The 114276-nt window shown below is 60.8% G+C and carries 106 protein-coding genes and 2 tRNA genes (1 of these 108 only partly in view); 56 read left to right on the top strand and 52 right to left on the bottom strand.

All coding sequences use genetic code 11. The annotated features are described in order from the left end of the window. A protein-coding gene (locus tag TU75_RS19630) for a DUF799 domain-containing protein (protein WP_003238713.1) crosses the window boundary here: on the top strand, positions 1-488 show its 3' portion. Its footprint begins 163 nt before the window's first position; 488 of the gene's 651 nt are visible here — the last part of the coding sequence; the start codon falls outside the window, past its left edge; it ends in the stop codon at positions 486-488. 50 nt (positions 489-538) lie between these two features. Here TU75_RS19630 and TU75_RS27415 read toward each other — a convergent pair whose 3' ends face one another. Next, positions 539-1981 (bottom strand): M10 family metallopeptidase C-terminal domain-containing protein, encoded by a 1443-nt coding sequence (locus tag TU75_RS27415; protein ID WP_231981873.1) that lies wholly within the window; start codon positions 1979-1981, stop codon positions 539-541. A 428-nt stretch (positions 1982-2409) separates the two neighbouring features. Between TU75_RS27415 and TU75_RS19620 the strand changes: the two genes are divergently transcribed. Then, a complete protein-coding gene (locus TU75_RS19620; protein ID WP_003238717.1) occupies positions 2410-2982 on the top strand; it encodes an RNA polymerase sigma factor in 573 nt (190 codons plus the stop codon). Then, positions 2979-3518, top strand: a complete 540-nt coding sequence (locus TU75_RS19615; protein ID WP_060549821.1) for a hypothetical protein — start codon at positions 2979-2981, stop codon at positions 3516-3518. Before TU75_RS19620 ends, TU75_RS19615 begins: the two co-directional genes overlap by 4 nt. A 46-nt stretch (positions 3519-3564) precedes the next feature. Here TU75_RS19615 and TU75_RS19610 read toward each other — a convergent pair. Then, a tRNA-Arg gene (locus tag TU75_RS19610) sits at positions 3565-3641 on the bottom strand. A gap of 370 nt (positions 3642-4011) precedes the next feature. Between TU75_RS19610 and gabD the strand changes: the two genes are divergently transcribed. Further along, positions 4012-5454, top strand: coding sequence for an NADP-dependent succinate-semialdehyde dehydrogenase (gabD, locus tag TU75_RS19605; RefSeq protein WP_060549820.1), 1443 nt, complete (start codon positions 4012-4014; stop codon positions 5452-5454). Between the two features lie 183 nt (positions 5455-5637). Next, positions 5638-6915 (top strand): 4-aminobutyrate--2-oxoglutarate transaminase, encoded by a 1278-nt coding sequence (gene gabT, locus TU75_RS19600; RefSeq protein WP_003238723.1) that lies wholly within the window; start codon positions 5638-5640, stop codon positions 6913-6915. A 274-nt stretch (positions 6916-7189) separates the two neighbouring features. On the opposite strand, the gene TU75_RS19595 is transcribed toward gabT, so the two are convergent. Both TU75_RS19595 and desA read right to left on the bottom strand, forming a co-directional pair. Beyond that, positions 7190-8191, bottom strand: coding sequence for a GGDEF domain-containing protein (locus tag TU75_RS19595; protein WP_003238726.1), 1002 nt, complete (start codon positions 8189-8191; stop codon positions 7190-7192). 188 nt (positions 8192-8379) lie between these two features. After that, a complete protein-coding gene (desA, locus tag TU75_RS19590) occupies positions 8380-9564 on the bottom strand; it encodes a delta-9 fatty acid desaturase DesA (protein WP_003238729.1) in 1185 nt (394 codons plus the stop codon). A 166-nt stretch (positions 9565-9730) separates the two neighbouring features. On the opposite strand from desA, the gene dibA reads away from it, so the two are divergent. From dibA to TU75_RS19560, 6 genes are all read left to right on the top strand, one after another. Then, positions 9731-11644, top strand: a complete 1914-nt coding sequence (dibA, locus tag TU75_RS19585; RefSeq protein ID WP_060549819.1) for a phosphodiesterase DibA — start codon at positions 9731-9733, stop codon at positions 11642-11644. A 182-nt stretch (positions 11645-11826) separates the two neighbouring features. Continuing rightward, the gene (gene oscA, locus TU75_RS19580; protein ID WP_060549818.1) at positions 11827-12009 is read left to right on the top strand and encodes a sulfur starvation response protein OscA; all 183 of its coding nucleotides are present in this window, start codon (positions 11827-11829) and stop codon (positions 12007-12009) included. 68 nt (positions 12010-12077) lie between these two features. Further along, the gene (locus tag TU75_RS19575; RefSeq protein ID WP_015373478.1) at positions 12078-13088 is read left to right on the top strand and encodes a sulfate ABC transporter substrate-binding protein; all 1011 of its coding nucleotides are present in this window, start codon (positions 12078-12080) and stop codon (positions 13086-13088) included. Between the two features lie 167 nt (positions 13089-13255). Then, entirely contained in the window at positions 13256-14074 is an 819-nt protein-coding gene (gene cysT, locus TU75_RS19570) for a sulfate ABC transporter permease subunit CysT (protein ID WP_060549817.1), read from the top strand. Between the two features lie 13 nt (positions 14075-14087). Further along, positions 14088-14960 carry a sulfate ABC transporter permease subunit CysW gene (gene cysW, locus TU75_RS19565; protein WP_003238737.1) on the top strand — a complete coding sequence of 291 codons (873 nt, stop codon included), beginning with the start codon at positions 14088-14090 and terminating at the stop codon, positions 14958-14960. Between the two features lie 3 nt (positions 14961-14963). Beyond that, complete coding sequence (locus TU75_RS19560) at positions 14964-15944, top strand: sulfate/molybdate ABC transporter ATP-binding protein (RefSeq protein ID WP_060549816.1); 981 nt, start codon at positions 14964-14966, stop codon at positions 15942-15944. Positions 15945-16008: 64 nt separating this feature from the next. On the opposite strand, the gene TU75_RS19555 is transcribed toward TU75_RS19560, so the two are convergent. Beyond that, positions 16009-16536 (bottom strand): Mpo1 family 2-hydroxy fatty acid dioxygenase, encoded by a 528-nt coding sequence (locus tag TU75_RS19555; protein WP_003238741.1) that lies wholly within the window; start codon positions 16534-16536, stop codon positions 16009-16011. A gap of 83 nt (positions 16537-16619) precedes the next feature. On the opposite strand from TU75_RS19555, the gene TU75_RS19550 reads away from it, so the two are divergent. Then, positions 16620-17306 (top strand): Crp/Fnr family transcriptional regulator, encoded by a 687-nt coding sequence (locus tag TU75_RS19550; protein ID WP_060549815.1) that lies wholly within the window; start codon positions 16620-16622, stop codon positions 17304-17306. Here the strand turns inward: TU75_RS19550 and uraH are convergent. Together uraH and TU75_RS19540 are read right to left on the bottom strand one after the other, a co-directional pair. Next, entirely contained in the window at positions 17301-17711 is a 411-nt protein-coding gene (gene uraH, locus TU75_RS19545) for a hydroxyisourate hydrolase (protein WP_003238745.1), read from the bottom strand. The genes TU75_RS19550 and uraH overlap by 6 nt on opposite strands. 28 nt (positions 17712-17739) lie before the next feature. After that, entirely contained in the window at positions 17740-18213 is a 474-nt protein-coding gene (locus TU75_RS19540) for a GlcG/HbpS family heme-binding protein (RefSeq protein WP_015373482.1), read from the bottom strand. Positions 18214-18313: 100 nt separating this feature from the next. On the opposite strand from TU75_RS19540, the gene TU75_RS19535 reads away from it, so the two are divergent. Then, positions 18314-18679, top strand: coding sequence for a response regulator (locus TU75_RS19535; RefSeq protein WP_060549814.1), 366 nt, complete (start codon positions 18314-18316; stop codon positions 18677-18679). A 337-nt stretch (positions 18680-19016) separates the two neighbouring features. On the opposite strand, the gene TU75_RS19530 is transcribed toward TU75_RS19535, so the two are convergent. Further along, positions 19017-20021, bottom strand: coding sequence for an AraC family transcriptional regulator (locus TU75_RS19530; protein WP_060549813.1), 1005 nt, complete (start codon positions 20019-20021; stop codon positions 19017-19019). 102 nt (positions 20022-20123) lie between these two features. Between TU75_RS19530 and TU75_RS19525 the strand changes: the two genes are divergently transcribed. Beyond that, on the top strand, positions 20124-21167 hold the full coding sequence (locus tag TU75_RS19525) for a fatty acid desaturase (protein WP_060549812.1): 1044 nt from the start codon (positions 20124-20126) through the stop codon (positions 21165-21167). A 261-nt stretch (positions 21168-21428) separates the two neighbouring features. Here TU75_RS19525 and TU75_RS19520 read toward each other — a convergent pair whose 3' ends face one another. Continuing rightward, the gene (locus TU75_RS19520; protein ID WP_060549811.1) at positions 21429-22616 is read right to left on the bottom strand and encodes a CynX/NimT family MFS transporter; all 1188 of its coding nucleotides are present in this window, start codon (positions 22614-22616) and stop codon (positions 21429-21431) included. 181 nt (positions 22617-22797) lie between these two features. Between TU75_RS19520 and TU75_RS19515 the strand changes: the two genes are divergently transcribed. The 3 genes from TU75_RS19515 (at position 22798) to TU75_RS19505 (ending at position 25262) form a co-directional block, all read left to right on the top strand. Beyond that, positions 22798-23379: an alpha/beta hydrolase gene (locus TU75_RS19515; RefSeq protein ID WP_003236081.1), complete on the top strand. Its 582-nt coding sequence runs from the start codon at positions 22798-22800 to the stop codon at positions 23377-23379. A 47-nt stretch (positions 23380-23426) separates the two neighbouring features. Beyond that, positions 23427-24353, top strand: a complete 927-nt coding sequence (locus tag TU75_RS19510; protein ID WP_003236079.1) for a sigma 54-interacting transcriptional regulator — start codon at positions 23427-23429, stop codon at positions 24351-24353. Between the two features lie 126 nt (positions 24354-24479). Then, positions 24480-25262: a MetQ/NlpA family ABC transporter substrate-binding protein gene (locus TU75_RS19505; protein WP_003236078.1), complete on the top strand. Its 783-nt coding sequence runs from the start codon at positions 24480-24482 to the stop codon at positions 25260-25262. 126 nt (positions 25263-25388) lie between these two features. On the opposite strand, the gene TU75_RS19500 is transcribed toward TU75_RS19505, so the two are convergent. Then, the gene (locus tag TU75_RS19500; protein ID WP_060549810.1) at positions 25389-26549 is read right to left on the bottom strand and encodes an AAA family ATPase; all 1161 of its coding nucleotides are present in this window, start codon (positions 26547-26549) and stop codon (positions 25389-25391) included. Positions 26550-26670: 121 nt separating this feature from the next. Between TU75_RS19500 and TU75_RS19495 the strand changes: the two genes are divergently transcribed. Genes TU75_RS19495 through TU75_RS19485 form a run of 3 tightly spaced genes read left to right on the top strand, consistent with a single transcriptional unit; the run spans position 26671 to position 31870 of the window. Further along, positions 26671-27753 carry an efflux RND transporter periplasmic adaptor subunit gene (locus TU75_RS19495; protein ID WP_060549809.1) on the top strand — a complete coding sequence of 361 codons (1083 nt, stop codon included), beginning with the start codon at positions 26671-26673 and terminating at the stop codon, positions 27751-27753. After that, on the top strand, positions 27750-28820 hold the full coding sequence (locus tag TU75_RS19490; protein WP_060549808.1) for an efflux RND transporter periplasmic adaptor subunit: 1071 nt from the start codon (positions 27750-27752) through the stop codon (positions 28818-28820). Before TU75_RS19495 ends, TU75_RS19490 begins: the two co-directional genes overlap by 4 nt. Further along, the gene (locus tag TU75_RS19485; protein ID WP_060549807.1) at positions 28817-31870 is read left to right on the top strand and encodes an efflux RND transporter permease subunit; all 3054 of its coding nucleotides are present in this window, start codon (positions 28817-28819) and stop codon (positions 31868-31870) included. The genes TU75_RS19490 and TU75_RS19485 overlap by 4 nt, the downstream gene beginning before the upstream one ends. A gap of 156 nt (positions 31871-32026) precedes the next feature. Here TU75_RS19485 and TU75_RS19480 read toward each other — a convergent pair whose 3' ends face one another. The 13 genes from TU75_RS19480 to TU75_RS19420 form a co-directional block, all read right to left on the bottom strand. Beyond that, entirely contained in the window at positions 32027-32653 is a 627-nt protein-coding gene (locus TU75_RS19480) for a class I SAM-dependent methyltransferase (protein WP_003236069.1), read from the bottom strand. 124 nt (positions 32654-32777) lie between these two features. Then, positions 32778-34676, bottom strand: a complete 1899-nt coding sequence (locus TU75_RS19475) for a hypothetical protein (protein WP_060549806.1) — start codon at positions 34674-34676, stop codon at positions 32778-32780. Positions 34677-34825: 149 nt separating this feature from the next. Next, positions 34826-35470: a methionine ABC transporter permease gene (locus TU75_RS19470; RefSeq protein WP_003236065.1), complete on the bottom strand. Its 645-nt coding sequence runs from the start codon at positions 35468-35470 to the stop codon at positions 34826-34828. Beyond that, a complete protein-coding gene (locus TU75_RS19465; protein ID WP_060549805.1) occupies positions 35460-36575 on the bottom strand; it encodes a methionine ABC transporter ATP-binding protein in 1116 nt (371 codons plus the stop codon). The genes TU75_RS19470 and TU75_RS19465 overlap by 11 nt, the downstream gene beginning before the upstream one ends. Beyond that, positions 36572-37387, bottom strand: a complete 816-nt coding sequence (locus tag TU75_RS19460; RefSeq protein WP_060549804.1) for a MetQ/NlpA family ABC transporter substrate-binding protein — start codon at positions 37385-37387, stop codon at positions 36572-36574. The genes TU75_RS19465 and TU75_RS19460 overlap by 4 nt, the downstream gene beginning before the upstream one ends. 83 nt (positions 37388-37470) lie before the next feature. Beyond that, positions 37471-38823, bottom strand: coding sequence for an LLM class flavin-dependent oxidoreductase (locus TU75_RS19455; RefSeq protein WP_060549803.1), 1353 nt, complete (start codon positions 38821-38823; stop codon positions 37471-37473). Beyond that, on the bottom strand, positions 38823-40016 hold the full coding sequence (locus TU75_RS19450) for an SfnB family sulfur acquisition oxidoreductase (RefSeq protein WP_060549802.1): 1194 nt from the start codon (positions 40014-40016) through the stop codon (positions 38823-38825). The genes TU75_RS19455 and TU75_RS19450 overlap by 1 nt, the downstream gene beginning before the upstream one ends. Positions 40017-40018: 2 nt before the next feature. Then, entirely contained in the window at positions 40019-41260 is a 1242-nt protein-coding gene (locus tag TU75_RS19445) for an SfnB family sulfur acquisition oxidoreductase (protein ID WP_060549801.1), read from the bottom strand. Between the two features lie 202 nt (positions 41261-41462). Beyond that, complete coding sequence (locus TU75_RS19440; RefSeq protein ID WP_060549800.1) at positions 41463-42221, bottom strand: hypothetical protein; 759 nt, start codon at positions 42219-42221, stop codon at positions 41463-41465. A 533-nt stretch (positions 42222-42754) separates the two neighbouring features. Next, entirely contained in the window at positions 42755-43501 is a 747-nt protein-coding gene (tcyN, locus tag TU75_RS19435; RefSeq protein WP_060549799.1) for an L-cystine ABC transporter ATP-binding protein TcyN, read from the bottom strand. A 3-nt stretch (positions 43502-43504) separates the two neighbouring features. Further along, the gene (gene tcyL, locus TU75_RS19430) at positions 43505-44170 is read right to left on the bottom strand and encodes a cystine ABC transporter permease (protein ID WP_003236050.1); all 666 of its coding nucleotides are present in this window, start codon (positions 44168-44170) and stop codon (positions 43505-43507) included. After that, on the bottom strand, positions 44170-44964 hold the full coding sequence (gene tcyJ, locus TU75_RS19425; RefSeq protein WP_003236048.1) for a cystine ABC transporter substrate-binding protein: 795 nt from the start codon (positions 44962-44964) through the stop codon (positions 44170-44172). The genes tcyL and tcyJ overlap by 1 nt, the downstream gene beginning before the upstream one ends. A gap of 157 nt (positions 44965-45121) precedes the next feature. Then, positions 45122-46117 carry a D-cysteine desulfhydrase gene (locus TU75_RS19420; protein WP_060549798.1) on the bottom strand — a complete coding sequence of 332 codons (996 nt, stop codon included), beginning with the start codon at positions 46115-46117 and terminating at the stop codon, positions 45122-45124. A gap of 166 nt (positions 46118-46283) precedes the next feature. Between TU75_RS19420 and epsC the strand changes: the two genes are divergently transcribed. The 3 genes from epsC (at position 46284) to mgrA (ending at position 50734) form a co-directional block, all read left to right on the top strand. Further along, a complete protein-coding gene (gene epsC / locus TU75_RS19415) occupies positions 46284-47210 on the top strand; it encodes a serine O-acetyltransferase EpsC (RefSeq protein WP_060549797.1) in 927 nt (308 codons plus the stop codon). Positions 47211-47624: 414 nt separating this feature from the next. Next, positions 47625-49586 carry a choline transporter BetT gene (gene betT, locus TU75_RS19410; RefSeq protein WP_163000902.1) on the top strand — a complete coding sequence of 654 codons (1962 nt, stop codon included), beginning with the start codon at positions 47625-47627 and terminating at the stop codon, positions 49584-49586. A 110-nt stretch (positions 49587-49696) separates the two neighbouring features. Then, positions 49697-50734 carry an L-glyceraldehyde 3-phosphate reductase gene (mgrA, locus tag TU75_RS19405; protein WP_060549796.1) on the top strand — a complete coding sequence of 346 codons (1038 nt, stop codon included), beginning with the start codon at positions 49697-49699 and terminating at the stop codon, positions 50732-50734. A 68-nt stretch (positions 50735-50802) separates the two neighbouring features. Here mgrA and gshA read toward each other — a convergent pair whose 3' ends face one another. Together gshA and TU75_RS19395 are read right to left on the bottom strand one after the other, a co-directional pair. Then, complete coding sequence (gshA, locus tag TU75_RS19400; protein ID WP_060549795.1) at positions 50803-52386, bottom strand: glutamate--cysteine ligase; 1584 nt, start codon at positions 52384-52386, stop codon at positions 50803-50805. Positions 52387-52677: 291 nt separating this feature from the next. Next, positions 52678-55014, bottom strand: a complete 2337-nt coding sequence (locus TU75_RS19395) for a Tex family protein (RefSeq protein ID WP_060549794.1) — start codon at positions 55012-55014, stop codon at positions 52678-52680. A 355-nt stretch (positions 55015-55369) separates the two neighbouring features. Here TU75_RS19395 and ompR point away from each other — a divergent pair, with 355 nt between their 5' ends. After that, a complete protein-coding gene (gene ompR / locus TU75_RS19390; RefSeq protein WP_015373500.1) occupies positions 55370-56110 on the top strand; it encodes an osmolarity response regulator transcription factor OmpR in 741 nt (246 codons plus the stop codon). Positions 56111-56227: 117 nt separating this feature from the next. Further along, the gene (locus tag TU75_RS19385; protein WP_003236033.1) at positions 56228-57541 is read left to right on the top strand and encodes an ATP-binding protein; all 1314 of its coding nucleotides are present in this window, start codon (positions 56228-56230) and stop codon (positions 57539-57541) included. 78 nt (positions 57542-57619) lie between these two features. Here the strand turns inward: TU75_RS19385 and rimK are convergent, their stop codons facing one another. Genes rimK through rimA form a run of 3 tightly spaced genes read right to left on the bottom strand, consistent with a single transcriptional unit; the run spans position 57620 to position 59797 of the window. After that, a complete protein-coding gene (gene rimK / locus TU75_RS19380) occupies positions 57620-58525 on the bottom strand; it encodes a 30S ribosomal protein S6--L-glutamate ligase (protein ID WP_003171022.1) in 906 nt (301 codons plus the stop codon). Next, the gene (rimB, locus tag TU75_RS19375; protein ID WP_003236030.1) at positions 58522-59004 is read right to left on the bottom strand and encodes a retropepsin-like aspartic endopeptidase RimB; all 483 of its coding nucleotides are present in this window, start codon (positions 59002-59004) and stop codon (positions 58522-58524) included. The genes rimK and rimB overlap by 4 nt, the downstream gene beginning before the upstream one ends. Before the next feature lie 13 nt (positions 59005-59017). Then, entirely contained in the window at positions 59018-59797 is a 780-nt protein-coding gene (gene rimA / locus TU75_RS19370) for a S6 modification regulatory phosphodiesterase RimA (RefSeq protein WP_015373501.1), read from the bottom strand. Between the two features lie 116 nt (positions 59798-59913). On the opposite strand from rimA, the gene TU75_RS19365 reads away from it, so the two are divergent. Then, complete coding sequence (locus tag TU75_RS19365; protein WP_003236026.1) at positions 59914-60321, top strand: RNA-binding S4 domain-containing protein; 408 nt, start codon at positions 59914-59916, stop codon at positions 60319-60321. 125 nt (positions 60322-60446) lie between these two features. Here TU75_RS19365 and TU75_RS19360 read toward each other — a convergent pair whose 3' ends face one another. Further along, complete coding sequence (locus TU75_RS19360; RefSeq protein ID WP_041931558.1) at positions 60447-61250, bottom strand: phosphatase PAP2 family protein; 804 nt, start codon at positions 61248-61250, stop codon at positions 60447-60449. 125 nt (positions 61251-61375) lie between these two features. Between TU75_RS19360 and hslO the strand changes: the two genes are divergently transcribed. After that, on the top strand, positions 61376-62278 hold the full coding sequence (gene hslO, locus TU75_RS19355; protein ID WP_015373503.1) for an Hsp33 family molecular chaperone HslO: 903 nt from the start codon (positions 61376-61378) through the stop codon (positions 62276-62278). Between the two features lie 179 nt (positions 62279-62457). Then, the gene (locus TU75_RS19350) at positions 62458-63999 is read left to right on the top strand and encodes a phosphoenolpyruvate carboxykinase (protein ID WP_015373504.1); all 1542 of its coding nucleotides are present in this window, start codon (positions 62458-62460) and stop codon (positions 63997-63999) included. Positions 64000-64177: 178 nt separating this feature from the next. Here the strand turns inward: TU75_RS19350 and TU75_RS19345 are convergent, their stop codons facing one another. The 3 genes from TU75_RS19345 to TU75_RS26825 all read right to left on the bottom strand — a co-directional run bounded on the left by TU75_RS19345 (position 64178) and on the right by TU75_RS26825 (position 65712). After that, entirely contained in the window at positions 64178-64534 is a 357-nt protein-coding gene (locus tag TU75_RS19345; protein WP_060549793.1) for a DUF1493 family protein, read from the bottom strand. Positions 64535-64942: 408 nt separating this feature from the next. Then, positions 64943-65542, bottom strand: coding sequence for a putative adenosine monophosphate-protein transferase Fic (locus tag TU75_RS19340; protein WP_003236016.1), 600 nt, complete (start codon positions 65540-65542; stop codon positions 64943-64945). Continuing rightward, entirely contained in the window at positions 65542-65712 is a 171-nt protein-coding gene (locus TU75_RS26825; protein WP_003236014.1) for a YhfG family protein, read from the bottom strand. The genes TU75_RS19340 and TU75_RS26825 overlap by 1 nt, the downstream gene beginning before the upstream one ends. A 234-nt stretch (positions 65713-65946) precedes the next feature. On the opposite strand from TU75_RS26825, the gene TU75_RS19335 reads away from it, so the two are divergent. Together TU75_RS19335 and TU75_RS19330 are read left to right on the top strand one after the other, a co-directional pair. Beyond that, the gene (locus TU75_RS19335) at positions 65947-67884 is read left to right on the top strand and encodes a RecQ family ATP-dependent DNA helicase (RefSeq protein WP_060549792.1); all 1938 of its coding nucleotides are present in this window, start codon (positions 65947-65949) and stop codon (positions 67882-67884) included. 25 nt (positions 67885-67909) lie between these two features. Then, the gene (locus TU75_RS19330) at positions 67910-68341 is read left to right on the top strand and encodes an acyl-CoA thioesterase (RefSeq protein WP_015373508.1); all 432 of its coding nucleotides are present in this window, start codon (positions 67910-67912) and stop codon (positions 68339-68341) included. 73 nt (positions 68342-68414) lie between these two features. On the opposite strand, the gene TU75_RS19325 is transcribed toward TU75_RS19330, so the two are convergent. From TU75_RS19325 to TU75_RS19310, 4 genes are all read right to left on the bottom strand, one after another. After that, positions 68415-68888: a YMGG-like glycine zipper-containing protein gene (locus tag TU75_RS19325; RefSeq protein ID WP_060549791.1), complete on the bottom strand. Its 474-nt coding sequence runs from the start codon at positions 68886-68888 to the stop codon at positions 68415-68417. 200 nt (positions 68889-69088) lie between these two features. After that, on the bottom strand, positions 69089-71437 hold the full coding sequence (locus TU75_RS19320) for an FdhF/YdeP family oxidoreductase (RefSeq protein WP_060549790.1): 2349 nt from the start codon (positions 71435-71437) through the stop codon (positions 69089-69091). Further along, positions 71434-72273: a formate dehydrogenase accessory sulfurtransferase FdhD gene (gene fdhD / locus TU75_RS19315; protein WP_060549789.1), complete on the bottom strand. Its 840-nt coding sequence runs from the start codon at positions 72271-72273 to the stop codon at positions 71434-71436. The genes TU75_RS19320 and fdhD overlap by 4 nt, the downstream gene beginning before the upstream one ends. A gap of 97 nt (positions 72274-72370) precedes the next feature. Beyond that, positions 72371-73258: a LysR family transcriptional regulator gene (locus tag TU75_RS19310; RefSeq protein ID WP_015373512.1), complete on the bottom strand. Its 888-nt coding sequence runs from the start codon at positions 73256-73258 to the stop codon at positions 72371-72373. A gap of 139 nt (positions 73259-73397) precedes the next feature. On the opposite strand from TU75_RS19310, the gene lysM reads away from it, so the two are divergent. Further along, positions 73398-73838 carry a peptidoglycan-binding protein LysM gene (lysM, locus tag TU75_RS19305; protein WP_003235997.1) on the top strand — a complete coding sequence of 147 codons (441 nt, stop codon included), beginning with the start codon at positions 73398-73400 and terminating at the stop codon, positions 73836-73838. A 48-nt stretch (positions 73839-73886) separates the two neighbouring features. Here the strand turns inward: lysM and yrfG are convergent, their stop codons facing one another. Further along, positions 73887-74549: a GMP/IMP nucleotidase gene (gene yrfG / locus TU75_RS19300; RefSeq protein WP_060549788.1), complete on the bottom strand. Its 663-nt coding sequence runs from the start codon at positions 74547-74549 to the stop codon at positions 73887-73889. Positions 74550-74636: 87 nt separating this feature from the next. Between yrfG and nudE the strand changes: the two genes are divergently transcribed. Both nudE and cysQ read left to right on the top strand, forming a co-directional pair. Continuing rightward, positions 74637-75203, top strand: a complete 567-nt coding sequence (gene nudE, locus TU75_RS19295; protein WP_003235993.1) for an ADP compounds hydrolase NudE — start codon at positions 74637-74639, stop codon at positions 75201-75203. Further along, on the top strand, positions 75200-76036 hold the full coding sequence (gene cysQ / locus TU75_RS19290; RefSeq protein ID WP_060549787.1) for a 3'(2'),5'-bisphosphate nucleotidase CysQ: 837 nt from the start codon (positions 75200-75202) through the stop codon (positions 76034-76036). The genes nudE and cysQ overlap by 4 nt, the downstream gene beginning before the upstream one ends. Positions 76037-76103: 67 nt before the next feature. Here cysQ and TU75_RS19285 read toward each other — a convergent pair whose 3' ends face one another. The 7 genes from TU75_RS19285 to rfbB are packed head-to-tail and all read right to left on the bottom strand — an operon-like array spanning position 76104 to position 83187. Then, positions 76104-76559 (bottom strand): thioesterase domain-containing protein, encoded by a 456-nt coding sequence (locus TU75_RS19285; RefSeq protein WP_003235989.1) that lies wholly within the window; start codon positions 76557-76559, stop codon positions 76104-76106. A gap of 26 nt (positions 76560-76585) precedes the next feature. After that, the gene (locus TU75_RS19280; protein WP_060549786.1) at positions 76586-77971 is read right to left on the bottom strand and encodes a sigma-54-dependent transcriptional regulator; all 1386 of its coding nucleotides are present in this window, start codon (positions 77969-77971) and stop codon (positions 76586-76588) included. After that, positions 77968-79776 carry a sensor histidine kinase gene (locus TU75_RS19275; protein ID WP_015373515.1) on the bottom strand — a complete coding sequence of 603 codons (1809 nt, stop codon included), beginning with the start codon at positions 79774-79776 and terminating at the stop codon, positions 77968-77970. The genes TU75_RS19280 and TU75_RS19275 overlap by 4 nt, the downstream gene beginning before the upstream one ends. Positions 79777-79812: 36 nt before the next feature. Continuing rightward, complete coding sequence (rfbD, locus tag TU75_RS19270; RefSeq protein WP_060549785.1) at positions 79813-80694, bottom strand: dTDP-4-dehydrorhamnose reductase; 882 nt, start codon at positions 80692-80694, stop codon at positions 79813-79815. Beyond that, entirely contained in the window at positions 80691-81236 is a 546-nt protein-coding gene (gene rfbC / locus TU75_RS19265; RefSeq protein ID WP_060549784.1) for a dTDP-4-dehydrorhamnose 3,5-epimerase, read from the bottom strand. The genes rfbD and rfbC overlap by 4 nt, the downstream gene beginning before the upstream one ends. Then, positions 81233-82108: a glucose-1-phosphate thymidylyltransferase RfbA gene (gene rfbA, locus TU75_RS19260; protein ID WP_060549783.1), complete on the bottom strand. Its 876-nt coding sequence runs from the start codon at positions 82106-82108 to the stop codon at positions 81233-81235. The genes rfbC and rfbA overlap by 4 nt, the downstream gene beginning before the upstream one ends. Beyond that, a complete protein-coding gene (gene rfbB / locus TU75_RS19255; RefSeq protein WP_057008599.1) occupies positions 82105-83187 on the bottom strand; it encodes a dTDP-glucose 4,6-dehydratase in 1083 nt (360 codons plus the stop codon). The genes rfbA and rfbB overlap by 4 nt, the downstream gene beginning before the upstream one ends. Before the next feature lie 334 nt (positions 83188-83521). Between rfbB and aguA the strand changes: the two genes are divergently transcribed. From aguA to TU75_RS19240, 3 genes are all read left to right on the top strand, one after another. Further along, on the top strand, positions 83522-84628 hold the full coding sequence (aguA, locus tag TU75_RS19250; protein WP_060549828.1) for an agmatine deiminase: 1107 nt from the start codon (positions 83522-83524) through the stop codon (positions 84626-84628). A 234-nt stretch (positions 84629-84862) separates the two neighbouring features. Further along, entirely contained in the window at positions 84863-85066 is a 204-nt protein-coding gene (locus tag TU75_RS19245) for a hypothetical protein (RefSeq protein WP_003235972.1), read from the top strand. A 301-nt stretch (positions 85067-85367) separates the two neighbouring features. Continuing rightward, a complete protein-coding gene (locus TU75_RS19240) occupies positions 85368-86669 on the top strand; it encodes an OprD family porin (protein ID WP_015373521.1) in 1302 nt (433 codons plus the stop codon). An 80-nt stretch (positions 86670-86749) separates the two neighbouring features. On the opposite strand, the gene TU75_RS19235 is transcribed toward TU75_RS19240, so the two are convergent. The 3 genes from TU75_RS19235 to TU75_RS19225 are packed head-to-tail and all read right to left on the bottom strand — an operon-like array spanning position 86750 to position 90090. After that, positions 86750-88327 (bottom strand): M48 family metallopeptidase, encoded by a 1578-nt coding sequence (locus TU75_RS19235; protein ID WP_060549782.1) that lies wholly within the window; start codon positions 88325-88327, stop codon positions 86750-86752. Between the two features lie 15 nt (positions 88328-88342). Then, on the bottom strand, positions 88343-88708 hold the full coding sequence (locus TU75_RS19230) for a hypothetical protein (RefSeq protein WP_003235967.1): 366 nt from the start codon (positions 88706-88708) through the stop codon (positions 88343-88345). Then, positions 88705-90090, bottom strand: a complete 1386-nt coding sequence (locus TU75_RS19225) for a CHASE2 domain-containing protein (RefSeq protein ID WP_015373522.1) — start codon at positions 90088-90090, stop codon at positions 88705-88707. Before TU75_RS19225 ends, TU75_RS19230 begins: the two co-directional genes overlap by 4 nt. Positions 90091-90796: 706 nt before the next feature. Between TU75_RS19225 and TU75_RS19220 the strand changes: the two genes are divergently transcribed. The 19 genes from TU75_RS19220 to TU75_RS19135 all read left to right on the top strand — a co-directional run bounded on the left by TU75_RS19220 (position 90797) and on the right by TU75_RS19135 (position 105106). After that, complete coding sequence (locus TU75_RS19220; RefSeq protein WP_162276118.1) at positions 90797-92224, top strand: tyrosine-type recombinase/integrase; 1428 nt, start codon at positions 90797-90799, stop codon at positions 92222-92224. Positions 92225-93505: 1281 nt separating this feature from the next. Further along, positions 93506-93673, top strand: a complete 168-nt coding sequence (locus tag TU75_RS27410; RefSeq protein WP_156422786.1) for a hypothetical protein — start codon at positions 93506-93508, stop codon at positions 93671-93673. A gap of 1 nt (position 93674) precedes the next feature. Further along, complete coding sequence (locus TU75_RS19215) at positions 93675-93974, top strand: helix-turn-helix domain-containing protein (protein ID WP_060549780.1); 300 nt, start codon at positions 93675-93677, stop codon at positions 93972-93974. After that, positions 93971-94489: a Rha family transcriptional regulator gene (locus TU75_RS19210; RefSeq protein WP_231981872.1), complete on the top strand. Its 519-nt coding sequence runs from the start codon at positions 93971-93973 to the stop codon at positions 94487-94489. Before TU75_RS19215 ends, TU75_RS19210 begins: the two co-directional genes overlap by 4 nt. 314 nt (positions 94490-94803) lie before the next feature. Beyond that, positions 94804-94965 carry a hypothetical protein gene (locus TU75_RS27685; RefSeq protein WP_169794356.1) on the top strand — a complete coding sequence of 54 codons (162 nt, stop codon included), beginning with the start codon at positions 94804-94806 and terminating at the stop codon, positions 94963-94965. Then, positions 94962-95225 carry a hypothetical protein gene (locus tag TU75_RS19200; RefSeq protein ID WP_060549778.1) on the top strand — a complete coding sequence of 88 codons (264 nt, stop codon included), beginning with the start codon at positions 94962-94964 and terminating at the stop codon, positions 95223-95225. Before TU75_RS27685 ends, TU75_RS19200 begins: the two co-directional genes overlap by 4 nt. Next, positions 95222-95731, top strand: a complete 510-nt coding sequence (locus TU75_RS19195; protein WP_060549777.1) for a hypothetical protein — start codon at positions 95222-95224, stop codon at positions 95729-95731. The genes TU75_RS19200 and TU75_RS19195 overlap by 4 nt, the downstream gene beginning before the upstream one ends. 106 nt (positions 95732-95837) lie before the next feature. Beyond that, complete coding sequence (locus TU75_RS19190) at positions 95838-96125, top strand: hypothetical protein (RefSeq protein WP_060549776.1); 288 nt, start codon at positions 95838-95840, stop codon at positions 96123-96125. Beyond that, positions 96118-96345, top strand: coding sequence for a hypothetical protein (locus TU75_RS19185; protein WP_060549775.1), 228 nt, complete (start codon positions 96118-96120; stop codon positions 96343-96345). Before TU75_RS19190 ends, TU75_RS19185 begins: the two co-directional genes overlap by 8 nt. After that, entirely contained in the window at positions 96342-97223 is an 882-nt protein-coding gene (locus tag TU75_RS19180) for a toprim domain-containing protein (RefSeq protein WP_060549774.1), read from the top strand. The genes TU75_RS19185 and TU75_RS19180 overlap by 4 nt, the downstream gene beginning before the upstream one ends. Then, positions 97210-99003, top strand: coding sequence for a DUF927 domain-containing protein (locus TU75_RS19175; RefSeq protein WP_060549773.1), 1794 nt, complete (start codon positions 97210-97212; stop codon positions 99001-99003). Before TU75_RS19180 ends, TU75_RS19175 begins: the two co-directional genes overlap by 14 nt. Further along, complete coding sequence (locus TU75_RS19170) at positions 99000-99362, top strand: hypothetical protein (RefSeq protein WP_060549772.1); 363 nt, start codon at positions 99000-99002, stop codon at positions 99360-99362. Before TU75_RS19175 ends, TU75_RS19170 begins: the two co-directional genes overlap by 4 nt. Then, entirely contained in the window at positions 99359-99913 is a 555-nt protein-coding gene (locus TU75_RS28145; protein ID WP_060549771.1) for a hypothetical protein, read from the top strand. Before TU75_RS19170 ends, TU75_RS28145 begins: the two co-directional genes overlap by 4 nt. A 123-nt stretch (positions 99914-100036) precedes the next feature. Continuing rightward, positions 100037-100465 carry a hypothetical protein gene (locus TU75_RS19160; protein ID WP_060549770.1) on the top strand — a complete coding sequence of 143 codons (429 nt, stop codon included), beginning with the start codon at positions 100037-100039 and terminating at the stop codon, positions 100463-100465. 106 nt (positions 100466-100571) lie between these two features. Continuing rightward, entirely contained in the window at positions 100572-100934 is a 363-nt protein-coding gene (locus tag TU75_RS19155) for a hypothetical protein (protein WP_060549769.1), read from the top strand. Between the two features lie 54 nt (positions 100935-100988). After that, positions 100989-101522, top strand: coding sequence for a hypothetical protein (locus TU75_RS19150; protein ID WP_060549768.1), 534 nt, complete (start codon positions 100989-100991; stop codon positions 101520-101522). 371 nt (positions 101523-101893) lie between these two features. Further along, positions 101894-102829 carry an HNH endonuclease gene (locus TU75_RS19145; protein WP_060549767.1) on the top strand — a complete coding sequence of 312 codons (936 nt, stop codon included), beginning with the start codon at positions 101894-101896 and terminating at the stop codon, positions 102827-102829. A gap of 1134 nt (positions 102830-103963) precedes the next feature. Continuing rightward, a complete protein-coding gene (locus tag TU75_RS19140) occupies positions 103964-104188 on the top strand; it encodes a hypothetical protein (protein ID WP_060549766.1) in 225 nt (74 codons plus the stop codon). 717 nt (positions 104189-104905) lie between these two features. Continuing rightward, positions 104906-105106: a hypothetical protein gene (locus TU75_RS19135; protein WP_060549765.1), complete on the top strand. Its 201-nt coding sequence runs from the start codon at positions 104906-104908 to the stop codon at positions 105104-105106. 130 nt (positions 105107-105236) lie between these two features. Here the strand turns inward: TU75_RS19135 and TU75_RS27405 are convergent, their stop codons facing one another. The 5 genes from TU75_RS27405 to TU75_RS19115 form a co-directional block, all read right to left on the bottom strand. After that, positions 105237-105530 carry a hypothetical protein gene (locus tag TU75_RS27405; protein ID WP_141719207.1) on the bottom strand — a complete coding sequence of 98 codons (294 nt, stop codon included), beginning with the start codon at positions 105528-105530 and terminating at the stop codon, positions 105237-105239. A 345-nt stretch (positions 105531-105875) separates the two neighbouring features. Beyond that, positions 105876-105951, bottom strand: a tRNA-Thr gene (locus tag TU75_RS19130). Between the two features lie 119 nt (positions 105952-106070). Next, positions 106071-107447 carry an HlyD family type I secretion periplasmic adaptor subunit gene (locus TU75_RS19125; protein ID WP_003235959.1) on the bottom strand — a complete coding sequence of 459 codons (1377 nt, stop codon included), beginning with the start codon at positions 107445-107447 and terminating at the stop codon, positions 106071-106073. Then, positions 107437-109590 carry a type I secretion system permease/ATPase gene (locus tag TU75_RS19120; RefSeq protein ID WP_003235957.1) on the bottom strand — a complete coding sequence of 718 codons (2154 nt, stop codon included), beginning with the start codon at positions 109588-109590 and terminating at the stop codon, positions 107437-107439. Before TU75_RS19120 ends, TU75_RS19125 begins: the two co-directional genes overlap by 11 nt. Before the next feature lie 45 nt (positions 109591-109635). Then, positions 109636-110988, bottom strand: a complete 1353-nt coding sequence (locus tag TU75_RS19115; protein WP_003235955.1) for a TolC family outer membrane protein — start codon at positions 110986-110988, stop codon at positions 109636-109638. Positions 110989-111335: 347 nt separating this feature from the next. Here TU75_RS19115 and TU75_RS19110 point away from each other — a divergent pair. Then, on the top strand, positions 111336-114276 hold a 2941-nt coding region (locus tag TU75_RS19110), incomplete at its 3' end, for a retention module-containing protein (protein ID WP_156422785.1).

The following is a 114276-nucleotide window of genomic DNA, read 5'->3' as shown; positions in this document are numbered from 1 at the left end:
GCCTGGTGTCGCAGGTGACTTACCCGTTGGCCGAAGCCGGCTACTACGTGTTGCCGATCGCCCTGGTGGATGAAACCTTCCGCCAGAACGGTCTGACCACTGCCAACGATATTCAGGCCGTGCCGCCCACCAAGCTGCATGACATCTTTGGTGCGGACGCAGCGCTGTACATCACCGTTAGCGAGTACGGCACCAAGTACATGCTGATCTCCAGCGACACCTCCGTGACGGCCTCGGCCAAACTGGTCGACCTGCGTACCGGCACCACCCTGTGGACCGGTGCGGCGCGTGCGTCCAGCGAAGAAGGCAACAACAACGGCGGCGGCCTGGTAGGCATGCTGATCACGGCGGCGGTCAAGCAGGTGATCAACAGCTCCACCGATGCGGCGCACCCGATTGCCGGGATTACCAGCGCCCGCCTGCTGTCGGCAGGACAACGCACCGGCATTCTGTACGGCCCGCGTAATCCGAAATACGGCACCGACTGAGGTGTTTGAAAGCCCTGCTGGCCGCATGGTCAGCCAGGGCTTTTGCGACCTCAGTTCACCAGGATGTCCTTGGGATTGATCAATTGCGTGCTGTTGACTCGGAAGCTCGGCTTGCCCGTGCCAGTCAGGTCGATGGCGACGAAATAGCGATTGATAGCCGGGTCGAAACTGACGATGGTTTCGCCTGCGCGCCCAGTGAAGGCAGTGACGAGTTTGAGGTGTGTATTGGCCTCGTTCTCCAGGCCGCGCAGGTCCATTTTGTCGACCCCGGTGGAGAGGTCCATGATTTCGTCCGGGGCTTCAGGCGTGGAATCGCTGGCGCGTTTATAGACGAACGTGTCCGCGCCTCTGCCGCCGCGCAGCCGGTCTGCGCCGCCCCCACCCGTGAGCCGGTTGGCGGCGTCGTTGCCGATCAGTGCGTCATGGCCTGAGCCGCCAATGGCATTTTCGATGGCGCAGTCGCGCGCAATAGAGACATTGCCTCGCAAACCCCCCACATCCGAGAACGAGCCCGCCCTGAGGTTGATGACCTGGTCGTTGCCGTACCCCGAGACATCCAGCGTGTCGTTGCCCGCGCCGTCCCAGATGCAGAACGCCGCGCTATCCCGATGGTTTTCGAGGGAGTAGTAATCCCTGCCGCTATTGGAGTTGAAACCGTAGGTGTTGTCTTCCCGGCGAATGTGATGATTGGCCCCATACCTTTTTTGCACCGCACTGATGTCGTCCATCATCGGCGCTTTGGGCGGTTCGCCAAGCTGCTTGCCGCAGTGTTCGGCGTCGAAGTAACTCATGACGCTATGCGCTCTGGAGTCCTGTACGTGGTCAGGCGCGCTTGCCCCGTTCCAACCGTCGTAATGGCCTGGATGAGTCAGGCCCAGTGTGTGACCAATTTCGTGGGTCAGATCGTGGCGTGTCACCCGGCTTGGGTTGTAAAGCGTGTTGCCGCTGCTCCAAAACTGTCCGGGGAAAAAGCCCACTGCCGTGTGGACTTGGCTGGAAACACCGAAGCTTAATCGACCTTCTGCCTGGCGGCCGTTCTCAGTGAAATCCAGATTGGCGACATCACTCCAGGATTGCATGGAGCGTCGAGCGTCCCGCTTTTGAGCTTCGTTGAACCGTTGTGCATGGGTGTTGAACGTGTAGGAAATTTCAGTCTTGCCATTCCGATTCCAGTCATGCCACTTGTCCGTTTCCCGGGTGAGTTGCTCAACGGCTTGCTGCTTGTCAAACGAGCGCTTGTGGATCCTGGCTGCGTGTGGATCGTCCCGGCGCAGCGTCTCGTCGTAGTTGGCATGGCGAGTACTTCTGGCTGGAGGATGCAGAAAGCGATTTGACTCGACGTAGTGTGGTGGCGCCTTGCGCACATAGCGGTGCGGAATAGGCGGTTGGAGAAATGGCCGAAGGAGTGTTCCAAGCAACCGGTTGAACGGTCGCAGAGCAGGTTGAATGTACGGCTGATAGGCATATAAGGGCGCGCTGAAATTTATTCTCACGGTAGTATTTTCCGCTGGGTGCTGTCACTTTCCTTACTTGAACGACGCCGCAGGTTCCGTTTGCAGGGGGGGGTAAAACTGCCAGTCCGGGAAAGCGTTTCCAAAGGTGGATATGTGTCCGAACAAGACTTTTTTGAGCGGTGGGCCGAGGACGTAAATGTTTATGCAGTGTTTAATTTCAGCCCTCGACCCCGTCGTTGCTGGCCGTGCCACCCAGCTCGTGAAACTATCCAGATTGACCGGCGAATGAACCTACTTCACGGACTCCTGCGTCTGACCCAAGTGAGCGAATCATTCACACGCTCGGTTAAGCCAATCCCTCGGCCCTCCACAATCAACTGTGGGAGGGGGCTTGCTCCCGATAGCGGTATGCCATTCACTAAATGTCCTGACTGACACGCTGCGATCAAAAGGAGCCCGCCACGCACATGCCCACCCCGGCTGCCTCACCCAGCGACGAATCGCTGCTGGCCCGCTACCGAACCGGTGACGCCGCCGCGTTCGAAGCGCTCTACGCACGTCACCGCCAGGGCCTTTACCGATTTCTCGTGGCCCTGTGCAACAAGGCCGAATTGGCCGAAGAGATCTATCAGGAAACCTGGCTGAGCCTGATCCGCAGCACCACCCAGCCACAGGGCCGCGCGAGTTTTCGTACCTGGCTGTTCCAGATTGCCCGCAACCGCCTGATCGATCACTGGCGCAAGCACGGCATCCACAGCCCGCTGCACGACAGCTACGACGAACAACTGCACGCCCAGCCCGCCCACGACGCCGGCCCCGAGCAGCAACTGAGCCTGAGCCGCGACCAGGCCCGCCTCGACGCCGCCCTGCAAGGCCTGCCCGACGACCAGCGCGAAGTCTTCCTGCTGCGCCTGCACGGCGACCTCGACGTACCGCAAATCGCCGCCCTCACCAACGCCCCGCTGGAAACCGTCAAAAGCCGCCTGCGCTACGCCCAGCAGAAACTGCGCCGCCTGCTGGGCGAGGAGATCACCGCATGACCGATAAACGCGCCAAACCGGATCCCGATGACATGCTGCAGCACTATCGCCAACACAGCCCAGGCGAACCGCCTGCAGCCCTCGACGCCTTCATCCTCGACACCGCCCGACGTGAGGCCCCAGAGCCGCAGATGAGCGTGTGGCAGCGCTGGCGCAACATCTGTAAACAACCGCGCTGGCAAATGGCATTCGCCACGGTGGCCGGGCTGGCGTTGATGGTGGGTGTGGTGATGCGTGAGCCGGTGGCGCATAACGAAATATCTACCGCTACGTTTTCTGTGCAGGCACCGATGGCTCGGATTGCGATGGCGCCCAGGGATGAGCGCGCTGGGGCGATGGTGGGCCAATCTGCAGCCGAACGAATCACTAAACGCGCGCCAGTGCCAGGGCCTGCGTTGGAGGAGGGGTTGCGGGAGATTGTCGCGCTACGTGAGGCGGGGGAAAGCAGGGCGGCGGATGAGAAGCTGCTGGCGTTGCATGAGCGGTTTCCGCAGGAGGATTTGCCGGGGTTGTTGGAGGGGGTGAGAAGGCGTTGATACGAAAAAGCCCCAGACCTTTCGGTTTGGGGCTTTTTCACTAATCTGGTGCACCCGGCGGGATTCGAACCCACGACCCCTGCCTTCGGAGGGCAGTACTCTATCCAGCTGAGCTACGGATGCTTGTGCGGGCGCCATCATACCCATGTCGACCTTGGGCGTCCATGCTGGGTTTGGCCGCTGGATCGTGGGAAACCTTCCCGCCAGGGCTCTGCATCGGGGGCCGGTGGTCGATGGGGTGGAACGCTGTTCGTCCACGCTGATCACACTTCCCGAACACGCAGGCGCTTTACGTTCTTTTTTTCGAACAGACTATTGCCCTGTACCCCCATTGCTCCTAGGATTCGTTTGAGATTTCAAACGCTCTGTCTCCCGTGCGCCGTTTCACTCACGTTGCGTGCTGGGGCTGATTTCCCTGACGGCAGCCCACAAGGCGCCTTTCTACAACTCTAATTCGCTCCGCGTGCGCGCGGTGCTGTTAAGGAAAGCCGACATGCAGCTCAAAGATACCCAGTTGTTCCGCCAACAAGCCTTTATCGACGGCGCTTGGGTCGACGCGGACAACGGTCAAACCATCAAGGTCAATAACCCGGCCACGGGCGAGATTCTCGGCAGTGTGCCGAAGATGGGCGCCGCGGAAACCCGCCGTGCCATCGAGGCTGCCGACAAGGCGCTGCCGGCTTGGCGTGCCCTTACCGCCAAGGAGCGTGCAAACAAGCTGCGCCGTTGGTTCGAGCTGCTGATCGAAAACCAGGACGACCTTGCTCGTCTGATGACCCTTGAGCAGGGCAAGCCGCTGGCTGAAGCCAAGGGCGAAATCGTCTACGCCGCGTCCTTTATCGAGTGGTTTGCCGAAGAGGCCAAGCGCATCTACGGCGATGTGATTCCTGGCCACCAGCCCGACAAGCGCCTGATCGTGATCAAGCAGCCGATCGGCGTGACCGCTGCCATCACCCCGTGGAACTTCCCCGCCGCGATGATCACCCGTAAAGCCGGCCCGGCCCTGGCCGCCGGTTGCACCATGGTGATCAAGCCGGCGTCGCAGACGCCGTTCTCGGCCCTGGCGCTGGTTGAGCTGGCGCACCGTGCCGGTATCCCGCAAGGGGTGCTGAGTGTGGTCACCGGCAGCGCTGGCGACATCGGTGGCGAGCTGACCAGCAACCCGATCGTGCGTAAATTGTCGTTCACCGGTTCCACCGAAATCGGTCGCCAGCTGATGGCTGAATGCGCCAAGGACATCAAGAAGGTGTCCCTGGAACTGGGCGGCAACGCGCCGTTTATCGTGTTCGATGACGCTGACCTGGACAAGGCCGTCGAAGGCGCGATCATCTCCAAGTACCGCAACAACGGTCAGACCTGCGTCTGCGCCAACCGCCTGTACATTCAGGATTCGGTGTACGACGCGTTCGCCGAAAAACTAAAAGTTGCCGTGGCCAAATTGAAGATCGGCAACGGTCTGGAAGATGGCACCACAACCGGCCCGCTGATCGACGAAAAAGCCGTGGCCAAGGTCAAGGAACACATCGCTGATGCCCTGAGCAAAGGCGCGAAGCTGTTGACCGGTGGCAAGGCGATGGAAGGCAACTTCTTCGAGCCAACCATTCTGGTGGATGTGCCGAAAAACGCCGCCGTGGCGAAGGAAGAAACCTTCGGTCCGCTGGCGCCGCTGTTCCGTTTCAAAGACGAAGCCGAAGTGATCGCGATGTCCAACGACACCGAGTTCGGCCTGGCGTCCTACTTCTACGCCCGCGACCTGGGCCGTGTGTTCCGTGTGGCGGAAGCGCTGGAATACGGCATGGTCGGCGTCAACACCGGGTTGATCTCCAACGAAGTGGCGCCGTTCGGCGGCATCAAGGCGTCGGGCCTGGGCCGTGAAGGCTCCAAGTACGGGATCGAGGATTACCTAGAAATCAAATACCTCTGCCTGGGCATCTAAGCCCCGGTTTGGCATTGCAGCAGACGCAAAGGGCACGAGAGCGCTGACCCTTTGCGTGTTTCACACCGTTATTCGCAGTGGCCGGGAACGCTGTGGCAGTCGATCATCGCATGCTGCCGCAGTTGCCTCCCCGCCACGTATTCCTTGAGCCGCGCCACCCGATGAGTGGCGAATGAGGACTTTATGAGCAAGACCAACGCTTCCCTGATGAAACGCCGCGAAGCCGCTGTACCACGCGGTGTGGGCCAGATTCACCCGATCTTCGCCGAGTCCGCGAAGAACGCCACCGTGACCGACGTTGAAGGTCGCGAGTTCATCGACTTCGCCGGCGGTATCGCCGTGCTGAACACCGGCCACGTGCACCCGAAAATCATCGCGGCCGTGACCGAGCAACTGAACAAGCTGACGCACACCTGCTTCCAGGTGCTGGCGTATGAGCCGTACGTGGAGCTGTGCGAAAAAATCAACGCCAAGGTGCCGGGGGATTTCGACAAGAAAACCTTGCTGGTCACCACCGGTTCCGAAGCCGTTGAGAACGCCGTGAAGATCGCCCGCGCTGCCACCGGCCGTGCCGGCGTGATCGCCTTCACCGGCGCTTACCACGGCCGCACCATGATGACCCTGGGCCTCACCGGCAAAGTCGTGCCGTACTCGGCCGGCATGGGCCTGATGCCCGGCGGTGTGTTCCGCGCGCTGTTCCCGAACGAACTGCACGGCGTGAGCGACGACGACGCCATCGCCAGCATCGAGCGCATCTTCAAGAACGATGCCGAGCCGCGTGATATCGCCGCCATCATCATCGAGCCGGTGCAGGGTGAGGGCGGTTTCTACGTCGCGCCCAAGTCCTTCATGAAGCGTCTGCGCGAACTGTGCGACAAGCACGGCATCCTGCTGATCGCCGACGAAGTGCAAACCGGCGCTGGCCGTACCGGCACCTTCTTCGCCATGGAACAGATGGGCGTTGCCGCCGACCTGACCACCTTCGCCAAGTCCATCGCCGGCGGTTTCCCGCTGGCCGGTGTGTGCGGCAAGGCGCACTACATGGACGCCATCGCCCCAGGCGGCCTGGGCGGCACTTACGCCGGCAGCCCGATTGCCTGCGCGGCTGCGCTGGCGGTGATGGAGGTGTTCGAGGAAGAGCACCTGCTGGACCGTTGCAAAACGGTGGGTGAGCGTTTGGTGAGCGGCCTCAAGGCGATCCAGGCCAAGTACCCGGTGATCGGTGAAGTGCGCGCCCTGGGCGCGATGATCGCGCTGGAACTGTTCGAAGACGGCGACAGCCACAAGCCGAACGCCGCAGCGGTCGCCGCCGTGGTGGCCAAGGCGCGGGACAAGGGCCTGATCCTGCTGTCCTGCGGCACCTACGGCAACGTGTTGCGCGTGCTGGTACCGCTGACCTCGCCGGACGAGCAACTGGACAAGGGCCTGGCGATCATCGAAGAGTGCTTCTCCGAGCTCTGACGCGATAGAAAAACCAGTGGGAGGGGGGCTTGCCCCCCTCTTATCAAACAAAAAACAGCTTGTTGATTTCAAAGCCTGAAATTTCAGGTAACCCCATCTCTGTGGCGAGCGGGCTTGCCCCGCGCTGGGGTGCGAAGCGCCCCCAATTCAGCAAAACGCGGTGTACCTGATACGGCTCAGCGCCTGGTTTTGGGGCTGCTGCGCAGCCCAACGCAGGACAAGCCTGCTCGCCACAGGTTTGGCGAAGCCTCCCACTTTTATTTTGCGCCTGGCGTCAGTCGGCGATGACGCGGTTTTTGCCCAGGCGCTTGGCCTCGTACATGGCGGCGTCGGCGCGGGCGAACAGGCTGTCGAGGGTCGAGTCGCTTTCGCGCAGGCTCGCCAGGCCCTGGCTGACCGTCACGTTGAAGGCGCGGCCGTCATAACTGAAGCTCAGCGCCTGGATCTCTTTGCCCAGGCGCTGCGCCACTTGCAGCGCCATCTCCGGCGCGCAACCGGGCAGCACGGCGGCGAACTCTTCGCCTCCGATGCGTCCAAACAAGTCGCCACGGCGCAATACACCTCGGCCACTTTCGGCGATACGTCGCAGCACCTGATCGCCTTCCAGGTGGCCATACGTGTCGTTGATGTCCTTGAAGTCATCGATGTCCAGCAGCAGGAACGCCAGCGGCGCGCCCTGGGCAGAGGCGACGTCGAAGGCCTGGTTGGCGCATTCGAAAAAGTGCCGGCGGTTGCTGCTCTGGGTCAGTACGTCGGTAGTGGCCAGGCGGTGCAACTCCAGCTCCAACTGCTTCTTTTCGGTGATGTCCTCGGCGATGCCCACTACGATCAGCGGCTTGTCGGGCGCGGCCTGCTGGTTGATGTAGCACTTGTCACAGAGCCAGCGAATTTGCCCGTCGGCGGTGATGATGCGGTATTCACGGTCTTCCACGGCGCCAGTGGTCAGCACGCGGGCCAGGCTCTGTTCGGCGTAGTCGAGGTCTTCGGGGTGAATGCTGTTGCGCCATTCGCGGTGGTCGGCGAGCAGCAGGCTTGCCGCTCGTCCAAACACCCGCTCGTAGGCCGGGCTCACATAGAGTACGCGACGGGTTTCCCAGTCGACAGCCCACAGCACCGCATTCACGCTCACCAGCAGCGAACTCAGCAACTGCTCGCGCTCACTCAGACGCTCGACTTCACCCTGGGCATGCATGAGTGCAAGCAGGGTGGCAGCCGCCGCCGGGTGGGGCGGTTCAGCGGTTGGAAGGTCAGGCGAAAGGGGCTTTTCGTGAACCATCGGCACAACTCTCTCTGGGCGCGCCGCAAGGTGGAGCAGCGGTCACAACAAGGGGCCACCATGATGGCGAAGTGTTCTTTGAGAGAGGGTAAATGCGTCGAAGTTCCATGAACGGCACGGATTGGCGGTGCCCGGAAAATGACGTCAGAAACAGGATAAGTGGGAGGGCCAGCCCTCCCACGGCACCGTCAGACCGTCGCCGGACGCAGCGAGTAGGTCTTCAATTGGTGGGCAAAATCGCGCAGTGACTGGATACCGCTGGCCTCGGCCTCGTGTACCCATTCCTTGATCGCCGCCAGCATGTCGTGACCGTTAGAGCTGGTCTTGACCCAGATCTGCTGCAGCGCCAGGCGCTTCTCGTAGATCACTTTCAGGGCCTGGCTGTGTTCCAGCAGGCTCTGGATACGCAGGTGATGGCGATCGTCCAGCAGGCTGGTTTCACGGGACAGCAGGCGCTTGGCGCGGTGGAATTGATGGCGCACCGAATGGTCGACCCTTGCCAGCTCCTGCTTGACCAGCGGGCCGATCACCAGCTTGCGGTACTGGGCCATGATCTGGAAGCGGTTGTTGAGGATCGCCATGGCGGTGTCCATGTCCAGATGGCCCTTGCCTTCGACACGGTGGGCAATTGGCGCAACCCGCTGCACCTTGGCCAGGCGCAGGAAGCTGAACACCTTGATCCAGGCCCAGCCCATGTCGAACTCCCACTTCTTCACCGAGAGTTTGGCCGAGTTGGGGTAGGTGTGATGGTTGTTATGCAGCTCTTCGCCGCCGACGATGATGCCCCACGGCACCAGGTTGGTGGCGGCGTCGCGGCATTCGAAGTTGCGATAGCCCACGGCATGCCCCAGGCCGTTGATGACGCCGGCGGCCCAGAACGGAATCCACATCATCTGGATCGCCCAGATGGTGATGCCGATGGTGCCGAACAGCAGCAGGTCGATCACGCCCATGATCGCCACGCCCAGCAGCGGGTAGGGCGTGTAGAGCTTGCGTTCGATCCAGTCGTCCGGGCAGTTCTTGCCGTAGATGCGCAGGGTCTCCGGGTTTTCCGCTTCGGCGCGGTACAGCTCCGCGCCCTTGCGCATTACGGTGGACAGGCCCTTGATCACCGGGCTGTGCGGGTCATCGACGGTTTCGCACTTGGCGTGATGCTTGCGGTGGATGGCGGTCCACTCGCGGGTGTTCTGCGCCGTGGTCAGCCACAGCCAGAGACGGAAGAAGTGTTTCAGGCCGGCATTGAGCTCCAGGGAGCGATGGGCTGAATAGCGATGCAGATAAACCGTGACCCCGACAATGGTCACGTGGGTCATCAACAGGGTGACTGCCACCAGTTGCCAGGCTGACAGATCAAGAAAACCGTTGTACCACATAGGCTGTATGGCCCTCAGATAAAGAAAAGAACAGCTCACGCATTATCACTAAGCCTACACAGAAAACCAGACACCCTTTCAGATAGGAGTGACTGGATGTTTCTTATTCTATAATCCGTAACCTTTGTAGGGCGATGCTGTTTTTTGGGTAAGGATTACTGGGCATATGCTGTTTTCGTACCGAGGTGCCCTGTTGACGGGGCTGGTATACCTGTTGATTTCCATCGCGTGGCTGCTGTTCAGCCCCCTTTTATTGATCAACTTTCTCGATGAACCACGGGTATTGCAGTACGGCTTTCAGGTGAGCGGCTACCTATGGGTGGCGCTGAGTGCGCTGCTGATCTGCCTGATCGGCGCCCGCGCCGCCAGCGCCAATCGTCTGCTGCGACCCTTGAAGGAAAATCGCGAGCGCCTGCGTCAGGCCGCCGCCGTCTTCGATTGCACCCGCGAAGGCGTATTGGTCACCGACAGCGAAGGCCAGATTGTGCATGTCAATCGGGCCTTTATCACCATCACCGGCTATTGCGGCGAGGAGGTCCTGGGGCGGCAGCCGAGTCTGTTCAAGTCCGGGCGCCATTCGTCGAATTTTTACCGGCAGATGTTTCAGACTCTCGAACAGGACGGTGAATGGAGCGGTGAGATCTGGAATCGGCGCAAAAGCGGTGAAGTTTATCCACAGTGGCAAACCATCCGGGTCATCCATGACGACGACGGCCGCATTAGCCATTACGTCGCGGTGTTTTCCGACATCAGTGCCATCAAGGACTCCGAGCACGAATTGGCGCACCTGGCCCATCACGACCCGCTGACCGACCTGCCCAACCGCCTGCTGTTCAGCGACCGTGCCGAGCAGGCCCTGGCCTCGGCGCAGGTGCATAAACGCGGCTGTGCGTTGCTGCTGCTGGACCTGGACCACTTCAAGATCATCAATGACAGCCTTGGTCACAACGTCGGTGACCAACTGCTCAAACGCGTCGGCGAGCGGCTGGCGGGCCTGTTCGGTCCCGGCGTGACTCTGGCGCGCCTGGGCGGAGATGAGTTCGCCGTGCTGGCGGAACATTGTCCACAGGTGACCCAGGCGGTTGCCCTGGCGCAACGCATGCTCGAGGCGATGAAAGAACCGTTCGTGTTCGATGGCAACCAGCTGTTTATCAGCGCCAGCATTGGCATCAGCCTGTTCCCCGGCGATGCCCTGAGTGCCGAACAACTGCTGCGCAACGCCGATTCGGCGCTGTTCAAGGCCAAGAGCGCGGGCCGCGAAGGCTTTGCGCTGTACACCGAAGAGCTCACCGCCCACGCGCAAAACCGTGTGGAAATTGCCGGCGAGTTGCGCCGCGCCCTCGACGGCGACGAACTGCGCGTCTACTACCAGCCGGTGCACAACCTGCAGGACGGCCGCCTGATCGGTGTCGAAGCGCTGGTGCGCTGGCAGCACCCGGAGCGCGGCCTTGTGCCGCCCGGTGAATTCATCCCCATCGCCGAGCGTACCGGGCTGATTGCCGATATTGACGGATGGGTGATGCTCCAGGCCTGTCGGCAGATGGGCCAATGGCTGGCCGAGGGCCGGCCGCTGGGGTTCATGGCGGTCAACGTCTCCAGCCGGCTGTTCGCCCGGCGCGAGCTGTACGAACACGTCGCGCGGGTGCTGCACGACACCGGCCTGGACCCGGCTTTCCTGGAGCTGGAGGTCACCGAAAGCGCGGTGATGGACGATCCGGACAGGGCTCTGGAGCAACTGCACCGTCTGCGCGAACTGGGCTTGCGCCTGGCCATCGATGACTTTGGCACCGGCTATTCCTCGCTGCTGCGCCTCAAGCGCCTGCCGGTGCACAAGCTCAAGATCGACCAGGGGTTCGTCGCCGGGTTGCCGGGGGATGAAGATGACGTCGCCATCGTGCGCATGGTGGTCGCCCTGGCCAAAAGCATGGGCTTGCAGGTGCACGCCGAAGGCATCGAGCAGGTCGAGCAGGCGCGGTTTTTGCTGGCGCAGGCGTGCGATATGGGCCAGGGATATTGGTTTGGAAAGCCCAAGCCTGCCACAGACATTGAATGGTCCAACTCCCCCACGATTCGAGCTTGAAACACAGTCAACTGTGGGGGGGCTTGCCCCCTGCCACAATTGCCTCTTCATCCAGCTTGATTTTTAGTTATATAAACATTCTTAAATAGTCTTTTTAAGAATATCCGCGCTTATCTACTATCGCTCCCACGCCGCAAGCAGTTTCGCCACTGCCAGGCACTATTCATTTCAGGAGCGAGACCATGAGCGCATCTCTTCGCAGCGTCGACGCCCAGGACGAAGCAGCCATTTTGCGTGAGATCCAGAGCGCGTTGCGCGATCTGCGGTTCGGCGCGGTGGAAATCACTGTGCACAACGCACAGGTGGTACAGATCGAACGTAAAGAGAAATTCCGTTTGCAGAACCCGGGCAACAAGCCGAGCTAGGCAGCAACGGCGATTCGCAGCACCCGCAACCATAAGAAAAAGCCAACACCAGAATTCTAGGAGCTTCCATGTCGTCGATTCGCCGTTATGCCCTGGCCGCGCTGGCCAGTGCCGTGTTCGCCGGTTCCGCCGTTGCCAAGGATTACGAGTTGCTCAACGTCTCGTACGATCCTACCCGTGAGCTGTACCAGGACTACAACGCGGAGTTCACCGACTTCTGGACGCAGTCCCACCCCGGCGACACCGTCAAAATCCAGCAGTCCCATGGCGGTTCGGGCAAGCAGGGCCGTGCTGTCATCGACGGCTTGCGCGCCGACGTGGTGACCCTGGCCCTGGCCGGCGACATCGATGAAATCGCAAAATTGGGCAAAACCCTGCCGGAAAACTGGCAGACCCGCCTGCCGGATGCGAGCACGCCTTACACCTCGACCATCGTGTTCCTGGTGCGCAAGGGCAACCCCAAAGGCATCAAGGACTGGGGCGACTTGATCAAAAAAGACGTGTCGGTGATCACGCCGAACCCGAAAACCTCCGGCGGTGCGCGCTGGAACTTCCTCGCCGCCTGGGCCTATGGCCTCAAGGCCGGTGGCAGCGAGGCCAAGGCCCAGGCGTACGTGAAAGAACTGTTCAAGCACGTGCCGATCCTCGACACCGGCGCGCGCGGTTCGACCATCACCTTCGTCAACAACGGTCAGGGTGACGTGTTGCTGGCCTGGGAAAACGAAGCCTTTCTGGCACTGAAGGAAGACGGCGGCGCCGACAAGTTCGACATCGTCGTGCCGTCGCTGTCGATCCTCGCCGAGCCGCCGGTGGCCGTGGTTGACAAGAACGCCGAGAAAAAGGGCAACACCGAGATCGCCACCGAGTACCTTAAGCACCTGTACAGCCCGGCTGGCCAGGAGATTGCGGCGAAGAACTTCTACCGCCCACGCGATGAAAAAGTCGCCGCCAAGTACGCCCGGCAGTTCCCCAAACTGGACCTGGTGACCATCGACAAAGACTTCGGCGGCTGGAAAACTGCCCAGCCGAAATTCTTCAACGACGGTGGCGTGTTCGACCAGATCTACACGGCGCAATAACCCAGGAGAGCGCTCTTCTGTGGAGCTGGCTTGCCCGCGATAGCATCACCCTGGAGTGACTGACACACCAAGGTGCCTGCATCGCGGGCAAGCCCGGTTCCCACAGGAAAACCAGCTCCAGAAAGCGCGCTTCTACAGTGGTTTCCACCCTTTAACCAAGGACTCTTATGTCGCGTCGTATCTCCCCCGTCATACCCGGCTTCGGGCTGACGCTGGGCTACACCGTGGTGTACCTCAGCCTGATCGTACTCATCCCCCTGGCGGCGATGTTCGTGCACGCCGCTCAACTCACCTGGGATCAGTTCTGGGCCATCATCTCCGCCCCGCGCGTATTGGCGGCGTTGAAACTGAGCTTCAGCACCGCGCTCTACGCCGCGCTGATCAACGGCGTGATCGGCACGTTGCTGGCCTGGGTGCTGGTGCGCTACAGCTTCCCCGGCCGCAAGATCATCGATGCGATGATCGACCTGCCGTTCGCCCTGCCCACCGCCGTGGCCGGTATCGCGCTCACCGCGCTGTACACGCCTACCGGCCTGGTCGGCCAGTTCGCCGCCGACCTGGGCTTCAAGATCGCCTACACCCCCTTGGGCATCACCCTGGCGCTGACCTTCGTCACCCTGCCCTTTGTGGTACGCACGGTGCAGCCGGTGCTCGCCGACATCCCCCGGGAAATCGAAGAGGCCGCCGCCTGCCTGGGCGCCAAGCCGTTGCAGGTGTTCCGCTACATCCTCGTGCCCGAGCTGCTGCCGGCCTGGCTCACCGGCTTTGCCCTGGCGTTTGCCCGGGGCGTGGGTGAGTACGGTTCGGTAATCTTCATCGCCGGCAACATGCCGATGAAGACCGAGATCCTGCCGCTGCTGATCATGGTCAAGCTCGACCAGTACGACTACCGCGGGGCCACCTCCATCGGTGTGCTGATGCTGGTGGTTTCCTTTGTGTTGCTGCTGCTGATCAACTTGCTGCAGCGGCGCATCGAACGTCCATAAGGAGGCGCGGAACATGTCCCAATCGTCTATTTCCGCCGCGTCCTCGGCCAATGCGGCCCGGCGTGGCAGCGCAGTGTCGCGACGCATCCTGATCGGCCTTGGCTGGCTGGTGTTTGCGCTGTTTTTGCTGCTGCCGCTGTTTATCGTGGTGTCCCAGGGCCTGAAGAACGGCCTCGGCGCGTTCTTCACCGCGATCCTGGAGCCCGACGCCTTGTCGGCGCTGAAACTCACGGTGATCGCCGTGGCGATTTCGGTGCCGCTCAACGTGGTGTTCGGCGTCAGCGCGGCCTGGTGCGTGAGCAAGTACTCGTTCCGTGGCAAAAGCATTCTGGTGACGCTGATCGACTTGCCGTTCTCGGTATCTCCGGTGATTGCGGGTCTCGTCTACGTGCTGATGTTCGGCGCCCAGGGCTTCTTCGGGCCGTGGTTGCAGGAGCATGACATTCAGATCGTGTTTGCCTTGCCCGGCATCGTGCTCGCCACCATTTTCGTCACCGTGCCGTTCGTGGCCCGTGAGCTGATCCCGCTGATGCAGGAGCAGGGCACCCAGGAAGAAGAGGCCGCGCGCCTGCTTGGCGCCAATGGCTGGCAGATGTTCTGGCATGTCACCGTGCCGAACATCAAATGGGGCCTGATCTACGGCGTGGTGCTGTGTACCGCGCGGGCCATGGGCGAATTCGGCGCGGTGTCGGTGGTGTCCGGGCACATTCGTGGCGTCACCAACACCCTGCCGCTGCACGTCGAGATTCTTTACAACGAATACAACCACGTTGCCGCGTTTGCGGTGGCCAGCCTGTTGCTGATCCTGGCGCTCTTCATCCTGCTGCTCAAGCAGTGGAGCGAGAACCGTATCAACCGCCTGCGCAACAGCGCCGGTGAGGAATAAGTCATGTCGATCCAAGTCCGTAATGTCAGCAAGAACTTCAACGCCTTCAAGGCCCTGAACAGCATCAATCTGGACATCCAGAGTGGCGAGCTGGTGGCGTTGCTGGGCCCGTCCGGCTGCGGCAAGACCACCTTGCTGCGCATCATTGCCGGGCTGGAAACCCCGGATGACGGCAGCATCGTGTTCCACGGCGAAGACGTCTCCGGCCACGATGTGCGCGATCGCAACGTCGGCTTTGTGTTTCAACACTACGCGCTGTTCCGCCACATGACCGTGTTCGACAACGTCGCTTTCGGCCTGCGCATGAAGCCGAAAAACCAGCGTCCGACGCAAAGTCAGATTGCGGCCAAGGTCCATGAGCTGCTGAACATGGTGCAGCTCGACTGGCTGTCGGATCGCTACCCGGAACAACTCTCCGGCGGCCAGCGCCAGCGCATCGCCCTGGCCCGCGCGTTGGCGGTCGAGCCCAAGGTGCTGCTGTTGGATGAACCGTTCGGCGCCCTCGACGCCAAGGTGCGTAAAGAACTGCGCCGCTGGCTGGCGCGCCTGCACGAAGACATCAACCTGACCTCGGTGTTCGTCACCCACGACCAGGAAGAGGCCATGGAAGTCGCCGACCGCATTGTGGTGATGAACAAGGGCGTGATCGAGCAGATCGGCTCACCGGGTGAGGTCTATGAGAACCCGGCCAGCGACTTCGTCTATCACTTCCTCGGTGACTCCAACCGCCTGCACCTGGGCGAAGACCAGCACGTGCTGTTCCGCCCGCACGAAGTGTCGCTGTCGCGCCATGAGCTGGAGGATCACCACGCGGCTCAAGTGCGTGATATCCGCCCGCTGGGCGCAACCACGCGAGTGACGCTGAAGGTCGAGGGCCAGGGCGAACTGATCGAAGCCGAAGTGGTGAAGGACCACGACAGCCTCACCGGCCTGGCGCGCGGCGATACCCTGTTCTTCAAACCCAAGGTCTGGCAGAAAGCCTGACAACCCCCGCCATAACCCATCTGGAAATCGGGCCAATGTGGGAGGGGGCTTGCCCCTCCCACATTTAGATCCCGCTGGGCTTGAGATCGCGGCGTGCCACCGGGCCTGAGCGGTGTTCGATCTGCTGCTTCAGCTCCTGGCGCAACCCCAGCAAAAACGCCGCCTCTGCCACCACAAACAACGGCCCCACGATCAGCCCCGACACGTCATCCACAAACGCGGGCTTGCGGCCTTCCCAGTAATGCCCGACAAACTGAATCACCCAGCCCACCACGAATAAACCGACGCCGCTGCTCAACCACACCAGCGTGCTTTGCGCCGCCAGCACATGGCCGGCCCACACTGACAAGCCCATCAGCATCGTCATCAGCACGCCCAAGGCCAGTTCGAGGCGCAGGTAAAACCATGCCGAAAACAACGTCAGGATCACGGCCGGTGAAACCCACAGGCCACCGACGGACCATTCGGGGCGTGAAAGCAGCACGGCCACCGCCACCACGATCAGCGGGATACCCACAAAATGGCTGGCGATATTGCGCGGGTCGCGGTGGTAGGCGGCGTATTGACTGAGGTGGTCGACGAGGCTTTTCATTGTTGTTCCTCCTGTAGGATGCTCGATCATGCCCTGTCAGCCGGCGCCTGACTGTCAGCTGGGCGACAATCTTCGGAGTTCTCATGGATGCAGAGAAATGGCACGCCCGTTTGGCCTGCGGCCACTGGTTCAGCCACCTGCCTGTCGAGCTACAGCGTAGTCTGCTGGCGGCGGCGCGGGTGCGCTCGCTGACGGCTGGGCAATACCTGTTCAAGCGCGGCGATCCACCCTGCGGGCTTTACGCGGTGCTGGACGGCGCGGTACGCATCAGCGCGGTGAACGCCCAGGGCAAGGAAGCGGTGTTGAGCCTGGTGGAAACGCCTTACTGGTTCGGCGAAATCTGCCTGTTCGACAGCCTGCCGCGCACCCACGATGCCCTGGCCACCGGCCTATGCACGCTGTTGCAGGTGCCCCAGGCCGCCATGCTCGACATCCTCGAACACCAGCCGGCGTATTGGCGCGATGTGGCCCTGTTGATGAGCCACAAACTGCGCCTGTCGTTGATCAATATCGAGCAAATGAGCCTGATGCCCGCGTCGGCGCGCCTGGCCCATCGGCTGCTGATGATCGCCGAGGGCTACGGCGAAATAGACCAGGCGCGCCGCACATTGCAGCTGCCTCAGGAGGACTTGGCGGCAATGTTGGGCCTGTCGCGCCAGACCACCAACAGTCTGCTCAAGGCGCTGGAGCAGCAGGGCACCCTCGGTCTGAGTTATGGCGCGATTGAGATACTCGATCTCAAAGGCCTGCATCAGGCTGCGGGCCTATGAGCCGCGATAGGTAGAGAACCCATACGGGCTGAGCAACAGCGGGATGTGGTAATGCTGGTCGGCCTGTTTCACCTGGAAAATCACCGGCACTTCGGGGAAGAACGTCTCGCGGTTGGCCTTTTTGTAATAGTCACCGGTCTTGAACACCACACGGTATTCACCCGGCGCCATGCTGCGGCCGGCGGGGAACAGCTCGGCGATGCGCCCCTGCGGGTTGGTGACGCCAGTGGACAGCGACTGCCATTGATCGCCCACGTGCTGCTCCAGGGTGACGTTCACGCCAGCACTCGGCAGGCCGTTTTCCAGGTTGAGCACGTGCACGCTCAGCGGATTGCCGTCGGCCAGGGCCAGGTTGCACAAGCTGCTGAGGCTGAGGGCGGCGAGGGTCATGCTTAGGGTTTTCATCGAGAAGTCCTTTTTGAGGAAGGTGGAATCAGAGGGAAGTTTTCAAGCCCAGTTGCTCGGCGGCCTGTATTGCGCAGGACTCGTCCTGTGCTGCGCCGCCGGCACCGGCGATGCCCAGCGCGCCCACCAGTTCAGCGTCGGCAAACAGCGGCACGCCGCCACCGAGCAACAGCAACTCGGGCAAGCTGTTAAGGTTGGCGGCTTCGGGGTTGTTGCGCGCCCGTTCGGCAAACAGCCGGGTCGGGGTTTTGGTCGAGAGCGCCGTAAAGGCCTTGCGCTGGCTGGCGAGGCTGTTGTGCGGGCCGACGCCGTCGGCCCGCAGGCCCAGCAGCAGGTTGCCGCCACGGTCGAGCACGGTCAGCGCAGCGCTGCAATGGGTGAGGCTCGCGTCGGCCAGTTGGCGCGCGGTGTGCAAATCCAGCGTGGCATGGCGGGGCAGTTGGGGCGTCGCCAGGGCTGCGGTGCAGACGGCGAGGCTGAGGAACAGGGCAGTGCGATGCATGGTGATGGCTCCAGAAAGCAGGCCGTCACGGTAGCCAGTGAACGTGGTCAGAAACCGCACAATTTGATGACAGGTTTGTAATCAAACCCAGAGGTAAGGCATGCAGGTGTTGTTAGTGGAAGACCAGCCCGAGCTGGCGCAGCACATGGCCCAGGGCTTGAGCGAGGCAGGCTTCGGCGTGGAAGTCGCGGCCAACGGCATGGCGGCCCAGCGCTTTGTGGAAAGCACCGTGTACGACCTGGTGATTCTGGATGTAATGCTGCCCGGGCTGAACGCCTGGAAGCTGCAGCAGGCCATTCGGCAACGCGGCGAGACGCCGGTGCTGTTCCTCACCACGCCGGGCGGGATTGAAGATCGCCTGCGCGGGTTGGAATTGCATGAGGATGACTACCTGCTCAAGCCGTTCGAGGCCAGGGCGTTGGTGGCGCGGGTGAGGAAGCTGTTGCGGCGTGATCGTGGGCGCTGACTGATCCGGCATTTGCAGTGCCTGCACCATTGCTATCGGGGGCAAGCCCTAATGCTGTTCAGTTATGGAAAATGTGTGGGCTTATTGTGGCGAGCGGGCTTGCCCCGCGTTGGGGTGCGAAGCGCCCCCAATCCTGCAAAACGCGTGTACCTGATACGGCTCAGCGCCTGGTTTTGGGGCTGCTGCGCAGCCCAACGCAGGACAAGCCTGCTCGCCACAGGGAATCTGCGCTTAACTGAACGGCATTAGGGCGAGCCCACTCCCACATGCTGAAATGCGTTCCCCTGTGGGAGGGGGCTTGAACCCGATGAGACCATTACCCTCTCCCCACATCTCCCTACCGCAACCCATCCCTGAACTGCCCCGGCGTCACCCCCGTCCACCGCTTGAACGCCCGATTGAAACTGCTGGTATCGGCAAACCCCAACAAATGACTGATCTCGGCCAACGAGCACTGCGGGTCCCGCAAGTGCTGCAGTGCCAGGTTCTGCCGGCACTCATTGAGCAGCGCATCAAACCGACAGCCTTCATCCGCGAGGTGCCGCTGCAAGCTGCGCAAACTCAAGTGCAGCGCCTGGGCAATCCGTTCGGCGCCCGGCTCGCCGTCGGGCAATTGCGCCTCGATGACGGCGCGTACCCTGCGCTCCCAGGTCAGCGGTTGCAGTTGCGCCAGGGTGCGCTTGAGCACGGTTTCGTTGTGCTCGGCCAGTGCCGGGTTGGCGTCGTCCAGATGGCTGTCGAAATCGTGGGCGGCAAACTCCAGACGGTCCTCTTCAGCGCCAAAAAACACCGGCGCGCGGAACACCGTGTGCCACGGGCCGGCATCGGCCGGTTCGGCGCGGCGCAGATGGACGGCCAACGGCGCATAGTCGCGGCCCAGGCGGTTGCGGCAGGTGCGCACATAGATCGCCGCAAACGCATCGATGGCTTCCGGCGCCGGTGCCGGGCTGCCTTCGGGTTGCAGCAGGCGAAAGCTGTAGTGATCGTCGTGACGGGTCAGCTGCGGACTCAGCGCATCGCTGACCACTTGGTGATAACGCACGATGCGCTCGAACACCTCACGCAGACTGCCGCTGGCCACCAGTGCGTAACCCAGTGCGTGAAACGTGGTGGGGCTCACAAACCGTGACACCCGCAAGCCAATCGCCGGGTCACCGCTGGCCTGTACCGCCAGCGCCCACAGGCGCGTGGTGGCCGACAGCGGATAGCGCGCTTCGGGGTCGTCCATGTGCTTCGGGTCGAGCCCTGCCTGCGCGCACAGCGCGGCGCTGTCCAGGCCCAGGGCATCGAGTTGCTTGCGCAGGGCGCGGGTCCAGCTTGCGAGAGACGTGGGTTCGGTCATGGTGATTGGCGCTTGCGGTCAACAGGTTGGCGTGTGGGGCTAGCGTCCTGCCTGATCGCATGGGGCAGGATGTACGCATCACAGTTCTCAGAGAATGGAAGCATGGACGGTAGTTCTGCAAGCCCCCGGCAGATGAACGCGCAACAGCGTGCGGCGTATATCCGTGAAGTGGTGCTGGCCGAAGGTGTGCGCCTGCGCCGGCAGCACCCCTGGCTGTTGCATCAGGACGCGCTGGGCGCGGGCATCCTGGCGTTTGCCCTGCTGGGCATGCTCGGTTCGGCGGCGCTGTATATCACCGGGCATATGGCCTGGTGGGCGTGCCTGCTGCTCAATGCGTTTCTCGCCTCACTGACCCATGAGCTGGAACACGACCTGATCCACAGCATGTACTTTCGCAAGCAGCGCCTGCCTCACAACCTGATGATGGGCCTGGTGTGGCTGGCGCGGCCCAGCACCATCAACCCGTGGATACGCCGGCACCTGCACCTCAATCATCACAAGTTCTCCGGCACCGAGGCCGATATGGAAGAACGCGCCATCACCAATGGCGAGCCCTGGGGGGTGGCACGCTTGCTGATGGTGGGCGATAACCTGATGTCGGCGTTGATCCGTCTGATGCGCGCCAACACCTGGGGCCATAAACTCAAGATCCTCAAGCGCGTTGTGTTGGTCTACGCGCCGTTGGCGCTGCTGCACTGGGGCGCGTGGTATATCTTTCTGGGTTTTCACGCGGTCAACGGCATCGCCAGTCTGCTGGGCACGCCGGTCGAGTGGTCGGCCGGCACCTTGCAGATGATGCAGGTGATCGACATCGCCGCCGTGGTGATCATCGGGCCCAATGTGCTGCGCACGTTCTGCCTGCACTTTGTCAGCTCCAACATGCACTACTACGGCGATGTGGAGCTGGGCAATGTGATCCAGCAGACCCAGGTGCTCAACCCCTGGTGGCTATGGCCGATGCAGGCGTTCTGCTTCAACTTTGGCAGCACCCACGGGATTCACCATTTTGTGGTGAAAGAGCCGTTCTACATTCGCCAGATGACCGCCAAAGTGGGGCATAAGGTCATGGCCGAGATGGGCGTGCGCTTCAATGATTTCGGGACGTTTGCGCGGGCCAATCGGCTGGAGCCGCCTGCGCACGCTTGAAGGTCTTATTGCCGCAATGCATGTGTGGCGAGCGGGCTCGCCCTAATGCCGTTCAGTTAAGGAACATTTGTGGGCTTATTGTGGCGAGCGGGCTTGCCCCGCGTTGGGGTGCGAAGCACCCCCAATCCAGCAAAACGCGGTGTACCTGATACGGCTCAACACATGGTTTTGGGGCTCCTGCGCGGCCCAACGCAGGACAAGCCTGCTCGCCACAGGGAATCTGCGCTTAACTGAACGGCATTAGCGCTCGCCACTGGAAGATCAGTTGGCCGTTAAAGGTCCATCCGCACAGCTCGCCGGGCTGAACAGCCGCGTCACCAGCAGCATTGCCAGCACCGTCACGGTCAGCACGATCCAGGCGCTGACAAACTGGCCGGTGAGTTCGCGCAGCCAGCCGGTCAGCCACGGCGAAAGCGCATTGATCAAAAAGCCCACACCTTGCACGAACGCGGCCAGTTGCCCGGCCTGGCGCGGATCGCGGTGATGGTCCAGGGTCAGCAGCAGGCTCAGGGCAAAACAGGCGCCCAGACCGAAGCCGCACAGCGCCACCCACAGGTGCGGCAAGGCATGCGGCGCGAGGATCAATCCCAGATAACCGATGGCCTGTGCCGACAGGCTGATGCCGAGCAGCGGTCGACGGTCGCTGCTTCGTTGCGCGAGCACCGGCATCAGCAGCGCGGCGAGTACCTGGAAGATCGTCATGAACGCGAGCAGCGAGCCGCTGGGCAGCACGTCCCAGCCCAGTTGCTGATAGTAGGCCGGCAGCCAGGCCACCAGGCTCATGTAGCCGCAATTGACCAGGCCAAAATACAGCGCCAGCAGCCAGGCGCGACGATTACGCAGCCCTTTGAAGGCCGGACCCACCTGCATGTTTTTCGCCGCACCCAGGGGCAGCCATGCCCACAACAGCAACGCCCCCAGCGCCGGCAACAGCCATACGCCAAGGCCCGCCTGCCAGTGCTGGAAATGCGTGGCCACCACCGGGCTGAGCAACGCCGCCAGCCCGCCGCCGGCCATCAGCGAGGCCGAGTACACACCCATCGCCACCGGCACGCGCTGGTGAAATTCACGCTTGATCATCGCCGGCACCAGCGTCTGGATCAGCGCCACCCCTGCGCCGCCCAGCAGTGCCGTCACCAGCAGCGCCGACGCCTGGCCCAGCAGCCAGCGTGCCAGGCATGCCAGCAGAATCATTATCAGGCCCAGGGCAATCCCGCGCCGTTCACCCAAACGCGCCTCCACACGCACGCCCACCAGCGCCACCAGGCCCATGCACACCACCGGCAAACTGGTGAGCAGGGCGCTGCTCTGAAAGCTCAAGCCCGTTGCCTGGCGAATCTCACCGAGCAATGGGCTGATGGAGCTGAGAATCGGCCGCAGATTAAGACCCAGCACTACCAGCAGGCCCCAACCGGCCAGTCGACCCGCGAATGAAGAATTAAGCGTCATGCAGATCCGTCCCTGAACTCCAAAACACCCAGTATGAAGAGCCCCGCCTCAACTTGCAGCTTGAAGCTAAAAGCTCGAAGCTGCTTTTCAGTTATTAATAAATAGCTTCTTATTCCTTAACGGATATAAATCGCGTCCCTATACTGTCCAGCAACGCTAAATGCTGCAGGAGGGCACGCCCATGCACAGCGAGTCGATTCGTTACCTGATCGTGCCGGGCTGGCAAGGATCGCCAGAAGAACATTGGCAAAGTCACTGGCAGAACAGCCTGCCCAACAGTGCGCGGGTGGAGCAGGCCGACTGGCTGACCCCGCGCCGTGAAGACTGGGTGGCTGCGCTGGCCGAGGCCATCGCGGCCGACAGCACACCGGTGATTCTTATCGCCCACAGCCTGGGCTGCATTACCGTGGCCCACTGGGCGGCGACCGCGCCCCTGCACTTTTTGCGGCAGGTGCGCGGCGCCTTGCTGGTGGCCCCGGCGGACGTCGAACGTCCTGCCTGTGCGCCGGCCCTGCGCAACTTCGCGCCGATCCCGACCGACCTGCTGCCGTTTCCCAGTCAGGTGGTCGGTTCCGACAACGACAGTGCCGTCAGCGCCCCGCGTGCGCTGGAGCTGGCCCGCAACTGGGGGGCCGAAGCGGGCATTTTGTCCGGTGCCGGGCATATCAACGTGAAGTCCGGTCACCAGCGCTGGGAGCAGGGTTTCGCCTACCTCTATCGCCTGCAAAGCCGCCTTGAGCACCACGCCCGGCGTAGCGCATAAAATTTTTCAACGCCCCGTCCCTGAGTGGATTGGGGCGGGAGCCTGCCATGAGTCTGCATGAAACGTTCGGCCAGCCATTGCTGACCTTCCCCGACGCCGAAAAAAGCCCGCTGAGCATCCGCGCCAAGGCGCTGGTGTTTGTCGATCCGCGTTCGCGGCAACTGCGCGAAGACCTCGAAAGCCTCGCCCCACGTGCCTTGCCCGTGTTGATTCGCGGCGAGACCGGCAGCGGCAAGGAACTGCTGGCGCGGCATATCCACCGAGGCAGTGATCGCAGCGGGCTGTTTGTGTCGGTCAACTGTGGCGCGATCAGCCCGACTTATGCCGACGCCGAACTGTTTGGCTATGCCGCCGGCAGCCACAGCGGCGCGGTGAGCAGCCGCGCCGGCTGGTTTGGTTCGGCCAATGGCGGCACCTTGTACCTGGATGAGATCGGCGACCTGCCGTTGCCTATCCAGGTCAAGCTGCTCGCGGCCCTGGAGAACCACGAAGTCACCCGCGTCGGCGCCCAGCAGCCCAGCCCGGTGGACGTGCGCCTGGTGGCGGCCACCAGCATCGACCTGGCCCAGGCCGTGGCGGCCGGCAAATTCAATGAGCGGCTGTTTCATTACCTGAGCGAAGGCAAGCTGGAGTTGCCGGCGCTGCGCGAGCGGGTGGGCGACATCCTGTCCCTGGCCGAATATTTTCTTGGCATCTACAGTCAACGCCTGGAGTTGCCGGTGCCGTTGATCAGCGAGGCCGCCCAGCGCGTGCTGGAACAGCACAGCTGGCCGGGCAATACCCGTGAGCTGGAAAACGTTATTCACTTCGCGTTACTGGTGAGCAGCGGCGACGAAATCCTGCCGGAGCATCTGAACCTGCCGGTGGCCGGTTCACCGCTGGAGCAACTGCGACGGATTTACCAGAACGCCGGCCCTGCAGAACAGGAAACCTTGCGTAAATTCCTGCATGAGCAAAATGGCATATCAACGTGAATAAAAGATATTGTTCGGGAATAAAAAATATCGGTATTGTCCGCTTCACGCAGCGATAGCACATCGCTGGCACCTTACCCAAAACGGTCGTCAGAGACGCCCCGCACTTTCGATTAAGGACACTGCATGAAAAAGGTTTTGCTGTTTACCGCACTGGCGGCTGCCCTGACTGCCGGCTTTGCCCAGGCCAACGAGAAACTGGTGGTGGCCGCCACCCCGGTGCCGCACGCCGAGATCCTCGAGCTGGTCAAGCCGACGCTGGCCAAGGAAGGCGTCGACCTGCAGGTCAAAGTCTTCACCGACTACGTACAGCCTAACGTGCAGGTGGCCGAGAAGCGTCTGGACGCCAACTACTTCCAGACCCTGCCGTACCTGGAAAACTTCAACAAGGGCAAGGGCACCAACCTGGTCACCGTGATCGGCGTGCATGTCGAACCCTTCGGCGCCTACTCGAAAAAAATCACCAAAATCGAAGACCTCAAGGACGGCGCCACGGTTGCCATTCCGAACGAGGGTTCCAATAGCGGCCGTGCCCTGCTGCTGCTGCAAAAGAACGGCGTGATCACCCTCAAAGACCCGACCAATGCGCTGTCCACACCAAAAGACATCGCCAGCAACCCGAAACACCTGAAGTTCCGCGAGCTGGAATCGGCCCTGCTGCCACGCATGCTCGACCAGGTTGACCTGGCGCTGATCAACACCAACTACGCCCTGGAAGCCGGTCTCAACCCGGCCAAGGACGCGCTGATCATCGAGGACGCCAAATCGCCGTACGTGAACTTCCTGGTAGCCCGTCCGGACAACAAGGACAGCGACGCCATCCAGAAACTGGCCAAGGCGCTGACCAGCCCGGAAGTGAAAGCCTTCATCGAGAAGAAATACGGCGGCGCGGTGTTGCCGGCGTTCTGATGTAACGCAATACCCCTTCAAGGTTTCAACGCCGACGGCTTCTACAGCGCCGGCGTTTTTTTGTTTAAAGCCCAATCAAAACGGTGGGAGGAGGCTTGCCCCCGACGAGGCCTGTACAGGCCAAAACTACTCCGGCCAATGCCACGCTGGCGCATCCAGCATCCCTTCCCCGACAATTTGCGTCTGCCCCATCACCTTCTCCAACACAATCGAGTTACACCCCTCATCCTGCTCCAGTGCGGCAATCAACCGGCTGGCATGGGACACCACCCACACCTGGCACCGCTGCGATGTCTGGATAATCAAGCGTGCCAATGCCGGCAGCAAATCCGGATGCAGGCTGGTCTCCGGCTCGTTCAGCACCATCATGCTCGGCGGCCTTGGTGTCAGCAGCGCGGCGATCAGCAGCAGATAGCGCAAGGTGCCGTCGGACAACTCCGCCGCCGACAATGGCCGCAGCAACCCGTCCTGATAAAACTCGATGGCGAAGCGTCCACCCTGCAACGGCTCGATATTCAGCCGCGCGCCGGGAAATGCATCACTGATCGCGCGCTGCAACGCCTCGGGGTCGCCGATCTCGCGAATGGTTTGCAGCGCCGCCGCCAGATCGCGGCCGTCGTGATGCAGCACGGGCGTGCGTGTACCCAGTTGCGGCTGGCGGACCGGCGCATCCACGTCACTGCGAAAGTGATCATAAAAGCGCCAGCCGCGAATACTCTCGCGCAGCAGCAATACCTCCGGCGAGCCGCGCAAACTACCGACCTGGTCGAACAGGCTCTGGTAATTCGGCGTGTGCTGGGCCAGCACATCCCAGGCCCGGCCTTCACGGGCGCGCACCATCGGCCCCGAGCGCTGCACCAGCAAGCTGGCCGGGCGGTAGATATGGCCGGCCCAGATGCATTCCTTTTTCACTTGCGGGTCCAGCGAGAAATACGACGCACTGGGTTCAGGCAGCCCTAACGAGATGGCATAGCTGAAATCCTCGGCGGTAAAGCCCAGGCGCAGGCGTTTGACGCCCTGGCGCACGCTGGGCTCGACCGCCACCTCGCCACTGCGCATGCGCCGGCTGATAGTCTCCGGCCCGGCCCAGAACGTGGAATCCAGTCCACCCTCGCGGGCCAGTGCATTGATCACCCCGCCCTGCGCGGTTTCGGCGAGCAGGCGCAAGGCTCGATAGAGGTTGGATTTGCCGCTGCCATTGGGCCCGGTGATCAGGTTCAAGCGATCAAGCGGCACCACCAACTTATTGATCGAGCGGTAGTTGGCCACCGCGAGGGTCTTGAGCATGGGGATTCATTCGGCGTGGGAACCATCGGAGTATGTAAGCCTCCATGCAGATAAGGAACCCTGAACTACGCTCACAGTCGCATACACACTGGCAAGTCGGCATCACGCAAAAGGAGCCTGCATGGGCGGTCGTATTTCCACCTGTATTTTCGGATTCGGTCTACTGGCCCTATTGAGCGGCTGTAGTGAAGAAAACGCCGAGCCCAAGCAGCATTCCCGGGTCTTTGTGCAAACCGTTGCGCCTGCGGATTTCGCCGCAGCGGTCACCCTGACCGGCGATATCCAGGCCCGTGTGCAGACCGACCTGTCCTTTCGCGTCGGCGGCAAGATCATCCAGCGCATGGTCGATGTGGGCGACCGGGTCACGGCCAAACAAGTGCTGGCCAGGCTCGACCCCAAGGATCTGCAGACCAATGTCGATTCGGCCCAGGCTCAGGTGGTGGCCGAGCAGGCGCGGGTCAAGCAGACCGCCGCCGCCTTCGTGCGCCAGGAAAAACTGCTGCCCAAGGGCTACACCAGCCGCAGTGAATACGATTCGGCCCAGGCCGCCTTGCGCGGCAGCCAAAGCGCATTGGCCGCCGCCCAGGCGCAGCTGGCCAATGCCCGTGAACAACTGAGCTACACCGCGCTGATTGCCGACGCCCCCGGTGTGATCACCGCGCGCCAGGCCGAGGTGGGTCAGGTGGTGCAGGCCACGCTGCCGATTTTCAGCCTGGCCACCGATGGCGAGCGCGACGCGGTGTTCAACGTTTATGAATCGCTGCTGGTGGAGCCGGCGCCCCAGACGCCGATCACCGTGAGCCTGCTCGACAACCCGAGCATTCAGGCGGTGGGCAAGGTGCGCGAAGTCACCCCGGCCGTGGCCGCCAATACGGGTACCGTGCAAGTCAAGATTGCCCTGCAAAGCCTGCCCGAGGGCATGCGGCTGGGTTCTGTGGTGAGCGCGACCGCCAAGGGCAAGGCCGCGCCGAGTGTCGAGCTGCCTTGGTCGGCCCTGACCAAAGACATCAACGATCCTGCCGTATGGTTGGTGGACGGCGACGGCAAGGCGCAGTTGCACAAGGTCAGCGTTGCGCGCTACCTCACCGGCAAGGTGATCATTGGCGACGGCCTCAAGGGCGGTGAAAAAGTCGTGGTGGCGGGCGGGCAGTTGCTGCACCCCGGCATGCTCGTCGAGATCGCCCAGCCAGGAGCGCAGCCATGAAGCGCCTGACCGTTCTGCTCGCCGCCGGCCTTTTACTGGCGGCCTGTTCCAGGGAAGAAGCGCCGCCCGAGCCGGTGCGCCCGGTGCTGTCAATGCAAGTGAAGGCGCAAGACCAGGAAACCCTCGGCCGCTTCGCCGGCACCATCCAGGCCCGCTATGAAAGCAACTTGGGCTTTCGCGTGCCCGGCCGCATTGCGCGGCGCGCCGTGGACGTGGGCGCCGAAGTGGAGAAGGGCGCTCTGCTCGCCGTGCTCGACCCCACCGATCAGCAAAACCAGCTGCGCGCCGCCCAGGGCGACCTCGCCCGCGTGCAGGCGCAATACATCAATGCCCAGGCCAACGCGCGCCGTCAGCAGGAGCTGTTCAACCGTGGCGTCGGCGCCCAAGCCCAGTTGGATGTGGCCCAAACCGACCTGAAAACCACCCGCGCCACCCTTGAGCAAGCCCAGTCCTCGGTCAACCAGGCCAGGGACCAGCTCAACTACGCCGAGCTGCGCACCGACCATGCCGGCATCGTCACCGCCTGGAACGCCGAGGCGGGTCAGGTGGTGACGGCCGGTCAGCAAGTGGTGACCCTGGCCCGCCCGGACGTCAAGGAAGCAGTGATCGACCTGCCGGCGGGCCTCGCCGAGCGTCTGCCAGCGGACGTGGTGTTTATTGTGGCGGGGCAGCTCGACCCCAACGTCAACACCACCGCCATCGTGCGCGAGATCGAACCCCAGGCCCAAAGCGCCACGCGCACCCGTCGCGCGCGGCTGACCCTGGCCGAGACGCCGCCCGCCTTCCGCCTGGGCACGGCGATCAGCGTCACCTTGAGCAGCGCCATTGCGCCGCGTATCGAGCTGCCGCTGAGCGCCTTGCAGGAAGTCGACGGCGCCACCCGCATCTGGCTGCTCGACACCCAGAGCCAGACGGTGCAGCCGCGCGACGTCACGGTGCTCAGCCGTGACAGCGACAGCGCCCTGCTCAAGGGCGGGGTCAAGCCTGGCGAGCGCATCGTCATCGCCGGCGTGAACAGCCTGAAACCCGGGCAGAAAGTCAAAATCGACAAGGACAGCCCGCGATGAAACGCAGCTTCAACTTATCTGACTGGGCCCTCAAGCATCAGTCCTTCGTCTGGTACCTGATGTTCGTCGCGCTGCTGATGGGCGTGTTTTCTTACATGAACCTGGGGCGCGAGGAAGACCCTTCGTTCACCATCAAGACCATGGTGATCCAGACGCGCTGGCCGGGCGCGACCCAGGAAGAAACCCTCAAACAGGTCACCGACCGCATCGAGAAGAAACTCGAAGAACTCGACGCCCTCGACTACGTGAAAAGCTATACGCGACCGGGCGAGTCCACGGTGTTCGTGTTCCTCAAGGACACCACCAGCGCCAAGGACATCCCGGACACCTGGTACCAGGTGCGCAAGAAGATCGACGACATTCGTGGCAGCTTCCCCCAGGGGTTGCAGGGGCCGTCGTTCAACGATGAGTTCGGTGACGTGTTCGGCTCGGTGTATGCCTTTACCGGCGACGGCCTGTCGATGCGCCAGCTGCGTGACTATGTGGAGCAGGTGCGCGCCGAGATCCGTGCGGTGCCTGGGTTGGGCAAGGTCGAGATGATCGGCCAGCAGGACGAAGTGATCTACCTCAATTTCTCCACGCGCAAACTCGCGGCGTTGGGGGTTGATCAGCGTCAGGTGGTGCAAAGTCTGCAATCGCAGAACGCGGTGACGCCCGCCGGGGTGATCGAGGCGGGGCCGGAGCGGATTTCCGTGCGCACCTCCGGGCAGTTTGCCTCGGAGAAGGACCTGGCCAACGTCAACCTGCGCCTCAATGACCGCTTCTACCGCCTGGCCGATATCGCCGAGATCAGCCGTGGCTACGTCGACCCCGCGCGGCCGATGTTCCGCTTCAACGGCAAACCGGCAATCGGTCTAGCGATTGCCATGCAGAAGGGCGGCAATATCCAGTCGTTCGGCAAGGCGCTGCACACGCGGATGGACGAGCTGACCGCCGACCTGCCGGTGGGCGTGGGCGTGCACAAGGTGTCCGACCAGGCTGAGGTGGTGGAAGAAGCCGTCGGCGGCTTCACCAGCGCGTTGTTCGAAGCGGTGATCATCGTGTTGGTGGTGAGCTTCATCAGCCTCGGCATGCGTGCGGGCCTGGTGGTGGCGTGTTCGATTCCGCTGGTGCTGGCGCTGGTGTTCGTGTTCATGGAATACAGCGGCATCACCATGCAGCGCGTGTCGTTGGGCGCGCTGATCATCGCCCTCGGCCTGCTGGTGGACGACGCGATGATCACCGTGGAGATGATGATCACGCGCCTGGAAAAAGGCGAAACCAAGGAGCAGGCGGCGACCTACGCCTACACCTCCACGGCGTTCCCGATGCTCACCGGTACGCTGGTGACCGTGGCCGGCTTTGTGCCCATCGGCCTCAACGCCAGTTCGGCGGGGGAATACACGTTCACGCTGTTCGCGGTGATTGCCGTGGCCATGCTGGTGTCGTGGGTGGCGGCGGTGCTGTTTGCGCCGGTGATCGGCGTGCATATCCTCAGCGCCAATGTGAAGCCGCATAACGGTGAGCCGGGGCGTATCGGCCGCGCCTTCAACGGCGGCATGCTGTGGGCGATGCGCAACCGCTGGTGGGCCATCGGCATTACCGTCGCGCTGTTCGTGGCGTCGGTGTTCTCCATGCAGTTCGTGCAGAACCAGTTTTTCCCGTCGTCGGACCGTCCGGAAGTGCTCGTTGACCTGAACCTTCCGCAAAACGCGTCGATCAACGAAACCCGCAAGGCCGTCGACCGCCTTGAGGCGATCATCAAGGACGACCCGGATATCGCGCGCTGGAGCACCTACATCGGGCAGGGCGCGATCCGTTTCTACCTGCCCCTCGACCAGCAACTGGAAAACCCGTACTACGCGCAGTTGGTGATCGTCAGCAAGGGCCTGGAGGAACGCGGCGCGTTGATCGCGCGTCTGCAAAAGCGTTTGCGTGATGACTTTGTCGGCATCGGCAGCTATGTGCAGCCGCTGGAAATGGGCCCGCCGGTGGGGCGGCCGATTCAGTACCGCGTGTCGGGCCAGGACATCGACCAGGTGCGCAAGCACGCCATCGAACTGGCAACCCTGCTTGACCAGAACGATCACCTGGGCGAGATGATCTACGACTGGAACGAGCCGGGCAAAGTGCTGCGCATCGACATTGCCCAGGACAAGGCGCGGCAGTTGGGGCTGTCGTCGGAAGACGTGGCGCAGCTGATGAACAGCGTGGTCAGTGGTGCCTCGGTGACTCAGGTGCACGACGACATCTACCTGATCAACGTGGTCGGTCGCGCCGAAGACGCCGAACGCGGTACGCCCGAAACCCTGCAGAACCTGCAGATTGTCACGCCCAACGGCACGTCGATTCCGCTGCTGGCGTTCGCCACCGTGCGCTACGAGCTGGAGCAGCCGCTGGTGTGGCGCCGCGACCGCAAGCCGACCATCACGGTCAAGGCCTCGGTGCGCGATGAGATACAGCCGACCGACCTGGTCAAACAACTCAAGCCCGAGATCGACACGTTCAGCGCCGGTCTGCCGGTGGGCTATAAGGTCGCCACCGGCGGCACCGTGGAAGAAAGCGGCAAGGCCCAGGGCCCGATTGCCCGGGTGGTGCCGTTGATGCTGTTTTTGATGGCGACCTTCCTGATGATCCAGCTGCACAGCGTGCAGAAGATGTTCCTGGTGGCCAGCGTGGCGCCGCTGGGGCTGATCGGCGTGGTGCTGGCGCTGATTCCCACCGGCACGCCCATGGGCTTTGTGGCGATCCTCGGCATTCTGGCGCTGATCGGCATCATCATCCGCAACTCGGTGATTCTGGTGACGCAAATTCATGAATATGAAGTGGCCGGCTACACGCCGTGGGATGCGGTGGTGGAAGCCACCGAGCACCGGCGCCGGCCGATCCTGCTCACGGCTGCGGCGGCCAGCCTGGGCATGATTCCGATTGCGCGGGAAGTGTTCTGGGGGCCGATGGCGTACGCGATGATTGGCGGAATCATCATCGCCACGCTGCTGACGCTGTTGTTTTTGCCGGCGCTGTATGTGGCCTGGTACAAGATTCGCGAGCCCAGGCAGGACCAGACCTGATGCGGATGTGTGGCCTGTGAAGCCGTCATCGCAGGCAAGCCAGCTCCCACAGTTGGAATGCATCTCTCTGTGGGAGCGGGGCGAGCCTTAATGCCGTTCAGTTAAGGAAAATGTGTGGGCTTATTGTGGCGAGCGGGCTTGCCCGCGCTGGTGGTCTTAAGCTTTGCGCCAGACGCTCGCCAGCCACGGTTGCTGATCGCGGGGTAGCCCGGCCGGGCGGTAGTAATGTTCCAGTTCCACAAAACCGGCTGTGGTCAGCAAGGATTGCCACGCCTGCAGGTCGTGATAGGAACCATAGCGCGGCCCATTCCAGCCTTCACGGTTGTTCCCGCGCGGGTTGGAGCTGAACAACACGCCGCCCGGCTTCAACGCGCCATGCAACTGCGTGAGCACGCGCGGCAATTCCTGCTTGGGGATATGAAACAGCACCGCATTGGCGAAGATCCCGTCGAAGCGTGCGGCGGGCAGCTCCAGCTTGAGGAAATCCTGCTGATAGACCTCGCAGCCGCTGTCCTCGCGCGCCATCTGCGCAAAGCGCTCGGACCCGTCCAGGCCGACGGCGACATGCCCCATGCGCGTAAACGTCTGCAGATCCCGCCCCGGCCCGCAGCCAAAATCCAGCAGGGTGAACGGCGCATTGCCCTGGATGTGGCGCAGCAGCGCTTCGATATTCTGGCTCACATCGTGGTCGCGGGTGCCTTCGCGAAAGTCCTCGGCCACCTGGTTGTAATGGCCCAGGGTGGTGGAGGTGATCTGGTCGAGGTCGTCAGGGGCGAGTTTCACGGTGGGGGCTTCGGCGTGGTGGCTAAGAGCGTGACTATACGCCACGGCGGCGCCCTAAATAAAAACGGAACAGCCTCTGCGCCTGTTCCGCTCAAATGCATCGAGGTGTCGTCACGTTGAAAAGCTAGGTTCGCTCCACCACAAAGTTGCGCAGGACGTAGTCATTGCCGACGCCGCTATCCTGGTCGCTGACATACATGAGGTCAATGTCGGTACCTTGAGCGACAAAGGACAGTGACATCGACTGGAAGTAGGGGTAATCCGTCGTAATCGTCAGTGGAGTGGTCTTCTCGCCCTGGCTCGTTTGCAGAAAACCAATCGGGTAGGCGAAATCTTCACTCCACCGACTGACTTGCACACTGAATACATAGGTGGTGCCTGCACGAAGATTCGTGAAGCGCTTTTTAAGCAAGACACCCGCCGATTTATTAGTGAACGTATTGTTGAACAGGATCAGCTTTCCATTATCGTTCACGAATTTCAGGTTTCGTGGGTCCGCTCCTGCAGGGCCCCGCTCCCAGCCGGCATAGGAACCGTCGGCAAACGTACTGGTGTCGTTGACCAGTTCTTTACCTTGAACCTTCAGTTGCTGGTTGCCCGACACGGATGTTTTGATGTTCGTCGTCACTTCGTAACTCAAGTTGACAACCTGGCCCATGCTTTGAGAAATAAGTTGCGGGCTGATGTTGAAGAGAACAGTACCGCTGGCGTTGCCCGTCTGCACCGGAATAGCGGCGCTGGAACCATTGGCAAAGGTCCAGTTGAGGCTGATCACGTGGGTAGAGTTCATGCCCTGGTACTTCACTGCCACAACGGCACCGTTCGGATAGTTCTCCGGGGCGATCGTCCGAGGCCCGGGCTTGTTTTCGAACGCGGGTGCCGGGAGAACCAGTGCAGCGGTGCCCACGACCCTCACCACTGTGCTGCCCGAGCGATTCAGCAGCGTGCCATCAGCGGCTTGCCACTCGACAAACATGCGCAGGGTGCCGTCGGTCATCGAGGCGATGAGGTCGGTGGGGATCGCGAGGATTTCCGAGCCCTGGTTCTTGTCGGTAACGGCAGGCAGGCGCACGGTGCGCGAGGACGTGCCGGATTGGGTGTTCTGCGTCACCGTCACGACCAGTACGATCTGGTTAGGGGGGGTAGGGGCCAGAGGGTCTACAGGCAAAGTGACCTGTGCTTCGTAGCGCTGCGCGCTGGGTTGATCAAGGTCGACCGTGGACTTTACGACACCGTCGAGCATGAACGCCGGCGGCCTGAGCAGAGTGACGTCCAGCTCACTCTCCAGAATATAGGGCTTGGAGTACGCGTACGTCTCCCCGGAGACGTTGTTCACCACGTCTCGTACCATGAACGCCACACCAACCGGACCGAACTGATTGCCCTGCTTGATCACCTGTGGGCTGATAAAGATGCGAATCGGCGCCGTCCCCGCGGCCTCGGCGGGGCTGACAATATGATCGATGGTGGATGCGCCATAGGCGACTGTAATGGTGTCGTTCTTGCGAATGTTTTCGTACGGTTTGATCAGGCACCACAGCCCGATCTGGGTATTGGCCTGATTAATGATCGAGCCATCCGGCAAACCATCGATCGTCAGGTGCAACCCGCGGTGGTAGTGCTCTGAAGCCCAGAAAGTGAGTCCGCCGGGGCGCTGGGTCTTGACCAGATAAAGTTGAGGAAATGAAGCTTCCAGTTGCCCGCTGGCAGCGCGCGTTACTTCGCCAACTACATCGGATTCGCCTTCGGGAATTTTTGTACCTGGGATCGTCAGGTTATAGCGATTGGCAATGTTCTTGACGATGTCCTGAGCCACAGGTATCGGCGAAGTGCCCCAATAGATCGCGAAGCTGTCGTTTGGAACGGACGCCTGCCAATTTTCAAAGGCAAACAGGGCATTAGGGTCCGTCTCGCGCCGGCCCAGACCCCACTCCGAGGCTTCCGGGTAAGGGGTAGCGGTTAACGGTATGGCGGGATAGACCGAATAGGGCGGCGTGGGGAGTAATTGAGTTGGAGTGGTCATAACCATCACCTTGCTGGGTTGAGTCGCGCACTGGCTGCGCAACGGGCAAGGTGAATGAAGCGCTTGTGAGGTTAATTGAATCTACTGTCAGAATTGACAGTGGCGACGAGTGGTTGCATCGCCCACAAGGCGATGCAGACCCTTGCCATTCAGCGCTTGTCGAGCACCCGCGCCAACCGATCTCCACCCAACTGAATCACCGTCACCAGCACCACCAGCAGCACAATCACGGTCAGCATGATCTGCGTGTCAAAGCGCTGATACCCGTAGCGGTAGGCAATGTCGCCCAAGCCACCGGCGCCAATCGCCCCGGCCATGGCCGATGAGTTGATCATCGTCACCAGGGTAATCGTGAACCCGCCGACGATGCCCGGCAACGCCTCCGGCAACAGCACGTGCCGGATGATGTGCCAGCGCCTGCACCCCATGGCCTGTGCGGCTTCGATCAGGCCGTGATCGACCTCACGCAGACTCACCTCGGCGATCCGTGCAAAAAACGGCGTAGCGGCGATGGTCAGTGGCACCACGGCGGCCCAGACGCCGTAGGTGGTGCCGACGATAAGGCGAGTGAAGGGGATGAGCGCCACCATCAGAATCAGAAACGGAATCGAGCGGAACAGATTGACGAACGCCCCCAGCACGCGGTTCAAGGCCGGGGCCTGATAGATCCCGCCCTTGTCGCTGGTCACCAGGAACACCGCAAGCGGAATGCCCACCAGCAATGCGATCAGTGACGACACGCCGACCATCAACAAGGTGTCGATGGCACCCTGCACCAAACGATCAAACCACATAGCCCAGCACCTGCGCCTGTTGCGCCCAGTTCGCGGCGCGGTTACGCAGTTCTTCGGCGCTATGAGCCGAGCCATTCACCGCCAGCAGCAATTGCCCCAGGGCATGGCCCTGAATTCGCTCCACGCCGCCCTGCAGCAAGCGCACGCGCCCGCCGAGGGCGCCGAACAGCGCGGCCAGGTCCGGTTCGTCGGTGGCGCTGCCGGTGAACTGCAAACGCAGCACCACGGCCGCGTCTGCCGATACCTGCGTCGGTTGCAAACGGCTTTGCAGTTCCTGCGGCAAAGCATGCTGCAACGGCGCCAGCAGGGTCTGGCTCACCGTATGTTGCGGGCTGCCGAACACTTGCCACACCGGGCCTTGCTCGACGATTTTGCCGTGCTCGAGCACCACCACGCGGTCGCAAATGTCGCGGATCACCGCCATTTCGTGGGTGATCAGCACAATGGTCAGGCCCAGGCGGCGGTTGATCTCACGCAGCAGGGCGAGGATCGACTGAGTGGTTTCCGGGTCGAGGGCCGAGGTGGCCTCGTCGCACAGCAGTATCTCGGGGTCGTGCACCAGCGAACGGGCGATGCCCACGCGCTGCTTTTGTCCGCCGGACAGTTGCGCCGGGTAGGCCTTGTGCTTGTCCTGCAAGCCCACCAGTTCCAGCAGCTCGCGCACCTTTTGCTCGCGCTGCGGCTTGGGGATACCGGCCACCTTGAGTGGCAGTTCGACGTTCTGCCACACGGTCTTGGCCGACATCAGGTTGAAGTGCTGGAAGATCATGCCGATGCGCCTGCGCAGCGCCACCAGGCGGTCTTCGTCGAAGTCGCCGATGTCCACCTGATCGATCAGCACGCGCCCGCTGCTTGGCTGTTCCAGACGGTTGATGGTGCGAATCAGCGAGGATTTGCCGGCGCCGCTGCGGCCGATGATGCCGAACACCTCGCCGTGCTGGATCGCCAGGTCGATGCCGTGCAGGGCCTGCACGGTGCCGTCGTAGGTCTTGCCCAGGTTGATGAAACGCACATGGGCGCGGTTCAGTTCAGGGTGCAGCTGGGTCTGTTCGGCGTCCCTGGGCGGTATGTCCAGGTCGCGAAGTCGGGCATTGGCGGCGCTCATTGTTTACCTTCCCAGCCTACCTGGTAGAGCGTGCCGAGGGATTTATCCAGGGCGGCGCGCACCACGGGCGAATGCTGGTAAATGTCGACGACCTTGATCACGCGCGGGTCGGTTTTGCTCTTGGGCTGGATCACGAACTGGATCACGTATTCCGGGTGGTCCAGGCCGTCGAACAGCAATGCCGACTCGGCATCGAAGGTCTTGGACAGGCGGATATACGCCGGGTAGCCCTGCACCAGGTCGGCGTCGTCATAGGCGCGCACCAGTTGCACGGCTTCCACTTGCAGGATCTTCAGCTTTTTCGGGTTGCTGACGATGTCTTCTTCGGTGGCCTTGTAGCCTACGCCCGGCTTGAGGGTGATCAGCCCGGCCTTGGCCAGTAGTTGCAGGCCACGACCGCTGTTGATCGGGTCGTTGGCAATCGCCACGCTGGCGCCCTGGGGCAGCTCTGCAATGGTTTTGTATTTTTTCGAATACAGCCCGACATTATTGATGATGCCCGGCGCGTACGGCACCAGGTCGAAACCTGCGGCGGCCTTGGCGTTTTCCAGAAAAGGAATGTGCTGGAAGTAGTTCACGTCGATGTCGCCGGCGGCCAGGCTGACGTTGGGCGCGATCCAGTCAGAGAATTCCACCAGCTCGACGTTCAGACCCTGCTTGCCGGCTTCGGCAACGGCGGCCTCAAGGGGAATGGCGAAGGCGGCGGTGGTGCCGACCTTGAGCGGCGTATCGGCGGCGAACACTGTCGAGCTGATCAAGCCGAAGGCCAGGGCCAGTGCTTTGACTGGGTGGGAGCGCAGCGTTTTTTTCATGGTCGATTTCCAGTCATGAGGTGTAGGTGCAAACAATGAAGATCTACTGTGGGAGGGGGTCTGCCACCTCCCACATTTCCAATTCAGTGGCGGTAGGTGGAGCCGGTGTGTTGTTTGGGAAGGCGGGCGCTGGCGTGGAAGACTTTTTCGCGCAGCGTGCCGGTCTCGTATTCGGTCTTGTACGAGCCGCGCTTCTGCAACTCCGGCACCACCAGGTCAATGAAATCCACATAGCTTTCCGGCGTGACGATTCGGGTCAGGTTGAAACCATCCAGCCCGGTTTCGCTGATCCACAATTCCAGCTCATCGGCCACCTGTTCCGGCGAGCCCACCAGGGTGATGTAGCGACCGCCCAGAGCGTGCTGCTCCAGTAACTTGCGCCGGGTCCAGTCGTTGTTCTGCAGGGTTTTGCTGGCCGACTGGATGGCGTTGCTCTTCACGTACTGGATCGGTTCGTCCAGTTCGTATTCGGCAAAATCAATCGCAGTGGACGCGGCGAAATGCGCCACGCCGGCCTCCGCGCTGGCGTAGCTCAGGTACTCGGCGTGCTTGGCCCAGGCCAGCTCCTCGGTGGCGCCGACGATCACATTGAGGCCCATGAACACCTTGATGTCCTGCGCATTGCGCCCGGCTTGCACCGCACTGGCGCGCACCTTGTCCACCTGCGCCTTGGTCGCGGCCCTGGTCTGGCCGCTGATGAACACGCACTCGGCATGGCGCCCGGCGAACAGCAGGCCACGGTCCGAACTGCCAGCCTGGAACAGCACCGGCGTGCGCTGCGGCGACGGCTCGCACAGGTGATAGCCTTCCACCTGGTAGAACTCGCCGTGGTGCTCGACCTTGTGCACCTTGCCCGGCTGGGCATAGATCCGTTGCGCCGGATCGTTGAGCACGGCGTCGTCTTCCCAGCTGCCTTCCCAGAGTTTGTAGAGCACTTGCAGGTACTCATCGGCCTGGTCGTAACGGCGGTCATGCTCGACCTGTTCAGTCAGGCCCATGGCCTTGGCCGCACTGTCGAGGTAGCCGGTGACGATGTTCCAGCCCACCCGGCCACGGCTCAGGTGATCCAGCGTCGACATGCGCCGGGCGAACAGGTACGGCGGCTCGTAGGTGAGGTTGGCGGTGAGGCCGAAGCCGAGGTTTCGGGTGACTGCCGCCATGGCCGACACCAGCAGCAACGGGTCGTTGACTGGCAACTGGATCGACTCCTTGAGCGGCACGTCGATGCAATGCTGGTAGACGTCGTACACGCCAACGATATCGGCAATGAACAGGCCGTCGAACAAACCGCGTTCCAGGGTTTTTGCCAGGTCGGTCCAGTACTCGATGGTTTTGTAGTGGGTGGAGGTGTCCCGTGGATGGGTCCACAGGCCGTGGTTGATATGCCCGATGCAGTTCATGTTGAAGGCATTGAGCAGGATCTTTTTCTTCGCCATCAGAGGGTCCCCCGCAGCGGCGGGTTTTCATCGTTGAGGTAGTAATTGCCTACCGCGTGATACTTCCAGCGCACCGGGTCGTGCAGGGTGTGTACCCGCGCATTGCGCCAGTGACGGTCAAGGCCATGCTCGGCCAGGGTGGCCTGGCTGCCGGCGAGCTCGAACAGGGTGCTGCCGGCAGCCAGGGATATTTCTGTGCTCAGGGCACGCGCTTCGGCCACCGCAATCGAGGCGGCGGCGACCGTCTCGGCATTGCTGTCGGCCTGGGCGCGGTCGAGGCATTCGCCGGCCCGTTCAAGCAGTGCCTCGGCCGCGTGCAGGCGGATGCTCAGGTGGCCGAAGCTCTTCAAGGTCAGTGGGTCTTCGCTGGCCTTGTCGTTGCCGGCGTCGATCCACGGGCGGGTCTTGGTGCGCACAAAGTGCAGCGCATCTTCAAAGGCAGCGCGAGCGATGCCGGTGTCGATGGCGGCGTGAAGGATCTGCGCCAGCGGGCCGACGGTGGTCGGGCGCTCGAAGGCGCTCTGGAAAGGGATGACGTCGCGGGCGGCGACCCACACGTTATCGAACACCACCGAGCCGCTGCCGGTGGTGCGCTGGCCGAAGCCGCTCCAGTCGTCGATCACGCTGAGGCCCTGGCTGTCGCGTGGCACAAAGGCCAATTGCTGCACGCTGTGCTCATCCACCACGGAGGTGGGGATGCGCTGGGCGTAGAGCGCGCCGGTGGCGTAGAACTTGCGGCCGGTGATACGGAATCCGTCGCCGTCGCGGGTGAGCCGGGTGACGCGATCATGGGCGGTTTTGGTGCCCAGTTCGGCCAGCGCGTTACCGAAACGCTGGCCGGCCAGCACCTCGGCGTACAGGCGTTGCTGCTGCTCGGGGCTGCCATTCACGCGCAGCACTTGCAGCGCATAGAAGTGGTTTTGCGGAATCTGGCCCAGGGAGGCATCGGCCTGGGCGATCAGCGCGATAACCTTGGCCAGGGTGACATTGGACACGCCCGCGCCGCCGTACTCGCGGGGCACGCTGATGCCCCACAGGCCCGAGCGCGAGAACGCGTCCAGCTCGGGCAGCGGCAGGCGGCGTTCGCGGTCGCGCTGGGCGCTGTCGCGGCGAAAGTCTTCGGCCAGGTCGCTGGCGACAATCAGGGCTTGCTCGTCGCTGGTGATGACCGCGACGTGATGGGAAAGGGTCATGGTCAAATCCAGGAGTGGCGAGCCGGCAGGGTGCCGTTCAAGCGATAGGCGCCGATGGCGTGGTACTTCCAGCGCACCGGGTCGTGCAGGGTGTGCACCCGGGCGTTGCGCCAGTGGCGGTCAAGGTTGAATTCGGCCAGCGTCGCGCGGCTGCCGGCCAGTTCAAAGAGCTTTTCGCTGACCAGCAGCGCCACTTCGGTGGTCAGCACTTTGGCCTCGGCCACTGCGATGGACGCGCGTGCGGCGGACTGCGCGGTGATCGGCGCGGCGCTGACTTCATCCAGCACCCGGCCGGCTTTGCGCAGCAGCGCTTGGGCGGCGTGCAGTTCGATTTTCAGCTTGCCGATATCGGCGATCACGTACAGGTCGTCACTGGCGCGCTCGACCTTGGCGTCGATCCACGGCCGCGAGCGTTCGCGTACGAACGCAATGGTGTCGTCGAGCGCACCCCGGGCGATGCCGGCATCGATGGCGGCCTGGATCAGTTGCGAGACAGCGCCCTGGATATTCGGGCTTTCGCCGATGCGCCAGTTGTCGATGACCAGCTCAGCGTCCACTGCCACCTCGTCGAGCAATACGGTGCCGCTGGCGGTGGTGCGCTGACCAAAGCCGGACCAGTCATCGATGATGCGCAGCCCTTCGCTGCCACGGCGCACAAACGCCAGAACCTGTTTGCCGTCATCGTTCAGCGCCTTGATCGCGACCCAGTGCGCAAACAGCGCGCCGGTGGAATAAAACTTCTGCCCGCTGACCACGTAGCCGTTGCCCTTGGCGGTGATGCGCGCCTTGAGTTCAAGGGTGTTTTGGGTGCCGCGTTCAGGGCCGCCGTTGCCGATGCGCCAACCGTCGAGGACGCTCTGGAACAGCTGCTTTTTCTGCGGCGGCGTGGCGGTGCCCTGCACCAAGTGCAGGATGCCGAAATGGTTCTGCGGGATCTGCCCCAGGGCCGGGTCGGCCGCGCTGATGATCGCGAACACTTCGGCCAGGGTCACGAAGGACACTTGGGGGCCGCCGTATTCGCGGGGGATGGAAATACTGCCCAGGCCACTGCGGGTGAACTGTTCAAGCTGCGCCCACGGCAACTGGCGTTGTTGGTCACGCTTGGCGGCGTGCTGGCGCGCCGCCTGGGCCAACGTGTGGGCGGCGCTCAACGCCTCTGCATCGTTGCGCAGCACGGCGGCCGGCAACAGCAGGGGGGCTTCGTCCAGATCACTTTGGGGGGGTGTTGCAGCCAAGTTAGACATCAGCGCCGCTCCTTGGCTGCACGTAATGCCCTGGCGTTACGCACCGGGGTAATCTTGATCATACCGACCTCGCATTCAATGAAATAAAACAGAAAAATCAGGAATGTCCGGTGGTCCGGTGCATATACCCTAAACTTGTTAAATATTTAAATAAACTAACTTTTGGGAATATGCATAGAAGGGCGATCACAAGGTTTGAGGGTTAGCCGAGCGGCCGGGGCTGATAGACCGGCGTGGCCGTCGCCGGGCGGGTGGGCAGCAGCGGGGCAATGCGCAGAGTGCGGGTGGGGGCCCAGCGCGAATTGTTGCCGACGCGGTCCAGCACGCAGTAGGTCACCTCCAGCCGGCAGTCGTCGCCGCCTTCGATAATCACGCTCGACGGTACCCACACCTGCACGGCCAGGCCGACGCCCTTGGCGGTGACTTTGGGCAGGTCCATGCGCACGTCGCCCCAGCGGAGGGTGATCGCATCGCCGCTGCTCATGTTGGGGTACGGCTCGATGGTCAGGGGAACGCCGCGGTGCACCTGGCGGCTGTTGACACCCTGGCGACGGATCGTCTCGGGCAGGCCGACCGGGGCGAGGTTTTGGTTTTCGTCGCTGTATACGGCGGGCGGTTGTCCACCTGGGCAGTCGGTCTTGACGCGTACCTGGGTGGTGGCCGAGCGCGCCGGGCCGTGGCCGATCTGCATGACCTGGTAATGCACGTGTGCGGGGCCATCGAGCACGAAGCTTTGCGGAATGCGCAGGCGGGTGGGCTGGCCGATGCGGCATGCGGTTATCCGTCGTGAGGCGGCGAAGCAGTTGTTCCAGAACAGCTCGATCAGGTCACCTTCCTCCATCCCGGGGTAGGGGGCGATATCGACCTGCAGTTGGGCGGCGGCGTGGGCATTGATGCCGTTTCGAAGAGCCTGGGGCAAGGTCGGGGCGGTCAGCATGGCCGGGGTTGCGGTGCGCGTCATAAGTCATCTCCTTGATGCAGCCAGCAGCGATCGTTCCGAGCCATTGGCGCGGGTGCGCAAGCGGGCCGAAAGGAACGATTCAGTAAATAGCCGGGATAGGATCCAATCCTCTGGGCGTTAGATAAGAGGGTTGGGCAAGGCCAGTCAATGGAGGCAAAAGGCTAAACGGCGGGGCGCTGCGGATTCAGAAGGGTCTGACCGGGATGGGGTTTTTTGCGTGGATGCGGCGGGGTGTTTTACCCAGAGGATTGTAGAAGCGCTGTAGGGTGCGAGGCTGCACCAATGTGGCGAGCGGGCTTGTCCCAATGCGGTTCAGTTAAGGAAAAGGTGTGGGCTTATTGTGGCGAGCGGGCTTGTCCCGCGTTGGGGTGCGAAGCGCCGCCCGTCCAGCAAAACGCGGTGTACCTGATACGGCTCAGCGGCCTGGTTTTGGGGCTGCTGCGCAGCCCAACGCAGGACAAGCCTGCTCGCCACAACAAGCCTGCTCGCCACAACAAGCCTGCTCGTCACAGGGATGGGATTGCCTGAGCGTGTCAGTGGGCGAGGAATTTGCTCAGGAACTGGCGGGTGCGTTCTTCCTTGGGGTTGGCAAACAGCGCCTTGGCTTCGCCCTGTTCGACGATCACGCCCTTGTCGAAAAAAATCACTCGGTTGGCCACATCGCGGGCAAAGCTCATTTCGTGGGTGACGATGACCAGTGTGCGGTTTTCTTCGGCGAGGCTGCGAATGGTCGCCAGTACTTCACCCACCAGTTCCGGGTCGAGGGCCGAGGTGGGTTCGTCAAACAGAATCACTTCCGGCTCCATGGCCAGCGCCCGTGCAATCGCCACGCGCTGTTGCTGACCGCCGGACAGGCGCCGTGGGTAGGCGTCTTCCTTGCCTGCCAGGCCAACCTTGGCCAGCAGCGTGCGGCCCAGCTCGGTGGCAGCCTCCCGTGGCATCTTTTTGACCACGATGGGACCTTCGATGACGTTTTCCAGCGCTGTGCGGTGGGGGAACAGGTTGAAGTTCTGGAACACGAAACCCACGTGCTGACGAAGACGTCGCACCAGGCCCTGTTGCTGATTGAGCGGTTTGCTGCCGTCGATCTCGACGTCGCCCACCTTGATACGGCCGCTGGTGGGTTCTTCGAGGAAATTCAGGCAGCGCAGAAAGGTGGTCTTGCCCGAACCGCTGGGGCCGATGATGGCCACGACTTCACCGGCCTTGACCTCAAGGTCGATGCCGTTGAGCACCACCTGAGCGTTGAATTGTTTGGTCAGCTTTTCAACCACGATCATGTTTCAAGACTCCAGGTCATGCCGGTTGACCCGGTCTTCCAGGCGATTTTGAAAATGCGCCAGGATGCTGGCCAGTATCCAGTAGATCAGGGCCGCGGACAGGTACATGGTGAAGATTTCGAAGGTGCGCGCCGACACCAGTTGCGCCTGGCGAAACAGCTCGGGGACCTGGATGGTGGCAGCCAGCGCGGTGTCCTTGACCAGCGAAATGAAACTGTTGCCCAACGGCGGCAAGGCGGTACGCATCGCCTGCGGCAGGATGGCCCGGCGCAGGGTCTGCGCGCGGGTCATGCCGATGCTGGCGGCGGCCTCCCACTGGCCCCGCTCGATGGACGCAATGGCGGCCCGCAGGATTTCACAGGCGTAAGCGGCCATGTTCAGCGAAAAACCGATCATGGCTGCGGGGATCGGATCCAGCTCGATGCCCACTTGCGGCAAGCCGTAGTAGATCAAGAACAGCTGCACCAGCAAGGGCGTGCCGCGAAAGAACGACACGTAGACGCGGGCAGTCCAACTGAGCAGCTTGAAGCGCGAGAGGCGCATCAAGGCCAGGCCGAAGCCCAGCAGCAAACCGAAGAACATCCCGCCCAGGCTGAGAATGACCGTGTAGTACGCGCCCTTGAGCAGAAAGGGCGCGGAGTCCAGCGCGAGTTGGAAACCTGCTTCCATTATTGAGTGACGTCAGCGTTGAAGTACTTCTCGGACAGCTTTTTCAAGGTGCCGTCGGCGCGCAGCTTGTCGAGGGCGGTGTTCACTGCCTCGAGCAATTCAGGCTCGCCTTTGCGCAGGGCAATGCCCGACTCCTGGCGCGAGAACGCATCGCCCGCAGCGGCGGTGTCCGGGGCTTTCTTGGCATATTCCAGCGCAGCCAGGCGGTCGATCAGGATCGCGTCGATGCGGCCGATGCGCAGGTCCTGGAACTTGGTTGGGTCATCGTTGTAAGTCTTGATGATGGCTTTGGGTTGATTGTCCTTGAGCCATTGTTCGTAGTTGGTGCCCAGGCCCACACCGACTTTCTTGCCAGCCAGGTCGGCGGCGGTCTTGATCTCGCCGGCGTTCTTCTTCAGCACCAGCGCCTGGATACCGGAGATGGTGTAAGGCTTGGAGAAATCGTATTTTTTCTTGCGTTCTTCGGAAATGGTCACCTGGTTGACCACGGCGTCCAGGCGTTTGGATTCAAGGGCGGCGAGGATGCCATCCCATGGCGTGGCCTGCAGCTTGACCTTCACGCCCAGCTCTTTGGCGAGGGCTTCGGACAGCTCAACCTCGAAACCGGTGAGCTTGCCGCTTTCATCGACAAAACTGAACGGCGGGTAGGTGCCTTCCAGGCCGATCTTGATCTCGCCCGCTTTCTTGATGTTGCCCAATTGCTCACCGGCAACCGCCTGGCCGAGCAGACCGGCGCCCAACGCCAGGCCCAAAGTGCCAACCAGTAATGTGCGACGCAATGCGGAAATAGTCATGAAGAGCCCCTGTGTTTTTATGGTGAGCGAAGCAGGTGACGCAGTGGTCGTATCCTGCCTTAAAGCGCGCGACTATAAGGCCGGTTTTTAAGACTTGAAAATAATATAAATCAATCCAGATATTCTATTTTTGAATATAGAAAATTTTAAAGTGGACTCAATCAAATACGCAGTCATAGGCAAACAGCGCCGGTGCCCCGCCGGTATGCAGGAAGATGATCGGCCCGTCCTCAAACCGTTGGCGCCCGATGCCGTCCAGCAAGCCGGCCATGGCCTTGCCGGTGTACACCGGGTCTAGCAACAGACCTTCCTGGCTGGCCAAAAGTTTGATCGCTGACAACGTGCCCGCATTCGGCTCGCCGTAGCGCGGGCCGAAATATTCGTCCCACAGGATCACTTTGAACGCGTCCGGCAAAGCCACACCCAGCAACTCGGCGGTGCGTTCGGCCAGGCCCTGCACTTTCGGGCGTTGGGTTTCGTCGCTGCGCGAGACGGTCACACCGACCACCGGCAGGTCAGGCAAGGCTTCGCTCAAGGCCAACGCGAGGCCGCTGTGGGTGCCGGCGCTGCCGGAGGCCAGCACCACGGCGGCGAAGTCGATGCCGCTGGCGTCGATCTGCGCGGCCAACTCCAGACCTGCCCTAACGTAGCCCAAGGCGCCCAGCGCGTTGGAGCCGCCGATGGGCACCAGATACGGCTTCTTGCCATTGCTGCGCAGGCGGTCGGCGAGGGCATTGAGTTGGTCGTCGACGTTATCGAGGTTTTCAACCAGCTCCACCTTGGCGTCGAACAGTTCGAGCAGCAGTCGGTTGCCGTTGCCAAGGTAGTTGGGGTCTTCGGTGCCGGTGGGGTTTTCCAGCAGGGCGACGCAGCCCAAGCCTAGCTTGGCGGCCAGTGCGGCGGTCTGGCGTACGTGGTTGGACTGAATGGCGCCAGCGGTAACGAGGGTGTCGGCGCCCTGGGCGATGGCATCGGCGGCGAGGTATTCGAGCTTGCGCAGTTTGTTGCCGCCCATGGCCAGTGGTGTGGTGTCGTCGCGCTTGACGTAGACGTCGCGGCCAAGCCACGTCGACAGCCGTTCGAGTTTCTCCAGGGCGGTGGCGCCGCCCAGCAGGTCCAGGCGGTTAAAGCGGTCGAGCTGTTGCTTGATCATAAGTGCGCACGGTTGCTGTGGGATGGGCCGACTATAGGCAGGCACTTTTGCGCAGGCAACCGTCAATCGCTTATAGCCGATAGTGCTTGGCATCACACCATTGGTTCTTAAGGGCGGGCGGTGCGCATACCGTAAAGTGGCGGCCATTACGTAAGGAGTGAAGACCGTGAGTGAGCGTTCCAGTCATTGGCAATTACAGACCATCGTCAGCCAGCTGCGCAGCGCCCGCGACCAGTGGCGCACGCGCAATGGCCGGTTGAGCGGCGAGCATGGCGGGCGTGAACTGCCGTCGCGCGAGGCGGTGGCGCAGATCCTCGAAGCCTTGTGCGGTGCGTTGTTTCCGATGCGCCTGGGGCCGGTGGATCTGCGTGAGGAAAGTGAAGATTTCTACGTCGGTCACACCCTGGACGTGGCGCTGAACGCGTTGCTTGCGCAGGCGCGCCTCGAGCTTCGTTATGCCGCGCGCCAGGGCGGGCAGGACGACAGCCAGATCGATGCCCATGCCATCCGTCTGATCCAGGATTTTGCCTTGGCCTTGCCGTCCCTGCGAAGCCTCCTGGACACCGACGTGCTGGCCGCCTACCACGGCGACCCGGCCGCACGCAGCGTCGACGAAGTGCTGCTGTGCTATCCCGGCATTCTGGCGGTGATTCACCATCGCCTGGCGCATCACCTATACCGCGCCGGTTTGCCGTTGCTGGCACGGATCAGCGCAGAAATCGCCCACTCGGCCACCGGCATCGACATCCACCCCGGCGCGCAGATCGGCCCGAGCTTCTTTATCGATCACGGCACGGGGGTGGTGATTGGTGAAACTGCAATCATCGGTGAGCGCGTGCGCATCTACCAGGCGGTGACGCTGGGCGCCAAGCGCTTTCCGGCGGACGAAGACGGGCAGTTGCAGAAAGGGCATCCAAGGCATCCGATCGTGGAGGACGATGTGGTGATCTATGCCGGGGCGACCATCCTGGGACGCATCACCATCGGCAAGGGTTCGACCATCGGCGGCAATGTGTGGCTGACGCGCAGTGTGCCGGCGGGGGTGAACATTACTCAGGCCAATCTGCAGCATGAGGATGGGGCGCAGAAATAGAGAATTCAGTACAAATCCCCTGTAGGAGCGGGCTTGCTCGCGAAGGCGGAGTGTCAGTTGCTGGATATGTTGCTGACCCACTGCATTCGCGAGCAAGCCCGCTCCACATTTTTGACCGCATTCCATTTTTGAGCCGTACTTAACGCGGAAATCGCTGAACGATTTACCTCGCGCACCCGTCATACCAATCCCTGAGCTAGTGTAGGAATGACCTACCACTCAGCCCTGCGATTAGTCCCCGACCGCCCATCCATGTTTAAATTGAACGCTCGTTCAAGTTAAACCGGTGGTTCGCTGCCCGCTCACAACAGGAGGCTTACCTTTGCTGAGTCCGTTATTTACAGCCACATACCCAACCCTCGGGGTGCACCGTTCATGAGTGCCTCGTCCACCCCCTCCAGCGGCCTGGTGCGCATGAATGCGCCCGTCTTCTACTTTGCCGCGACGTTCATTCTGCTGTTTGGCATCACCGTCATCGCGATCCCGCAACAGGCCGGTGCCTGGCTGCTGGCGGCGCAAAACTGGGCGGCCAATACGGTCGGCTGGTATTACATGCTGGCGATGACGCTGTATCTGGTCTTCGTGGTGGTCACCGCGTTATCGGGCTACGGCAAGATAAAACTCGGTGCCGACCACGACGAGCCCGAATTCAGTTACCTGTCCTGGGCCGGCATGCTGTTCGCCGCCGGCATCAGTATCACGCTGTTCTTCTTTTGCGTGTCCGAGCCGCTGACGCACCTGGTGCAACCGCCCCAGGGCGCGCCGATGAACGCCGATGCCGCGCGCCAGGCCATGCAGATTCTGTTTCTGCACTGGGGCCTGCACGGTTGGGGCGTGTTCGCCTTTGTCGGCATGGCCCTGGCCTACTTCGCCTATCGGCATAACCTGCCGCTGGCGTTGCGTTCGGCGCTGTACCCGCTGATCGGCAAGCGCATCAACGGCCCCATCGGCTACGCGGTGGACGGATTCGGCATTATCGCCACGGTGTTCGGCCTGGGTGCCGACATGGGCTTTGGGGTACTGCACCTCAACTCCGGGCTGGACTACCTGTTTGGCATTGCCCATACGCAGTGGGTCCAGGTCGGCCTGATCACCCTGATGATGGGCGCGGCGATTCTTGTGGCGGTGGCCGGCGTCGACAAGGGTGTGCGCGTGATGTCCGACATCAACATGCTGCTGGCCTGTGCGCTGCTGTTGTTTGTGTTGTTCGCCGGCCCCACCCAGCATTTGCTCAATACGTTGATCCAGAACATCGGCGACTACCTCGGCGCCTTGCCGACCAAGAGTTTCGATGTGTACGCCTACGACAAACCCAGCGACTGGCTGGGCGGTTGGACAGTGTTCTACTGGGCCTGGTGGATCGCATGGTCGCCGTTCGTGGGCCTGTTCATTGCACGGATTTCCCGTGGCCGCACCATCCGCGAATTCGTGTTCGGTGTGCTGCTGATTCCGCTGGGCTTTACCTTGGCGTGGATGTCGATCTTCGGCAACAGTGCCATCGATCAGGTGCTCAACCACGGTATGGCTGCACTGGGCCAGTCGGCTATCGATGACCCGTCGATGAGCCTGTACCTGCTGCTGGAAACCTACCCTTGGAGCAAGACGGTGATCGCCGTCACGGTGTTCATCAGCTTCGTGTTCTTTGTCACCTCCGCCGACTCGGGCACCGTGGTGCTGTCGACGCTGTCGTCCAAGGGGGGCAACGCCGATGAAGACGGGCCGAAGTGGCTGCGGGTGTTCTGGGGCGCGATGACCGCGCTTGTCACCAGCGCCTTGTTGTTTGCCGGCAGCATCGATTCGCTGAAATCGGCGGTGGTGCTCACCTCGTTGCCGTTCTCGATGATCCTGTTGTTGATGATGTGGGGGCTGCACAAGGCGTTCCACCTGGAATCACAAAAGCAGATCGCGCAGTTGCATTCGCTGGCGCCGGTGTCGGCTTCGCGCCGGGGCAAAGGCGGCTGGCGCCAGCGCTTGAGCCAGGCGGTGCACTTCCCGTCGCGGGACGAGGTGTACCGCTTCCTCGAGTCGACGGTGCGCCCGGCGATTGAGGAAGTGACGGCGGTGTTTGTCGAGAAGGGTCTTTCGGTGGTCACCCAGCCGGACCCGGCCAACGACAGCGTCAGCCTCGAGATCGGCCATGGCGAGGAACACCCGTTCATCTACCAGGTGCAGATGCGCGGTTACTTCACGCCGTCGTTCGCCCGTGGCGGCATGGGCTCCAAACAGATCAACAACCGTCGCTACTACCGGGCGGAAGTGCACTTGAGCGAGGGCAGCCAGGACTACGATCTGGTGGGCTACACCAAGGAGCAGATCATCAACGACATCCTCGACCAGTACGAGCGGCATTTGCAGTTTCTGCATCTGGTGCGCTGATGCCCTGTGATCGTTCCCATGCCCTGCGTGGGAACGATCATCGGCAGGTCCACTCTGTTGTTAAATTGCTGTAAAAGGGAAACCACGCCCAACAGCCCAGAGAGGATTCGATGACGTACATTGCTGCCGAAAACCGCTATGAATCTATGCCGTATCGCCGCACAGGCCGCAGTGGCTTGGTGCTGCCGGCCCTGTCCCTGGGGCTGTGGCACAACTTTGGCGACAGCACCCCGATCGCCACGCAGCGCGCGCTGCTGCGTACCGCGTTCGACCTGGGGATCAATCACTTCGACCTGGCCAACAACTACGGCCCGCCCTACGGCAGCGCCGAGATCAACTTCGGCCGCCTGCTGCGCGAAGACTTCAAGCACTACCGCGACGAACTGATCATCTCCAGCAAAGCCGGCTGGGACATGTGGCCCGGTCCTTACGGCCAGGGCGGTGGTTCGCGCAAGTACGTGCTGGCCAGCCTCGATCAGAGCCTGCAGCGCATGGGGCTCGACTATGTGGATATTTTCTATTCCCACCGTTTTGATGCCGACACGCCGCTGGAAGAAACCGCCAGCGCCCTGGCGACTGCCGTGCAGCAGGGCAAGGCGCTGTACATCGGCATCTCGTCGTATTCCGGGGTGAAAACCCGTGAGATGGCGGCGCTGCTCAACGAGTGGAAAGTGCCGCTGTTGATTCACCAGCCGGCCTACAACCTGCTCAATCGCTGGGTGGAGAAAGACCTGCTCGACACCACCGATGAACTCGGCGTCGGCGTGATCGCGTTCACCCCGCTGGCCCAGGGCCTGCTCACCGACAAGTACCTCAACGGCGTGCCGGCCGACGCGCGGGTCAACCGTCCGGGCGGTGGTTCGCTGCAGGCTGGTCACCTGTCCGAAGCCAACCTCGCCCACGTGCGCGCCCTAAACGAAATCGCCCAGCGTCGCGGCCAGAGCCTGGCCCAACTGGCGCTGGCCTGGACGTTACGTGACCCACGGGTGACCAGCGCGCTGATCGGCGCGAGCCGGCCGGAGCAGATCATCGAGAACGTCGGGGCATTGAAGAATCTGAGTTTCAGCAAGGAGGAACTGGCGCAGATCGATCGGTTTGCGCAGGAGGGCGGGATCAACCTGTGGGAGAAGCCGTCCAGCGCTGAGTAAGCTGAGGGTGGGAATCGGGCTTGTTGTGGCAAGCCCTCTTCCGCACTTATAGCCAGGTCAGCCTTTGTTCAGTTGCTGATGGCCAGGATGCTCGCCTGATACGACCCGACGAACACATCAAAGTCGCCCACTTCGGTTTGCTCCAGCTCCGCCTGTTGCGCCAGCGACTTGCGCGCCAGCTCTTCAAAGTGCGCCTGTTCGTCAGTTGCCAGCGGATCCTTGCGGAAATACTCGGCATGCAGCTGGCTCTGGTGCAGGGAGAACTGCGCGAAGCTCTCTTTGCGCTCGGCCATTGCTGCCAGTACCTGGGCCGACGGGGTCAGCGACGGGTCCTGGATTTTTGCCAATTGGGCGTCCAGAGCCTGGCTGTGTTCGCTGATGCCGTGGCTCTCGTCGAGCAGGGCGGCCAGTGGCGCAATCTGCTCCAGCAGCTCGGTGGCCCATTGCTTCATGTCCACCGCCGCGCCGTCGCGCTGCAACTCCAGGCCCGGACGACGGCCTTCCTTGACCACGCTGAGGAAGTTGGCGCTGGCGTTGCCGCATTCATTGTTGGCGAACAGCGGGCTGTCGTTGAGTGCGCAATACAGCAGGAACGCGTCGAGAAAGCGCGACTCCGGCAGGTCGATGCCCATGGGCAGGAACGGGTTAATGTCCAGGCAGCGCACTTCGATGTACTGGATGCCACGGGCCACCAGCGCCTGGATCGGCCGTTCGCCGGTGTAGGTCACGCGCTTGGGGCGGATGTTGGAGTAGTACTCGTTTTCGATCTGCAGGATGTTGGTGTTGAGCTGCACCCACTCACCGTCCTTGTGCGTGCCGACTTCGACGTACGGCGCGTAGGGCGTTGCTACCGCCTGGCGCAGGCTATCGGTGTAGCTTGCCAGGTCGTTGTAGCACGGCGTGAGGCCGGCCTGGGCGTTGCTCTGGTAACCCAGGTCGCTCATGCGCAGGCTGGTGGCGTAGGGCAGGTACAGCGTATCGGCGTCCAGCACTTCGAGCTGGTGCGAGCGACCGCGCAGGAACCCGGCGTCCAGGGCCGGCGAAGCACCGAAGAGGTACATCAGCAGCCAACTGTAGCGGCGGAAGTTGCGGATCAGCGCGATGTAGGCCGTGGACTGATAGTCACGCTCGGTCCCGACGAAGCCTTCGGTGTCCTTGAGCAGCGGCCACAGCTGTTCCGGCAGGGAAAAGTTGTAGTGAATGCCGGCGATGCACTGCATGGTCTTGCCGTAACGCAGCGCCAGGCCCTTGCGGTACACGTACTTGAGCTGTCCGATGTTGGAAGTGCCGTAATAGGCAATCGGGATGTCTTCCTCGGCCGGCAACGGGCAGGGCATCGACGGGCTCCACAGGTATTCGCTGCCGAGCTTGGTGTAGGCAAAGCGGTGGATCCTGTCCAGGCTGCTCAGGGTATCGGCCGGGTTGGGCAGGGCCGGGGTGATGAACTCCAGCAGCGATTCCGAGTAGTCGGTGGTGATCATTTCGTTGGTCAGCGCGGCGCCCAGGGCTTCGGGGTGCGGCGTTTGTGCCAGGCGACCCTCACCGGTGACCCGCAGGCATTCGCGCTCGATGCCGTGCAAGCATTGCTCCAGCAGGGAGAGGTGTTCGCGCTTGCCGAGCAGAGCCAGGCGGCGGTTGAGAAGTTCGCTCAAGTTGGATTCCTTCACGCGTCAGTCGCCCCAATATGGGGGTGGGCAGGACGGTCTACAAGGGTGAAGTGGAAACTGGCGTTATCGCCTGGTTTTGAATCGAGGTGACCTGCATTGAAAAAGCCTCCATCGCTCCATGAATTGGGCTACAGCGCATCAAGAAAATTCCGACGCTGTGATTGCAGCGCCGAAATTAACTCAAATCGAGGGTGGGGAGCTATAGGGCAACGAAGGTGCCCTGTGCTTTTGCGACAAGTCTTGCGCGCGGGTACGCGCACGACTTTGATTTGACCCCTAGCGTTTCTTCAACTGCTTGGCGTTGGCGAACAGCGAGGCCATGGCGTTGTTGGTCGGCGCCGCGGTTGCGGTTTCCTTGCGCGGTTGGCTGTTTTCCGAGCGATTCTGCGACTGACGCGGTGCCGAGCCCGGACGCGCGCCGCGTGCACCGTCGACTTTCTCGCCGGGGGTGTCGCTCATGCGCATCGACAGGCCCACGCGTTTGCGCGGGATGTCGACTTCCATGACCTTGACCTTGACCACGTCACCGGCCTTGACTGCTTCGCGCGGGTCCTTGATGAACTTCTCCGACAACGCGGAGATGTGTACCAGGCCGTCCTGGTGCACACCGATGTCCACGAACGCGCCGAAGTTGGTCACGTTGGTCACCACGCCTTCGAGGATCATGCCCGGCTGCAGGTCTTTGAGGTCTTCGACGCCATCCTGGAATTCGGCGGTCTTGAACTCGGGACGCGGGTCGCGACCGGGTTTCTCCAGCTCTTGCAGAATGTCGGTGATGGTCGGCACACCGAAGGTTTCGTCGGTGTATTTCTTCGGGTCCAGGCGCTTGAGGAACGCGGCGTCGCCGATCAGCGAGCGAATGTCGCGGTCGGTTTCGGCGGCGATGCGTTGCACCAGTGGGTAGGCTTCCGGGTGGACGGCGGACGAATCCAGCGGGTTGTCGCCATTCATGACGCGCAGGAAACCGGCAGCCTGTTCGAAGGTTTTTTCACCCAGACGTGCGACTTTTTTCAGCGCGGCGCGGGTTTTGAACGCACCGTTCTGATCGCGGTGGGTGACGATGTTCTGCGCCAGTGTCGCGTTGAGGCCGGAGATACGTGCCAGCAGCGCCACGGAGGCAGTGTTCACGTCCACGCCCACGGCGTTTACGCAGTCTTCCACCACGGCATCCAGGCCGCGCGCCAGTTTCAGCTGCGACACGTCGTGCTGGTACTGGCCGACGCCGATGGATTTGGGGTCGATCTTCACCAGCTCCGCCAGCGGATCCTGCAGGCGGCGGGCGATGGACACCGCGCCTCGGATCGACACGTCGAGGTCCGGGAACTCTCTGGACGCCAGTTCCGACGCCGAGTACACCGACGCACCGGCCTCGGAGACCATGACTTTGGTCATCTTCATGGCCGGGTATTTTTTGATCAGCTCGGCGGCCAGCTTGTCGGTTTCACGGCTGGCGGTGCCGTTGCCGATGGCGATCAGGTCCACCGAATGCTTTGCGCACAGTGCGGCCAGGATGGCGAGGGTCTGATCCCACTTGTTGTGCGGCACATGCGGGTACACGGTGGCGTGGTCCAGCAGCTTGCCGGTGGCGTCGACCACCGCGACCTTGCAACCGGTGCGCAGGCCGGGGTCCAGGCCCAGGGTGGCGCGCGGGCCGGCGGGGGCGGCCAGCAACAGGTCGTGCAGGTTGTGGGCGAACACGTTGATCGCCTCGGTTTCGGCGCCGTCACGCAGTTCGCCCAGCAGGTCGGTTTCCAGGTGGGTGTAGAGCTTGACCTTCCAGGTCCAGCGCACGACTTCACCGAGCCACTTGTCCGCAGGACGGTTCTGGTTCTGGATACCGAATTGTTGCCCGATCATGCCTTCGCACGGGTGCATGGTGCCCGGCAATTCGTCGCCGACTTTGAGCGCAGAGCTGAGAATGCCTTCGTTGCGACCGCGAAAAATGGCCAGCGCGCGGTGCGACGGCATGCTCTTGAGCGGTTCGTCGTGCTCGAAGTAATCACGGAACTTGGCGCCTTCTTCCTCTTTGCCGGCGATGACGCGGGCGCTGAGCACGGCTTCCTGCTTGAGGTAGTTGCGCAGTTTTTCCAGCAGGTTGGCGTTTTCGGCGAAGCGCTCCATGAGGATGTACTTGGCGCCTTCGAGAGCGGCCTTGACGTCGGCGACGCCCTTGTCGGCATCGATGAAGCGTGCGGCTTCGGCTTCCGGGCTCAGCAACGGATCGTTGAACAGGCCGTCGGCCAGATCGCCGAGGCCGGCTTCCAGGGCGATCTGGCCCTTGGTGCGGCGCTTTTGCTTGTAGGGCAGGTAAAGGTCTTCGAGGCGGGTCTTGGTGTCGGCGAGCTTGATATCGCGCTCAAGTTGCGGGGTGAGCTTGCCCTGTTCCTCGATGCTGGAGAGGATGCTGATGCGCCGTTCGTCGAGTTCTCGCAGGTAGCGCAGGCGTTCTTCCAAGTGCCTTAGCTGAATATCGTCGAGGCTGCCGGTCACTTCCTTACGGTAACGGGCGATGAAAGGCACCGTGGAGCCTTCATCCAGTAGAGCGACGGCCGCTTCGACCTGTTGGGGGCGTACGCCTAGTTCTTCGGCGATGCGGCTGTTGATGCTGTCCATAAAACCACCTGAAATTCTGAAAAGCAGCGCGCAGGCCCGCAAAACAAGGCCCGGCAAGACTGGTTGAGCGGCCCGACCGGCACCGCTGCCTGGGTCAAGAGGCAGCCAATTGACCCTCGAAATCTAAAAAGTCGCGTCAAGCGGGTAAAAAAAGCCGGCAGTAACCGGAAACGATCTGACGTTGCCCTGCAAGACGGCGCCGCATTATAACCAGCGTTCTGTCCTTGAGGGGTACTGCGCCGGTGGTTGTAGGACGCGGGTCCGCTGGTGGTCGAGGAAAAATCTGCTAACAATGCACACGGTGCGTATAACGGCAGCTAGGCCATAATGCGCGCCGAGATAAGAGGAGCATCTAATGAGCAGCACTGCACAAACTGCTGAAGGCGAAAAAATTCTCATCGTTGATGACGATCCGGGGCTGAGCAGCCTGCTGGAGCGCTTCTTCAACTCCAAGGGCTACCGTGCCCGTGCGGTGCCGAATACCGAGCAGATGGACCGCCTGCTGGGGCGAGAAGTATTCAATCTGGTCGTACTCGACCTGATGCTCCCCGGCGAAGACGGCCTCACCGCCTGCAAACGCCTGCGTGGCGCGAACAACCAGATTCCGATCATCATGCTCACCGCCAAGGGCGACGAGCTGAGTCGCATCAAGGGCCTGGAACTGGGTGCAGATGATTATCTGGCCAAGCCGTTCAACCCTGACGAGTTGATGGCCCGGGTCAAGGCCGTACTGCGGCGTCAGGCCCCGCCGGTGCCGGGCGCTCCGGGCAGCGAAGACGAAAGCGTCACCTTTGGCGACTACGAGCTGTCGCTGGCGACCCGTGAACTCAAGCGTGGCGACGAAGTACACATGCTCACCACCGGTGAGTTCGCGGTGCTCAAGGCCCTGGTGATGAACGCGCGCCAGCCGCTGACACGCGACAAGCTGATGAACCTGGCCCGTGGCCGGGAATGGGACGCTCTGGAGCGCTCCATCGATGTGCAGATATCCCGTCTGCGCCGAATGATCGAGCCGGACCCCTCCAAGCCTCGCTATATCCAGACGGTCTGGGGTGTGGGTTACGTGTTTGTGCCGGATGGCACTGCGACCAAGTGACCGATGATTTGCAGGCGCGGGTATCCCGGCGTTTGATCCCTTGAGGGTCGACGGGGTGCTCGGCGTCTGCAATTCCGCGAGCGCTGCTTTTTCCTGCCAGGTGTCCAGCTGTCTCTTATGAAAACCCCATTGTGGTTCCCACAAAGTTTCTTCTCGCGCACCCTTTGGCTGGTGTTGATCGTCGTTCTGTTTTCCAAGGCACTCACACTGGTTTATCTGCTGATGAACGAGGACGTGCTGGTTGACCGGCAATACAGCCACGGCGTCGCGCTGACGCTGCGTGCCTACTGGGCGGCCGACCCCGAAAACCGCGAGAAGATCGCCAAGGCCGCCACGCTGGTGCGTGTTGCCGGTGCGGGCGTGCCGGAGGGCGAGCAACATTGGCCCTACAGCGAAATCTATCAGCGCCAGATGCAGGCCGAGCTCGGTGAAGACACTGAGGTGCGCTTGCGCATGCATGTGTCGCCAGCCCTGTGGGTGCGTGCGCCGAGTCTGGGTGAAGACTGGCTGAAGGTACCGCTGTATCCGCACCCGTTACGCGGGCAGAAGATCTGGAACGTGCTCGGCTGGTTCCTGGCGATCGGTTTGCTCTCCACCGCCTCTGCGTGGATTTTTGTGCGTCAGCTCAACCAGCCGCTTAAACGCCTGGTATTCGCCGCCCGCCAGCTCGGCCAGGGACGCAGCGTGCGCCTGCCGGTGAGTGACACACCCAGCGAGATGACCGAGGTGTACGGCGCGTTCAATCAGATGGCGGAAGACGTCGAACAGGCCGGGCGCGAGCGGGAGCTGATGCTGGCGGGGGTATCCCATGACCTGCGTACGCCGCTGACGCGTTTGCGGCTGTCTCTTGAATTGATGGGCAACCACACCGATCTGACGGACGACATGGTCCGCGACATTGAGGACATGGATGCGATTCTGGATCAGTTCCTGGCGTTTATCCGCGATGGCCGTGATGAAGTCGTTGAAGAAGTCGATCTGACCGACCTGGTGCGTGAAGTCGTGGCGCCCTACAACCAGAACGGCGAACAGGTACGCATGCGCCTTGAGCCGATCCAGCCCTTCGCGTTGCGCAGGGTTTCGATGAAGCGCTTGCTCAATAACCTGATCGGCAATGCCTTGCACCATGCTGGTTCCGATGTGGAGGTGGCGGCATATGTGTCCGGGGATAGCACGGCGCCCTACGTGGTGCTGAGCGTGATGGACCGCGGCGCCGGTATCGATCCCGCCGAACTGGAAGGCATTTTCAACCCGTTCACCCGTGGCGACCGTGCCCGTGGTGGCAAGGGCACCGGGCTGGGACTGGCCATTGTGCGGCGAATTGCGTCGATGCATGGCGGCAATGTTGAGCTGCGCAACCGTGCGGACGGTGGGCTGGAGGCACGGGTGCGTTTGCCGCTTGGTTTGATGCTGCCCCGAGATGCGGTCTAACCAACAACACTGATTGAAAATGTGGGAGAGGGCTTACTCCCACATTTGGTTTTATGGTGTGTCAGAGGAGGAGGGGTTTCAGCCCTTGCCTTTGGTCCGGGTCATATTCGGTCCACCATTCTTTTCCAGATGTTGAATGATGATCCCCGCCACATCCTTGCCCGTGGTGGTTTCGATTCCCTCCAGGCCTGGCGATGAGTTCACCTCCATTACCAGGGGGCCATGGTTGGAGCGCAGGATATCCACACCCGCCACGGCCAACCCCATCACCTTCGCTGCGCGCAATGCGGTCATGCGTTCTTCCGGGGTGATCTTGATCAGGCTGGCGCTGCCGCCACGGTGCAGGTTGGAGCGGAATTCGCCCGGCTTGGCCTGGCGCTTCATCGCGGCAATCACCTTGTCGCCCACCACGAAGCAGCGAATATCCGCGCCACCGGCTTCCTTGATGTACTCCTGCACCATGATGTTCTGCTTAAGGCCCATGAACGCCTCGATCACCGACTCTGCCGCAGTCGCCGTTTCGCACAGCACCACGCCGATGCCCTGAGTGCCCTCCAGCACCTTGATCACCAGCGGTGCACCGTTGACCATCTCGATCAGGTCGGGGATGTCGTCGGGCGAGTGGGCAAAACCGGTGACCGGCAGGCCGATACCCCGGCGCGACAGCAGTTGCAGTGAGCGCAACTTGTCCCGCGAGCGGGCAATGGCCACGGACTCATTCAGGGGGAACACCCCCATCATTTCAAACTGGCGCAGCACCGCGCAGCCGTAGAAGGTCACCGATGCGCCGATGCGCGGGATCACTGCGTCAAACCCTTCCAGGGGCTTGCCCCGGTAGTGGATCTGCGGCTTGTGGCTGGCAATGTTCATATAGGCACGCAACGTGTCGATCACCACCATTTCGTGGCCACGTTCGGTACCGGCCTCAACCAGGCGGCGGGTGGAATACAGACGCGGGTTTCGCGACAGCACAGCGATCTTCATGCAGCACCTGGGACAGAAATAGTAGAGACCGGGAACACCGGCTTGTCTTGAACGTACTTGACGCCGGGACTGACCACCAATTGGCCGTCAATCAGCGCCTTGGAGCCCAGCAACAGGCGGTAACGCATGGCCTTGCGGCAAGCCAGGGTGAACTCCACCCGCCATACCCGATCACCCAGCGCCAGCGTGGTGCTGATCACGTATCGCACCTGCGCGTGGCCGTTGGAGCTCTTGATGGTCTTCATGGTCACCAGCGGCGCCTCGCAGCGCCGATGACGCAGTTGCACGACCGTGCCCAGGTGCGCGGTAAAACGTACCCACTGCGCACCATCGCGCTCAAACGGCTCGATATCGGTGGCGTGCAGGCTCGAGGTACTGGCACCGGTGTCGATCTTCGCGCGCAGGCCCGCCACTCCCAGGTCGGGAAGGGCCACCCATTCACGCAGACCCACAACGGTCAAATGGTCAAATGTCTTCAATATAGATAACCGGTCAATTCGCCCAGGCTTGAGGAGCAACCTTGGCCAGGGCGTTGAATGCGGGCCTGGCGAACCAGTAGCCCTGCATCAGAAATATTCCACAGTCGGACAGGAAGTCGCGCTCGCCGGCACTTTCGATGCCTTCAGCGATGACAGTAACCCCCAACTGCTCACAGATTGTGACAATCCCCCGGACGATCACCTGACGGACACGGTCCTTGTCGATATCGCGGATCAGCGCCATGTCGAGTTTGATCAGGTCAGGTTGGAAATCGGCCAGCAGATTCAGCCCCGAATAGCCCGCGCCGAAATCGTCGATGGCGGTCTTGAAGCCGAATTCGCGGTATTCACGCAGAATATTCGTCAAATGGCGATAGTTATCGACGTACTCGCTTTCCACCGTCTCGAAAATCAGCCGGTTTAGCGGGAAATTGTGCGCCCGGGCCGCGTCCAGAGTGCTGCGAATACACAGCTCAGGGCGGTACACGGCGTTGGGCATGAAATTGATTGAAAGATTGCTTTGCATATCCAGCGCCGCAGCGCGGGCGATGGCCTGGGTGCGGCAGCGCTGGTCGAAGCGGTAGCGATTGCTGTCATTGACCTGGTTCAGTACCGAGAGGGCGCCTTCACCCTGAGGGCCTCGCACCAGCGCCTCGTGGGCAAAAATGGAATGATCGCGCAGGTCTACGATAGGCTGGTAGGCGAAGGCAAAGTCAAAGCTCAGTGGTTCGCTTTGCTGGCAACCCACGCAACGCTGGTTGGGCGAGGTGAGTGAAGTGGGGAAGTCGGTCACAGCGTATCCTCGCGAAAACAGGGTGCTACCCGGCGTATCTTAGGTGAGCCTTGGGATTTATGCGTCGAAGGGTTTCGACGGTAAGGTTGCGACATTTTTCAGAGCGGGGAATTCAAGTGGCTCAGAAGCAGGAAGAGGAAGAAAAGGTCCGTTTGGACAAGTGGCTGTGGGCGGCGCGATTCTATAAAACCCGCGCCCTGGCCAAGGCTGCCATCGAAAGCGGCAAGGTGCACCATCGCGGCGAGCGCTGCAAGCCGGGCAAGGAACCGCGTGTTGGCGACGAGTTTCAGATTCGTACAGGGTTTGATGAAAAAACCATTGTGGTGCAGGCGCTTTCCATCGTACGTCGTGGCGCTCCCGAAGCGCAGGCACTGTACGCCGAGACCGAGGCCAGCATCGCCAAGCGTGAAAACGCTGCAGCCATGCGCAAGGCCGGGGCGTCAGGCCTGACCACGGATGGCAAGCCGAGCAAGAAGCAGCGTCGCGATCTGTTCAAGTTTCGCGGCAGCGGCAATGACGACTGATTGCGCTGATCTCGTGGTTCAAATGTGGGGGAGGCTTGCTCCCGATGGCGGTGTATCAGTCACCTATGCATGCACTGACAATCCCTCATCGGGAGCAAGCCCCCTCTCACATTACATACTCGGCGTTACGCAGTTTGTCGTATGACACTCAATCGCCCGATCACCGGCAGCTTACCCAGCAACCCGAAGATCGGCGCCGTCACGCGCAGCAACGCCCCCGACACCTTCGCCGCAAACGGTGTGTAATAGCCCCACCCCAATGCCAGCAACGCCAGCAACACGCCGCCGATATAGTCGTCCTGCCCCCAGTGCGCGCCCGCCACTAGGCGCGGCATCATGAACAGCAGCGCCAGGCCCCAGATCACCAGCACCTGGCCGATGCTGCGGGCAAACACGGTCATGAACATGCCCCAGATCAGCAGCACCGACGCATGGTCCCCCGGGAAACTCTGGCTCGAACGGTCCTTCAGCTCCCAGGTTTTCTCAAGCCCTGGGAAGTAGTCGCTCATCTGCACGGCACCGCCGATCACCATCGACGGGCTGCTGTGCTGCCAGCCCATGTGCGCGGCGAGTTTGGAAAACAGCATGCGGATAAACAATAGCAACAGCAGAATGCCGAGAAAGCCAAAGAACGCCTGGCGTACCTGCACCGCCTTGAATACCCAGTCACCGCGAACCAGCAGGGCCAGCAAAATCAGCCCAACCACCGCATCAAACGGGCGCAGACTGGCCACGGCCCACACATGCAGCCAGGTTGCGCTGGTCGCCAGCGGATCATTGAGCAGGTGAAACAGCCATTCGTCGAAAAACACACATAGCATCTGGCCCGTGGGCCACAGCCAAAAACACAGCAGTCCGATAGCGAGTAGATTGCAAAGAGCCCATCGCCGGAGGTTCCACTTGGCTTGGAACAAACCCGGATTGTTCATAAACTGTCCCTCTTCGCTCTAGTAAGTTCTCTGTTTCCAGGAGAAAACCGCACCAAGATGGTGCTAAAGCGTTTAATTTTATAAATTTTGTAATCATTTTGTCATCAATTCAGATACCCAAACCTATGACTGATCTACCGGATACCGACTTCACTCAACGCTTCATCTTCGACGAGAGCGACGCCCGCGGCGAACTGGTCTCGCTGGAGCGCAGCTATGCCGAAGTCCTCGCCAAGCACGCCTATCCGGAGCCGGTTGCGCAACTGCTCGGTGAGTTGATGGCGGCCGCGGCGTTGCTGGTGGGCACCATGAAGTTCGATGGTTTACTGATTTTGCAGGCCCGCTCCGATGGCCCTATTCCCTTGTTGATGATCGAGTGTTCCAGCGAGCGCGACATCCGGGGCCTGGCCCGTTACGACGCCGACCTGATCGCCCCTGACGCCACGCTGAGCGACCTGATGCCCAACGGCGTACTGGCGTTGACGGTGGACCCGACTGTGGGGCAGCGTTATCAAGGCATTGTCGACCTCGACGGCGACACGCTGTCGGACTGCTTCACCAATTATTTCGTGATGTCCCAGCAAGTCGGCACCAGGTTCTGGCTTAACGCCGACGGCAAGCGCGCTCGTGGCCTGCTGCTGCAACAACTGCCGGCCGATCGCATCAAGGATGACGATGACCGTGCCGAAAGCTGGCGCAATCTCACCGCCCTGGCCGGCACCCTCACGGCTGAAGAGCTGCTGGGCCTGGACAACCCGACCATCCTGCACCGCCTTTATCACGAAGAGGCCGTGCGCCTGTTCGACCCGCAAACCCTGCGCTTCCACTGCAGCTGCTCGCGCGAGCGTTCTGGCAACGCGCTGGTCAGCCTGGGCCTGGAAGATGCACAGAATCTGGTGGTCGAACACGGTGGCCATATCGAAATCGACTGCCAGTTCTGTAACCAGCGTTATCTTTTCGATGCGGCCGATGTTGCTCAATTATTCGCCGGCGCAGGCATCGACACCCCTTCCGACACCCGCCACTAAAACGTTTAAGCACAGGTAAATCACCTGAGAAATGCCGAGATAGCGCTGTTCTGACGGGAGGGCCCTACTCTTTTTGGGCTTTTCTGGCATAATCCGGCCCACTTTTTTCGCGGTAGTAGTGCGCAACTTTCTACTACAAAACGTTTGGAGCACTCGGCCATAGGCCGACGGGGAACCTCATGACGCAAGCCAACAACGCCGTATACACCGATCTGAGTGTTGACGATCTGGTTAAAGAAGCCCTGAGCCGCGGTGAAGGCGAGCTTGCCGATACTGGCGCGCTGGTCGTACGTACCGGTCACCGCACCGGCCGTTCGCCGGTCGACCGTTTCATCGTTGAAGAGCCTTCCACTCAAGACGCTATCGCCTGGGGCCCGATCAACCGCAAGTTCCCGGCCGACAAGTTCGATGCCCTGTGGAGCCGCGTAGAAGCATTCAACAACGCGCAAGAGCACTTCGTTTCCCATGTTCACGTAGGGGCCGCAGAAGACCACTACCTGGCCGTGAAAATGACCACCCAGACGGCCTGGCAGAACCTGTTCGGTCGTTGCCTGTTCATCAACCCGGCGCAGTACAACCCGGCCGGTCGTGAAGAATGGCAAGTGCTCAACGTGGCCAACTTCGAGTGCGTGCCAGAGCGTGACGGCACCAACTCCGACGGTTGCGTGATCCTCAATTTCGCGCAGAAAAAAGTCCTGATCGCCGGCATGCGCTACGCCGGTGAAATGAAGAAAGCCATGTTCTCGGTGCAGAACTTCCTGCTGCCGGCCTCCGATGTGCTGCCGATGCACTGCGCCGCCAACATCGGCGAAGCAGGCGACGTGACTCTGTTCTTCGGCCTGTCGGGCACCGGCAAGACCACCCTGTCCGCCGACGAAAGCCGTTACCTGATCGGTGACGATGAACACGGTTGGGGTGAAGGCGTGGTGTTCAATATCGAAGGCGGTTGCTATGCCAAGTGCATCGACCTCTCCGAGAAGAACGAGCCGGTGATCTGGAAAGCCATCAAGCACGGTGCGGTGCTGGAAAACGTCGTGATCGACGACGCCAAGCACGCCGACTATGCCGATGTCAGCCTCACCCAGAACAGCCGCGCGGCCTACCCGCTGGAGCACGTTGCCAAGCGTTCCGAGAAGAACCTGGGTGGCGAGCCTAACGCTGTGATCTTCCTCACCTGCGACCTGACCGGCGTACTGCCGCCCGTGTCGATCCTCAGCGAAGAACAAGCGGCCTACCACTTCCTGTCCGGCTACACCGCGCTGGTGGGTTCGACCGAAATGGGCTCGGGCGGCGGCATCAAGTCAACCTTCTCCACCTGCTTCGGCGCGCCGTTCTTCCCGCGCCCGGCCGGCGAATACGCGGAGCTTCTGATCAAGCGCATCCGCGGTTTCGGTTCCAAGGTTTACCTGGTCAACACCGGCTGGACCGGTGGCGGCTACGGCGTTGGCAAGCGCTTCAACATCCCGACCACTCGCGGCGTGATCGCAGCCATCCAGAGCGGCGCATTGATCGGTGCCGAGACCGAGCACCTGGACACCATCAACCTGGACGTGCCGTTGGCGGTGCCGGGTGTTGAGACTGGGCTGTTGAACCCTCGCAATACCTGGGCTGACAAGGCTGCTTATGACGAAGCGGCGAAGGCGCTGGCAGGGTTGTTTGTCGAGAACTTCAAGAAGTTTGAAGTGAGTGATGCAATCAAGGCGGCGGGTCCCAAGTTGTAAGACTCGATCGGGCACAAAAAAGCCGCCCTTATCGGGCGGCTTTTTTGTGCCCGATCGCCAGGTCGTTAGGGATCAGGTGTGGAAGGGAGCTTGCTCCCGATAGCGGTATGTCATTCAAATGTTCGCGGACTGACACTCTGTCATTGCGAGCAACCCCCTCCCACAGTTTGTGGCGCACTTAACTCAGGTTTTCCAGCGTCTGCGTGTCCCAGCTGTGGGTCTTGATAGCCAGGTAGAGCATGCCGATGGTCAGCGGGATTTTTTCCCCACGGCCTTTGGCGCGGTGTTTGAGGAAGACATCAAACACTGGCGGCTGGAAGTAACGGTAGGCATCGTAGTCGCCCAGGTCGACGGCGAAATCCTGCTCCAGCGTCTCCATCAGTTGCCTGGCTTCGCCGCCATCGCAGCCCAGGTCGAGATTGATCGCGGTTTGCAGGCGAAGGGTTTTATGTTGCGGCAATCCGATTTCTTCGTGCAGCAGTTGCAGGAGTTGCTGCATATCGGAGTCTTCGGGGAAGTTTGGGGCCAGGTTCATGTTGGAGGTTCGCAGAAGTGGGTGAGCATGACGTCGTCGACGATATATGGCTCGTGTGATCAAGGCAGAAATTACCAGGAAGAGAGCCAGACTGATCCAGAAGCTATATTCAGTCATTGAAGCAGCCGCCCCGGCGTTGCCGGATCATCCTTGAAGGGAGAATCACGGCAAATTTGAAACCGTAACGGCCGTTGTGTTGAGTCCTTTCGATGTTCACGGGCTTTACCGAGAAAGTGGAGAGGGCGTTAGTTTCGGTCAGAAAGAGGGATATTCAATAGAGGGGTAAGCAGGTTTTTTTTGCAGTTTGGGAAGCGGATTGCGCGGTATTTCGTCCTTTCCTACAGTGATTGCCGGCATCTTCAGCTTGGCGTCGATCTTTCGATCAGCACTGCCCAACCATGGGAACGATCATGGCGTTGCCGGTGTGCTTATGCAGCGCTTGAAAATCGTTTCCAGCCCCCTGTAATCACACGCCACCGCGTCGATGTTCGCAGGTATCCACGCTGCGTCTTTTACCAGCCACCAGTTCACCGAGAATCCCGCATTTACGATGATTTGTTCAAACAGGATCCGTTGCGCCCGGCCATTGCCTTCGCGAAAAGGATGGATGACGTTGAGGTCGCCATAAACTTCAGCGATTTGAGTCACCAGGTCAGCCTGGGTGGCGCCGACAAACCAGTTCGCCTCTTCCATATGCCGAATAATCTTTTCCGCTTCCGGGGCGATACGCTCGGGCGTGCAGAATAGCGTGTCGCCTTTCTGGATATTGACGCTGCGCAGCTCACCGGCCCAGTCGTAAATATCGCCAAATAAAGTGCGGTGGATGTTTTGCAGGCGATCAAGGTCGTAGGGCGGCGGGAAGAGGGGAAGATTACCTATGGCGATTTCGGACAATTCCCGCTCTGCTTCATGCAAGCGTACTTCATCGAGCAAATCGAGACGGTTGCGCAGGACGCTGCTACCGGGATAGCAGTAAGGATCCTGGCCCACCCCGTATTTGTCGAGCATCAGCGCGGGGTATTGCGGTACTTGGCAAGGACGGCTTCGCGAGTGGGCAGCGGTTTGTCGACGTCCGCCGGCTGAGTATCGAACCCCTCCAGGCGCAGGCTGGCCAAGTAATTGGAACGGCGGATCTTGTGGTAGTGATCCTGTTTTTGCTCAAACGTCAGTTCGCTCATCGCAGCGTACTCCTAGATAGCAAGGCTTGATTGTAGCGCAATGCGTCTGCGCGAAGGCAGTCTTTGGATAGGCAAGATGTGGTAGTTGTTCCTACAAGCTTGCGCGAATAGTCCTGCTTTCCACCACGCTGTGTATCATCCTGTCTCTTTTTTTCCATGCGACCTTTCTCGATTCGCTGACCCGGGTGAGCTACGTTTTTAAGCCACCCTCAGCGGTCAATGGAGTGACAGCCTATGCACGACACCCTCCAGCAGGTCTTTGGTTATACACAGTTTCGTTTGGGCCAGCAGGAGGCAGTGAGCGCCGTGCTGGCCGGGCGCTCGGCGGCTGCAATTTTCCCCACCGGTTCCGGTAAGTCCCTGTGCTATCAGCTGTCGGCGGTTCTGCTCCCGCACCTGACGCTGGTGGTTTCACCGCTGCTGGCGTTGATGCAGGATCAGTTGGGCTTTCTGCAGCGCCACGGTATTTCAGCCGGTAGCATCGATTCGGCGCAGAGTCGCGAGGATGCCAATGAGGTGATGGCGCGGGCGCGCTCCGGTGAGCTGAAAATCCTGATGATTTCCGTAGAGCGCTTGAAGAACGAGCGTTTTCGCAACTTTCTGCAAAGTGTGCAGATCTCGCTGCTGGTGGTGGACGAAGCGCACTGCATTTCCGAGTGGGGCCATAACTTCCGTCCGGACTATCTGAAGCTGCCGGACTACCAACGCCAGTTCAATATCCCGCAAGCCCTTCTGCTGACTGCTACAGCAACACCCGAGGTGATTGCCGACATGCAGGCCAAGTTCGCCATTGCGCCGAGCGATGTGATTACCACGGGCTTCTATCGGCCCAACCTCAACCTGCTGGTAGAGCCGGTCAGCGGCGTGAACAAGCGCCAACGTCTGGTGCAGTGGATGAGCGAGCGGACCCGCCAGCCGAGCATCGTCTACGTCACCCTGCAAAAAACCGCCGAGCAGATCGCTGAGCACCTGAACCGCAACGGTATCCAGGCCGAGGCGTATCACGCCGGGTTGCCGCACGATAAACGGGAGGGCATCCAGCAGCGATTCATGGGCGGGCGCTCCAACTGCATCGTCGCCACCATCGCGTTCGGCATGGGCATCGACAAGAGTGATATCCGCAACGTGGTGCACTTCGACCTGCCCAAATCCATCGAGAACTACAGCCAGGAAATCGGCCGCGCAGGACGTGACGGGCAGCCATCGGACTGCCTGGTGCTGGCCAACCGTGACAGCCTCAATGTGTTGGAAAATTTTGTGTACGGCGACACGCCGGAGCAAGAGGGAATCCGCCGTGTGCTGGAGGAGTTGCAGGCTTCACGCAGCGAGGGGCAGTGGGAGTTCCTGCTGCGCTCGTTGTCGGACCATAGCAATATCCGTGAGCTGCCGCTCAAGACCTTACTGGTACAACTCGAACTCAAGGGCGTGATCGCGCCGCGCTATGCTTTTTATGCAGAGTACCGTTTTAAATACCTGATTGAGCCGCAGGCTTTGCTGGCGCGTTTTTCCGGCGAGCGGCAGCAGTTTGTCGCGGCGATCATCCAGGTGTGTAAACGCGCCAAAACCTGGGCGACGGTGGATTTCGACGTGCTTTATCAACAGCACGGCGCTGAGCGCAACCGGGTGGTGAAGGCACTGGATTATTTCCAGGAGCTGGGGCTGATTGAACTGGAGAGCAAGCAGATGACCGAGGTCTACAGTTTGCTGAACACGGATTTCGACCCGCAGGTATTGAGCGCCGAGTTATACACAGGCTTCAAGCAGCACGAGGTAACGGAAGTGGGGCGTATTCACGCCATGCTTGATCTGTTCGCCACCGAACATTGCCTCGGTCATCGTTTGGCGCAGTATTTTGGCGATGACCAGGCGCCGCAACGCTGTGGAAACTGTTCGGTGTGCCACGGCCATATCGCGCATTTGCCACCGCCGCCGAGCCTGCCGGCGCTTGTGGATAAAAACTTCATGGGCCTGTGCGGTGATTTTATCCACAGGCACCATGAAAACACCGGCGACTTGCCGGGCGCCGAACGGCTCGTGCGCTTCCTCGGCGGAATCAGCGTGCCATTGTTTACCCGGTTGAAGGCGCGCAGCATTCCCGGGTTCGCCGCGCTGGAGGACTATCCCTACGCAGAGGTACGCAAGTGGGCCGAGGCTCATTTGCAGGACCTGTAAACAGACACCTTGAAGAGACTTGCCAATGCCTGACTCAGTGCCGCAACGCGCCGATTACGCTCACTTCCAGCCGATCATCACACGCTGGCACGACAATGATGTGTATGGCCATGTGAACAACGTCACCTACTACAGCTTTTTTGACACGGCGGTGAATACCTACCTGATCGAGCAGGGCGGGTTGGACATTCACGACGGCGAGGTGGTGGGTTTTGTGGTGAGTTCAGCCTGTGATTATTTTGCGTCGATTGCCTTTCCCGAGCGCATCGAAATCGGCCTGCGGGTGGGCAAGTTGGGCAACAGCTCGGTGCAATATGAGTTGGCGGTATTCAAGGCCGGCGAGGAAGAGGCCTGTGCGGCGGGGCGGTTCGTGCATGTCTTCGTGGATCGGGCTTCGAACCGGCCTGTGATGATCCCGCAGACGCTGCGCGAGGCGCTGCAGCGTTTGCTTGCTTAGGCGAAACACCCTCTAGGCGGATGTGAGAGGAAGCACGCTCCTCCCACATTGGATGTGCGGTGGCCTTGAGCCCTCAGCGGTGGCGATGATGATGCTTGCGATGCCCATAGGCATGGCCACGGCCGCGATGGTCATCACGGTCATAACGACGGTTATCGCGTCCACGGTAACGACGATCATCGTTATCGCTCTTGTTGCCCATGTAGTTGCCCAGCGCGCCCCCGGCACCACCGCCGGCGGCTGCGCCCACCAGGCTGCCGGTGTTGCCGCCTACACTGCGACCTACCACGTTGCCACCGGCCGCGCCCAATGCACCGCCGATGGCGGCTTCGCCACGGCTGCGTTTGTCGGCACCCACGGCGCTGCCGCCTGCGCCGCCCAAGGCTGCACCGATGGCCGAACCTGTGTTGCCGCCGATCTGCTGGCCTACGACCGAACCCAGAACCCCACCCAATGCGCCGCCCACACCGGCTTCGGTGGTGCCACCCGCCATGGCTGCGCCGCTGACGAGGCTAAAGGACAGCAAGAGAATCGAGGAGAACTTCATAGGGAGACCTCAAGAGGATGACGCCGCGATCCTGAGGTCGCAGGAGAATGCTGACAATCGAAATCCGACCAGTGGCAATAGTTGTATACAATTCGCTAACTTGCTGTTTTGTATAGGGAACTTAAGTCGTTTTGACCAGTCTCTATCTACTTCGGAACGGCCGCTTTTATGCAAAAAGCGGCCTTTTTTGTGCCTGTAATTTATGCAGTGCGGGCCATGATCAACCCGTTGTCACTCGCCGCTTCCAGGCGGATCGCCACGAATTTCGAGGTCGGCGTATGGCTGCCGTCCCCGGTGCTTTCCAGCGGCACCAGCGGGTTCACTTCCGGGTAATACGCGGCGGCCTGACCCGCCGGAATATCAAAGGCCAGCAGAGTGAAGCCCTTCACGCGGCGTTCACGGCCGTCTTCCCACAGCGACACAATGTCGGCCTTCTGCCCCGGCTTGAAGCCCAGGCGGATGATGTCTGCTTCGTTGACGAACAGTACGTCACGCTGGCCCTTCACTCCGCGATAACGATCATCCAGGCCATAAATGGTGGTGTTGTACTGATCGTGGGAGCGCATCGACTGCATGATCAGGTCCGGCACGCGGCCTGTGGCGTGAGTGCGTTCGTGGATCAGGTCTTTGGGCAGAATGTTGGCGCGGAAGTTGGCGCGGCCCAATGGGGTGTTCCAGCGACGTGCGCCGGCCGAGTTGCCGAGGTAGAACCCGCCTGGGTGCTTGATGCGTTCGTTGAAATCCTTGAAGCCTGGAATGGTGTCGGCGATCAGGTCGCGAATGCGCCCGTAATCGGCCACCAGCCAGTTCCAGTCCACCGGCTTGCTGCCCAAGGTGGCGGCGGCGATGCCAGCGATGATCGCAGGCTCCGACTTCATCAGCCTCGACAGCGGCTGCAACTGGCCATTGGAGCCGTGAACCATGCTGAACGAGTCTTCCACCGTCACCGCTTGGGGGCCGTCGGCCTGGATGTCGATGTCGGTGCGGCCCAGGCACGGCAAAATCAGTGCGTCCTTACCGTGCATCAAATGGCTGCGGTTGAGCTTGGTGCTGATCTGCACCGTCAGGTCGCAGTTGCGCAGCGCTTCGAAGGTGCGCGAACTGTCCGGCGTGGCCTGGGCAAAGTTACCGCCCAGGGCTATGAAGACTTTGGAGCGACCTTCGAGCATGGCGTGAATCGCTTCCACCACGTTGTGGCCGTTGGTGCGCGGCACCTGGAACTGGAAACGCCGCTCCAGGGAGTCGAGGAAGGCCACCGGTGGGCGCTCGTTGATGCCCATGGTGCGGTCGCCCTGCACGTTGCTGTGGCCACGCACCGGGCATAGGCCGGCGCCTGGGCGGCCGATGTTGCCGCGCAGCAGCATCAGGTTGGCGATTTCCTGGATAGTCGGCACCGAGTGGCGATGCTGGGTGATGCCCATCGCCCAGCACATGATCACGTTCTTGCCCTTGGCGTACATGCGCGCGGCTTGCTCGATCTCGACCAGGGTAAGCCCTGACTGCTCGACGATTTCATCCCACGAGGTGTCGTCGATCTTGCCCAGGTAGTCGAGCACGTTGGCGGTGTGTTCGTTGAGGAAGTCATGGTCGAACACCGCTTCCTTGCCTTCGGCCTGCGCCTGGCGTTCCCACAGCAGCAGGAACTTGGCCATGCCGCGCAGGATGGCCATGTCGCCGCCCAGCGCCGGGCGGAAGTAAGCAGTGTTGGTGGGCTTGTCACCGTTGGTGAGCATTTCCAGCGGATGCTGCGGGTGCTGGAAGCGTTCGAGGCCGCGCTCTTTGAGCGGGTTGATGCACACCACCTGGGCGCCGCGTTTAACCGCTTCACGCAGAGGTTCGAGCATGCGCGGGTGGTTGGTGCCGGGGTTCTGGCCCCACACGAAGATCGCATCGGCATGTTCGAAGTCATCGAAGGTCACGGTGCCTTTGCCGACGCCCACGCTTTGCGCCAGGGCCACGCCGCTGGCCTCGTGGCACATGTTCGAGCAATCCGGGAAATTATTGGTACCGTAGGCGCGCACGAACAGCTGGTACAGGTATGCCGCTTCGTTGCTGGCACGGCCCGAGGTGTAGAACTCGGCCATGTCCGGGCTGGGCAGGGCGTTGAGGTGCTTGCCGATCAGGTCGAATGCCGCTTCCCAGCTGACTGGCTGATAGCGGTCGGTTTCGGCGTTATAACGCATCGGCTCGGTCAGGCGGCCCTGGTATTCGAGCCAGTAGTCGCTCTGCTCCAGCAGCGCGGTGACGCTGTGCCTGGCAAAGAATGCCGGATCGACACGGCGCTTGGTGGCCTCCCAGTTGACCGCCTTGGCGCCGTTTTCGCAGAACTTGACCATGCCGCTTTCCGGCGAGTCACCCCAGGCGCAGCCAGGGCAGTCAAAGCCGCCGTTCTGGTTGGTCTTGAGCATCATGCGCAGGTTTTTCAACGCATTGTCGCTGGTCAACCATGCCTGGGCTACGCTGATCAGCGCGCCCCAGCCGCCTGCCGGGCCTTTGTAGGGCTTGTAGCGCGGGGTCGGGGTTTGGTCGGCTTGATGATGATTGCTCACGGCTGGTTCTCCATCGCGGGGCTGTAGACCCGCGGCGCACTTTTCTGCGGCAGGTGGATGAGATTGAGGTTATGCCGGCGTGCCCATTGCAGGGCCAGTCCGGTGGGCGACGACAGGCTGACCAGGGTCTGGATGCCTGCGCGCAGCACTTTTTGAATCAATTCGAGGCTGCAACGACTGGTGACAATCGCCAGGCCGCCGTCAGTCGGAATCTTTTGGCGAATCAGTGCACCGATCAATTTGTCGAGGGCGTTATGCCGGCCGATGTCTTCACGGCCCAGCAGCAACTCGCCCTGGCCGTTCATGAACACTGCCGCGTGCACGGCGCCGCTGTGCTGGCCCAATGGCTGAAATGCGTTGATGCGTTGACGCAGGCCGTCCAGCCAGTTAGCAGGCGGTAACGGCGCGCCCGGCAGCACGTTGAGGTCCGGCAAGGCTTGTTCTACCGCTTCGACGCCGCACAACCCGCAGCCGCTGGTGCCGGCCAGTTGTCGGCGCTGCTGCTTGAGGCTCCAGAACGCACGGCTGGAAATCTGCACCTCGGCGTACTGCGCCGAACCCGAGCCACTGAGTTTGAGGTCATAAATGTCGCTGACGTCGGCAATGATGCCGCTGCCCAGGCTGAAGCCGACGATAAAGTCTTCCAGGTCCGTTGGCGTCACCAGCATCACGGCTTGGCTGATGTCGTTGTAGGCGATGGCCAACGCCACTTCTTCGGCCAGCGCGGTGCTGGCCACTTCTGTGTGTTCAAGATTGCAGAACTGGTAGCTCTGGCTGGCGACGGGCGCAGGCGTGTCGAGAGCGGGCGCCGCGCAGACCGGGTGCTTGGCGTTCATGGGGCAATACCATCGGCGGATTGGTCAGTGCTTAGACTAGGCGCGACAAAGCGTCGCGTCTAATCGCCAGTACTGATCTGTCGATAGATGGCGTCGATCAAGAGGCTGTCGGCGATTTCTGAAACAGTGCGAAGCAGGCCTCTGCCAAGGCCGATCGCGGTGCACTGCGCCGCATGATCAACCCCAGGCGCGCGAGGGTGTGGGCATCTTCGATAGGTTGCAGGCGCAAATGCTCGGTGAGCGCATCCAGACCGCCCTCCAGAGGCATCACCGCGCAACACAGCCCGCCGTGCACCGCTTGCAGCAACTGATGAACGGCGTCGGTCTGCAACAGCGGTTGTGGGTTGAGGCCGCGGCTGTGGAAGTTGTGGTCGATGGACTGGCGAAAGTGCATGCCGCTGGTAAGCATGCCCAGGGGCAGTTCTATCAGCGATTCCCAGCTCAACGGCGTATCGCCGAAGCTGAAGAAACGTTGATCGTAGAGCAGACCCATGCGCGTTTCGCCGAGGGCCAGGGAGTCGAAGCGTTCGGTGTCCAGACGCTCCAGGTACGACACGCCAAGGTCCAACCGATTGTTCGCCAGTTGCTCCAGGATCTGTTCGGAGCTGAGGGCCGACAGTTCAAAACGCAGGCTGGGGTGTTCCTTGTGCAATTGCTGCATCAGCGCCAGGGGGTCAAAGCTCGACAGCGGCACCACGCCCAGACGTAGCGTACCCACCAGATTGCCTCGACAGGCCGCCGCTTCGGCCTGCAAGCCGTCATACGCCGCCAGCACGGTACGGGCCCAAGCCAGCACACGTTCGCCGGGGGCGGTGAAGCCTTCGAAACGCTGCCCGCGATTGACCAACGGCAGGTCCAGCTCTTCTTCCAGGCTGCGCAGTCGCATCGACAGGGTCGGCTGGGTGATGTGGCAACGCGCCGCCGCTTGGCCGAAGTGACGGGTTTCGTCGAGGGCGATGAGGAATTTCAGCTGTTTGATGTCCATCTTCGCTCCGAGGCTTATTCCAATGGCGGGGGGATTCTAGCGCGTTTGGGTCTGTGCTCGGGCCGGAACCCATGTCGGCAGGGCGGGTCTAGTCTTGGGCATCTGGAAATCAAATCCCGAATCCCAAGGAGAGCGCACCATGAGTCTTTTAAGCTTTGTCAAGGAAGCAGGCGAGAAGTTGATCGACCTGCTGACGCCCGGTAATGCCAACGCCAGCGAGCAATTGAAAGAGCATGTGGCCAAGGTCGGCCTGGGTAATCCCAACGTGCAAACCACGGTAGACGGCGACAAGGTAACCGTGACGGGTGAGGTGGCGACCCAGGAAGAGAAAGAAAAGATCCTGCTGGCATTGGGCAACATTGCCGGTGTGGCGAGTGTGGATGATCAGATCACCGTATCCGGTCCGGTGGTGGCTGCCGCCCGTTTCGTTGTGGTGAAAAAGGGCGACACCCTCAGCGCGATTTCCCTGGCGGTGTACGGCAACGCCAACCAGTACAACAAAATTTTCGAGGCTAACAAGCCGTTGTTGTCGCATCCGGACAAAATCTACCCAGGCCAGACCCTGCGTATTCCCGAGTAATACGCAAATCAAAAAGGTGGGAGGGGGCTTGCTCCCTCCCACAGTGGTTTAGAGCCCGGCGATGAGGTCGCGGTAGTCTTCGACTGCAGAAAATTCTGCGGTGTCCTTGGGCCCCTTCTTGCTGTCCGGCTCTTTCACCGCCAGCAAATGTCCCACGCCGAAATCCCGCGCGCTGCGCAGAATCGGTAAGGTGTCATCGATAAACAGACTGCGGGCAGGGTCGAAGCCGATGTCGGCCTGCAAGGCGTCCCAGAACTGCGGGTTTTCCTTGGCGAAACCATAGTCGTGTGAGCTGATCAACCGCTCGAAATACGGCGCCAGCTCGATGCGCTCCAACTTCAACGATAACGAGTCACGATGGGCGTTGGTGATCATGATCACCCGCTTGCCGGCCTGTTTGATCGCCGCCAGGAAGGTGTCGGCATCCGGGCGCAGGGCGATCAGGTCGGCGGTTTCCAGCTTGAGTTCGCGCACCGGCAGTTTCAATTCGGCGCTCCAGAAGTCCAGGCAATACCATTGCAATTGTCCGGCGTTACGCTCGAACAACGGCTGCAGCTCCATCTCGGCCATGGCCCGACTCACCCCGTGCAGGTCGGCGTAGCGTTGTGGCAGGTGCTCCATCCAGAAGTGGTTGTCGTAATGCAGGTCGAGCAGGGTGCCGTCCATGTCCAGCAGGACAGTGTCGATGGCGTGCCAGGGTAAAGCGGGCATGGGGCGGTCTCATGTAAGTAAAGATATCCGACACAGACAATCGGAAAAGCCACGGTATAGTAACCCGATCACGCCAAGGAGCCTCTCATGCGCCAGAAACCCACCGTCCTCGCCCGCGAAATCGTCGCCAGTAGCCGTTTGTTCCGCGTGGAGGAAGTGCAATTGCGCTTCTCCAACGGCGTTGAACGGACTTACGAGCGTCTGGTCGGACGCGGCGCCGGTTATGGCGCGGTGATGATCGTGGCGATGATCGATGCGGATCACGCGCTGCTGATCGAGGAGTACTGTGGCGGGACTGACGAATATGAGCTGTCGTTGCCCAAGGGTCTGATCGAACCTGGCGAGGACGTACTGGCGGCGGCAGATCGCGAGCTTAAGGAGGAGGCGGGCTTTGGTGCGCATCAGTTGGAGCACATCACCGAGTTGTCGTTGTCGCCTGGCTACATGAGCCAGAAAATTCAGGTGGTACTGGCCACCGACCTGTACGAAGAACGCCTGGAGGGCGATGAGCCCGAGCCGATGCGTGTAGACCGGATCAACCTGCGCGAGCTGTCGCAACTGGCGCAAAACGAGCAGTTCAGCGAAGGCCGCGCATTGGCCGCGCTTTACCTGGTACGAGACCTCTTGACCCAGCGAGGAGCCTTCAGCGCATGAGCGAACTGTTTTTAGGTCACCCGTTGATTGCCCCCGTGATCGAGCTGGCACGCCAGGCCGGCGACGTGATCCTGCCGTATTGGCGCGCCGATGTGGCGGTCACTGCCAAGGCGGATGAATCGCCGGTGACGGCGGCGGACCTGGCCGCTCACCACCTGATTCTCGCCGGCCTGACTGCGCTCGACCCCAGCATTCCCGTACTGTCCGAAGAGGACGCCGATATCGACCAGAGCGTGCGCGCGGGTTGGCAGCGCTGGTGGCTGGTGGACCCGCTGGATGGCACCAAGGAGTTCATCAGCGGCAGTGAAGAATTTACCGTCAACGTGGCGTTGATCGAACAGGGTCGCGTGGTGTTTGGCGTGGTGTCGATGCCTACCAGCGGTCGTTGCTACTTCGGTGGCGCAGGCCTGGGCGCGTGGCGTTCGGATGTAAACGAAGCGCCCCGGCAGATCCAGGTGCGCAAGACCCCGGCTGCGGGCGAAGCGTTTACCGTCGTCGCCAGCCGCCGCCACAGCAGTCCCGAGCAGGAGCGTTTGCTGGATGGCTTGAGCCAGGACTTGGGTGAGTTGAAGCTGGCGAATATCGGCAGCTCGTTGAAGTTCTGCCTGTTGGCTGAAGGCAGCGCCGATTGTTACCCACGGCTGGCGCCCACGTCGCAGTGGGACACGGCGGCGGCCCAAGGTGTACTGGAAGGCGCGGGCGGCGAGGTGTTGGAGTTGAGCGGCGAGCGGTTCAGCTATCCGGCGCGGGAATCGTTACTGAACCCATTTTTTTTGGCGTTGCCGGCGCAGGCGGCGTGGCGTGAGCGCCTGTTGCGCCTGGCCAGATCCTGAATCCTCTGAACAATCAAAATGTGGGAGGGGACCTGCTCCCTCTCACAGGGATTTTTTGGTGGGGCCGCTAGCGGTGCAGCACGTACTGGCCGGTAAACGCCACGGCCCGCTCTTCACTGCCTTCGTTCAACACCCACGTATCCAATGTCAGCCGCGCCCGCCCGTGGCGTTTGTAGGTCGCCAGGAAGCGCTGCCACACCTTTTCCTCCGGCGGCCCGCACACTACGGTCGCGTCCCGGGTCACCGGCAGTGGATAACTGATCTGCCCCTCCTGAATCACGATATGCCCGTCTTCAATGCCATTACGGCGCAATTGCAGGTGCAGCCAGCCCCAGCCCGCCAGCACGGCGCCGCAGTACAGGCTGCCGCCAAACATGGTGCTTTTGTGGTTGATATTGGCCTGCAACGGCATGTGCAACCGTAGTTGGTCCTGTTGCCAGTCGACGACCTTGAGGCCCATTTCCCGAGTGAGCGGGATGTCGTGGTGCAGGACGGATTCCAAATAACTGCTATCGCTTGGCATGTCAGCCTCCTGGCGGTTGGGGCGGGTCATTCGTCGTCGGTGCTGTGGCTGGCGCTGTCGGCGAAGTTCAGGCCGTGCTTGCGCAGTTTGTCGTGCAAGGTCTTGCGCGGTAAGCCCAACGCTTCGGCAAGGCTGCGCAGGGAGCTGTGGGGGCGGGTGAGTTCGGCGGCGATCAGGCTTTTTTCGAACTGCTCGACCTGTTCGCTCAATCCGCCCGGTGTGGACGTCAGCACGCTAATGGCAGGGTTATCCGGCGTGTTGTCCAGTGCCAGTTCCAGGCCCAGGGCGAAGCGCTCGGCAGCGTTCTGCAATTCGCGCACGTTGCCCGGCCAGCTATGGCGCAACAGCAACGCGCGTTGGCCCGGTTGTAGTTCGTGCAGCGGCAGGCCGTGGCGGCTGCTGGCCTCATCGGCGAAGTGCTGGAACAGCATCAACGCATCCTCACCGCGCTCGCGCAGCGGCGGAATGCGCAGCGGCGCAACATTGAGGCGGTAATACAAGTCAGCGCGAAAGCGCCCCTGGTCGGCGGCTTGGCGCAGGTCTTCCTTGGTGGCGGCGATGATGCGGATGTCCAACGGGATCAACTGGTTGCCGCCCAGGCGCTCGACCACGCGCTCCTGCAACAGTCGCAGCAGCTTGACCTGCACATCCAGGCTCATGCTCTCGATCTCATCCAGAAACAGCGTGCCGCCGTTGGCGAATTCGAACTTGCCGATCCGGCGTTTCTGCGCGCCGGTGAACGCGCCCGGTTCATGGCCGAACAGTTCGCTTTCAACCACCGATTCGGCCAGGGCCCCGGCGTTGATCGCCACGAACGGCCCGCTGCGCCGGCCCGACAGGTCGTGCAGCGCGCGGGCGACGACTTCCTTGCCGGCGCCGGTTTCGCCAAGGATCAGCACGTCGGCACGGGTCGCGGCCAGGGCGCCGATCTGCTCGCGCAGGCGCAGCATCTGTGGCGAGTGGCCGACCAGACGCGTGCTCAACTGCTGACGGTCACTGAGGGCCAGGCGCAGGCTGCGGTTGTCCAGCACCAGCCGGCGCAGGGCCAGCGCGCGGCGCACGCTGTCGAGCAGGGCGTCGCTGGCAAAGGGTTTTTCGAGAAAGTCATAGGCACCCGCGCGCATGGCTTGCACCGCCAGCGGCACATCGCCGTGGCCGGTGATCAGCAGCACCGGCAGGTCCGGGTCCTGGCCGTGCAGTTCGGCGAGCAGCTCCAGACCGTCCATGCCGGGCATGCGAATGTCGCTGACCACCACGCCTGGCCAATCGCGGGACAGGCGTGCGGTGAGGCCATTGGCTTCGCCCAGGGGCAGGACATTCAGCCCGGCCAGGTCCAGGGTCTGGCACAGAGCCTGACGCAGGTGTGGATCGTCGTCGATCAACACCACCTGGATCTGGTTATCGATACTCATACACTGCGGTCCTCGGACGGTTGCAGACTTACGCCCGGCGAGCCGGCGCGCAGTTTCAAGGTTAACAGCGCGCCGCCTTCCTTGTGATTGGCGAACAACAGTTCGCCGCCAAAAGCACGCATCAGGGTTTCGCAGATCGCCAGGCCCAGGCCGAGCCCCTGGGTGCGCGTCTTGGTGGTGTAGAACGGCTCACTGGCTCGGCCCAGGGCTTCCATGCAAAAGCCCGGGCCGTTGTCGCGGATGTATAGGTTGACGCCCTGCGCAGTGGTTTCGGCACTCAGCCACAGTCTGCGCGGCGGGCCCTTTTCGGTGAGAGCGTCCAGGGCGTTGGCCAGCAGGTTGCCCAGTACCTGGCGCAAGCGGGTTTCGCCGGCCTGCACCCACAAGGTTGCTTCCGGCAGGTCGCGGATCAGTTCCACCTCCATGGACCGACGCCGCTTGGCCAGCAACGCCAGTGCATCGTCGAGCGCCGGCTGCAGGGCCACACTCTCCGGCGCATGACGGTCGCGGCGGGCGAATGCGCGCAAATGGGCGATGATCGAGGCCATGCGCCCGGTCAGTTCGCTGATTAGCTTGAGGTTGCCACGGGCATCGCTGGTGCGTTCGTGATCAAGCAGGATTTCGGCGTTTTCCGCATAGCTGCGAATAGCCGCCAGGGGCTGGTTGAGTTCATGGCTGATGCTTGCCGACATAGTGCCCAGCGCCGAGAGTTTGCCGGCCTGCACCAGGTCATCCTGGGCGCGCACCAGTTCCTGCTGGGCGTGTTCGCGTTCCAGCACTTCCTGTTTGAGGCGCCTGTTCAGGCCTTCAAGGTCACTGGTGCGCTCCACCACGCGCATTTCCAGTTCGCGGCGCGCCTTGGCTTCGAAGGCAATGCGCTCCAGGTAATGGCGACGGCGCTGCATCAGCAGCCCAAGCAGGAGCATCAGCACCAGCAGCGCGGCACCGCCCACCGCCACCACGGTGCGTACCGGGCGGTCGATCAAGGATTGCGGCGCGAGGATCTCCACGTTCCAGCCGGTCTCGGCGATGGCGGTGGACTGGCGCAGCCAGGCCGTATTGCTGAGGCTCAGCGGCTGCGGGTCGCGCGTGGGGTAGGGTTGGATGGCGCTGATGGCCTGGCGCTCTTCGGCGCTCAAGGGCCGCGTGGCGCGAAAGCGCCATTGCGGACGCGACGTGAGAATCACCACGCCGTTGTGGTCGGTCACCAGCAGTTGTTCCGGGGTGTTGCCCCACAGGCTTTCGGTGTGGTCCAGGTCGACCTTGACCACCAGCACGCCGATGACCCTGTCGCCATCGCGCACGGCGGCGGCGAAAAAATAGCCGCGCTTGGCCGAGGTGGTGCCCAGTCCGAAGAAGCGTCCCAGGCGCCCGGCCATGGCTTCACTGAAATACGGGCGGAACGAGAAGTTGCGCCCGACGAAGCTGTCCTGTTTGTCCCAGTTGGACGCGGCGAGGGTCTTGCCGGACGTGTCCATCAGGTACATCACTTCCGCCCCGGCCTGGGCGGCGACGTCTTTGAGCAGCAGGTTGGCGCCGGCCAGGTTGGTGCTGACCTCTGGCGCATCCAGCGCGGTACGCAAGGCCGGCAAGTCGCCGAGGATCTGCGGCAGCACCTCGTAGCGATGCAGCGTACCGAGCAGGTTAGCGACATAGAGGTCGAGGGTCTGACGGTTCTGCCCGGCCAGTTCGTTGCGGTAATAACGCTCGGCCAAGTGCTCCAGCGGCCACAACAGCGGCGCCAGGCACAACGCCAGCAGCGCCAGGCTGCGCCAGCGGGGTCTTCGCGGAAGGGGTGGAGTCATGTGAACTGTGCGCCTGTGGGTACAGGCGCATTATGCCTAGTGCTGGCCGGCAAGACACTCGCGCAATGCATCCTGCCACTGCGGTTGGCTGACCTGCCACTGCTGCTGCAGGCGGCTGCAATCGAGGCGCGAGTTCAGCGGGCGCCTGGCGGGTGTCGGGTAGGCGCTGGAGGGGATTGCTTCCAGCTCGGCGCAGGTTTTGCCGGCGGTCTGCAAATGCTCGGCAATGGCCTGGGCAAAGCCGAACCACGATGTTTCGCCCCCTGCCGTCAGGTGATACACGCCCCAATCGCCCACCTGGCCGGCCTGCCAACGCTCGATCAACCCGCGCGTGCTGTTGGCGATGGTCCCGGCCCAGGTCGGCGCGCCGATCTGGTCGGCGACGATGCGCATGTGCGGCTTCTCTTGCAGCAGCCGCTGCATGGTCAGCAGGAAGTTTTTACCGGTGCTGGAATAAACCCAACTGGTACGCAGCACCAGATATTCGCCGCCAACGGCCGCGATTGCCTGCTCACCTGCCAATTTGCTCTGGCCGTAGACGCCCAGCGGGTTGGTCGCGTCGGCCTCGGTGTAGGGCGCAGGCTTGCTGCCGTCAAACACGTAGTCGGTTGAGTAGTGAATCAGCGGGATGCCCAGCGCCTTGGCTTCCTCGGCAAGCACGCCCGGCGCTATGGCGTTGATGGCGAAGGCTGCGTCCGGCTCGCTTTCAGCCTGGTCGACCGCCGTGTGTGCGGCTGCGTTGATGATCAGGTCGGGGCGGTGGGTGCGCACTTGCTGGCGGATCTGCTCAATGTTGGCCAAGTCCAGTTGGTCGCTGCCCAGCACGATCAGTTCGCCGAGGCCCTGGAGCTGTTGCTGCAGGGCCTGAGAAACTTGGCCGTGTCGGCCGGTGATCAGGATTCTGAGAGCGCTGCTCATGGGAACACGTCCGCATCTTTCAGGCTTTTGCCGTTCTGGTCTTTGGCAGACAAGGTCGGCGCACCGCTCAATTGCCAGTCAATGCCCAGCTCTGCGTCGTCCCAGCGAATGCAGCGTTCAGCTGCAGGCGTGTAGTAGTCCGTAGTCTTGTAGAGGAACTCGGCATGGTCGCTGAGAACTACGAATCCATGGGCAAACCCCGGCGGGATCCACAATTGGCGACGATTTTCGGCAGACAGCCGCACACTGGTCCACTTGCCAAAATTGGGCGAGCTGCGACGAATGTCCACGGCAACATCCAGCACTTCACCTGCGGTTACACGCACCAATTTCCCTTGGGCGTGTTCTATCTGATAGTGAAGGCCACGCAACACGCCTTTTTGCGAGCGTGAGTGGTTGTCCTGTACAAATTGCTGTTCTAGCCCTGCGGCACGGGCGAAATCGCGAGCATTGAAACTCTCGTAGAAAAAACCGCGTTCATCGCCGAAAACCTTGGGCTCGATGATCAATACACCCGGCAGCTCAGTGGCAATCACATTCATTTATTGGCCCCTGCGAGTGTATACAGATACTGGCCGTAGCCGGTTTTGCCAAAATATTTGGCACGCTCAAGCAAATAATCACGACTGATCCAGCCGTTTTCATAGGCGATTTCCTCAAGGCACGCCACTTTGAGACCCTGGCGATGCTCGATGGTCTGCACGTACGTCGAAGCTTCAAGCAGGCTGTCGTGGGTGCCGGTGTCCAGCCAGGCAAACCCGCGGCCGAAGCGCTCCACGTGCAAGTCGCCACGCTTGAGGTAAGCATTGTTGACGTCGGTGATTTCCAGCTCGCCCCGTGGAGAAAGCTCGACAGCCTTGGCGATCTCGATCACGTCGTTGTCATAGAAATACAGGCCAGTCACCGCATAAGACGACTTGGGTTTGGCCGGTTTCTCTTCGATGGACAGGGCACGGCCTTCCTTGTCGAAGTCGATCACGCCGAAACGCTCCGGGTCCTTGACCCAATAGCCGAATACTGTAGCGCCAGAAGGACGCTCGGCAGCCGTGCGCAGCTGCTCACCGAAATGCTGGCCGTGGAAGATGTTATCGCCCAGGATCAGGCACACCGGGTCAGTGCCGATAAATTGCTCACCGATGATGAACGCCTGGGCCAAGCCGTCCGGCTTGGGCTGCTCAGCGTAGGTGAAGCGCACGCCAAACTGGCTGCCATCGCCCAGCAGATTGCGATACTGCGGCAAATCAACCGGTGTGGAGATGATCAGGATGTCCTTGATGCCGGCCAGCATCAGCACCGAGATCGGGTAGTAGATCATCGGTTTGTCATACACCGGCAGCAGTTGCTTGGACACACCCAGGGTGATGGGGTGCAAACGAGTGCCGGAGCCGCCGGCCAATACGATTCCCTTCATCATGCGATCAAATCCTTCACGTCGGTGTTGCCCAATCGTTCACCCTGATAACTGCCGTCCTGGACCCTGCGGCACCATTCCAGATTATCGAGGTACCACTGCACGGTTTTACGCAGCCCTGTTTCAAAGGTTTCTTCCGGGGTCCAGCCCAGTTCACGTTCGATCTTGCCGGCGTCAATGGCATAGCGCTGGTCGTGGCCGGGGCGATCCTTGACGAAGGTGATCAGGTCGGTGAATTGCGCTACACCGGCCGGGCGCTGTGGCGCCAGTTCTTCGAGCAGGCCGCAGATGCCGCGCACCACGTCGATGTTCTTTTGCTCGTTGTGCCCGCCGATGTTGTAGGTCTCGCCCACCACACCTTCGGTCACCACTTTGAGCAGCGCGCGGGCATGGTCTTCGACGAACAGCCAGTCGCGCACCTGCAAGCCGTCGCCATACACCGGCAGCGGTTTGCCCGCGAGAGCGTTGAGAATCACCAGCGGGATCAGCTTCTCGGGGAAGTGGAACGGCCCGTAGTTGTTCGAGCAATTGGTCAGCAGCACCGGAAGGCCGTAGGTGCGCTGCCAGGCGCGGACCAGGTGGTCTGACGCGGCCTTGCTGGCCGAATAGGGCGAGCTTGGCGCGTAGGGCGTGGTTTCGGTGAACAGGTCGTCCACCCCATGCAGGTCGCCATACACTTCATCGGTGGAAATGTGATGAAAACGGAATGCACTTTTGGCAGGCTCCGCCAGCTTCTGCCAGTAGGCTCGGGTGGCCTCCAGCAGGCTGTAGGTGCCGACGATGTTGGTCTGGATGAAATCCGACGGGCCGTCGATGGAGCGGTCGACATGGGATTCGGCCGCCAGGTGCATGATGGCCTGCGGCTCGAAACGCGTCAGTAACGCGCTGACGGCGTTCTGATCGATGATATCGGCCTGCACGAACTCATAGCGGCTGTTGGAGGCGATGCTGGTCAGCGATTCCAGATTGCCGGCGTAGGTGAGTTTGTCCAGGTTGAGCACTTCGTGCTCGGTGTTTTGAATCAGGTGGCGAATCAGGGCGGAGCCAATAAAACCGGCGCCGCCGGTAACGAGAATGCGCATGTCGGGGGCCTTTTCCTTAGACGGACATCAAGCAAATGAAGCATAGCTTGAGTGGTGGCGTCAGGCGGCGCAAGCGCGATGTGTGCACTGGGGTTACGTGACTCTCCTGCACAATCGCGATATACACGCCTGAAAAGCCGAGGTCGTCAGAATGCTACGTGCCATATTGATCCACCGACACGCAGTCGAAGGCGCTGCGTAAGTAGTTGCAATTAACCCGATTGTTATCGGTTATTTGATGTTCTCTTTGTCGCCTACCCTTTTTTATCCCTGTCAAAGCCGATTTTTATCCGTTATAAAGTCGACCTTCACCCCATTCGGAGCCATGATCGCCATGACCACCCTGCTCAGCAAACCCCGCGCCGATGGCTTCCATATGCCTGCCGAATGGGCGCCACAAACCCAGACCTGGATGATCTGGCCCGAGCGCCCGGACAACTGGCGCCTGGGCGGCAAGCCGGCGCAAGCGGCTCACGTTGCCGTGGCCAAGGCCATCGCGCGATTTGAACCGGTGACGGTGGCCGTGTCCGCCGGCCAGTACGAAAACGCCCGCGCCCGCCTGGATGTGCCGAATATTCGTGTGGTGGAAATGTCCAGCGACGACGCCTGGGTTCGCGACACCGGCCCTACATTTGTCATTAATGACAGTGGCGAAGTGCGCGGTGTGAACTGGGATTTCAATGCATGGGGCGGTTTTGATGGCGGTCTTTATGCGCCGTGGAACCGCGATACGCAGGTGGGTGGCAAGATCCTCGAGATCGAACGCACGCCCCGTTATCGCACCGAAGGTTTTGTGCTGGAAGGCGGCTCCATTCATGTCGACGGCGAAGGCACGGTGATTACCACCGAAGAATGCCTGCTGAACCGCAATCGCAATCCGCACATGGACCGCGCGGCCATCGAGGCTGTCCTCAGCGACAACTTGGCTGTGGACAAGATCATCTGGCTGCCGGACGGCCTGTTCAATGACGAAACCGATGGCCATGTGGATAACTTCTGTTGCTACGTGCGTCCAGGTGAGGTGTTGCTGGCCTGGACCGACGATCCGCAAGACCCGAACTACACACGCTGCCATGCCGCCATGGATGTACTGCAAAGCAGCACCGACGCCAGGGGTCGCGCGTTTATCGTGCACAAAATGCCGATTCCGGGGCCGCTGTATGCCACTGAGGACGAGTGCGCCGGCGTGGATCCGGTGGATGGCAGTCAGGAACGCAACCCGACCGTGCGGTTGGCCGGCTCCTACGTAAACTTCCTGATCGTCAACGGCGGCATCATTGCACCCAGCTTCGACGACCCGCTGGACAGCCAGGCCAGGGACATCCTCCAGGGCCTCTTCCCGCAGCACGAAGTGGTGATGGTGCCGGGACGTGAACTGTTACTCGGCGGCGGCAATATTCACTGCCTGACTCAACAGCAACCAGCGCCGCACAAAAACTGAGTGCCGTTGTAACAGTGATGGAGTGCACGCATTAAGGCCATCACTTCAACGTGCTCATGCAAGCCCGCGCCCTGGCAAGGTCGCGGGCTTTTTTGTGTCTGCGTGCCTGCAATCCGCAGACATTGGCATAGCTCTTGTATCGCTGTCGTAACAGTGGCCCCCGGTGAATGACGGTGACGTTCTGTCATAAACCTTGAGTAAGTTAGCCGCTCACGCAGTAGGGAGAGCGCGAAAATGAATGCTCACAGCAATTCGTCCAAGACGTATACGCATCACCCGGCGCGGGTGAATGGCGATGCAATTCATGCGCTGGCGCAGTGGTTGAAGGCAAACGACTCACGTCAGCCCGACCTGCGCAGCGTCTTGAATGAGCGCTACCCGGCAGGGCTGTTCAGCGAGGATGAGATGACGGCGCTGTGTGACCTGGCACGTAACTGAAGAACGCCGGAATCAAAAAATGGGGTTGGCCCAAAATGTCAGCCCAAGCGGTGTAGCTGGCCGTTTAGAGTTTTTTCTTCTGAGCTCAGAACATTCACGAAATTGACATAAAGTTCAGCGCGCGACTAGGATTGCGCCCAACGCCTGTGGCTAACCGCCATGACTCATCCAATAAAAAAAGGCCCGCGGCAGTTCAGTCGTCCGCGGGCCTTTTTTGTTCTGGAAAAAGTCGACACCAGAAAAAGCGATACGGGGCCTGGTGTCACAGCGCGTACTCAAACAGTAATAAGGAATATAAGAAATGTTGAAGCAACGGATGAGTCTGGTCGCTCTGGGGATTTTGAGCGCATCGGCAGCCATGGCAAACGATCAGGAGCAATCCAAGGGTTTTGTCGAAGACAGCCACCTGAATATCGCCGCACGTAATGCCTACATCAGCCGTGATTATAAAAACGGCAAGCAGGACAAAGCCGAATGGGGCCAGGGCTTTATCGGCAAGCTGGAATCGGGTTTCACCCAAGGCACCGTGGGCGTGGGTGTGGACGTGATTGGCCAGTACGCCATTCGTCTGGATGGCGGTAAAGGTCGCGCCGGCGCCGGCGGTATCGATTTCTTCAAACAGGGCAACGGCACCACCGATAACCCTGGTTCCGCCCCCCATGACCTGGCCAAGGGCGGCGCTGCCGTGAAGTTTCGTGTGTCCAACACTGTGCTCAAGTACGGGGACCAGTTTCCGGCCGTGCCGGTGTTGCAGTACGACAACTCGCGTTTGCTGTCGGAAACCTACACCGGTACTTCCATCGTTTCCAAAGAGATTGCCGGCCTGCAACTGGACGCCGGTCATTTCACCAAGGAAGCGCGCAAGAGCGCCGAAGGCACCGACAGCGGCCGCCTCAAAAACATCGACTACATCGGTGGCAGCTACAAATTCACCGAAAGCCTGTCGGCTGCGTTGTATGCCTCCCACATGCAGGACGTGCTGAAGAAGCAATACGTCAACGTCAACTACGTACTGGCCCTGCCAGAGAAGCAGTCGCTCACCTTTGACTTCAACGGCTACAAAACAAAGCTGGACCGCAGCTTCGCCCTGGAAAACCAGAAAGACGCTGACGCCCGCGACAACAAGATCTGGAGCCTGGGCGCGACCTGGGCCGTTGGCGCGCACAGCTTCACCGTCGCTCACCAGCGCAGCACCGGCGACACCGGCTACCTGTATGGCGGCTACCGCAACGCCGGCGGTATCGGCGATGGCGGCAACACCATCCTGTTGGCCAACTCCTACTGGTCCGACTTCAACGGCAAGGACGAGCGCTCGTGGCAAGTGGGCTACGGTATCGACTTCGCCACCTTCGGCGTACCGGGCCTGACCTATAACGTTGCCTACGTGCGCGGCACCAACATCGACGACGGCACCGGCCGTGGCGATGGTACCGAGCGCGAGATCTGGAACCAGTTCAAGTACGTGGTCCAGGGTGGCCCGGCCAAAGACCTCAGCCTGCGCGCGCGCGCATCCTGGCTGCGGGTGTCGAACAACGCCGACCAGTACAACGTGGGCGGCAACGAAATCCGCCTGTTCGCCGACTACCCGATCAACGTGTTCTAAAGTGATTTGGCGTCGCGCCTGATTCAAGGCGATAAAAAACCCCGACTGGTTCGGGGTTTTTTATGCGCGTCGTTTCAGCGTCAGGCTTTTTGCGGGGCGAGCTTCTTGCAGTTTTCCTTGCGCGTCGGGTATTGCTCGCACTTGCGCAACACGGTTTGCACCTGCTGCGTGTCCTTGAGCTGCTGGTTGGCCAACAGTTTCTCGGTGATGAACAGCTCCTCCGAGCCCAGGTTGCGCTCGGCCTTGTCGATCATTGCGAGCGCCGCCTGGCCGTCGCCACGCTTGAGATGGTAGCTGATGATCAAGTCATAGGTGGAAGGGCCGGCCAGGGACCAGTCCTTGATCGCCTGCAACTCTTTCACCGCCTCGCTGCCTTTGCCCTGGGCCAGGCGCACGGTGTACGCGGTGCGTCGAATGCCCGGCTGATCCTTGACCGGCGACGCCAGCGCCTTGCGGACAAACGCGTCGGCATCGGACACCTTGTTTTTTTCCAGGGCGTCATTGGCAAAGTACGCGTCCTTATAGCCCTGCAGCGCCTTCGCCACCTGCGGCGTGTTCTTCATCGTCGCCCAGCTTTTAGGGTTGACCCGTGCGCGGCGTTCCTTTCGATATTCGCGTTGCAGGTACTGGCGCAGCTCGGTGTCGCGGTCCATCGCGGCCATGTGCGAGCGGTTGAAGTACTGCGTGGTGGCGGTGATGCTGGTGGCCAGGCCGTCCTTGATCAGCACGTCCAGCTCCTTTTGGAACTGGCTGAGATTGAACTGCTGCAACGAGTCCTGCATGGCATTCTTGCGTGCGGTGAGAAAACCCGCGAGCAACGGCTTCTGCTTGCCCTGGAAATCGTTGAGACGTTCCAGGCTGTGGGTGGCCGCGCGCGGGGCGTAGCCTGCGCGAATCATCAGATCGGTGCCGAGCAGGTCAGCCTGGTCCTCCTGGCTGCGGCCCCAGGCGGTGCTCCACACGTGATCGGAAAAGGTATTGGCCAGCGCGGTGTAGAGCACGGTATTGCCGATGGTCTTCTGGGTGCCGGCCGGGTCCTTGCTGAACACCCTCATGGTGCCGGAGCTGCGGTCCACACGAGTGTCGGCGGCCATGGTGGCCAGGGCGACAGTGGACGCTACAGTGGTGAACATGTCTTTCTGCTGCTGGAATGCGGCCATGCGGTCATGGTGATGCAGCAAGATGTGGCTCATCTCGTGGCCCAGCATGGCGGCGATTTCGTCTTCGCTGGCGACGTTATCCAGCATGCCCAGCGGCACGAACAGGTTGCCGTAGGGGTCGGCCGCAGGCCCGAAGCTGTAGCTGTCGGTGATCTTCACCTGCAAGGTCGGCAGCTCGCCCGGCCAGCCCTTGGACAGGCGCGTGACGATGCCCTGCAAATACACCTGCAGCATCGGGATATCCACCAGGTTCTGCTGGCGCGCTTCCGCTGCCGGCACTGCGCGTCCGTCGTAGCTCAGGCGTTGCTTGCTCTGTCGCTGCGGGTCGAGCTTGTAGTACTGGCGCACGTCAGTGTTGTCCACGTAGTGGCCCTGGACCCTGGATTGAGTCGACGGCCCCACCAGGTTGAGGAACGCCTGGTCGGCGCCCTTCAAGGTTGCGCAACCACTGAGCAACGCGCTTGCCAGCAGGCTGGCTGCCACGAGAAATCCCTTCACCCTGACGCTCCTTTGTTATTGATTGCAGCCGGCACCGAAACCGATGGTGGAATGATTGCGGCTGCTTTTTGCCTGGCTCTTGGTCAGGCCTTCGCAGGGCAGGCCCACCACCTTCAGGGGCGGCTCGATGCGCAGATCCATGGTATCCAGCCACACCTTCTGACCGGCCAGTTCCACCTGTACGATTTCCAGTGCCGAGTTGTACTGCAGCACCGTCAGCGGTTGGGTGGGGGCGTCTTTTTTCGCCAGGTCGCGCTGAGGTGCACCTTGTTCATCCAGCACCGTCACCGGGTCGGCGAGGAACGCGTTGATGGTGTGGGTTTCTGCCCAGGCGCCCTGAGTAAAGAGGGCGGTGAGCAATACGATGAGGCTTCTGTTCATCCTTGGGTTCCTTGAGTTGAATCACGCAGCGGTCGGTCAGAGCGCTCGCCATCGAAGAAGGCTTCGATGCGCTCGCTGAACAACACCAATGACAGCGAAATGATGCCCAGCACGTTGACCGGGGTGATGCTGTTACAGCTCAGCACAATGCTCAAAGCAATGAGCAATGACATCACCAGCAGCCAGGACGGATAGGGTGAGGAGAAAAACCATGCTTCCTGGCGTCGGCAAAAGGTAAAGGTGCTGTGGCCCGCCTGCATGCGCCTCTGAAGCTCCTTGAGCAAGGCAATCAGCGCCAGCAGGCTTAGTTCCAGCAGGTCCAGCCCATTGACAGGCAGGCGGGAAAGATTGGCGGGTTCGTGGTTGTAGTCCATGCCCTTGTTGATCAGGTTATCCAGGGCCATGGCATGCAGATACACGCCGGGCAGTTGGCCGTGTACGGGTGACTCCACCAGGTCGCCGGTAGACTCAATACGGGCACCGACCAGTACCAGGCGACCGCGCAGCAGTTCGGCGATCAGGGCCTGATCTTCGGGGCTGGTGACTTCCAGGTCGCTGGCGGTCAGCGTTAACGTGTAGGGGTAGACTTGCTGAGCCGAGTCATCCAGTTTCCAGAACACCGCCTGGAAAAACTGCATCACCGCGTCCAGCAGAAAATGTCGCGGCGGCTTGGCGTCGGCGATGTCAGCGATACGCGCCTGGTCCGGCGACAACTTCAGCCCCCATTGCACCGCAATCGGCTGGCGCTGCGCGGCGGCTTCGGCGTCCACGGGGGGCGTGTCGCAGTGCCGCGTTGCGCAGAACACGCGATACAGCGCCAGCGCGGGCGTTTCCATCAGGCCCACCTGTGTGTGCACCGCCAGCGGGTACTGGTCGTCCACGTCTTCCCACTTCACCAGCGCCGGGCGGCTGACCTGCGTGAAGGGGGCCAGCGTGTTGGCCTGGCCTTCTTCACCACGCGTCTGGCCGGTATTGGCCAGCCACAACGGAATGCCCTGACGCTGATAGCGCTCAAACACATTGGCCAGCAACTGACTGCCGCGCGTGGGATCGCCCAGCGAGTGATCATGGCTGTAAAGCAGGTCCGCAAACACCGCCTGGGGCTTGTAGGCGAGCAAACGCTTGAACAGCTTGCTCTGCTCACCATAGGGCATCGGCCACGAAGTGCCGTTGCGCATCAGGTAGTCATCATCGATCAACACCACCGCCACATGCTGCTGCCCAACGCTGGGGTAACTGCTGGAGAGCATGCGGTTGAGCCACTGCGCCGACGCCTTGTCGCTGGAACTGGCCAGGCCGAAAGGGTCGAGAATCGCGAGCGCTACGATGATGACCGCCAGCAGACAGCGACGTTTAGTGAACAGCCAGAGAGTCGACAACATCCATGTCTCGATAGGAAAGCAAAAGCAAGGCGGGGTTTTTAACGGAGTGGGGCAGGGGTGTCAATTGAAAAAAGTGGCGAAGTGCCACGATTTGGGCTGCAACGCATCGCTTATGTGGGAGCCTCCGCCAAATCTTCGACTTAGCGCTGTCGCGCAGCAAACCGGAGCCTCTGTGGCGAGAGCGGGCTTGCCACAGAGATGTGTTTATCTGAAAGTTATTTTTTATAAGAGGGGCTCAGCGCACGTTTGCTTAATGTTTGATATGGCTGCGCGACTGCAATTCCTTCATCACACCATCAATCACCGCCTTGCTCATCTCCGCTGACGTGGTGCAGGTTGGAGTGAAAGAAGAAGGGTTGTTGGCGCCGAGCGTGGGGTACTTGATTTCTGGATGTGGACGTTTTGACGAAAACGGGATATCAACTGTTGAGGAATTCCCAAACCCCAGAAACCACAAAGCCCCGCATTGCGGGGCTTTGAGATATGGTGCGGCACCAGGAGTCGAACCCGGGAACTACTGATTACAAGCCGTTTGCTCTGAGGCTTCGCCCCGCTTCATCGAGTATCACTTGTTTTGCTTGGTCTAGGTTTTACTTGGTCTGTAGCCAATTCGGTGTCTTTCTATGTTTCACCTGTTAGCGTACCTTTGCATGAGAAACGGGGAACGGATGGGGAAAACGGGGAAAGAATGGCTAAGCGTACTCGAATGACCGAGATGGAAGCCTATGCGGTAAAGACTCGTCAGTCGGAGCCGGTCGGCTCTCGCGGAAAGGGGACTTTGCTGCTCGAACGTAAAGCTTCCGGAGCTATTCAGGCCTACTATCGGGAACGCACATCTGACAGCGACAAGCGTCTGCCTCTCGGGACGCTTGCGAAGAAGCCGCGCGTGGGTACAGACGAGCAGAGCTTGGATGGTATCCGGGGTGAGGCTTTGCGAATTTCAGTTGAGGCGGCTGCCGCTGGCGGTATTGCCAAGTACTTGGAGCACATCTCGGTGCAACAAGTAGCGGCCGCGGCTAGTCGTGCAGCCACAGCCGCATTGGAAGAAGCGGAACGGCTAGAACGTTTCCGCCTCGCCGAAATTGAAGCGGCCCGCGGAAGCTTTCACGATTTGTTCTTGGATTACATTGAGTCGCGCCGCGTGAAGGCGACACCTGGCGTCGTGAAGGAGTTGGAACGGCTGCTCAAGACGAACATGCAAGAGCCCCACCCTGAGGTAATGCGGATGAAGGCCCGAGATATTAGGGCTGACCACATCCTCACCATTCTCAACCCGATCTGGGAGCGCGGCTCCAAAGTGCAGGCGGATCGTATGCGTTCGTTTCTGGTGGCGGCATTCAACCATGGGCTCACGGCTGAGAGTGTGGTTGGTCGCTCCAATGCGAAGACCTATAGCCTTGAGATCAACCCTGCAGCAATGGTGAAGGTCGATAAAGTCTCGGCCCCTGTCGAACGAGCCCTGTCTGATGCTGAGCTTAAGCAATTCTGGGAGACGGTTCAGAGTACAGACGGAATTGGTCCGGTAATGGCGCTGCTATTCAAGTTTGTCATATCAACTGGCGGTCAGCGGATCAAGAACCTGATCGAAACCACTTGGGGGGACTACGATCTAGACGCGGGCACGGTGCTATTAATTCACCGCAAGGGGCGAGGTGGTCAGACCATGAGCCGGCCGCATTTGGTACCGCTCTCCGATCGAGCCATTGCCATAATGCGGCAAGTACGGGAAATCAATGGTGATCATCCATGGCCCTGGACTACACACGGTAAACAGCCCTTTGTGATCAGTAGTCCGACCCATGCCGTTGCAGATTGGCTGGATTCCAAGCACGCGTTAATCGCTGGTGCGAAGATCCCGACGTTCTCCCCGAGAGACCTGCGCCGGACCTGCACACAGCTGATGCAGAAGCACGGTGTTGATGATCGTTTGTCAGATCTCCTTCAGGCTCATGGCCAGACAGGTGTCGTTTCTCGGCACTACCGAAACAATCCCGAAGCGGCGCTGCCAGAGAAACGTAAAGCTATCGAGCTCTTTGACCGAGCTTTGGCTAAGGCTTTGGGGGAGGTCACTGATATGGGCAACGTGCTTTCCATCTCGCGCCGGAAAAAGAAAAACCCCGATGCAATGTCGTGAATGTCGTGCAGCTGACCCGAATCTGAAAAAGAAAATCCCCGCCCCCATGTCCCAATCTTGTCGCACGCAGGGCACCACCGCAGTCCGCTGATGAATCCCCGTAGTACGCGGCCTACAGCACTTTTCAGTTCCGAAAACTCTGCTTAAAACACGCTGAAACTGCGAATAAGCGGGAATAAACAACGTTTAGTAATACGGTACGTTGTTAGTTTGGAATTTTGAGCTGGCGAGATATGTCGCGACACGATTTCTTAATTCACGTTTTGTGTCGCGACACTGCGATTACAAAGCGCGGGTGCGATTTCCGCGCCACGTTTTACTTAGTTTGTGTTTCGTGGCGCGCACGACAAAACACTGGTGCAATCATCGTCAAAATATCACCGTCAAATCTATGCATGATCATTGCTGGAACCTATTGAGGCCCTCATACGCCCCCCCTGAGACCCCCATGCTTAGGGCGTTTCGAGCGGTCAGACAAACGGTAGGGTGATATCTTTTGCGCTTTCCCCAATACATAGTCGAACGTAAACGGACGTGTTGGTACGTGTTGGTACATGTTGGGCAGTAGTTGGGAGAATGTTCCATGTGGAACAGTGCAAGTAATCCACACATAGCCGGCAAAAAACTGTTTGGTGTTTTTTTGGTGCCCCGTTACCATGCGACCACGCCTAGAGCTTTCTACCAACAAATGAAACGCCATCGAACATTGTTGGTTAGAGTTTGCTGTTAGAATCGCTGACAGTTGGAATTGCAGACAAAAGAAAGCCCCTGGTCTTCGACCTCCAGGGGCTGCTCGGAAAAGGACGCTCTAACGTCCTCTGCATACCGGCTAGGCCAGCACGCAACGCCGAGGGAGAAGCATTTTGACGGGCTTCGATGAATTTACCGTAAAAGGTAAACTCGGGCGGACTGTAGTACCGGAGGGAATAATGCGCTACTGGTTTTTTATGCAGTGGTGCTCTTTCCGATGACTTGCCACCTTTTGACCTGTTCACAGGTACGGGTGGTCTACAGGACGATCCTCTCGGTTTTTCAATTCGGTTTATTGAGAAATCACCAATGACATCAAATGTCGCCCGCATCACTGATGTACCCAACCTGCCGATCCCTGGCACTCGCGCAACCGCAGCTCAGCTCTGTGCCCGCTATCAGGTCAGCCGTTCCACTTGGTGGCGCTGGTCTAAAACTCCAGGCTTCCCTGAACCGATCCGTTTTGGTCGTTCAGTCCGCTGGGAGCCTGAGTCTGTGGAATCCTTCCTGCTCAGTCAGGAGGCTTAACCCATGATGACCAATCAACTCTGCGCTGACGCGGGGACAGGATCGCTTTGTCTTGAAAAAGCGGCTTTACCCCTTCCTGTACCCTTAAACACTTTGGTGCTTAATCGTCGTTTAGTTTGCCGCCATCAATTCGTCCATCCCGAAGCTGACTCTGATAGTGGGGTGGCCTGACATGGAAAAGATCCTGCATTCCGAGAAGAGTTGCTCGGCGCAAAGCATTAGCGACACCAGTGGTAGTGCCCAGCGCATGCGCCTTTTGGCTTACCTGCATCTGCATGGTTCGATCAACACCTTCCAAGCCATCATGTTTCTGAACATCCTGCGCCCTGGTGCGCGAATATCTGAGCTGCGTGCGCAGGGGCACGGCATCGTTACCCACCTGGGTACGCTGAAGGATGATCAAGGCCGCGATCACCAGAAGGTTGCGACCTACTACCTAAGTGTTGGCCCAGTGCAGAAGGTGGCCTCATGACGACCAAGATCATTGAGCCGATGGGTGAGGGTGATCCGGGAAATCCTCACATTGCCGTGACTGATTACCAGGGCGAACCTCGCGTGGATAGCCGCCAGCTCGCGAAGCAACTGGGAACCAAGCACAAAAACCCAATGGCGCTGATCGAGCGCTACCTGGCGAAGTTTGAAGAGTTCGGGGTTGTTCCGTTTCAAACGGAGAAACCCTTGGCCGGAACTGCTGGTGGTAGGCCAGAGCGCTTCGCCTTGCTCAATGAGGATCAAGCGTTCTTCCTGCTGTCGTTGTCCCGCAATACCGATCGTGTTGTGGAACTGAAAGCGAGCCTCATCATGGCGTTCCGCGAAGCACGGTATGGACACGCCTGCCAGACGCTGGAGGCTCGCAAGAAGGAAGCCAGCAGCAGTGGTCGACGCCTGGCCCACTGGCGCTATGACAAGCCAGGCGTATACGCGCACGTCGCTCATTTGAGGGAGCAACTGAAGCTGCCGCTCGGTTTTGAGGACTTCCGCCCATGACAGCTATGCTCATGATCAGCGATAAACGGTCGATAACTTTTGTTGCAAGCAATCACGCCCGCCGGTATGGTTCTTCCCGTCACATTGCTGACAACGACCTTGGCGGGTCGAATGATTTCAGGCGCAACAGCGCCCCCATTACGATTGCAGGCGCTTTTTTTGTGTCCGCATTCTCGTTTTATGGCGGGTTGTGCAGGAGCACCCTCGGGTGCGCCGGGTTCCTGAATCACCGGTCCGCCAATCCTGTGCAACTCGCCACCCTTCTCTGCTTGGCGGCAGGCCGTGGTGGTTCCCATGATTCGGGAGCTACACCCATGAAACACGCCCTAAATCCGTTCGCGATTCGCGCATTTGCTCACCGCCGCATGGCACTGAGCGCCCTCCGCGCAAACTCCAGCCTCGCAACCCGCCTCAAGCGTTATTCGCACCACATGACCATTGCCCGTTCCCTGGAGTCGGCCGGGAGGACGCAATGAAAACTCCCGCCCGCACCATCCAAGAAATCGCCCACGACACGCTTGAGGATCTCGAAAGCGCCCATATCGCCCTGCGCAAGGTTGAGGCCGTTCTCTATGCCGCATTGGCAGACAAGGGCACGAGTCAGCACGTCCGCAATCTGGTAGATGTCGCGTGGAACCTAGCCGCTGACGGCGCCAACACCGCCGACTGCAACCGCGAGCAAATCGTCGCCGCGCTGTCCGGGTGTGTTGCGCTGGGCGCCGGGGGTGATCAATGAGCCGCTCCTACAAGGCAATCGCCGAGACTGCCGTCCAGGATCTGTACGAAGTGACCAGCGCCTTCGATAGCGTGCGCGCAATCTTCACGCTGATGCTTGAGACCTTCCCCGAAGACAGTACACCTCACGCTTTCGCACAGTTGGGCACCCTCGAGATAAGCGACTGGAACACCAAGGTTTATCAGTGGTGCGAGTGCATGGAAAACGAGCTGGATGATGCGAACGCCGAGGCGCAGAAGGCATCGCCATTGCCCCACTACCTGCTGGACCAGCGCAGCAACGAAGTGGCCGAGGTGATTTCTGCCGAGCGCGCGCACGCTACCCGGTGGTGGACGCACTTGAACGAGATGCGGCGCCGCAAGGAACTGCCTGACTGGGCGGCGGCGGGCGTCGGCACGCACGATGAACACGATCTGATGCTGGAAAGCCGGAAGGCCGTCAATCAAGCCCTATTCGGATCGGACGACCTGGGCGGCGCTCAGCAATACCGCGAGGTCGCCCTATGAACCAACACATGCGTTCACATTCGATCTTTTTTATCAGCCTCACATTTTGCCCAAAGCCGACGCGTACTCACGCGAAGCGCCGACACCCTGACCTAAGAGGTTAAGCATGAAAATTCAAAACGGCGCATCTGCGTCGACGGGATCGGCTTGCCCGAAAAAAGCCACAGAGCTTTGGTTCGTCACCCACCCGAAGGTGCCCAAGGCTTTGCTAGGGCCGTTCTTGAGCGAGGCCGACGCAGAGTGCGGGCGCGTAGTTATGCGTAGTGCTGGCGCTCACGTAACGGCCTGTCTCGTTGATGGGATCGACGACATCACCCGCTGGCATGGCGTGAATAACGGCCAGGTTTGCCGGGCCTTTGCTGGCGCTGATCGCCGGGAGGTCGGCCATGGGTAGTGTGACCCCAATCAAGCGCAAGGGCAGCGGCATACCGCCCACCACGGGCGCCCACATCGACAGCACCAGCTATGCCCTGCTGGTGGAAACACTGATCGGCTTCCTAGAGCTGCGCATCTCGGAAGGCGACCAAGGCCGCCACTGCGATGAGCTGGAACGCCTGACTCAGAAACTGGAGAACTTGGCCAAGCGGTTTACCCCGCCGAAGGGGGCCGCATGACTGACGCAACGATCCTATTCCGTGATGCGCTCCAGGCCGTCTATGGCCCTCTCGAGTGGCTCCCCTTGGCCGACGGCACCATTCACCGGTTTCACGTTCCAGGCGACAAGGCTGGCTCCTTCAATGGCTGGTACACACTGTTTACTGACGGTATCGCGTCCGGCGCTTTCGGCAGTTGGAAAACCGGTGGCACCAGCACGTGGTGTAGTCGCGAGCCAGTGGACGCCCGCGAAGCGGCTCAAATCCGCGAGCGAGTCGACCAGGCCCGGCGTCAGCGCGAAGCCGAGCAAAACCGGCGCCAGCAGCAGGCCGCCGAGAAGGCTAATCAATGGTGGCGCAATGCACGCCGGGCCGCGCCCGACCACCCGTATTTGGTTGCCAAGGCGGTTCGCTCCTACGGCCTGCGCCAGCGTGGCGCTGACCTGCTGATCCCGCTGTACCTGGATGGCCGCTTGGTCAACCTGCAAAGGATCGGGCCGGACGGTGACAAGCGCTTCCTGTTCGGCGGCCGGATCAAGGGCACCTATTCGCCGCTGGGCATCATCGAGCCAGGTTCTGTGCTTTGCATCTGCGAAGGGTGGGCGACGGCCGCCAGCCTCCACCAGCACGGCGGCTATGTCGTTGCCGCTGCCATGAACGCGGGCAACTTGATCCCGGCGGCGATGGCACTTCGCGCTCGCTACCCGGGCCAGCCAATCGTCATTGCCGGCGACGACGACCGGCTCACCGATGGCAACCCGGGGCGAGCAGCGGCAAACGCAGCGGCGGCGGCCGTGGGTGGCCAAGTGGCTTTCCCTGAATGGCCGGAAGGCGCCCCCGATGACCTCACCGACTTCAACGACCTCGCCAACTGGAAACTCGCCCATGTCCAAGCCTGACACCAACGTGATCAACCTTCGGCCGGACGCCGCGACCATTGCGCCAGATCGCCCCTGCTGGGCGGTGTATGAGCATTGGGTAGTCAATGAGAAGGGCCGCAAGCTGCGCCCGGGCGTTTACTGGCATAGCTTCAAGCGCGCCAGCGCTGACCAGGACGACGCCGAAGGCGATACCGGCGACCGGCCTATCACTGATGAGTGGATCTCCAGCCCCGTCACCGTCGTAGCCCGCACCACCAACAGCGACGATGACAGCGAAGGGCGATTGCTGCGCCTGGTCACCGAGGGCGGCATCAAGGAATGGATCATCGCCATGGAGGTGTTCGGCGGCAGTGGCGAAGACGCCAGGCGCGCCTTGTTCGGGATGGGCGTCATTATCGCCCTCAAGAAACGCGGCACGTTCATGGAGTACCTGCTCGACCAGCATCCTGCAGAAGTGTTTGCCACCACCAGCCGGCCGGGCTGGCATGAGTCGGGCGCGTTCGTGCTGCCTGGGCGAACCATCGGCAGCGCCAATGTGCGGTACCAGGCCAGCAACAAGGCTCAGGTACTTTTCAGCCGGCGTGGCGAGCTGGCGCTGTGGAAATCAGAGGTGGCCGCCAAGTGCGCGGGCAACCCGGTACTGACGCTGGCGATCGGCTGCTCGCTGGCAGGCCCGTTGCTGAGTTTGGTGGGTGTGCTGGGCGGTGGTGTTCATCTGGTGGGCGACAGTTCAAGCGGCAAGTCACTGGCGCAGCTGATCGGATCGTCGGTATGGGGCGACCCGGGCGTGTTCGCCGCCAGTTGGGACATGACCAAGGGCGGCCTGGAGATCGAGGCATCGAGCCGCAATGACACCATCCTGCCATTGGATGAGATCAAGCGCGCCGACCCCAAGCGCGTACAGGAAATGGCATATTCCCTCGCCAACGGCCAGGGCAAAGGCACCATGACCCGCGAGCGCGAAGGCCGCGCCAAATTGAGCTGGCGCCTGCTGACACTCTCCAGCGGCGAGCGCTCACTCTCTGAACACGCGGCCATATCCGGCAATGCCGCACACGCTGGCGCCGAGTTGCGCATGGTCGACGTGAACGCCGGCACCCGGACACACCGGGCCTTTGACGAATTGCACGGGCTTGAGGGAGCGGACTTTCACCGACAACTCACCGTAGCCGTCGGCGCCCACCATGGCCACCTTGGGCCAGCCTTTGTCGAGAAGCTGCTCGAAAGCGACGACCGAACGGGCCTGCTGGAAGACTTCGCCGGCGTTCGCGCCAGCTTTGTAGAAGACAACGCCCAAGCTGGCCGCGTAGCTGATCGGTTCGCGGTGATCGCACTGGCCGGTGAAATGGCAATCGCGTATGGCCTGCTGCCTTGGGTGCCGGGTACCGCCCTCGCCGACTGCCGTTTGCTGTATGGCGAATGGCTCAGCCGGGTTGGCAGCGGCAACGCCGAAGACCGTCAGATCCTGGCCGGCATCCTGGACTTTATCGACCGCCACGGTAGCAGCCGCTTTTCAGATGTCGACGATCAAACGCCTGACACCAAAGTTTTCAACCGGGCCGGTTACTGGGAGCTGGTGGGCACCAACCGCCTGTACCTGTTCAACAAGCCGGCGCTCATCGAGGCCGCGCACGGATATGGCCTGTCTCGCATCATCAAAGCATTGGAGGGCGCAAACGTCCTCGCACGCCGTGACAATGAGCGTAAAACCAAAAACTACCGACTCCCTGGCGGTGGCCAGGCGCGCCTCTATGTGATCGACCCAGACATCATGGATCGTGAAGGCGGTGGCGTATGAACGTCAGTCAAAGACCAGCAATCCAGATTGCCCAAGTTCACAGGAACCTAGAATCACTGGCAACAGTGGCAACACCGGCAACGGCCTTGTGGGGCGTGGCTTACAGCCGTTGCCACCCTATAAAAAAAAAGGCAACAACTGGCAACGCACACCTCATTTTCAACATAAGAGACCCGCACTTTCCCTTCATTTGGTTATCACTGTTGCCGGTTAAAAACCGGTGGCAACAGTTTGGCAGCATCGGCAACATCTGGAGGCCACGGTTTGCGGGGCTGTTGCCATTGTTGCCGCTGTTGCCGGTGTTTTTGAAATCACAGGAACACTGGATTACCAGCGATCAGGCCGAGGTGACGGTATGAGCCTCCTTTCCGGCCTGCTTGATCACTTGCCGCCAGCCATTGCCGGGGTCGACTCGCCAAAAGTGGATAGCCAGCCTCGCCCACGCCTGGTGCTGGCCAACCCAGTCGAGCGCACTCCCCGGCTCATCATGAGCCCACACGCAAGCGCCGCCACCGCCACGCCCGAATGGCGGCAAGCCCGTGACCAGTACCTCAACCACATCATGGTTTGTCGGAGCTGCTATGCCTACCAGTCAGAAGTTCCTGATGGTGCGACACTGGCAGTTAGTCGAGACAACGGTTTTTGGGCGTCTGGCGGTTGCTTGGCCACCGTGCTCATCGACGGAAAAAAGGTCGCCCGCATCGACACCGGCGAAATTGTGAAATTCAAGGTCAAGCCAGGTCGGCATATCGTTGGCATCGCTGGCGATGAAGAAGGCAACGGCCTCTGTGCAATGCAGATCGGTCAGCCAGTGAAGGAAACGGCAGCCGAGGTCAGCTCAGGAGAAACCCAAAAATTCAGGATTTCGGGTACTCAGAATGGAACGGACATCCGCCCAAGTTCCATTTAGCTGACTGGTCGAAACAGACGATATGGTCTCACTCAGACCAAATCGTCTGTTTCGCCACTACCTCGCGGATCGTTGGTAACCACTCTGGTAACCACCAAAAGTAACCATTCAAGGACGTTGAAAATGAGTGCGGATGAACGGAGTGTAAAGCTCCACCAAAGCGCGAGCACTGAATCTGCAAACTTTGATCGCTTCGTCCTCGGAGCCTCAATGGCTGCTTGCGCCTATCTCGCGCAGACAATGCCCTTCGGCCCCATTGGCCTTAACGTGTCCACGATGTACCTGGCGACCCTATTCATGATGGCGCTGAGCGCAGTATTCGGATTCCTCCGGATTGAGTCGACGATCTCAACTATGAACGCCAACTCGAGCTATTTGCACATGATTGAGATGGAGCAGCTGAATGACCTCTCAATGCGCCAAATGGCAAGGAATGCAGTCGACAAGGTGGCCGAGCGCACGAAGACGATGTATGTGCTGCGAAATTACACGATGCTGTTTTCGTTTTTCGGTTACGTCGTAACAAAGGTGTATGCCACGTACCCCGTGTGACGCCTCGCGCTCCCAAGCTGACGACTGTTTGCATGCCGTCAGCCTAATCCCCAGCATCTATAAGCTCGTGACGTAGCCCAACTTCCAGCCAACCAATGAGAACAGAATGAGTACAGGAACCCATACATCAATCCGCTTAACACTCTTCAAACATAGCTCAGGATCATTCCTGGCAGCATTAGATGCGGCCCAAATCCCGCATGAGCCCATCCATATGTTTTCGACTAACCCCCAAGGCTCGGGACTGGTTGAAGCGATCACTGCCCTATCAGAAGCAATGCCCTGGAATGCCATAGCGAAGGTTGTGGTTGCATGGATTGAAGCAAGGAAAAGCCGTGAAGTAATCATCCATACAGAGACTGGGCAGTCGATCCAAGCAAAAGGCTATTCGGCTTCTGACGTTCAAAAGCTGCTTCAAAACTCCACAAACGTGATCGTAATCGATACGAAGCCCGTAGATGCCCCATAGACGTTCAATTATCGCAAGCTCATACCAAACATAGCCACGCAAGGATCATAGGACATGATGACCGCGTTAGAGGTACTGGATTCAGCGGTAAAAATTGGTCTTGGCGCGCTGATTGCCGGCCTATCGACATTCTTCATCGGGCGCTACCAACATGTTCGGGAGCTTGAGAAGGAACGCATAAAGCGCGAGTTTGAAGTGCTTAAACAAACCGCCGAACAAATCGAGCTTTTCACCCACGTAGCTCCCAAATATTGGGCACTGATCGTCGATTGGGGGAGATTTAAGCGAAACGATAGATCCATGCCTGAGAAACGCTCCTCCGCATTGGACGCATGCGCGAGCGAACTATTCTCATCGTTTAAAGAATTGAGTAATGCAGAAGCAAAACTATTACTTCTCGGGTACAAGTCGGCTCAGGTCAAATCCCGCCATTATGGAGAGCTGGTGAGCTCCTTCAGGCGAGAGGTTAACCGCGATTCTCATCCACTGACAGAGGACCAAGCCCAAGCGTGGCGCGCTAGGCTGCTAGCTGCCAGGGAGGAGCTTTTTGATGAACTGAGTAGCTGCTATCGAAAACTTTCACCCTGAGAGGCCTGGGAGCCTCTCTTCTCTGGCGTGCATCAACCCTCAGCCAAGTGTTGATAGATGGCTAGTGCCTACCAAAGCCGATAGGTAACCACTCCGGCAACCACCAAAAGTAAGCACCCTGCCCGGTTACCATTCGTCACAGGGATCTCCGTCACAGAGTCGTCCGGCGCCCGCCAACCTTGATAATTGTTAACAGGGTGACGGGTTGGACAACCTCTTACGGAGCTGATATTTGCTAATAGGAAGCGAGTTTGCCATCGGCCCCAGGTCGAAAAAACTTCACTGACACGCCGCGCTCCACGCAAGTGGCCTCAAATCTCGCAGAGAGGCGGTGTCCGGCTGAGGAGTACCTTACAGTGCAGGGACACAAAATGAATGTTGAAGACGAAAGCCTCGACGGGTTCCGACTAATTGAGGCAGGGATAGTCGGTGCAGGACATAAGCATTACATTGGTGAGCGATTCATCTGCCGCTTCTGCGGGCTAGGCCGTGAGTCTGTGACTTTCAAAAATAAGGCTCATGCCATTCCTGAGTTCCTCGGCAATCACCAGCTCATACTCAATTCCGAGTGTGACAGTTGTAACAAGCACTTCGGCAATACAATAGAACCACACTTGGAAAAGTACACGCATCCATTCAGAGCGCTGAATGGAATCACGAATAAGTCTAGGAAAACGCCAAAACACAGTGATGAGAAAATTGGCGCGTTTCAGATGGACCGCCACACCAATAATATTTCTATCACGCTTAACGTAGACGATGCGCTCGTCCATCACGAGGATCGCAATCACGTTTCATGGGAGATGCAGAGGAAACACTTCGTACCCTACATGGCCTACAAGGCACTCTGCAAAATAGCTGTATCAGTCGCCCATGAAAGATACCTGCCCCTCCTTAAGCCCACTCTCGAATGGCTGAACCCGCTTACTAATCGGGAGATGAGTATCAATCCGGCCATCGTAATCGAAACACTTACGCCGGGAACAAGGTACACATCGTGTGTCTACAGGCTCTATCTTCGAAATACTAATACGATCCCACACTGCCTATTCTGGATTGCCTTTGGCAGCTTTTCGCTAATGACACTTGTCCCAACTGGGCTGGACTTCAAAGCTGGTGTAGCCCTCCAATCCGAACTGCCTTACATGCCCGACACCCGATCGGAAGAAGATATTGCAATATACGGGCACCAACTACACATTGAGCGTGACTTCTCCTCTAAAGAGCCCATCAGCTTCCCGCACGAAGTTCACATACAATTCGAGGCAGTTAAAAAAACTAGCCCTCCCAAAAAAGAAACGACCTAACTTGAATATCTCACTATTGATGCTGAGCAGACGCAAGACCTCGAGTCGCGGCGAAAGCCAGATGCCCGATTTAGCCGATGGGAAGCCTTCGTGATCACACTCAGCACCACCTAACACAGGTCATTACCCACAACACACAGTTTGCGAAACAGCCCCATGGAAGGCTCGCGTCACGTGGAGGTCGGCGCATGTTGCGCAGTGCTTCGCGCACGCCCGTCGCGCACCCGGTCAATGCGCGAAGCCCTCCGCCAGCAAGGTTTCACGCACCCTTCACGCAGCATATTCACGCACTGGGCTGCGTGATGCCCTGGCGGACCGCAGATGCTCAAGCCTCAGCAACGGCCTCTGGACTGCGCAGTAACTGCGCAAATTGCGCACAGCAATTACGCAGATCGGTACGCACGGTTGGTACGCATTCTGGGCGCGTACCGGCAGCAGGTTCGCACTGAGGTTCGCACCTCTGGTTCGCACCCTCTTACGCGAACCTGGTGCGAACCCGGCCAGCGGCTACCACGCTGGTTACCACGGGAAGTTACCAAAGCGAGCGGTTGCCAGGTGCTGGTTTCCACTGTGGTTTCCAGACTTTTTCAGTGTTTTCCACTGGCAACCTGGCTAGGCCCAGACCAAACCCACGGCGCGGGGGTCGACTCGCCGGCGCGCACGATCCACGCCAGCATTGAGTGTTGAATTCAACTCACCGTGTAGATCGCAACACGCTGGCGCCGACTATTACTTTGACCACACTTTGACGGAATGCGAGACAGGCATCAGACCAAAACCACGCCGGGTGGGCGTCTGAGGCTTATCGCGTGGCCAGCCCGTCAAACAAGCGCACCGTGGTCACTGATACCCCTGACAGACCCCAGACGGATACGGCGCTTTCGGCCCGCCTACTTTTACCTGGCCTTTACAGAATCGCTGGCGAATGTGAGACAGGCATGAGACGAATTCGGCGGGCGTGGCCGCCTGAGAACGCCCATCGGCCAATGCGGGCGGGGCTCACGCATTAGATGCGGGGAAATCCCGTATCACATCGCCAGGGCACTTTGCCGCCGGCAGACGCAAACCACATAAAGGTGATTCCGGGCATTCGCGGCGCCGGTGCTACGCTCTCCCGAAACACGGAGAGCCACCATGACGGAAACCAAACTGATTGCCAGCCTGTTCGACCGCCTCAACCAAAACCAGCTCGCCCTGGGCGCAGCGGTGGAGGAGCTTTCCAACTGGGTCGAACAGCGCGGATCGGCAGACATTGCAAACAACGTGCGCGGCGCTCTCGAAACGCTCGATGAGAACCTGGTATTCATTCGCCAGGGCATTGCTGAGCTGACCGTCGCCGGGAGTCTGGGCCAGTCGTGACGCTGGTTAGGATTCTGGACAGGCTCTGGACGGCTGGAGAGGCCGCAGTTCATCCAGCTCGGCACATGGGCCAAAGCCTGCAAGGGTTGGTGGCAGATCGGGTAGGCGTCCGGATAGCTACCTTGTCCAGAAACGGGGCGAGCCGCGACAGTCACTTGCGGGACAAGTGGCACACCGTCGAACCGGGCAAACGCGGCCATAATCCTTGACCAGCCTTGACAAAATTTTAGACAGGTCTTGACGGATTTATCTGGCGCCACCAGCGGCGGGAACGCTCAAAGCCAAGCAGGACAATGCTTTGCGGGCATTCGCTTGGCTAGACCAGCACCAGCCTCGTCTAAAATTCGAGAGGCGGCCGTAAAGGTGGGTGCTCGATCAATATCCTGGCGCGATGGGGTGGTGAAATAACGGGCCAGAAAAATGCTTAGTGCGCCAGGCAATACTAGACAGGCCCTAGACGGATTCAGGTCGGCAAAATACCAGTGAAGAGTCGGGCGTGTGCGTGGTGCGCGGCTTCCGGCGGGGACGGCGTGCCGACGCGCTGCTGGCCTGTCTAATATTTTGGGGGGCCTTGGCTCCTGACAGCAGGCCGGAGCAGGCGGCTGGAAACTACCGAGGATTTCTCGGTAGTTCGATTGCGCACTGATAACATCTGCAGATCATCGCTGGCGCCGATCCGCTCCAGCGCCAGCATTCCGCGAGCCCGAGGACAGCGCCGTGTCTGTGATCGATTGCGATTACCTGCCAACCGAGAAAGTGAAGATCCCCGCCGAGCTGGCGCTGCTGATCGTCAGGAAGGCCAGCGCAATGGCGGCTGCATTCGAGGAGCAGGCGCTCGACCAGCTCACGAAGGATGCCCGACGCGCTCTTTCGCGGGGAGCTGAGCCAAGACGCGTAATCAGGGAAATGCGCTTGTAGGCGGAAGAGGGAACAGCCGGGATCTCGTTGGCTTTTCCGGCACCTGCCATACCGAAATGGGAGGCCAGGTACAGGCCGAGAATTCCGGGTAAGCGAAAGTAAGCAAAACCGGCTGGGTTAAAGCAATCTGCTACTGGGCGGGAGGCCATTCCTTCGACTTTTCAATATCGGCCCAGGGCCATGGTGATGGATGGCTTCGATAACGAGCCCAAATCAGAAGTTCGACTGCGTCGGCTTTGTCCTCAACGCCGAGCAGCCGGGCATTCTCTAACGCACAAACAAACCCGTGGGCGAACAGAAACTGCCTTTCACGCTCTGACGGACTTTTCTCTCCTCGAATCGCCTCAAGCAAGCTCAACCAACGATCAGCGCAACTTTCTGGAAAACGATCTTCCAAAGTACGGGTGTAGAAATCGGTCGACATAAGGACAGCTCCGAACATTTGCTTTAGAGCCCAGAGCCTAGCAGCCGTATTCCCTGATCGCTATCGACGGCTACGAAAGCACCCCGCCCAGGCTGAGGCAAAGCGCGCCTAACCGACTTGGAATGACCCCGCTACGGAAACACCCCATGAATGACCACTACCCTGATCCGGGGTGGTGACCTTAAGAGGTATAGATGATTGAGATGGCTTTTTGCGTGGATGACTGACGAGGGTGGAATCACCAGCCTTTTAAAGAAACGGGGAACGAACGGGGAAAATTTTTACTAAAAGAGGCCCAAAACGAAAAAGGCCCACCGTGAGGTGAGCCTAAGTCGTTGTTCTATATGGTGCCGGCACCAGGAGTCGAACCCGGGACCTACTGATTACAAGTCAGTTGCTCTACCAACTGAGCTATACCGGCGTGTTAGGGCGACGATTATAGCGATTGGCGAGATCCTGTAAACCCCTGAAAACTGACTATTTTTACAAAATCCTCAGTTTCCCCCAATTCCCCACCTACACCGCGTAAATCCTGCGCCATCAACGCTCGTGCAACGCCTCGGCCCGCGATTTGATGATTGGCTTGAGCAGGTAGCTCAGCACGCTCTTCTTGCCGGTAATGATGTCCACCGACGCCACCATCCCCGGGATGATCAGCAATGGTTTCTCATCGGTGCCCAGGTGGCTGCGTTCGGTGCGCAGTTTGATGACGTAGAAAGTGTTTTTCTTCTCTTCATCCTGCACGGTGTCGGCGCCGATCTGTTCCAGTTTGCCTTTGAGGCCACCGTAGATGGTGTAGTCGTAGGCGGTGAATTTGATCATGGCTTCCTGGCCCGGGTGCAGGAAGGCGATGTCCTGCGGGCGGATGCGTGCTTCCACCAGCAGGGTGTCGTCCAGTGGCACCACTTCGGCGATGTCGCTGCCGGGCTGGATTACGCCGCCCACGGTGTTGACCAGCATCTGTTTGACGATGCCGCGCACCGGCGAGGTGACCATGGTGCGGCTAACGCGGTCTTCCAGGCCTTTGGAGGTGGCTTGGGCCTTGCTCAGGTTGGTGCGTGCTTCGTTGAGCTGGGCCAGGGCTTCGCTGCGGAATTTGCCGCGGGTTTCGTTGATCTTTTGCTGCACTTCGTTGATAGCCGCCTGGGCGCGCGGGATGGCCAGGGTGGTGCCGTCGAGCATGCCGCGGGTTTCGACTTCCGAGCGCTTGAGGCGCAGCACTTCCACTGGCGAGATCGCGCCCTGCTGTACCAGCGGTTCGGACATGCCGATCTCCTGGCGCAGCAGGCCCAGGCTGTTGCGGTACTGTTCCTGCTTGGAGCTGAATTCACGCAGCTCCTGCTGACGCTGCAGCAGTTGCTGTTGCAGCCCGCCAATCTCGTCGGCCAGTTGCTGGCGTCGGCTCAGGTACAGCGATTCTTCGTTCGAGGCCTGGTTGGGGACGGCCTTGCGGGCATCTTCGGTGATGTTCAGCGGGCGGTTTTCCACCTCTGCGCTCAGGCGCTCGACGCGCAGTTCCATGGCCACGCGGTCGGCTTCGGTTTCGCCGACGTTGGAGGCAAAACGCGTGTCGTCCAGGCGCACCAGCGGCGCGCCGGGCTCGACGATCTGGCCTTCGTGCACGTAAATCTGCGCGACGATACCGCCTTCCAGGTTCTGGATTTTCTGGATGCGCGATGACGGGATGGCCTTGCCTTCGCCTTTGGTCACTTCATCGATGATCGCGAAGTGCGCCCACAGCACGAGGAACACGAAGAAGCCGATCACGCCCCAGATAGTCAGGCGCACGATGCGCGGTGCGTCGTCGACCAGGGCTTTTTCCACTTCGGGCAAGGGCTGGTCGTCGAGGGAGTCGGTGCCTCTGAAATAACCGACGATGACGTCTTTGAGGCGACGTGGTCCGGATTTAAGCGACACTGATCTGCCCCTTTTTCAGCGCTTCCATAACGGCCGCTTTCGGGCCGTCTGCGAGGATCTGGCCGCGGTCGATCACCAGCAGGCGGTCGACCAGGCTCAGCAGCGAAGCACGGTGGGTGACGAGAATCACCGTCTTGTTTTCGATCACCGACTGCAGGCGCTGCTTGAGACGCTCTTCGCCGGTGTTGTCCATGGCGCTGGTCGGCTCGTCCAGCAGCAGGATGGGCGGGTTGAGCAGCAGCGCACGGGCCAGGGCAACGTTCTGGCGTTGGCCGCCGGACAGGTTTTGCCCACGCTCGCCCACTTGCAGTTCGTAGCCTTGCGGATGCAGCCTGGCAAACTCATGCACGCCGGCCAGTTCGGCCGCTTGCAGTACCATTTCATCGTCAACGTAGCGCGCACCCGACACCAGGTTGTCGCGCAGGGTGCCGGCCAGCAATTGGATGTCCTGAGCCACATAGCCGATGTTGTGGCGCAGTTCGCTGACGTCGATCTGGCGGATGTCCACGCCGTCCACCAGCAAAGAGCCGGCGTCCGGCTGATACAGGCCCACCAGCAGTTTGGCCAGCGAGCTTTTGCCCGAGCCGCTGCGGCCGATGATGCCGATCTTCTCGCCGGGGCGAATGTTCAGGTTGATGCCGCGCAACGCCAGGGTCTGCTGATTCGGATAGGTAAAGTCGACTTCACGGAACGCCATCGCGCCTTGCAGCGCTTTGCGACTGAGCGGGCGCTCGTCGTAATTGCGCTCTTGCGGCAGCTCCATCATCTCGTCCACCGACACCATCGTCACCTTGGCCTGCTGGTAACGGGTCAACAGCCCCGACAGCTGGGCCAACGGCCCCAGCGCGCGGCCACTGAGCATGTAGCACGCCACCAGGCCGCCCATGCTGAGGTTGCCGTCGATGATCTGGTACACGCCGAAAATGATCATCGCCACGCCGGCCACTTGCTGGATCAGCAAGGTGATGTTCATGGCCAGGCCCGACAGCACCTTGACCCGCAGTTCGAGCCGGCTGAGGGTGCCGATGGTCTGTTCCCACTGGTACTGGCGCTCGCTCTCGGCGTTGTTGACCTTCACCGCATCGAGCCCGGCGAGGGTTTCGATCAGGCTCGACTGGCGCTCGGCGCCCAGGGCCATGGTGCGTTGCAGGGTCGCCGTCAGCGGCTTTTGCAGCATATGGCCGATACCCAGCGCCAACGGGAAGGCGATGATCGGGATCCACACCAGGTGGCCGCCGAGCAGGGCGATCACCAGCAGGATGATCAGGGTAAACGGCAGGTCGATCAGGCTGGTGAGGGTCAGGGACGTGAGGAAGTCGCGCATTCCCTGAAACTCATGGATATTTTGCGCGTAGCTGCCCACCCGGGCCGGACGCACTTTCATCGCCATGCCCACGATGCGCTCGAACAGCGTCGCGGAAATGATCAAATCGGTTTTCTTGCCCGCCAAGTCCAGGCACAAACTGCGCAGGCTCTTGAGCAGCAGGTCGAACAGGTACGCGCCACAGATGCCGATGGCCAGCACCCACAGAGTGGCGGTTGCCTGGTTCGGCACCACGCGGTCATACACGTTCATCACGAACAGCGGCGCGGCCAGGGCGATCAGGTTGATCACCAGGCTCGCGGCGATGGCGTCGGCGTACAGCCAGCGTGAGCGTTTGAGGGTGTCGCGAAACCACGAGCGCGCACGCGGGATCAGCGTGCCGTTGGTGACGTCGAACTTGTGCTGCGGCTGAGCGAAGAACACCCGGCCGCTGTAGTCCTGGCTCAACAGCTCACGGCTGACCTGAACCTCGCCGCCGTCACTTTCGCTCAGCAGCAGGCGCGCCGTGTCCCCGTCCCAGCCCAACAACACCGCACTGCGCCCTTCCTTGAGCAGCAGCATGGCCGGCAGGGCAATCGTCGGAATCTGTTCCAGCTTGCGCTGCAGCAATCGCCCCTGCAAACCCGCGCGGGCGGCTGCGCGTGGCAGCAGCTCGGCGCTCAGGCGTTGCGCGGCCAGGGGCAGGCCGGTGGTCAGCATTGCCCGGCTGGCGGGTTTGTAATGCAGGGAACAGAGGGTCAGCAGACCATCCAGCAAAGGATCGTCGTGCTGACTGCGCGGGTCATGATTGAGCTGCGCCACATCGATATCAGAATTCAAGCTGACTCTCTCTTAATGCGTTGAGTGCTCCAACTCCGTAAAAAATCAGTTCATCCCTGGCAGGTTCACTTTCGTTTTGACTTCGTTTTGCACGACCGAGGCCAGCGGAGCGACGATGCCCTGGCTTCTCAGCAGTTGGCCCATGTCGGCCTTGATGCGGTATTGGGTGTACAGCTGCAGGTTTTTGATCTGCGCCAGACGCTGCGACGCGGTGAACAGTTCGTTCTCGCTGTCGAGCAGGTCGAGCAGTGTACGCTCACCGAGGCTGAACTGCTGCTGGTAAGAAGTGCGCACGCGGGTGCTGCGGTCCACGTATTCCTGAGCGATCGGTACCTGCGCCGCGGCGTTGTTGTAAGCGTTCCAGGCCAGGCTCAGTTCCTGGTTCAGCTCGCGCAGGGCGTTGTTGCGAATATCCAGCGCCTGGGAGGCCTGGGAGGCCTTGGACTGCAGGTCGGCCTTGTTGCTACCGCCGGAGTACAGGTTGAACTGCATGCGCAGCATGGCCGAGTAGCCGTTGTCATGCCCTTCTTCGCCGCCGACATTGTTGTTGGCCGAGCGCTGCAGTTCGGCGTCGAAGCGCGGGTAGAAGGTCGACTTGGCGGCTTCGTACTGCTTTTCGGCAGCGGCGATGTCCGACTCGGCCGAACGCAGTACCGGGCTGCTCTCGACCATCTGGCGCCGCGCTTCTTCAAGATTGGCCGGCATCAGGGCGACAAAACCTTGCGGCCGTTCCAACTGATCGGGCTCTTCGCCGACGGCGCTGATGTAATTGGCCTTGGCGTCTTCGAGGTTGGTCTGCTCGGTCAGCAGGTTGTTACGCGCCTGAGCCAGTCGGGCTTCGGCCTGGTCCATGTCCGCCATTCTTCCGACGCCACGACTGGTGCGCAATTTGATCTGGTCAAAGATGCGTTCGTGGCTTTTCAGGTTGTCTTCTGCCAGTTGCACCATCTCGCGACGGGTCAGCACATCCAGATAAACCTGAGCGACCGTCAGGGCGGTGCGTTCGGTGGTGTTGAGCAGCGCATAGCCACGGGAGTTGGCGGTGGCTTGCTGGCGGCTGACTTCATTTTGCGTGCCGAAGCCCTGGAACAGGTTCTGTTGCAGGCGAATGCTCGACTCACCCCGGTTCAGGGTTTTCCAGTCATGGCTGTTGCTGGCGGCGCGAGTGGTGGTGTTGTCGGAGCTTTCGCGGCCATAACCGCCCAGCAAGTCCACTTTAGGCAGATAGCCGCCTTGGGCCGCTCGCACTTGATAGTCGGCAGCGATGCGCGCATTCACGCCAGCCTGAATCTCCGGGTGCACGTCCACCGCCTTCTGCATGGCCTCAGAGAGGGTTTGGGCCTGCACGAAACTGGCGGCGAGAGCGAACGGCACGGCGATGAAAAAGTGCAAACGCATTCTGATGTTTCCCCGGAGATCTGGTTGCCTGCAAAGCTGCAACAAATTTGGAATATTGCATGGGAGTGGCAGCTCGAAATGCCCGTTTTTAGTGGGCGCCGGAGGGCGCAAACAGAAAGTCGCGAGGCCGCTTAAATATCAATGTGACATTACGGGGCGGATTGTTTAGGATGGCGCCCGATAGGTCAATACCTTGACGGAAAAGTAATTATTCCGAAAAAACATCAAAATATTGACGCCAAAATTTTTACGCAAGCATTCAAGTACTCCAGCTATTGAATCGGCACCAGCGTTAGGGCCGGTCTCCTTGATGGATGCCCCCTGAACGGTATTTCGGAGATTTTTTTATGAGCAGCGTTGCGGTCGTCAAAAGCATTGTCGGTCAAGTGTTTGCGGTATCCCCGGAAGGGATTCGCCGCCTGCTTGTAGAAGGTGATCGCCTGTTCGCCGGAGAACAGGTCGATACCGGCCCTGCTGGCGCCGTATCGCTGGAGCTTGCCGATGGCCGTGTGATTGACCTGGGCCGCGACAGCCAGTGGAGCGCCGACGCGCCCGACTCGTCCACCGACCTGAGCGCCGCCACTGCCCAGGCCGCGCCGTCCGTTGCCGAGTTGCAGCAAGCCATCGCTGCCGGCGCCGACCCGACGCAGGACCTCGAAGCCACCGCCGCCGGTCCGAGCGCCGCCGGTGCAGACGGCGCCGTTGGGGGCGGGCACAGCTTCGTGGTGCTGGACGCGACCGCAGGCGTGGTCGACCCCACCATCGGCTATCCGACCAACGGCCTCAACGCTGCAGATGCCGGCGCTGCGCCGCTCACCGCCGGCAACACTAACAACGGCGCCACTGCGCAAAACGTCACCGTCACCCTGACCGCCACGCCGACCATCACCGAAGCCGGCGGCGTGGTGGTATACACCGCATTCGTCACCCAGGCACCGACTGCCGACCTGACCGTTACCTTATCCAACGGCCTGGCCGTAGTGATCACTGCCGGCCAGACCTCTGGCGCGCTGAACGTCACCTTCGCCGGCAATGACACGCCGTACCTGGATGCCTCGTCGATCTCCGCCACCATCGCCGGCACTTCCGGCGGCGGCAACGTGGTCGTCACCACGGACCCGACGCCTGCGGTGACCCAAGTCAACGACACCATCGACACCACCACCGTGACACTCACCGCCGCCGCCTCGGTGGATGAGGGCGGCAAGATCGTCTACACCGCCACCGTGACCAACGCCGCGCAGACCGACGTCACCGTCACGCTGTCCAACAACACCACCATCACCATTGAAGCCGGCAAAACCACCGGCACCGTCAGCGTCGACACCCCGGCGAACCTGGCCGATGGCAAGGACCTGACCGTCAGCGCGAGCATCACCGCCGCCAGCGGTGGCAACTACGAGAACCTCGCGATCAACCCACAAGCGGCGACCACCACGGTGGTGGCTGTGGATAACCCGAGCGTACTGGTGGCCGACACCGCCACCCTCGCCGAAGATGGCGTCGCCTCCGGCAACGTGCTGAGCAATGACAGCGATATCGACAATGTGCTTTCGGTTGCCACCTTCAATGTAGGCGGCACCACCTTCAACGCCGGCCAGACCGCGACCATTGCCGGCGTGGGCAACATCACCATCGGCGCCGATGGCGCGTACACCTTCACCCCGATCAAGGACTTCAACGGTGATGTGCCGCAGATCGGCTACACCACCAACACCGGATCCAGCAGCACGCTGAATATGAACGTGGTGGCGGTTGATGACGCGAGCGTGTTGAAGGCGGACACCAGCACGGTGCAGGAAGATAACGTTGCGACAGGCAACGTGCTTTCGAATGATGTCGATGTCGACAACGTATTGAGCGTCGCGACTTTCAGCGTCAACGGCACCACTTATAACGCTGGTCAGACCGCGACTATTGTGGGTGTGGGCTCAGTTACCATCGGTGCTGATGGTGCTTATGTGTTTACGCCGGTCAAAGACTTCAATGGTGATGTGCAACAAATTGGTTACACCACCAACACCGGTTTGAGCAGCACGCTGGATGTGAAGATTGATGCTGTAGATGATGCGAGCGTTCTCAAAGCCGATACCGGTAGCACGCTTGAAGACAACGTTGCCACTGGCAATGTGCTGAGCAATGACGTCGACGTCGATAACGTGTTGAGCGTTGCGACTTTCAGCGTCAACGGCACCAGCTACAACGCTGGCCAGACGGCCGTAATTTCGGGCGTGGGCAGCATCACCATCGGTGCAGACGGCGCGTACGTCTTCACGCCAGTCAAAGACTTCAACGGCGACGTTCCGCAAATCGGCTACACGACCAACACGGGCTCAAGCAGCACGCTGGATGTGAAGATTGACGCGGTTGACGACGCGAGCGTCCTCAAAGCCGACACCGGCAGCGCCCTGGAAGATAACGTTGCTACCGGCAACGTCCTTTCAAATGATGTGGACGTGGACAACGTCCTGACTGTTGCCACGTTCAACGTGGGTGGCACCACTTATAACGCAGGCCAAACCGCCGTTATCGCGGGCGTCGGCTCAATCACCATCGGTGCAGACGGCGCCTACGCCTTCACGCCAGTCAAAGACTTCAACGGCGATGTACCGCAAATCGGCTACACCACCAATACCGGTTCGAGCAGCACGCTGGACGTGAAGATCGACGCGGTTGACGACGCAAGCGTTCTCAAGGCGGATACCGGCAGTGCGCTGGAAGATAACGTTGCTACCGGCAACGTCCTTTCGAATGACGTCGACGTAGACAACACATTGACTGTTGCCACGTTCAGCGTGGGAGGCACTAGTTACGCAGCCGGCCAGATCGCTGTTATCGCAGGCGTTGGCTCAATCACCATCGGCGCTGACGGCGCATACGCTTTCACGCCTGTTAAAGACTTCAACGGCGATGTGCCGCAAATCGGCTACACCACCAATACCGGTTCGAGCAGCACGCTGGATGTGAAGATTGATGCGGTTGACGACGCGAGCGTCCTCAAAGCGGATACCGGTAGTGCGCTGGAAGATAACGTTGCTACCGGCAACGTCCTTTCGAATGACGTGGACGTGGACAACACCCTGACTGTTGCCACGTTCAATGTTGGTGGCACCACTTATAACGCCGGCCAAACCGCGACCATTGCTGGCGTCGGCTCAATCACCATCGGTGCAGACGGCGCCTACGCCTTCACGCCGGTCAAAGACTTCAACGGCGACGTTCCGCAAATCGGCTACACGACCAACACGGGTTCGAGCAGTACCCTGGACGTGAAGATCGGCGCGGTTG

The sequence above is a fragment of the Pseudomonas poae genome, assembly GCF_001439785.1.
Lineage (GTDB): Bacteria > Pseudomonadota > Gammaproteobacteria > Pseudomonadales > Pseudomonadaceae > Aquipseudomonas > Aquipseudomonas poae.
This window is presented reverse-complemented; position numbering and strand designations above follow the sequence as displayed.

Excerpts from the sequence above, each read along its gene's own strand:
- TU75_RS19620 (WP_003238717.1), top strand. The coding sequence starts at position 2,410 with ATGCCCACCCCGGCTGCCTCACCCAGCGACGAATCGCTGCTGGCCCGC.
- TU75_RS19615 (WP_060549821.1), top strand. The coding sequence starts at position 2,979 with ATGACCGATAAACGCGCCAAACCGGATCCCGATGACATGCTGCAGCAC.
- gabD (WP_060549820.1), top strand. The coding sequence starts at position 4,012 with ATGCAGCTCAAAGATACCCAGTTGTTCCGCCAACAAGCCTTTATCGAC.
- gabT (WP_003238723.1), top strand. The coding sequence starts at position 5,638 with ATGAGCAAGACCAACGCTTCCCTGATGAAACGCCGCGAAGCCGCTGTA.
- TU75_RS19595 (WP_003238726.1), bottom strand. The coding sequence starts at position 8,191 with ATGGTTCACGAAAAGCCCCTTTCGCCTGACCTTCCAACCGCTGAACCG.
- desA (WP_003238729.1), bottom strand. The coding sequence starts at position 9,564 with ATGTGGTACAACGGTTTTCTTGATCTGTCAGCCTGGCAACTGGTGGCA.
- dibA (WP_060549819.1), top strand. The coding sequence starts at position 9,731 with ATGCTGTTTTCGTACCGAGGTGCCCTGTTGACGGGGCTGGTATACCTG.
- oscA (WP_060549818.1), top strand. The coding sequence starts at position 11,827 with ATGAGCGCATCTCTTCGCAGCGTCGACGCCCAGGACGAAGCAGCCATT.
- TU75_RS19575 (WP_015373478.1), top strand. The coding sequence starts at position 12,078 with ATGTCGTCGATTCGCCGTTATGCCCTGGCCGCGCTGGCCAGTGCCGTG.
- cysT (WP_060549817.1), top strand. The coding sequence starts at position 13,256 with ATGTCGCGTCGTATCTCCCCCGTCATACCCGGCTTCGGGCTGACGCTG.
- cysW (WP_003238737.1), top strand. The coding sequence starts at position 14,088 with ATGTCCCAATCGTCTATTTCCGCCGCGTCCTCGGCCAATGCGGCCCGG.
- TU75_RS19560 (WP_060549816.1), top strand. The coding sequence starts at position 14,964 with ATGTCGATCCAAGTCCGTAATGTCAGCAAGAACTTCAACGCCTTCAAG.
- TU75_RS19555 (WP_003238741.1), bottom strand. The coding sequence starts at position 16,536 with ATGAAAAGCCTCGTCGACCACCTCAGTCAATACGCCGCCTACCACCGC.
- TU75_RS19550 (WP_060549815.1), top strand. The coding sequence starts at position 16,620 with ATGGATGCAGAGAAATGGCACGCCCGTTTGGCCTGCGGCCACTGGTTC.
- uraH (WP_003238745.1), bottom strand. The coding sequence starts at position 17,711 with ATGAAAACCCTAAGCATGACCCTCGCCGCCCTCAGCCTCAGCAGCTTG.
- TU75_RS19540 (WP_015373482.1), bottom strand. The coding sequence starts at position 18,213 with ATGCATCGCACTGCCCTGTTCCTCAGCCTCGCCGTCTGCACCGCAGCC.
- TU75_RS19535 (WP_060549814.1), top strand. The coding sequence starts at position 18,314 with ATGCAGGTGTTGTTAGTGGAAGACCAGCCCGAGCTGGCGCAGCACATG.
- TU75_RS19530 (WP_060549813.1), bottom strand. The coding sequence starts at position 20,021 with ATGACCGAACCCACGTCTCTCGCAAGCTGGACCCGCGCCCTGCGCAAG.
- TU75_RS19525 (WP_060549812.1), top strand. The coding sequence starts at position 20,124 with ATGGACGGTAGTTCTGCAAGCCCCCGGCAGATGAACGCGCAACAGCGT.
- TU75_RS19520 (WP_060549811.1), bottom strand. The coding sequence starts at position 22,616 with ATGACGCTTAATTCTTCATTCGCGGGTCGACTGGCCGGTTGGGGCCTG.
- TU75_RS19515 (WP_003236081.1), top strand. The coding sequence starts at position 22,798 with ATGCACAGCGAGTCGATTCGTTACCTGATCGTGCCGGGCTGGCAAGGA.
- TU75_RS19510 (WP_003236079.1), top strand. The coding sequence starts at position 23,427 with ATGAGTCTGCATGAAACGTTCGGCCAGCCATTGCTGACCTTCCCCGAC.
- TU75_RS19505 (WP_003236078.1), top strand. The coding sequence starts at position 24,480 with ATGAAAAAGGTTTTGCTGTTTACCGCACTGGCGGCTGCCCTGACTGCC.
- TU75_RS19500 (WP_060549810.1), bottom strand. The coding sequence starts at position 26,549 with ATGCTCAAGACCCTCGCGGTGGCCAACTACCGCTCGATCAATAAGTTG.
- TU75_RS19495 (WP_060549809.1), top strand. The coding sequence starts at position 26,671 with ATGGGCGGTCGTATTTCCACCTGTATTTTCGGATTCGGTCTACTGGCC.
- TU75_RS19490 (WP_060549808.1), top strand. The coding sequence starts at position 27,750 with ATGAAGCGCCTGACCGTTCTGCTCGCCGCCGGCCTTTTACTGGCGGCC.
- TU75_RS19485 (WP_060549807.1), top strand. The coding sequence starts at position 28,817 with ATGAAACGCAGCTTCAACTTATCTGACTGGGCCCTCAAGCATCAGTCC.
- TU75_RS19475 (WP_060549806.1), bottom strand. The coding sequence starts at position 34,676 with ATGACCACTCCAACTCAATTACTCCCCACGCCGCCCTATTCGGTCTAT.
- TU75_RS19470 (WP_003236065.1), bottom strand. The coding sequence starts at position 35,470 with ATGTGGTTTGATCGTTTGGTGCAGGGTGCCATCGACACCTTGTTGATG.
- TU75_RS19465 (WP_060549805.1), bottom strand. The coding sequence starts at position 36,575 with ATGAGCGCCGCCAATGCCCGACTTCGCGACCTGGACATACCGCCCAGG.
- TU75_RS19460 (WP_060549804.1), bottom strand. The coding sequence starts at position 37,387 with ATGAAAAAAACGCTGCGCTCCCACCCAGTCAAAGCACTGGCCCTGGCC.
- TU75_RS19455 (WP_060549803.1), bottom strand. The coding sequence starts at position 38,823 with ATGGCGAAGAAAAAGATCCTGCTCAATGCCTTCAACATGAACTGCATC.
- TU75_RS19450 (WP_060549802.1), bottom strand. The coding sequence starts at position 40,016 with ATGACCCTTTCCCATCACGTCGCGGTCATCACCAGCGACGAGCAAGCC.
- TU75_RS19445 (WP_060549801.1), bottom strand. The coding sequence starts at position 41,260 with ATGTCTAACTTGGCTGCAACACCCCCCCAAAGTGATCTGGACGAAGCC.
- TU75_RS19440 (WP_060549800.1), bottom strand. The coding sequence starts at position 42,221 with ATGACGCGCACCGCAACCCCGGCCATGCTGACCGCCCCGACCTTGCCC.
- tcyN (WP_060549799.1), bottom strand. The coding sequence starts at position 43,501 with ATGATCGTGGTTGAAAAGCTGACCAAACAATTCAACGCTCAGGTGGTG.
- tcyL (WP_003236050.1), bottom strand. The coding sequence starts at position 44,170 with ATGGAAGCAGGTTTCCAACTCGCGCTGGACTCCGCGCCCTTTCTGCTC.
- tcyJ (WP_003236048.1), bottom strand. The coding sequence starts at position 44,964 with ATGACTATTTCCGCATTGCGTCGCACATTACTGGTTGGCACTTTGGGC.
- TU75_RS19420 (WP_060549798.1), bottom strand. The coding sequence starts at position 46,117 with ATGATCAAGCAACAGCTCGACCGCTTTAACCGCCTGGACCTGCTGGGC.
- betT (WP_163000902.1), top strand. The coding sequence starts at position 47,625 with ATGAATGCGCCCGTCTTCTACTTTGCCGCGACGTTCATTCTGCTGTTT.
- mgrA (WP_060549796.1), top strand. The coding sequence starts at position 49,697 with ATGACGTACATTGCTGCCGAAAACCGCTATGAATCTATGCCGTATCGC.
- TU75_RS19395 (WP_060549794.1), bottom strand. The coding sequence starts at position 55,014 with ATGGACAGCATCAACAGCCGCATCGCCGAAGAACTAGGCGTACGCCCC.
- ompR (WP_015373500.1), top strand. The coding sequence starts at position 55,370 with ATGAGCAGCACTGCACAAACTGCTGAAGGCGAAAAAATTCTCATCGTT.
- TU75_RS19385 (WP_003236033.1), top strand. The coding sequence starts at position 56,228 with ATGAAAACCCCATTGTGGTTCCCACAAAGTTTCTTCTCGCGCACCCTT.
- rimK (WP_003171022.1), bottom strand. The coding sequence starts at position 58,525 with ATGAAGATCGCTGTGCTGTCGCGAAACCCGCGTCTGTATTCCACCCGC.
- TU75_RS19360 (WP_041931558.1), bottom strand. The coding sequence starts at position 61,250 with ATGAACAATCCGGGTTTGTTCCAAGCCAAGTGGAACCTCCGGCGATGG.
- hslO (WP_015373503.1), top strand. The coding sequence starts at position 61,376 with ATGACTGATCTACCGGATACCGACTTCACTCAACGCTTCATCTTCGAC.
- TU75_RS19350 (WP_015373504.1), top strand. The coding sequence starts at position 62,458 with ATGACGCAAGCCAACAACGCCGTATACACCGATCTGAGTGTTGACGAT.
- TU75_RS19345 (WP_060549793.1), bottom strand. The coding sequence starts at position 64,534 with ATGAACCTGGCCCCAAACTTCCCCGAAGACTCCGATATGCAGCAACTC.
- TU75_RS19340 (WP_003236016.1), bottom strand. The coding sequence starts at position 65,542 with ATGCTCGACAAATACGGGGTGGGCCAGGATCCTTACTGCTATCCCGGT.
- TU75_RS26825 (WP_003236014.1), bottom strand. The coding sequence starts at position 65,712 with ATGAGCGAACTGACGTTTGAGCAAAAACAGGATCACTACCACAAGATC.
- TU75_RS19335 (WP_060549792.1), top strand. The coding sequence starts at position 65,947 with ATGCACGACACCCTCCAGCAGGTCTTTGGTTATACACAGTTTCGTTTG.
- TU75_RS19330 (WP_015373508.1), top strand. The coding sequence starts at position 67,910 with ATGCCTGACTCAGTGCCGCAACGCGCCGATTACGCTCACTTCCAGCCG.
- TU75_RS19325 (WP_060549791.1), bottom strand. The coding sequence starts at position 68,888 with ATGAAGTTCTCCTCGATTCTCTTGCTGTCCTTTAGCCTCGTCAGCGGC.
- fdhD (WP_060549789.1), bottom strand. The coding sequence starts at position 72,273 with ATGAACGCCAAGCACCCGGTCTGCGCGGCGCCCGCTCTCGACACGCCT.
- TU75_RS19310 (WP_015373512.1), bottom strand. The coding sequence starts at position 73,258 with ATGGACATCAAACAGCTGAAATTCCTCATCGCCCTCGACGAAACCCGT.
- lysM (WP_003235997.1), top strand. The coding sequence starts at position 73,398 with ATGAGTCTTTTAAGCTTTGTCAAGGAAGCAGGCGAGAAGTTGATCGAC.
- yrfG (WP_060549788.1), bottom strand. The coding sequence starts at position 74,549 with ATGCCCGCTTTACCCTGGCACGCCATCGACACTGTCCTGCTGGACATG.
- nudE (WP_003235993.1), top strand. The coding sequence starts at position 74,637 with ATGCGCCAGAAACCCACCGTCCTCGCCCGCGAAATCGTCGCCAGTAGC.
- cysQ (WP_060549787.1), top strand. The coding sequence starts at position 75,200 with ATGAGCGAACTGTTTTTAGGTCACCCGTTGATTGCCCCCGTGATCGAG.
- TU75_RS19285 (WP_003235989.1), bottom strand. The coding sequence starts at position 76,559 with ATGCCAAGCGATAGCAGTTATTTGGAATCCGTCCTGCACCACGACATC.
- TU75_RS19280 (WP_060549786.1), bottom strand. The coding sequence starts at position 77,971 with ATGAGTATCGATAACCAGATCCAGGTGGTGTTGATCGACGACGATCCA.
- TU75_RS19275 (WP_015373515.1), bottom strand. The coding sequence starts at position 79,776 with ATGACTCCACCCCTTCCGCGAAGACCCCGCTGGCGCAGCCTGGCGCTG.
- rfbD (WP_060549785.1), bottom strand. The coding sequence starts at position 80,694 with ATGAGCAGCGCTCTCAGAATCCTGATCACCGGCCGACACGGCCAAGTT.
- rfbC (WP_060549784.1), bottom strand. The coding sequence starts at position 81,236 with ATGAATGTGATTGCCACTGAGCTGCCGGGTGTATTGATCATCGAGCCC.
- rfbA (WP_060549783.1), bottom strand. The coding sequence starts at position 82,108 with ATGATGAAGGGAATCGTATTGGCCGGCGGCTCCGGCACTCGTTTGCAC.
- rfbB (WP_057008599.1), bottom strand. The coding sequence starts at position 83,187 with ATGCGCATTCTCGTTACCGGCGGCGCCGGTTTTATTGGCTCCGCCCTG.
- aguA (WP_060549828.1), top strand. The coding sequence starts at position 83,522 with ATGACCACCCTGCTCAGCAAACCCCGCGCCGATGGCTTCCATATGCCT.
- TU75_RS19245 (WP_003235972.1), top strand. The coding sequence starts at position 84,863 with ATGAATGCTCACAGCAATTCGTCCAAGACGTATACGCATCACCCGGCG.
- TU75_RS19240 (WP_015373521.1), top strand. The coding sequence starts at position 85,368 with ATGTTGAAGCAACGGATGAGTCTGGTCGCTCTGGGGATTTTGAGCGCA.
- TU75_RS19230 (WP_003235967.1), bottom strand. The coding sequence starts at position 88,708 with ATGAACAGAAGCCTCATCGTATTGCTCACCGCCCTCTTTACTCAGGGC.
- TU75_RS19225 (WP_015373522.1), bottom strand. The coding sequence starts at position 90,090 with ATGTTGTCGACTCTCTGGCTGTTCACTAAACGTCGCTGTCTGCTGGCG.
- TU75_RS19220 (WP_162276118.1), top strand. The coding sequence starts at position 90,797 with ATGACCGAGATGGAAGCCTATGCGGTAAAGACTCGTCAGTCGGAGCCG.
- TU75_RS27410 (WP_156422786.1), top strand. The coding sequence starts at position 93,506 with ATGATGACCAATCAACTCTGCGCTGACGCGGGGACAGGATCGCTTTGT.
- TU75_RS19215 (WP_060549780.1), top strand. The coding sequence starts at position 93,675 with ATGGAAAAGATCCTGCATTCCGAGAAGAGTTGCTCGGCGCAAAGCATT.
- TU75_RS19210 (WP_231981872.1), top strand. The coding sequence starts at position 93,971 with ATGACGACCAAGATCATTGAGCCGATGGGTGAGGGTGATCCGGGAAAT.
- TU75_RS27685 (WP_169794356.1), top strand. The coding sequence starts at position 94,804 with ATGAAACACGCCCTAAATCCGTTCGCGATTCGCGCATTTGCTCACCGC.
- TU75_RS19200 (WP_060549778.1), top strand. The coding sequence starts at position 94,962 with ATGAAAACTCCCGCCCGCACCATCCAAGAAATCGCCCACGACACGCTT.
- TU75_RS19195 (WP_060549777.1), top strand. The coding sequence starts at position 95,222 with ATGAGCCGCTCCTACAAGGCAATCGCCGAGACTGCCGTCCAGGATCTG.
- TU75_RS19190 (WP_060549776.1), top strand. The coding sequence starts at position 95,838 with ATGAAAATTCAAAACGGCGCATCTGCGTCGACGGGATCGGCTTGCCCG.
- TU75_RS19185 (WP_060549775.1), top strand. The coding sequence starts at position 96,118 with ATGGGTAGTGTGACCCCAATCAAGCGCAAGGGCAGCGGCATACCGCCC.
- TU75_RS19180 (WP_060549774.1), top strand. The coding sequence starts at position 96,342 with ATGACTGACGCAACGATCCTATTCCGTGATGCGCTCCAGGCCGTCTAT.
- TU75_RS19175 (WP_060549773.1), top strand. The coding sequence starts at position 97,210 with ATGTCCAAGCCTGACACCAACGTGATCAACCTTCGGCCGGACGCCGCG.
- TU75_RS19170 (WP_060549772.1), top strand. The coding sequence starts at position 99,000 with ATGAACGTCAGTCAAAGACCAGCAATCCAGATTGCCCAAGTTCACAGG.
- TU75_RS28145 (WP_060549771.1), top strand. The coding sequence starts at position 99,359 with ATGAGCCTCCTTTCCGGCCTGCTTGATCACTTGCCGCCAGCCATTGCC.
- TU75_RS19160 (WP_060549770.1), top strand. The coding sequence starts at position 100,037 with ATGAGTGCGGATGAACGGAGTGTAAAGCTCCACCAAAGCGCGAGCACT.
- TU75_RS19155 (WP_060549769.1), top strand. The coding sequence starts at position 100,572 with ATGAGTACAGGAACCCATACATCAATCCGCTTAACACTCTTCAAACAT.
- TU75_RS19150 (WP_060549768.1), top strand. The coding sequence starts at position 100,989 with ATGATGACCGCGTTAGAGGTACTGGATTCAGCGGTAAAAATTGGTCTT.
- TU75_RS19145 (WP_060549767.1), top strand. The coding sequence starts at position 101,894 with ATGAATGTTGAAGACGAAAGCCTCGACGGGTTCCGACTAATTGAGGCA.
- TU75_RS19140 (WP_060549766.1), top strand. The coding sequence starts at position 103,964 with ATGACGGAAACCAAACTGATTGCCAGCCTGTTCGACCGCCTCAACCAA.
- TU75_RS27405 (WP_141719207.1), bottom strand. The coding sequence starts at position 105,530 with ATGTCGACCGATTTCTACACCCGTACTTTGGAAGATCGTTTTCCAGAA.
- TU75_RS19115 (WP_003235955.1), bottom strand. The coding sequence starts at position 110,988 with ATGCGTTTGCACTTTTTCATCGCCGTGCCGTTCGCTCTCGCCGCCAGT.